The following is a 112,457-nucleotide window of genomic DNA, read 5'->3' as shown; positions in this document are numbered from 1 at the left end:
CCCGCAATTCCGACAATCTCACCAGCTTTCACTGATAAATTGAGTTGTTTCACGGCTTCAATTCCTCGCGCATCTTTGACAGTGAGATCTTGAATTTGCAAGACTTCTTCAGCAGGGGAGGCTGCTTTTTTGTCTGTTTTAAATGAGACTTCGCGGCCGACCATTAAACTGGCAAGCTCGTCTTTGTTTGTGTGTTCCACATCAAGTGTACGAATACCTTGCCCTTTTCGGATAATGGTCACGCGATGACAGGCATCCATAATTTCTTTTAGCTTGTGGGTAATTAATATAATGGATTTGCCTTCATTAATTAAGTTTTTCATAATTTGTATGAGTTCTTTTATTTCTTGAGGTGTTAAGACGGCTGTTGGTTCGTCGAAGATCAAGATGTCAGCGCCGCGGTATAGTGTTTTTAAGATTTCTGCTCGCTGCTGCATACCGACTGAGATGTCAGATACTTTAGCGGCAGGGTCTATTTTCAGTCCATAACGGTCAGAAAGTTCCTGCACTTGCTGAATGGCTTGTTCTTTGTCAATCTTTCCAAATTTCTTTGGCTCTTTTCCTAAAATGATGTTTTCAGCCACAGTAAATGTATCAACTAGCATAAAATGCTGATGGACCATTCCAATGCCTAAATCACTTGCATCATTTGGACTAGAGATTGTAACCGGTTTTCCGTGTACCTTGATTTCACCTTTTTCAGGCTGATACAGTCCGAAAAGCACGTTCATGAGCGTTGATTTTCCAGCGCCGTTTTCACCAAGCAGCGCATGAATTTCGCCCTTTTTTAGCTGCAGCGTAATGTTATCATTTGCTACAATGCCAGGGAATTCTTTGCGTATATTCAACATTTCAATGACATAATCCACAGGTTTAACCGCTCCTTTTTTAGGGTGCTGATGAAGATAAAAACTAGCAAAAGAAAAGCTGCAAAACAAGGCTGCAGCTTTTCTTTTACCACCTTTTACGAATAAAGAGGAGGTAAAGGAGAGGCAAGGGGATAAGGCGTGCTTATCCCGATGCACAAATTAAGCTTTAAAATCTTTTAGTTCATCACGTGTTGCAGGGATTTTCACTTCACCCTTGATGATTTTTTGTTTCCATTCTTCGACTTTCTTCAATACATCTTTATCAAGATTCTCTTGAGATGGAGAGATGTCAACGCCGCCTTCTTTCAGACCGTACGTGATGACTTCGCCACCAGGGAATTTACCTTCTTTTGCTTTTGTTGTTAAGTCTTGTACCGCTGTGTCTACTTTCTTAATCATAGAAGTAAGAGTGACACTTTGTTTTGTTCCAGGTACTTTACCTTCGTCATACTGGTCTTTATCAACACCAATGACCCACACTTTGCGGTCAGGATCAGCTTTTTTCAGGTTTTTCGCTTCTGTGAAGACACCAGTTCCAGTTCCGCCTGCTGCGTGGTAAATGACGTCAACGCCAGATTTGTACATACTTTCAGCTGTTGCTTTACCGATGTCTGCTTTATCGAATGCACCAGCATATTTCACTTCAACTTTTGCTTTTGGATTAGCTGCTTCAACGCCTGCACGGAAACCAACTTCGAATTTTCTGATTAATTCAGAATCAACGCCGCCAACAAAACCAATTTTGTTTGATTTTGTAGAAAGAGCCGCTGCCACACCTACAAGGAATGAACCTTCGTTTTCGTTAAATGTAATGCTTGCTACGTTGTCTTTTTTTACAACTGCATCAACGATGGCAAAGTGGTTTTTCTTACGTTGATCAGCAATTTCAGTAATAGAATCTTGCATTAAGAAACCAATTCCGTAAATCAAATCAAATTTTTCACGAGCAAGTGTGTTTAAGTTTGTTGTATAGTCAGCGTCTGATTTAGATTGTAAGTAATCAAAGCCGTTTTTACCTTTTGTTAAATTGTTGTCTTTCCCAAATGCTTGTAAACCTTCCCAAGCAGATTGGTTAAACGATTTGTCATCGACACCACCGACATCAGTTACCATTGCAACAGTGAATTGATCTTTATCTTTTTTGTTTTCACCGCTGTTTGAGCCAGAGTTGCCGCATGCTCCAAGGATGGTTCCTGCTGCTACGACTAAGGACAATGCAAGTCCAATTTTGCGCTTCTTCAAAACATAACCCCCTATAAAATTTAAAAGTTTCAGAAAAGTCTCGCGAAAAAAGACCGACTCTTGCCTTCTCCTATCCTTGTGAAAAGGGTATTTTATCCTGCATTCTTTTAAAATTGATGGAAACAGGAGAGAAGATGTAAGACATCAGACTTATATCTCGTTGAACTAATCAATCATAATTTATCATTTCCCATCGAATAAATAAATAGAAATTTGTTTTATTTTTAAAAAAATGTTAAAAGGCTAAATTCGATGTCTTTTTATGTGCTGAAATATGATATAATGCCGCTTTTATGATGTGCTCTACTACAGTGGAATCACTGATATCAAGGGGTTTGTGACATCGTATGCCATAAAAAAACATCTGGCCTTTGTGAAAGGTCAGATGTGCCAAATTAAAGATATTGCTGAATCAAATTCATGTTGCTTGTATTCAGTTTATATTGGAAAACAGGGCGGCCGATTGTCCCGTATGCCATCTCTACATCAACCACTTCGATATCCTCAAGAAATTTCAAATATTTTCTAATCGAAACTTGGGAGATTTCAGTATGATTGGCTAGGTCTTCGGTCGTGAAAGCCTGCTGACCGAATGATTGAATGCTTGTCCAGATGAGTTTGAGTGTGCTCTTCGTCAGGCCTTTTGGCAGCAGGACTTTTTCCGCCTCTGCTTTTTTATGAAAAAGCTTCGCGTCTAAATCATTTTGCGAGATGCTGTTCATCGTTTGGTATAGGGCATGTTTTCTTTTATATTCTGCCAGTGCTGATTGGAAGCGTTCGAACTCAAAAGGTTTGATTAAATAGTCGACAGCTCCGTTTCGCATCGTTTGCTGTACGACATCCACTTCATTTGCAGCTGAAATGACGATGACGTCAACGGAATGCTTTTGCTGACGAATTTCTGATAATAGGGCGAGCCCATTTTGTCCAGGCATATAAATATCAAGCAATACAAGGTGAATGATTTCTGATTTTAAGATGTCTAGTGCCTTCTGAAATGAGGTGGCAATCCCTTTTAATTCAAAACCTTCTATTTGGGTCAAGTAGCGTTTATTCAGCTCCCCGACCATTGGGTCATCTTCTACGATCAACACATTAATCATGTGAATCCTCCTTTTGTTTATATGGAATACGGAGACTAAAGGTCGTTCCTTCTCCTTTTTCGCTTGTGACGATCATATGTCCGTTCAGTTTTTTGATGCTTTGGTCAACAAAGTAAAGGCCAAATCCTCTGTCTTCTCCTTTTGTTGAAAAGCCTTGATCAAACATAATGTCCTGTTCTTCTTTTGTCAGACCGACCCCTGTGTCTGTAATTTCAATATGAAGCTGCTCTTGGACATATCTGAATGAGATGGAGATATTTTTGTTCTCTGTATGGGAAACGGCATCGAGTGCGTTATTTAACAGATTACCGATGACCGTAATAAGGTCATGTGTGACTGCTGGGTCCTCCGAGTTTGGTACCTGTGTACTGCAATTGGCTTCTAAAGCTGCGCCTTGTTCTCTGATGTAGCTTTGTTTTCCTAGTAAAAACCCCGCTAAGACTGAGTTTTTCACATGGTTGATGATTTCATTTGTTTCTGTCTGCTGATAAATCGCAATATCTTTAATATAGGTGCCAAGGTCATCATAGTTCTTTAGCTGAACCAATCCTAAAATAACATGGAGCTTGTTCATAAATTCGTGTGACTGGGCACGAAGTGCATTGGCATACATCTTCACCCCGCTCAGCTGCTCAGCCAGATGTTTGACTTCTGTTTTGTCACGGAAGGTTGCGATCGCTCCGACAATTTCTCCTTTTACCGTAATCGGCACCTCATTAAAGACCAGCTCTAGTCCGTTCATTCTGACATCGCGATCAAGCAGCGGTTTCCGTGTTTCGATTACTTGCTTTAAGCCGCTTGAAGGAAGAAGGGCCTGTACATCTTGTTCTCTAGGGTCAACCATAATGCCCATATTATGAAAAAGACGTTTAGCTTCTGCATTTGCCAGCTTGATTTTACCGTGCTGATCGACGGCAAGAATGCCTTCTTTTGTTGATTCTAGCATAGCGCTTCGTTCTTTTAATAAGGTGGCAATTTCATCTGGCTCTAGTCCAAACATAATCTTCTTTACTTTACGTGCCACAATGAGTGCACCGATAATGCCAGATAAAAGGCTTAGCGATGTGACAAAGTAGAGCGGGAGCAGGCTTTGATGAATAATTAAATCAATTTCCTTTAATGTAATCCCAACTGCCACAGCCCCGAGCTGCTTGCCATCTTGGTTATAAACAGGAACAAAGGCACGCATGGACTTGCCAAGTGTTCCAGATGCGGTACTAATATGTTCTTTACCCTGTAATGCCGGTTTTTCATCACCGCCAGCAAACCGCTTCCCAATCTTTTGCGGATTCGGATGTGTTTTGCGGATACCGTTCATATCCATGACGACAACGAATTCGGTTTTGGTAATACGCTGAACACTTGTTGTATATTTTCGCAGTGCTGTATATGATTGATCTTTTTCCAATGATTTTGCTGTGATCGGAGCCTCTGCGACCATTTTGGCAGTGGAGAGGGCGATATCACGTTCCTGCTTATGAATATTTTTTGCTGTTTCTGACCAGATCGTAAAGAATGTGATACAGAGGGAGATCAGGACAACAATACAGACAAAGATCGTCAGCCGTGTTTGCAGTCTTAAAGTTTTTTTCACGAGTATACCCCTAACGCGCAATTTTTTCGTAATAGTAATACTTTAACGGGAAAATGTAAGTTTGTGAAGGAATGTACGTGCAAAATCACAAATTTGATTTAGATTCCAGTTTACTTGGAAAGCATCTTGTCAATCCGTTTTAAGTGAGCCATAATAAAAATGAGCTTATGAGAAAGGATCTATTTATGAAAAATACATATTTGACTGGATATTTTCCGCTGATTTCGATTTTGCTATTCAGCTCTGCCTTTTCTATTTTTACAGTAGGTATCACGACTGACTTCTTGACCCAAGCAGGAATTTTAAAAGGAATGCTGGAATTTTTCTCTGAACAGGGCATTCGTCTTGCTTTATTTGCCGCATTTGCACTTGTTTATTTTATGATTTTATCTGCTTTAAAACTCATTGCAGATACGGTGTTAGAGTTGGCGCTGCTCTTTTTTGCAAAGGACCCTGAAGGGGAGAACTTAAAGAAAATTCGGATTGCATCGGTTGTCTATTTGTTTGCCAGCTTACTTGCATTTCTATTGACGCAGCAGCTTATTTTGCTTGTTGGGCTTTTTGTTTTAGCAAGTCTCGTCTATTTTATCTGGGTTGTGGTACGCATTTATCAATCACTTTCCATGCTGAATTTAATTGGGTTTATGATGTTTAATCTGCTGTTTTGGGCCACGTTTTTGATTGGCATTTTGTACTTATTTATTAAGCTTTATAACAGTGTGATGGCGAGTCTGCCAGCTTAATCAGACGAAAGAAAGCATCCTCCGATGATGGAGGATGCTTTTTTTATGGAAGAAACCGCTTCTGAATTTCTGGTGTAGGCATCATACAGGATGTTTTTTGACCAAACCATTTATAGCGATTCTTTGCAATGAGCTGATAAAACCAGTCACGGATTGGACGAGGGATCGCGAGGAGTAAATAGCTCCATCTGTATATCCCTTTTAAATGCCGTGCGGCTTTTAAGATGCCTGTTGACTTCATATAAAGGGTCCCATTTTCAATATAAATGAATGAATTGAACTCGTCTAAAGGCAAGCCGTTTTCTTTTAAAACACGCTGCCCTGTATCTGATTGTAAAGAAGCAAACATCATCCGCTCATTCGGGTCGCGCTTGATGATAAACTGAACAGCACCACTGCACACGTTGCAGACACCGTCAAATAAAATGAAGTGAGAGGGTTGTGTTGAATGCATTGCAATCAAACCTCCTGTTTATCTAGCGTATTGCATAGTTTGTTTCCAAATACGTAAGTGCGGGCTTGAACTATAAATAGATTCAACGGTTCCTCTATCTCTTCCTACCCATACACCCATTGTGTATTGATCTGTCAAGCCAACAAACCAAATGTCTTTGTAGTCATTGGATGTCCCTGTTTTTCCCCCAATGTAAGGAGAATTGAAATTCGCCTTTTTCCCTGTTCCACTTTTCACAACAGATGCAAGCAGCTTGCGCATTGTTTCATTTGTACGCTGAGAGTAGATTTGCTTCGGCGACTCTTTCCACTTGTAAAGGGTTTTGCCGTTTAAGTCTGTGACCTTTGTAATGGAGTGATTTCGCGTATAGGCACCTTGATTGCCAAACACGGTATAGGCATCGGTTATTTCTAGCGGCGAGAAGCCTTTTGTAAATCCTCCAAGTGCAGAAGGGAGACGGTAATCATCTGCGACAATATGTTCGAATGAAAACTTTTCTAAATAGCTGAAGCCTTTTTTGACACCGACTGTATCAAGCATACGAATCGCTGGTGTATTGTAAGAGTTCTTAAAGGCTGTTTCAAGTGTCACAGTTCCATATGTTTTATGACTATAGTTTTGCGGGCAATATCCGCTACTGCAAAACTTGCCGGCACTGATTTTGCTTGATGCCGTGGCACCGGTTTGATCAATATAAGGGCCATAATCTAACAGCGGCTTAATGGCGGAACCTGGTTGTCTTTGCGCTTGATAGGCGTAGTTGAAATCAAACTTTTTATAATTCTTCCCGCCAGCAAGTGCGACGATTTGGTGGGTTTGGTGGTTAATGACTGCTGAACCGCCTTCCACACCTTGATAAGGCAATTGTGCATTGAGCTGATAGACCGCTCTTTGTTGTAAGGAAGGGTCTAGTGCTGTATAAATCTTCACACCATCTTGAAGCAATGCACTGACCTTTTCTGATAATTCTTTTTGAATTGCCTTTTTTGCGCCAGCTGTTTTGGCTTTTTTCAATCGTTTTGTAAAGCCTTCCTGATCAGACACCAGATCGGTAAATTCTTCATTGGCGTATGTCACATAGTCAGGGTAAAGATTTTTCTTTTCACTTAAGGACAAGCTGATTTTTTCTTTCACTGCTTTTTTGTATTGCTTCTTAGTAATGACACCATCTTTTTCTAAAATACCAAGCAGCCGTTCCTGGCGTTTCTTTGTATGTTTGAATTGTTTCAATGGGTCATACAGCGTAGGGTTGTTAGGAATCGCAGAAATAAATGCCATCTGTGCAAGTGTCAAAGAACTAAGCGGCTTATCAAAATAGTAATTAGCCGCAGAACCGACACCGTAAACCCCGTTACTGAAATAAATCGTATTTAAATAGCTTTCGAGAATTTCCTCTTTTGTAAATTTTCGCTCGAGCTCATAGGAATAGAGCAGTTCTGTAAACTTTCGGCTGAATGAACGTTCATGACTTAAATATAAATTACGGGATAACTGTTGTGTGATGGTGCTAGCGCCTTGGCTAATGCCATGGTTTTTCACATTTGCGGCAAGGGCACGAATCACGCCCATAAAGTCAATGCCTTTATGGTCATAAAAGTTGCGGTCCTCTGATCGGAGGAACAGCTCCTTGACGGAATCAGGAATTTTATCGTACTTCACGAAAACACGGTTCTCATCGTTTGATACGATCTCAGAGATAAGAGAACCATCTCGATCATACATATAACTGTTTTGGGAAAAGTCTACCTTTTCCAGCTTGATTTTTTGATCAAGCACTTCGTTAACAGGTTTTACACTTGCGGCTTCTTCCTTTGATAGATAAAAAGTCAGAACAAATAATGGAATGAGGGCAACAAGTAATAACCATCCAATGATTGCACGAAACATGAGGTCACTCACTTTCTTCGGATTTCTAGCCATATCGTACCATTCTTTTGCGATTACGAGAAGGTTATTTTTAGAAAAGAATAGACGTGAAGTCTAGTAAACAAGGCATTTAGACAGAAGAAAAGAGTATCTGATGATGGATCAGACACTCCTCTCTTTTGTCTTTGATTGTGAGCGGACCGCCCATAAAAATAATGCCCCGAAAAGGAAAATGCCTGCGGTAACATAAAAGACAGCTGGAATTCCGTAATGACTCGCCACAATACCGCCTATGACGGGTCCGACGACATTTCCAAGAAAGCGGAAGCTGACATTGTAACCAAGCACTTCTCCTTGCATAGAGGCAGGCGCTTTGATGCGAATATAGGCCGTCGTACAAGGAATGATGCCGCCTAGTGCCATCCCGTATAAGAAACGGAAGATCACTAACATCCCGTAGGAATCCGCCATCGCTTGCGGGATGAATAAAATGGAGGAGAGGATGAGAAGGGCGAGCAGCACCTTATCGTGACCAATACGATCTCCAAGGTCTCCCCATTTCCGTGTAAACAGCAAATTGCCAAGCCCCGTTGCAGAAAACGCCAGTCCTGCATAAAAGGCAAGGTTGACGGGGCCGTGTAAATCATGAATGTACAAGGCTAACAGCGGCTGAATACTAAAGTTCCCGACTTGCGTAATAAATGTGAGAAGCATGGTGACGACAAGTAAAGGCTGTTTGAAAATATGGACAAGGACGTCCTTCCGTGAGTAAGAAACCCGTTTTGCTTCTTTTGAACGGATCGGCTGTTCTTTCACACCGAAGATAATGACAATCGCTGACACATATATGACAGCAGCTGTTAAGAAAAATGTATAAATGAATCCGACACTGTCTGCCATAAATCCACCCATTAATGGACCGAATAAGCCTCCGGCGACATTACTCATCTGCATCGTACCAAGGGTCTTACCGGCTGTTGCCTTTTCGGTCTGTGCAGAAATCAGTGCCATCGAAGTCGAAATAAAGCCTGTCACAAGTCCCATGAAAAGCCTTAACGCAAATAGTTGATAAACGGTTTGAACAAGCCCCATTAATAAAATGCTTGTTGCAATCCCAATGCCATTAATGAGCAAAATCTTTTTATAGCCATGCCGGTCACCAATCCGTCCCCAAATTGGAGAAATGAGAAAGGCTGTTAAAAACGTAACCCCAAAGACATAGCCGCTCCATCTTTGAACAAATTCATTCGAATAACTGCTATCAAGAGACTCTATGTAAAGTGATAAAAAAGGGACGATCATTGTAATGCTGGCAGATACAAAAAAGTTCACAAACCACATGATGTACAAGTTTTTCTTCCTGTTTGTGATAAAGACCACCTTCTTTATTTATTTCGTGTTCCTTAATAATTATAAAGGAAAATAAACGATCTTTCATCTGATGAATAGGTTGGGCATAGTGAATCTGCATTATTTTCACGAAAATGAAGTGATTTCAAAGTCCGTCTTAATATAATAGTAGCAGGATGGAAAACAGACGAGAAAGTGGGGTGAGACTGATGGAACAGAAGACGCTGCTTGTGGTCGATTTTGAATTTACGATGCCTGATGGGAAATATCATCCGCAAAATTTTTTTCCGGAAATCATTGAAGCCGGTGTCGTTAAAGCATCAAATGAAACGATCATAGACACATTCTCAAGCTATGTCAAACCGAAAAAGTTCCCGAAGCTGACAAAGCGCTGTAAATCGTTCCTTGGCATTACGCAGCAGGATGTAGAAAGCGGGATTTCTTTTGAGACGTTTATCGAGAAGCTCGTGTCACTCGATGGGGGAGAAGACTGTGAGATTATCACATGGGGAAATATGGACATGAAGGTACTGAAGCAAAACTGTATGCTCAATCATATTGGTTTTCCTTTTAAGGGGAATCAAAGGGATCTGGCTTTTGAATATAAAACCTTTTTTGGGGATAGAACACTCACAGGACTTCGGAAAGCAGCTAAGGAGTACGGCAGTGAAGGAGCTGGTAAGCATCATAAAGCACTTGATGATGCCATGACCACTTATCAGCTGTTCACCCTTTTTGAAAAAGATCGATCCTATGTGGAAAATCCGCAAACAACCAAAATTGGTGAACTCATTGACTTCTCTCACTTTTTTGATTCGGCAGATTAGCGGGCGTCTTCTGGAAAATAATCTTTTTCAAGAGAAGAGAGGCACGCTCTTGATTTTTCAGCCCACTTGGAATCATCCGCACTGAGCCCATTTTTTAATTTATCTACGGCGTCTTTCAGTGATACTTGATAATCAGGTATGTCGCCATCATAAGGCTTGACCATATGATGAGGGATGTTCGTCTGTTCCCTAAAGGCCAAAGCCCGTCTTTCCTGAAAAAAAGGTACGTCCGCTTCTTTTGGATGATGCAGGTCACCTTGAGTGGGGTGTGTTAAAACCGCTTTTACTTGAACGAGATAAGTAGATGGTTTAATGGCTGTCACTTCCCCAATGTAAACACCTGTTTTGTAAAAACCTTTCACGATTTGTCCAATCTGAATGTCTGTCATATGAAATTCCTCCATTTCCTTCGCATAAGAAGGTATTTCCTTTCTTTTAGCCAATATAGTGAAGTAAACGAGCAAAAGGGGGAAGAGCGGAACATGTCGTTCATCATATTCTTTCTACTGTATTTTCCTGAAGATAAAAGGGAGTATATCCCTGCGGCAATCACGACGGTGCTTTTCTTTGCTGCTGCATTTATTTGCTTTCGTCTGATCGTTCGTGCTTCTAAGAAGCAGGAGCAGATCGATGAAAAAAGGACAAAAAAAATGGATTGATCATTTTCTTCTTGTATCTTCAGGAAACTTCACGGTGACTGTTGTACCAGACTGCAATGAGCTTTTGAAACGAATCGTTCCATGATGATTTTCAATGATGGAAAATGTCACTGTCAACCCAAGCCCTGTTCCTTTATTTTTCAATGTGTAATAGGGTTCACCAAGCTTTTTCATTTGGCTTTCTGACATGCCTACACCGTTATCAACGAAATAAAGGCAGATTCGATGATTTTCTTTAGAAGCAAACAGTTCGATTTTACCTTCGTGTTCGGGTGCTGCTTCGATTGCATTTTTGATTAAATTAATCATGACTTGTTTGATTTTCGTTTCATCCCCTTGGATGTATAAGTCTGGTTCAATCGATTGATGAATCGTGACCGACTTAAAATTCGCATAGGATGTCATCAGCGACGCACACTCTTCAAGTAATTTAGATAAATTGAGAGACTCAATTTGATAATAATTTTGTTTCGCAATATCAAGATAGCTCGTAATAATATCCTGAGCACGGTCAAGTTCAGATAAAACGAGATTTTTATAATCTTTATTGGTTGACGGCTCTTTCGTATTGTCACTTGAAAAGAGCAGTTGGATAAATCCTCTCACCACCGTCAGTGGATTGCGGACTTCATGGGCGACACTTGCTGCCAGTTCACTCACAATCGTCAGTTTCTCTGATTGGACAAGCTGTGTTCTCATTTGCGCATTCTCTTTCACAAACTCAATGGAATAAATACTCAGCACAAGAAAGAATATGTAGTAAAGAGTTGAGAAAAATAATTCAAGTAGCTTTTGCTGCATAATGAATGCAGGGCTGTACTCAATTAAGCTGACCACAAGCAGTCCAATGTAAATAAACATCCCTTTTGATAACGCAATCATGACTCCGTATAACAGCTTTCTCTGCTTAGAATATTGGCGCCATTTCCGGTAAAGCAGGAAAGGAATGAAAAAGTAAATCGGTACAACAATCAATCCAACCCATAAAAAAGAGCCATACATCACGAATTTTACGGTTGAACTAACCAAGATAGCGACGATTCCGGCGGTATATCCCCCGTATAAAATAGCCAGTACAAGGGGAATCGATTGAAGCCCAGTCTGCAAATCTAAAATCGAACCAACTGGATACATAATACATAGTGCTGATGAAATGGATGCAAATATGGTGATGAGCAGTTTATTCGTTTTAGGGAAATGAGCAGGGGTCCGGCTTAGCCATAGTGCATGATATAAAAAGATTGGAAATAGAATAAAAGATACATGGAGCAGAAAATCCTTGAACATTTCCATTTAAATGCTCTCCTCGTAAATAATTGTAATTCCTCTCATTATATCATTTCATGTACAAAGTAGATATGATAATAGGAGGGTTTTTTTCTTTAAAAAGAACACCCGTTAGGATGTTCTTTTGATAGAAATGGTTTTATTCGGATGATTGAGTGAATGCTTGATGAAGGCGCTTCAGACCTTCTTTCACTGTTCTGGCAGGACATCCTAGATTCATTCGAATAAAGCCGTCTCCTTCGTGCCCATATACGTTTCCGAGCTCTAGTATGACCTTGCCCTTTTTCAGCAGATTACGTTTCAATTCTGCTTGAGTGAGCTCATAATCACGAATATCCAGCCACAATAGATAAGAAGCATCTGGTTTCATATAACGCATGCTCGGCAGATATTCATCAATATAATCCATTGCGATCTTCAAATTATTTTCGAGATAAAGAACAAGTGAATCAAGCCACTCATCTCCGTGGCGATAGGCCGCCTCCATGGCAGGAATCGCAAAGGCATTCAGTTTAGACAATCCATTTCTTTGCACTTCATTGGTGAAAAGAGTTCTTTTTTCTTCATCAGAAATGATAATGGCAGATGCCTGAAGACCAGCTAAATTAAATGTTTTACTCGGTGCAATACACGTTACCGTGATGTTAGCTATCTCATCAGAAAGGCTGGCAAAAGGCACATGCGGCTGCCCGTAAAGCATTAGATCGGAATGAATTTCATCTGACACGACGGTGACACCGTACTGTACACATAAATCTCCTACACGCTTTAATTCCTCTTTTGACCAAGCTCTCCCTGAAGGATTATGCGGATGACAAAGAAACATCAGCTTTGCTTCTGGCCTGCTTAATTTCTTCTCTAAATCATCAAAATCCATCATGTAACGGTTGTTTTCTATTTTTAAAGGGTTGGTTGAGACGATACGTCCGTTTCTTTCAATCATTTGATAGAAGGGCGTATACACCGGTGACTGAATGACCACTTCATCATTCGGAGCTGTAAAGGCTTGTACCGCAAAACTAAGTGCTGTCACGATACCTGGTGTGAAGGTGACGGCATCTGTTTTTATCGTCCAACCGTGTCTTCTTTTGACCCAGTCAGCTACTGCTTGCTGCGTATCCTGATCCTGAAATGCATAGCCGAATACGCCGTGATCTAATCGTTCTTTTAAAGCATCAAGCACGACTTGGGGCGCTTTAAAATCCATATCTGCTACCCACATTGGCAGCGCATCTGTTGTCAGGAATAAAGACTCTGCTTGATCCCATTTGACTGATTTTGAACCTTTACGTATGATCTGTTCGTCGAAATTCATGAAACCCACCTCTAGCCGTTTTTCAACCATTCTTGGTTGTGCTAAAATAAACATCACAAAATTTATTATAAGCGGTGATCCCCATGAAAGATAGTCAAGCTGTAGAAGAGATGATTCAAATCATTAAGGCATGGGACCCTTTTCAGTATGGAGAGGACTTTTACGAAACGGAGCCTGCTGACGTCATCAGTGCCTTATACGACGCAGAAGACCCGTTATCTTTCGCGAAAGACATTCAAGCCATTTACCATCACTCATTTGATCAGCTTCTTCCGATGGAAAGCTGCCAGCATATCGCAAATCAGCTTTTTATCATAAGAGAAAGTAGCTCCTGCTCGTTTTAAGACAGGCTGAAATGACCAATTTGATCAGACACAAAGACCGGATTTTCCTCAGGGATGAGGTGCCCGGTTTTTTTTAATGCGTGAAAGGTTGAATGCGGCAGATCTTTGTGAAGTCTTTCGCCAATTTGAATAGGAACGATCCGGTCTTCCTCCCCCCAAATCAGAAGGACAGGTGTCTCCATTTTCTTTAAGACATCTGACGCTAAATCACCTTCCCTATGCCGAATCAAACGAAAAATACCTCTAAAAATTTGGTCATCTGAAAAAGGCTTTAAATATCCGTCTACCATCTCTTGATCAATAATCGAATGATCATGCACAACAGCGGTTAAATTTTTCATAATACCTTGCTTGAACAACTTTCTTTTTAAATAGAGATAAAAATAAGGAATATATGTGCTGTAAACAAGCGACTTTTTGGACTTATTCATATACCCTGAGCTGCACAAAAGAACAGCTTTTTCAAATAAGTCGGGACGCTCAGATGCAGCATATAAAGCAATTTGTCCCCCCATGGAATGCCCCACGAGGATCGCATGCTGAATCTGCAAATAACCAGCTAGTTCAATAATGATTTTTGCCATGTTGCGATAGCTGTAAATGAACGTATTCGATTTTTCGGACTGCCCGAATGGAGGCAGATCAATCGCAATTAAATTGAAGTCTTGTTTCAGAAGCGGGATGAGCTTTCGATAGCTGAAGGTAGATGAGAAGAGGCCGTGAATCAAAATCAATGTCTTCTTACCTTCATTTGGATAGTGTTCGTAATAGATATCTAAACCGAATTTACTTTTCATATAGGATGGCTGTACAATGTCCACACTCATCAACTCCGATATTTGATACTCACTCTCTGTTAGGTGACTGTATTGTACCCTAAAAAGTGGATTTTAAGCTACGATTAGAATCTTTTCCCTGCTTAGCATAATGGGAAAAACGTGCTATAATGTTCAGAAGATTTTTTAAAACTAGCTTTTTACAATCAGAGGTGTGAAATCAATGAAACTAACCGAAAAAGAAACTGAAATATTAGAGATTTTAGATGAAAACAGCCGCGCCGATTTAAATACAATTGCAAAAATGGCAGGTGTGACATCAGAAGAAGCAGAAGCCATTATTCAAAAGCTCGAAGATCAAAAAGTCATTATTGATTATTCGACCATGATTGACTGGCGAAAAGTAGACGGACACGAAGGCGTTACAGCGATGATTGATGTGAAAGTGACTCCAAAAAGAGGCGTCGGTTTTGATGAAATTGCTGAACGTATTTACAGGTTCCAAGAAGTGGAGTCCGTGTATTTAATGTCAGGCGTGTATGATTTATCTGTTGTGATCAGAGGAAGATCCATGTCTGATATCGCCCGCTTCGTATCTGAAAAATTATCGACACTTGATTCTGTTGTTTCAACCACTACCCACTTTATTTTAAAAAGATATAAGCATGATGGGAAAGTCTTTGAAACAGGGGACGATGACAAAAGAATCGTGGTGTCTCCTTAAATGAAAAAGTCTTATTTATCTGAAACGGTACAAAGCATTCAGCCGTCAGGTATTCGGAAATTCTTTGATTTGGCAGCCACAATGGAAGGGGTTATCTCCCTCGGGGTCGGCGAACCGGATTTCGTGACAGCTTGGAATGTGAGAGAAGCCAGTATTATGTCTTTAGAGCAAGGACTGACCTCTTATACAGCAAATGCTGGGTTGCTCTCTTTGCGAAAAGAATTGAGCCATTATTTATATAAGCGGTTTCACATTGAGTACAGTCCTGAAGAAGAACTCATTATTACCGTTGGCGGCAGCCAGGCGCTTGATTTGGCCTTTCGCGCCATTTTAAACAGCGGGGACGAAGTAATCATCCCAGAGCCTTGTTTCGTCGCATATGGGGCTCTGACGACACTTGCGGGCGGTGTACCGGTTTATTTAAGTACATCGGCAGAAAAAGATTTTAAAGCCGATTCTGCTGATCTTCGTACGAAGCTGACGCCGAAAACAAAAGCCATCTTGCTATGCTCTCCATCAAACCCAACAGGGTCTGTTTACTCAAAAGAAGAGCTTGAAGATATTGCTCAGTTTGCAAAGGAGCATGATCTTTTAATCATCACAGATGAGATTTATGCAGAGTTGACGTACGATGAAGCTTTTACGAGCGTAGCGGCAATTCAAGATATGAAGGAAAGAACGATTTTGATTTCAGGTTTTTCCAAAGGGTTCGCTATGACGGGGTGGCGCTTAGGCTATGTGGCAGCACCGCCAGTCCTCCGTGATGCCATGCTGAAAATACATCAATATTCTATGATGTGTGCACCAGCTATGGCACAATATGCCGCAGAAGAAGCATTAAAAAATGGACTTGAAGATGTGGAGAAAATGAAGAAAAGCTACAGAAGACGCCGTAATTTGTTTGTCGGCTCTCTCAATGAACTTGGACTCTCTTGCCACCAGCCAAACGGAGCGTTTTACGCTTTCCCGTCCATTAAAAGCACAGGCATGACGTCAGAACAATTTGCCGAGGAGCTGCTGCTTAGCGAGAAAGTAGCAGTTGTCCCTGGAAATGTATTCGGCCCAAGTGGTGAAGGACATATTCGTTGTTCATATGCGTCATCACTCGATCACTTGCAGGAATCACTTTCAAGAATTCAGCGTTTTTTGCAGAATAGACAAGTGCAAGAAGAGGCACCTGCTATCTTAAAATAAAAAAAAGGCATCAATCCAACTGGACTCATGCCTCTCAAATTAGGGGGGAATACTAGAAAGCATTCTTGTTTTCAGGTATTCCCCCTTTTGAACGGATCTAAACCCAATTAAAAAATATTTTGCGTAAAAGACCGTTCTGTGATATAGTTTTTAATTGCGTATAAACGAATATTAAAACATTTATTTAGGAGTTGTTATCATGGCGACAAAGTTTGAAGTAGGCAGTGTTTACACTGGTAAAGTAACAGGATTACAAGCGTATGGTGCGTTTGTTGCATTAGATGAAGAAACTCAAGGACTTGTGCACATTTCTGAAGTAACTCATGGTTTTGTAAAAGACATCAACGAGCACCTTTCAATTGGTGACGAAGTACAAGTAAAAGTTCTTTCTGTTGATGAAAATGCTGGTAAAATCAGCCTTTCTATCCGTGCGACACAAGATGCACCAGAAAGAAAAGAAAGCAAACCAAAGAAACAAAGACCACAGCAAGTGAAAGAAGAAGCTGCTGCACCACAAGGTTTCAATACACTGAAAGATAAACTTGAAGAGTGGATTGAGCAATCTAACCGTAAAGACCTTATCAAGAAATAAAAAAAGCACCGCTTCAAACGGTGCCTTAGGCTGCCTCGAATAGGCGGCCTTTTTTATGTCTTTTTGTTAGCGAACCTCTGGATTCGGCTCGTCACGGCGGACAGCTTCTTCGCTTGGCTTGAATAATAGACCAAGGTTAACAAGACCTGCAATTCCAACAAGACCATAAATAATACGTGATAATGCAGCACCTTGACCGCCAAAGATCGCTGCTACTAAGTCAAATTGAAAAAAGCCGATTAGTCCCCAGTTAATAGCACCGATAATCGTGAGCACGAGGGCAATACGCTGAATAGCACTCATCGTGATTCCTCCTTTCGCTACAGTATCAATACATTTATATTTTGCAGATTTTTAGCCAAACTATGCGTAAGAAAATGGATGAAAGCAAATTACTTTACTTTTGGAATGAAAGAAGCGCATAATGTAGCGCGAGGAGGAGATCACATGGATCGATTTACTTATTGGAACCCAACGAAATTAATTTTTGGAAAGGGAGAAGTATCAGCCCTTTCAGATGAACTAAAACACTACGGAAAAAACGTATTGCTTGTATATGGTGGAGGCAGCATTAAACGAAATGGCCTTTATGACCAAGTTGTCAGCATCTTAAAAGAATCAGGAGCTGCAATCACTGAGCTTGCTGGGGTTGAGCCAAACCCGCGCTTAACAACGGTCAGAAAAGGGGTCGAGCTTTGCAAAGAGAACCAAATTGACTTTATATTGGCAGTCGGCGGCGGTAGTGTCATTGACGCAACAAAAGCGATCGCAGCTGGTGCGAAATACGATGGAGATGCTTGGGATATCGTCACTCGTAAGCATGTCCCAATGGAAGCCATCCCATTTGGTACAGTATTAACACTTGCCGCGACAGGTTCTGAAATGAACTCTGGCTCCGTCATCACAAACTGGGAAACAAATGAGAAATACGGATGGGGCAGTCCAGCTGTCTTCCCTAAATTCTCTATTCTTGACCCAGTCAATACATTTACTGTGCCAAAAAACCATACGATTTATGGCATGGTCGACATGATGTCTCACGTATTTGAACAATATTTCCATCACACGGAGAATACACCTTACCAAGATCGTATGTGTGAAGGACTTCTTCGTACGGTCATTGAAACAGCACCGAAGCTGATCAATGATTTGGAAAACTATGAGTTTCGTGAAACGATTTTATTCACAGGCACCATTGCACTGAATGGAATGCTTTCAATGGGCGCACGCGGAGACTGGGCATCTCACAATATTGAGCATGCGGTATCCGCGGTGTATGACATCCCTCATGCAGGCGGACTTGCGATCTTGTTCCCGAACTGGATGAAGCATGTCATTCAAGAAAACCCAGGTCGCTTCAAGCAATTAGCAGTGCGTGTATTCGATGTAGATCCTGCGGGCAAAACAGACGAAGAAGTTGGCTTAGAAGGAATCGAAAAACTTTCTGCTTTCTGGACAAGTCTAGGCGCACCAAACCGTTTAGCTGACTATGACATCAACGATGAGAAAATTGATCTGATTGCAGACCGTGCAATGGCACGTGGTGAATTTGGTCAATTTAAAAAGCTGAACAAAGAAGATGTTCTAGCTATTTTAAACGCTTCTTTATAATCGAACATGGAAAAGATAGCTGCTTTTAAGCAGTTATCTTTTTTGAGTTCTGCATGTACATATGTTACAGTAGTCTTTCATGTTTTTGGATATAAATGTTTTAAGGAGATGTAGAACAGATGGAAAACTTTATTTACTATAATCCAACGAAATTGATGTTTGGAAAAGGACAACTAGACGGACTAAAAAGCGAACTCGCTCGTTATGGAAAGCGAGTGCTTCTTGTATATGGTGGAGGCAGTATTAAGAAAAATGGTCTTTATGATAAGGTTATCAGCGCTTTAAATGAAGCAGAGGCTGACGTATTTGAACTGTCAGGAGTCGAACCGAACCCTCGTCTCACTACAGTGCAAAAAGGGATCGACATTTGCCAAAATGAGAACATTGATTTCTTATTAGCAGTTGGTGGGGGAAGTGTCATCGACTGTACAAAAGCCATTGCAGCTGGAGCTGAATATGACGGGAATGTTTGGGATATTATTTCAAAGAAAACGACCGCTCAAAAAGCACTGCCATTTGGCACAGTATTGACACTTGCAGCGACAGGCTCAGAAATGAATCCGGATTCTGTGATCACGAACTGGGAAACAAATGAAAAGTACGTGTGGGGCAGTTCAGTCACGCACCCTGCTTTTTCAATTTTAGATCCTGAGCACACATATTCTGTGCCAGAGAATCAAACGGTGTATGGCATGGTTGATATGATGAGCCATGTATTTGAACAATACTTCCATAACGTCAAAAACACGCCTCTACAAGATCGGATGTGTTTTGCTGTTCTTCAAACAGTCATCGAGACAGCACCAAAGCTACTTGAAGACTTACAAAACTATGAGCACCGTGAAACCATCCTTTATGCAGGAACAATTGCTTTAAATGGCACGCTGCAAATGGGCTATTTTGGCGACTGGGCATCACATACGATTGAGCATGCCGTATCAGCAGTCTATGACATTCCGCATGCAGGTGGACTTGCGATCCTCTTCCCAAACTGGATGCGTCATACACTTGATCATAATGTCGAACGTTTTAAAAACCTCATGTTGAACATGTTTGACATTGAGACAGAAGGAAAATCGGATCGTGACATCGCATTAGAAGGAATCGACAAGCTGTCAGCCTTCTGGACAAGCCTAGGTGCACCGAGCCGTTTAGCGGATTATGATATTGGTGAAGATCAACTGGACAAAATTGCTGACATCGCAGCAAAAGAAATGGAATATGGTGGTTTTGGTAACTTTATGAAACTTGGCCGTGATGACATTTTAGCGATTTTGAAAGCTTCTCTATAATTTGGATGGCCGCTTCTCTTCATGAGGAGCGGCTTTTTGCTGCATCAATGACGATCACTTGATTTCAATAGCTAGTTCCGCTAAAGTGAAAGGGACAGAACTAACGTAATGGAGGGCTTACAAGCGATGACACATATTCAATTTGACTACTCGAAAGCGTTACCTTTCTTTCAAGAACATGAGCTTACATATTTAAAAGATTTTGTGAAGGTGGCCCATCATAATATTCATGAACAAACGGGTACTGGCAGTGATTATTTAGGTTGGGTTGACTTACCGAAGCAATATGATCGCGAAGAATTTGCCCGCATTCAAAAAAGTGCAGAAAAGATTAAATCTGATTCTGATGTATTACTCGTTGTTGGAATTGGTGGTTCTTATCTTGGCGCACGTGCGGCCATTGAGTTTTTAAACCATTCTTTCTATAATAGTTTGCCAAAAGGCAAACGCAAAACACCGCAAATCATCTTTATTGGAAACAACATCAGTTCTTCTTATTTAACAGATGTAATGGATCTGCTAGAAGATGCCGATTTCTCCATTAACGTGATTTCAAAATCTGGTACAACAACAGAGCCAGCCATTGCGTTCCGTATCTTTAAAAAGCTCCTTATCGAAAAATATGGTGCTGAAGAAGCGAAAAAACGCATCTATGCGACAACTGACAAGGCACGCGGGGCACTCAAAACATTAGCAACTGAAGAAGGCTATGAATCATTTATCATCCCTGATGACGTCGGCGGACGCTATTCCGTCTTAACAGCAGTTGGTCTATTGCCAATCGCTGTAAGCGGTGCAGACATTGATCAAATGATGGAAGGTGCTGCGAAAGCAAGTGAAGACTTCGCTTCATCTGAGCTCTCAGAAAATGCGGCTTATCAATATGCGGTTGTCCGTAATGTTCTTTACAATAAAGGACGGACAATTGAAATGCTGATTAACTATGAGCCAGGCTTACAGTACTTTGCGGAGTGGTGGAAGCAGTTATTCGGCGAAAGTGAAGGGAAAGATGAAAAAGGAATCTATCCTTCATCTGCCAACTTCTCAACGGATCTTCATTCACTTGGTCAATATGTACAAGAAGGAAGAAGAGACTTGTTTGAAACCATCGTGAATGTAGACAAGCCACGACATGAACTTGTCATCGAAGCAGAAGAACAAGACCTTGATGGGTTAAACTATCTTGCAGGAAAAACGGTTGATTTCGTCAATAAAAAAGCATTTGAAGGCACAATGCTTGCTCATACGGATGGAAAAGTACCGAACCTGATTGTGACGATTCCTGAAATGGATGCTTATACATTCGGATATCTCGTGTACTTCTTCGAAAAAGCATGTGCGATGTCTGGGTATTTACTAGGCGTCAATCCATTCGACCAACCTGGAGTAGAAGCGTATAAAGTGAACATGTTTGCTTTATTAGGAAAACCGGGCTTCGAAGAGAAAAAGGCAGAACTTGAGAGCCGTCTCAAACAATCATAAGAATAAAAGGCACATCTTTGCATAAGGTGTGCCTCAGATTGTTGACAAAGGGCTAAAATGAACTGTATTTTAGCCCTTTGTCTTCTTTTTAGCGTGATAGAAAACCTTTGAAGTCTAGGAAGGACGAGTACTGGAGCGGAGCGAATTTGACATTCGTGAGCACCAGTGCGCAGGACTGACAACGAATGCGAGGGTTTGTCTACACGCTAAGGCACATCTTTGCATAAGGTGTGCCTTTTTTTATGTTCTCATGGTGTCAGTGCAAGCCTCCCTAAGCTCTATACATAGAATAATCAATGGAGGAGGTTGATGAAGCGATGAGAACAAATCATATTTATATCCATGACATTTCCGGGCAGGCCATCGTTAATTTTGGGAATGTTGGGCGGATTTGTCCAATGAGTGCTACGAAAGAAACATCAGGAGCGGGCAGTGCGAACGAGACAAATGCATCATCCAGCCAGGCCTTATTTGATGCCGCATTTACAAACAATGTGCAAATCACGAAAGGCAAATGTATGAATTCCTCTCTTTAACGAACCCTATACAAAAAGGAGGGTTCTGTATGATTCATGTACCATCTAGGCTAACTGGTGAAAGCTTTTCACTGTACCATTTAGAAGAAAACATGAAGCCGCTCGGATATGTCATTAATGGGAATTGGGATTATGATCATGGATATTTTGATTATAAAATTGACAACCGTGACGGCTATACCTTTCTCAGAGTTCCGTTTACAGCCGAGAAAGGACAGCTGGATCAGCCAGGCGTTGTGGTGAAAATGGGACATCCATTTCTCTTAAAGCATGTCTATCAAGATAAATTAGATGACCATGCGATGGTTGGAAATGTCGGGGCATCTTTTAACCAATTCCAAGAACCGAAAGAGAAAGACGGGGATGTGTCAAATGCTTATGCCGAAATTGGCTTTTCACTCGTCAAAGAACTAGAAGATGTACTGCTTTAAAAGCTGATCAGCTCATCCTCTGGATGAAGCTCATACGCAAAAGGAGGATTCATCATGGGTCCTTCTTTTTTTTGTACGCCTACAATGATGACATGGTGCTCTAGAAAGTGGTGAAGTGCCGTTAAGAATGTCTCTCCAGCTAATGAAGCTGGTACTGGAATGATGGTGATCTGTTTATGGAGGGTCATGTTTCTTTTTATTTTTAACGCCACGAGCTGTTCTTTTAAAAGAAAATGCTCCACCATAAAATGATTCACGGCATCAGAAGTATGGATGACTTGATTGGCTCCAGCCCGCTCAGCATTTTTCACATAGCGATCGGTTAAAATTTCAATTAAACAATACAACGAAGGATTTAATCCTTTTGCTGCAAGCAAGGTTAACACACTCTGCATATCAGCTGTCACTTCATTTTCATGCTGGTCGGCGGTAATCATCAATGTATCAGCACTCATAATATTTGCTCTGCGAAGTGTGGCATCCTCTGTACCATGGCCTTTAATAAAATGGACATTCTCTAAAAGAGGTCCTTCCTTTAAGGAATCATCAATAAGTACAATCGGCATGGCGGGATCAATGGTTTGAAACGATTGAAGCAGTTTGTTCGTTTTCTCATTCCAGCCGACAATAATAAGATGCCCTTTCCCCTTGAAAGCCACCTTCCCCTCTACATAATGGTGCTGTTTGCTAAATACAGCGGCAGCAAGCGTGGCGAAATATGCAGTGACAAAGCTGGCGCCGATCAAAATGAGCGCCATCCCTGCTACTTGCCCAGGCATGGTTTGCGGCACAAAATCACCGTATCCCACAGTAGAAACTGTAATGAGCGCCCACCAGATCCCATCAAAGATCGTATGATACTGCTTTGGTTCAAGTATGACGATTAATTGTCCAAAAAAGAGAAGCAAGAAACAGATGATGATCGCAATGCGAACATAAAGAGGCCATCTTAGCCAGGCAATGAAGATACGGTTTGATTTCATCGAACTCGTCCTTTCAGGGAGACTGCTAATGTCAGTATGCCCGATTAGGAAACAATTTTTCATCATCGTCATGTATTGAAATAGAACCCATATCTTAAAATAAGAGAGAAGAAGGAGGGAATGCGAATGTCGTTTGTTCAAAAGACCGTACTTCTTTTTATCGGCGCCCACTTTTTATCATCTGCGGTGATTTTACTCGTGTTTGATTTAAATGCGGTGAACCATTTCATGAATGATTTCTCGTGGCTTCGTTTTTTTCAAGACCTATATGGAACGGTGACATTTTATACAGCATGCATCGGAATGTTCTTCTTTTTCATTGGTGTAGTGATTCCACTTAAAAAGACCTAGTGCTTTTTGCTGTACACGTTACATAAAAGTCATTAAAATTGTAAATAAATATATAAAATAAAAGGAAGCTGATGAGCATGCTGTTTTTTTATTTTTTAACATTTGCCGCATTGGGATTGTCTTTTTGGGCACAATTTAAAGTAAAGAATAATTTTGAAAAGTATTCAAAGGTTGAAGCTGCCAGTATGAAAACAGGTGCTGAAACCGCTCGATATATTTTAGATCGCAACGGGTTATACGACGTACCCGTTGAACCGGTAAGAGGAACTTTGACTGATCATTACGACCCGACGCAGCGTGTGGTTCGTTTATCTGAACCAGTGTATTATGGCCATTCCATTTCGGCCATTTCAGTCGCATCACACGAGGTTGGACATGCCTTGCAGCATCAGGAATCCTATGGTGCGCTTGTCTTGAGACATAAGATCTTCCCTGTCGTGAACTTTGCATCTGGTGTTGCCCCGCTTCTTTTCCTAGGTGGATTATTGCTCGGCAGCCTTAACTTAATCGGGCTTGGGATCGTTCTGTTCTCAGCTGCTGTGTTCTTTCAGCTAGTGACATTGCCTGTTGAGTTTAACGCAAGTTCTCGTGCAAAGAATATCATTGTTTCAGAAGGAATCATTAGAAGCAGTGAAGAAAGAGGCGTGAACAAGGTGTTAAATGCTGCAGCTCTTACGTACGTAGCAGCGGCCCTTGTCTCCCTGTTTGAATTGCTCCGTTTTGTAATGATCTTCCTAAATGGCCGTAATGATTAATTGACGCCAGAGGAGGTGAGCCCTTACCCGTGTTAGGTAAGGGTTTTTTTGTATATTTTAAACGTATTTTTAGTCCTATTACTCATTGCTGCGACAGCATTTTTTGTTGTCACTGAATTTGCGATTGTGAAAATTAGAGGCTCAAAAATCAATCAGCTGATTGAAAGCGGTGATAAGAGAGCCATTCATGTTCAAAAACTGACAACCAACCTTGATGAATATTTATCTGCCTGTCAGCTTGGTATTACCATCACGGCATTAGGCTTAGGGTGGTTAGGGGAGCCGACAGTGGAACATTTCCTGCATCCGCTTTTTGAAAAGGCAGGGCTTCATTCCGCTTTGACAGACATCATATCGTTTATCATTGCCTTTGTGATCATTACGTTTTTGCATGTTGTCGTTGGGGAACTTGCTCCCAAAACGATTGCCATTCAAAAGGCAGAAGCCGTCAGTCTTGTGACGGCAAAACCTCTTATTTTTTTCTATAAAGTCATGTATCCGTTTATTAAAGCATTAAATGGGGCTGCACGAGGCATTGTGAAATTATTTGGTTTTCATTCTGTCAAAGAACATGAAGTGGCGATCAGTGAGGAAGAATTGCGTCTCATCCTGTCTGAAAGCTACGAAAAGGGCGAGATCAACCAATCTGAATACAAATATGTCAATAAAATATTTGAATTTGATAACCGAGTGGCGAGAGAGATCATGATCCCGCGCACAGAAATCTCTGCTATTGAAATTGAACAGAGCTTGGAAGACGTGACGCATTATATGCTGAACGAAAGGTATACACGTTATCCTGTCATTAAAGAAGATAAAGATCATGTCATTGGTGTGATCAATAGCAAAGACGTATTTAAAGCAAGTTTTCTCAATCAAGAGGTGTCCATTGAAGACTTAATGCGCCCTGTTATTCGTGTCATTGAAAGTACACCGGTTCAAGAACTGCTGATTTTGATGCAAAAGGAACGGATTCATATGTCGGTGCTTGTAGATGAATACGGCGGAACAGCAGGTCTCGTCACAGTTGAAGACATATTAGAAGAAATTGTGGGGGAGATTCGGGACGAATATGATCAAGATGAAACCCCTCATATTGTGAAAAAAGGTGACTTTCATTATGTGATGGATGGGAAAGCCTTGATCGATGAAGTAAATGATTTATTGGATTTAGCGATTGAAAATGATGATGTTGATACAATTGCAGGGTGGATGATGACGCATAAAATTGATTTTGACATTGGAGATATCATTGAAGCAGAAGGCTGTGAATTTAAAATTGTCGATGCAGAAGATCATCATATTCGAACCATAGAAGTAAAAAAGGTTCACTTTTCCTAAAAACCTCGGAGCTATTGACGAGGTTTTTTTGCTTGGTAAACTTTAGGTAAGAAGATTTGTTTCTGCCAACCGGCAGTGATTGGTTTCACATAAAAAGGGTATGGTTTTATAGACATGATCAAAAGGAGCAGAGAAATGAAAAAAATCAACGTACAAACAGACAAACACGATGACATGATAGACATTACCCATGAAGTTCAGCAATATGTCCGGGAAACTGGGATTCAAAACGGAACGGTTATGGTCTATTGTCCACATACGACGGCTGGAATCACCATTAATGAAAATGCCGACCCAGACGTCAAACGAGATATGCTGCGCCGGCTTGACGAAGTCTTTCCGTGGGAACATCCAAAAGATCGTCATATGGAAGGCAACACAGCAGCACACATGAAAGCTAGTTATGTGGGGGCATCTCAGCACGTTCTTGTCCATCATGGTGATCTTGTGCTTGGAACGTGGCAGGGAATCTATTTTTGTGAGTTTGACGGACCGAGACATCGTCACTTTTATATACAGGTGTCAACTAACGAGTAAGGAGCGGGGAGAAGATGGGAGAATTCACAGCGTTACTTCAAATTGAACATGGCATCATCCAAGCACCAATGGCAGGAGGAGCGGTGACGTCGCAGCTTGTCGCCGCTGTTTCACAATATGGCGGTCTCGGTAGCTTAGCAAGTGGTTATGTACAGCCAGAAAAGATGAGGCAGCAAATCAGACAGGTCAAACAGCTGACATCTCGTCCATTTCAAGTGAATGTGTTTGTCCCTGAACCCATTTCAGAAACGAAAACAGAAGATGTATCATTTTGGACAGACCGGCTGCCTGTCATACAAGAAGCACAGATGATCCCTAGAGAAGAAGAATTATGGAAGGACTATGAACAAAAAATCAAGATTCTTCAAGAAGAAGAAGTCCCAGCTGTGTCGTTTACATTTGCCTGTCCAAACGAACAAACAATTCATCACCTGAAACAAAAGGGGATCTTTCTCATCGGAACAGCTACAACAAAAGAAGAAGCACTACTTTTAGAAGAAAAAGGAATGGATGCCGTTGTCCTGCAGGGAAGTGAAGCAGGAGGGCACCGAGGCACCTTCTTACCTTCAAAGGGAGATGCTCTGCAGGGACTTTTCTGCCTGATCAGTGATGTCAGATCCGTCTGTCATATCCCATTGATCGCCGCTGGAGGGATCACAGACCGGACCACTATGAAAGCAGCACTAGCACTTGGAGCGGATGCGGTTCAAATAGGGACACGATTTTTAGCGAGTCAAGAAAGTGCTGCGGCAGATGTTTACAAAAAGGCGCTGTTACAGGCAGAAGGCAGTGAAACAGCGATGACACGGCTTTTCTCTGGAAAAAAAGCCAGAGGCATTGTCAATCAGTGGATGGAGGAAGAAAGACGAAATGAAGACCGGGTTCTCCCCTATCCCATACAGCATGTATGGACAACACCGATGCGAAAAGCGGCAGCTGCTGCAGGAAACCGAGAACAAATGGCTCTTTGGGCAGGTCAGGGGGTTGGCCGCATTCTCTCGATTTTAACCGTTGAAGAGATCATGCATGAACTCACGCAGAAATAATTTGATAATGGGTGGTGTGACAGGATGGAAATCTTAAAACATTCATATCGGAAAAAAGGACAAATTGAATTTCTATTTGATGATTTTCCGCACTCCCCTGCCGTCCTTACCCCCATTCGTCATTACTATTTCGTTCGTTATGTCAAATGGAATCAGCACGACCCTCCAGTCACAAGAAACGATCTAGAAGAAATGGAAATCCTAGCAAACACAATGCTTGGCACGCTCCATGATTACCGCAAACGCAAGGCATACAAAGGCCCCTTGTCATAACCTATAGACAAGAGGCCCTTTTTAGCTACCAAACATTTGCCTGAGATAAATAACATCCATCCTAGTAGTCTGCGGCAGTAAATAAGCGGACTGAACAGCCCCTGGCCGTCTTCTGGCATTTAATTTATCGATAATCTCTGCAGCTGTTAAGATCCCAAGCCCATGCCCATAATATTGATCTTCCCCTAAGTAAATCACATTTTCTCCGCGCCATTGAGACTGTTGATAGCTAAACTCTGGATTCTCGAAATATAGGCAATCCCCATAAATAAAATCATTTCCGCGCTCTGTATAAATGGATAATGTATCATAGTGCCAGTCATACAGCGTTAAACTTCTAAGTCTTCGATTGAACTTCTCGTCTCCTACCGTTTGCAGGACTCCCATATAAAACACAATGACAATCGCTGTGGCACATTCAAAGGCATATTTTGAGCCATTTTCAAAGATGTCTTTAATCCCCGTAGATGGCTCGACTTGATAGCGCAGTTCTAACGCTCCGGCCTCTGATACACGCCAATAGGCGTCATTCGCACGGGACCTTTGAAAGATAGCAAATGAGGCACCGCTCTTGTTCAAATCTCTTGCCGCATTCATGATATTCGATCGTAAAGTCACCTCAAATAACAAATCAGATGCCTGCCTATAACGGAACGTATCATTTGAGGCTTGTAATTGCATCAAAATGATCCGCTTTTGTCCTTCTAGCTGAAACGATGCCAGCTGCTCATTTGTCACTGGCTGTCCTGAAAGGATAATCATATGAAAAGCGCCCCCTTTTGTATTAGCGTATGCGGGATGCTTGGGCAAGGAATCAATTTGTGAAAATAAACAAAAAGGCATCCTTTTTATTTGAAAAACATGAAAATAATATGAAGCTGTCCGATATAAAACATAACGTTTAAAAGGAGGAAAAACATGAAAAGTATCATAAAATGGTTGAAAAAACCATCGATTTCTAAAAGGCTGATTATTTCATTCACACTTGTTCTCGTCTTGCCTATCATTACACTCAGTACGATTTCATATCAGATTGCCAAAGAAGAATTAGATCATGAAATCATGTACGGAGCCAACGCAAGAGTCAATGAGCTGAATGACATGATCGAGCAAAAGCTCTTGAATAAGGAGAACGCAGTCAAACTGTTTACCGAAACATCCAGTGCTGCAGACTTTAAAAAGAAAAACCAGGACGAACTGTATGAGCATTTTGAGATATACAGTAAAATCAATGAAGATGATGTAGTTGGATTTTATGCAGCAAGTAAAAATCGTGATTTTATTCAGTTCCCTAAAGTGGACATGCCAAAAGGCTATGATCCAACAACTCGTGATTGGTATAAAGCGGCGATGCAGGACGAAAAAGGCGAACCTGTGGTCACCAATCCATACATCTCTGCCACAACAAACGGCATGGTTGTCACAATCGCTCAGCGTCTGAAGGACGGGTCGGGAGCCATTGGGATTGATATTGATGTTCAAGATATCGTCGATAAAATCAAAGATATTAAAATTGGACGAGAAGGATATCCAATTATTGCAAATAAAAACAAACAGATTGTAGCTCACCCAGAAGAAAAATCAGGCTCTGCAGTTACAGAAAATATTTCATCAATCCTTTACAGCGGCAAAGAAGGAACATCAACTTATGAGAATAAAGGAGAGCAAAAACGCCTCGTTTTTGTGACAAATGATTTAACAGGTTGGAAAATTGCTGGAACGATGTTTGTATCAGAAACAGAAGAAGCAGCACAGCCAGTTTGGAATTCTGCCATTATTCTTTTAATTTCTTCTTTTATCCTTGGCGGTATCGCTATCTTCTTTATCGTTCGCTCCATCACAATTGGACTTAGAAGGCTTGTTGATTTCTCAGAAAAGGTGAGTGAAGGGGATCTAACGGAAACCCTCGAAACCAAATCGAAGGATGAAATAGGAGACCTCACAAGAAGCTTTAGTAAGATGAGTGAATCTTTGCGTGAAGTTATTCGAGCGGTCCAGCAATCTGTCGACAATGTGGCTTCAGCTTCAGAAGAGCTGACTGCTAGTGCCAGCCAAACAAGTCAGGCGACAGAGCATATCACCATGTCGATTGAACAATTCTCAAATGGGAATGAAGCACAAAATGAGAAAGTCGAATCTAGCACGAATCAGCTTGTCGCAATGAATGAAGGATTACAAGGTATGTCACAAACTTCATCAGAAGTGACTGCTGTCTCCATTCAATCGACAGAAGCGGCTGGACAAGGCGGACGTATCGTTGAAAGCACAGCGAATCAAATGAAACATATCGACACATCTGTACAAGAAGCAGAACAAGTCATGAAAGAATTAGAATACAAGTCTAAAGATATTACGAGCATTTTAAATGTCATTAATGGCATCGCAGATCAAACGAATTTACTTGCACTCAATGCAGCCATTGAAGCAGCAAGAGCAGGTGAATCAGGGCGCGGCTTCTCTGTCGTAGCAGAGGAAGTCAGAAAACTAGCGGTCCAATCCGCAGATTCAGCGAAAGAAATTGAAAAGCTGATCCAAGAAATTGTGTTGGAAATTTCCAAATCTCAAGAGATGTTCAAAGCTGTTAACCGAGAAGTAAATGCAGGACTTGGGATGACAGAAGAAGCAAAAGAAAGCTTCCAAAACATCTATGAGGCGGCAGAAGGTATGTCGAAAAAGCTCACTCAATTAAATGATACAGCGGTTGACCTATCAAGCGGATCAAAACTTGTGTCACAAGCTATGCAGGAAATGCGTCAAGTTTCAAGAGAAAGTGCGGCGAACATTCAAGATATTGCGGCATCTGCTGAAGAACAATTGGCATCTATGGAAGAAATTTCGTCCTCTTCTGTCACACTTGCCAATATGGCTGAGGAGCTAAAAGAGCTGACAAGTCAATTTAAAATTGATTAAAAAACGATGAAAAAATATCCAGAATTGTCTGGGTATTTTTTTTATTTTTAAACGTCATTTCCAGCCCTCTAAAAATAAACCTTTCATCCGATAATAACTTTAGAGAAGTAAAGGGGGAAAGAGAAAATGGGAAAAATGATCCAATGGTTCAAAAAACCATCCATTTCTAAAAAATTAGTTATTGCCTTTTTGGTAGTCCTCATACTGCCAACCGTCGCACTCACAATCAGTGCATTTTTTACATCAAAAACAGAGTTAGACAAACAGATTATGGGCAGTGCGATGAGTCAGGTCAATGCATTTGATACCTTAATCGATGAGAATATTGGGAACAAGGCAGAGGCTGTGACTCTGTTTACAGATGATCTCAAAGCGGTTAATCTTCAAGAAAAAAATAGAAAAGCTACCATTAAAGAATTGCAGCAATACGGAAAAATTAATGAAAAAGATGTCTCAGCCATTTATGCAGGTTCAGAAAAGGGCTTGTTCATGCAATACCCAGTTCAAAAAATGCCTGAAGGCTATGATCCGAGAGAGCGTCCGTGGTATCAAGAGGCCATGAGTGCTGATGGTAAACAAGTCATCACGAAGCCATACGTCGCAGCATCTACAGGTAAAATGGTCATCACCATTGCCCAAAAAACGAAAGATGGCTCAGGGGTAATTGGTCTTGATATGGAAATTGACAGCCTCATTCAAAAGCTAAAAGAAATTAAAATAGGTCAAAAAGGATATGCTTTCATCATGGAGAAGGATAAAACCGTGCTAGCAGATCCAACCCAAAAGCCAGGAAGCAAAGTCAATGAGAATTTGGCGAACATTATTTTTAAAAACAAACAAGGAAACGGCAGCTATACACTCAATGGAACAGATAAAAAGGTGGCGTATGTCACCAATGAACTAACCGGCTGGAAAATCGGCGGCACGATGCTCGTATCAGAAGTAGAGGATGCAGCTAAACCCGTTTTCAATACTGCCATTATTGTGTTCAGTGTGACACTGATCGTAGCAGGAACCCTCATCTTCTTTATTGTCCGCTCTATTTCAAGTAGATTATCCAATCTTGCCCGTTTCTCGAAAAAGGTCAGCGATGGTGATTTACGTGATAAACTTCAGATTCAATCAGATGATGAAATAGGACAAGTTGGTAAAGGCTTTAATACGATGATTGACTCATTAAGATCCCTCATTGGCGCCGTCCAAACCTCTGTTGAAAATGTCGCTTCTTCATCAGAAGAACTGACCGCAAGCGCAGGACAAACAAGTAAAGCAACAGAGCATATTACATTAGCCATTGAACAATTCTCTACTGGTAACGAAAGCCAGAATGATAAAGTGGAATCAAGCTCAGAAGAGTTAGAAGAAATGAACAGAGGCCTTCAGCACATGAATGAGTCGGCTGAATCGATTACCGCTTCATCCATCAAATCAACAGAGATTGCAGGAGAAGGCGGACAGCTAGTGGAAAAAACCGCTTCTCAAATGAACGTGATTGATCAATCAGTGAAAAAAGCAGAGAATGTCATCAGTGCGCTGGAAAGCAAATCAAAAGATATCACCCAGATTCTTGGTGTCATTAATGGCATCGCAGATCAAACGAATTTACTTGCGCTGAATGCAGCGATTGAGGCAGCAAGAGCTGGCGAATCTGGTCGAGGCTTCTCCGTTGTAGCAGAAGAAGTAAGAAAACTTGCTGTTCAATCTGCCAACTCAGCGAAAGAAATTGAAAACTTAATCAAAGAAATCGTTCAAGATATTGATGTATCACAAGAAGTATTCACAGCAGTAAATCAAGAAGTTCAATCAGGCTTAAGCTTTACTGAACAAACGAAAGTCAGCTTCCACAATATTTTCGACATGACCAAAGAAATCTCAGATCAGCTCCAAACAATGAATCGAACAGTTGTCCAGCTGTCAAAAGGATCTGCACATGTTTCTGAGGCTGTCCGTGAGATTGCAGACGTATCACGTGAAAGCTCCGCCAATATTCAAGACATTGCCGCTTCAGCTGAAGAACAGCTGGCATCAATGGAAGAGATCAGCTCATCCTCTGCCACCCTTTCTTCAATGGCAGAAGAATTACGTGATTTGATTAGCAAATTTAAAGTTGAATAAACAAAATGAAAAGAACCTCCAGCTAGGGGGTTCTTTTTTGAACTGAACATAACGAAAGAAATAGGTAAATATGCTTATTTTGGTGAGTTTTCGAGCATTACACCTTGAAAAATAATCCGTATTACCTAAAAATAGAGGGGGATGATCCCAAATCATAAACCAAAAGGAGTAGAGTCATGAAAAAAATCAACTTTTTTAAGCACTTTACGATGTCAAAGAAATTAATTACTGCATTCTTAGCGATTCTCCTAGTGCCCATTCTTGTGTTGGCCGCATTTTCCTATGAAGTGGCGTCTAAGTCTCTCAATGATGAGATTATGTCTAGCGCTGCAAATGGTGTGAATCAATTAAATGAATTGATCAATAAAGATGTACAGCCTAAAATTGATATTGTTTCATATTTATCTAAATCGGTGAAAAAAAAGGAACTGGCCTCTAAAAATAAGGATTTACTTAAGGTGAAATTAGAGCAACTATCGGAAACAGACGACGATGTCGTAGAAGTATTTGTTGCAGATCAGAATGGTAAACTAACTGAATATTCCGAGATTCATAAAGGCAGTGCCAAAAGCGCAAAAAATGAACCATGGTTTCAACAATCAATGGGAGATGACAAACTCATCATTTCAGATCCTTTTACAGACAAGTCATCAGATGACCTGCTCATCACAATATCAGAACAGTTAGCAGATGGTTCTGGTGTCATTGGTATAAATGTACGATTGAACACGATTGTGAAAGATACAAACAGCATCAAAATTGGTCAAGAAGGTTATGCGTTTGTCGCTACCTCAGACCAACGTTACATTGCTCATAAAACGGAAAAGGCCGGGACGAAACTGACAGGCGATTTCATCGAAAAGATGTATCACAATAAAAAAGGAAGTTTCGAATATGAATTTAACGGACAGCCGAAGCAAATGTTTTATGACACAAATGAAGCGACAGGCTGGAAGCTTGCGGGAACAATGTATGTCAACGAAGTGAAGGAAGCCGCACAGCCAGTGCTTGACTTAACCATGATCATCCTAGCTGCTGCGATTGTCATCGGTGGAATCGCGATTTATTTTATTATTAAATCGATTCGAAAACCACTCATAGAGCTCTCTGAATCTGCTGAGAAAATCAGTCAGGGGGATCTCACCCAGCATATCGAGGTGCGCACACACGATGAAATCGGCAAGCTTGCACAGAGCTTTAACGATATGTCGGCAAAGCTGAAACAAGTCATTCAAGCCGTCCAGAATTCAATTGAAAATGTGGCTGCCTCATCTGAAGAATTAACAGCTAGTGCAGGACAGACAGCCCAAGCAACTGAGCATATTACCTCATCTATTGAACAGTTTTCAAACAGCAATGAACATCAAAATGAGATGATCGAAAAAAGCTCTGTCCAGTTAAACGACATGGATCGAAGCTTATCACATATGGTCAACACGACTTCTCATATGATGGAATCATCTATCGAGTCTAGCAAAACCGCTCAGGCTGGTGGAGAGCTCGTTCAAAAAACAGCAGGTCAAATGCAAACGATTGAACAAGCAGTGAAAGAAGCGGAGCTTGTGATTGCAGGGCTAGAACAGAAATCTAAGGACATTACAAGCATTCTTGGAGTTATCAACGGCATTGCAGATCAGACGAACCTCCTTGCTTTAAATGCAGCGATAGAAGCCGCACGTGCAGGTGAGGCAGGAAGAGGCTTCTCTGTGGTCGCTGAAGAAGTTCGCAAGCTTGCAGAGCAATCAGGCAGCTCTTCAAAAGAAATTGAAAGTCTGACGAACGAAATCGTAGATGAAATTGAAAAGTCGCAGAAGATGTTTAGACAAGTAGCAGGTGAAGTTCAATCTGGATTAAACATTACAGATGAAACGAAAGTGAGTTTTGAGAAAATCACCCATAAGACATCAGAAATGACAGAACAAATGAAACAAATGAATGGATCAGCCCAAGAACTTTCTCATGGCTCAAACGATATTTCACAAGCAGTCAATCAAATCAAAGAGCTTTCACGTGAAAGTTCCGCAGGTTTCCAAGATATTGCGGCTTCAGCAGAAGAACAGCTGGCATCAATGGAAGAGATCAGCTCATCTTCCGCCACTTTATCCCAAATGGCAGAAGAACTGAGAGAGCTCATCAAACAATTTAAAATATAAGAGTCATAGTGGAACACCTGACGTTTTGGCGTCAGGTGTTTCAGCGTGTAGACAAACCCTCGCATTCGGTGTCAGTCCTGCGTGCTGGTGCTCACGAATTCAAATTCGCTCCGCGCCAGTACTCGTCCTTCCTAGGGCTGGAAAGGTTTTCTATCACGCTGAAAAGAAGAAAAGGGCTAAAATCAAATTCATTTTAGCCCTTTGTCAATAATTTGGAACACCTGACGTTTTGACGTCAGGTGTTTTTCCGTTTTTTGCACATAATTTGGGTATTTTGGACTTATCTAGACTTTAATAAATTAAAAAAGTAAAGAACCTAGTAGTACTTCCGATATATATACTATCTTACTAAAAGGAGTTTTCTTTTTTATGAATTTCATACAGTATTTCAAAAAACCATCTATATCAAAAAAGCTCGTTTTCTCTTTCTTATTTATTCTTTTATGCCCAATTATCGTATTGGCATTCTCTTCATATCATACGGCGAGCACCTCTTTAAATGATCAAATCATGCAAAGTGCAAAGGAAAATGTAGAACAGCTGGACAAAAACATTACGAAGGTTGTGAAAGTAAAAACAGACGCAGCCGATTTCTTTAGCAAATGGATTACGAAGAAAAAGCTGGGGCAAAAAGGAACGACTGATATTCAAGGGCGCTTTGAGCAATTCATGAGCATGAATGATGACACAGAAGGCATCTTTGTTGCTTCAAGTGATGGAAAAGTGTTCTCAAGATATCCAAATCAAAAAATGCCTGCTGATTATGTCGCAACTGAGCGGGATTGGTACAAAGATGGCTGGGCGAAAAACGGTGAGCTGTCTGTTTCCGCTCCATACCCAACCGCATCAACTGGTACACTTGTTGTGACGATTTCTAAAAAACTAGAGGACGGTTCTGGTGTTATTGCCATGAACCTGGACATTGCGAATCTAGTAAAAGAGTCTAATAGTATCAATATTGGTAAAGAAGGTCATGCTTTTATCGGAAGCCCAGATCGAACATACGTGGCACATCCAACGAAAAAAGCAGGAACAAAATTAACAGGTGATTGGGTAGACAAGCTTTATACACAAGACAAAGGTTCAATGAGTTATATGTTTGAAGGGAAAGAAAAGCAAATGGAGTTCACAACAAACAAAGCGACTGGTTGGAAAATTGCCGGTACAATGTTTGTCAGTGAAGTAGAAGAAGCGGCGCAGCCAGTCTTCAACATGGCGGCCATTATATTAGCTGGTGCGCTCATCATTGGCGGTATTCTCATCTTCTTTATCATCCGTTCTATTACAAAACCACTTTCCATGCTTGTCTCCTCTTCTAAGAAGATTAGCGAAGGAGATTTAACAGAGAAAATTGATGTCCGGTCAAAGGATGAGATTGGTCAGCTCGGTACAAGTTTTAATGAAATGAGTGAGTCACTCAGAGATGTGATCCAAGCTGTACAGACATCTGTTGAAAACGTGGCGTCATCGTCGGAAGAACTGACGGCAAGTGCAGGTCAAACGACAAAAGCAACCGAACATATTACATCATCCATTGAAACATTCTCGAACGGAAACGAAAATCAAAGTGAAATGGTGGAACAAAGTGCAGCCCACTTGAAACAAATGAACGAAGGGCTAAATGAAGTTGCACAAACATCTGATGTCATTACAGAATCATCGGTTCAATCAAAAAAAGTCGCAGAAACAGGCGGACAGCTTGTTGAACAGACAGTTGGCCAAATGAAAACGATTGATCATTCAGTGAAAGAAGCTGAAAGTGTGATCAACGGATTAGAGCATAAATCAAAAGATATCACCAACATTTTAGGTGTCATTAACGGTATAGCAGATCAAACGAATTTACTGGCTCTGAATGCAGCCATTGAAGCAGCACGTGCGGGCGAGTCAGGCAGAGGCTTCTCGGTTGTAGCAGAAGAAGTCCGTAAGCTGGCGGTTCAATCATCAGATTCTGCAAAAGAGATTGAAAAACTCGTCAAAGAAATTGTCTCTGAAATTGAAACGTCTCAAAATATGTTCAAATCTGTGAATGAAGAAGTAAAAAATGGTCTATCAATTACAGACCAAACAAAAGAAAGCTTCTCACAAATCAATCAGCAAACGGCAGAAATTGCGACAAGAATCAATGAAATGAATACGACAGTTCGTGAGCTTTCAAAAGGATCTGAGCAAATTTCTAAAGCAGTGAATGAAATTGCAGATGTATCGAGAGAGAGTTCAGCAAGTATTCAAGATATCGCGGCATCAGCAGAAGAACAGCTGGCATCAATGGAAGAGATTAGTTCTTCTTCGACGACGCTTTCCCAAATGGCGGAAGAATTGCGTGACTTAATTAAAAAATTCAAGATCAGTGAATAATAGAAAGTGGTTCTCCTCAAGGGGAACCGCTTTTCTTTTTAAGAGATGATCTCGTACAATAGAGGAAATCCGAAGAAAAGGAGAGATGTTATGCGTTTATCAAATAAGAAGGTCATTGCGTTAGTCAGTGATGATTTTGAAGATTTAGAGCTATGGTATCCCGTTTTGCGATTAAGAGAAGAGGGGGCAACTGTCCATCTCGTAGGCGAAAAAGCAGATCATGAATATATCGGGAAGTACGGAGTGCCAGCTGTATCAGATGCAGACTTCTATTCCATTCAAGCAGATGATTATGATGCGGTTCTCGTTCCTGGAGGATGGGCGCCGGATAAACTGCGCCGATATCCAGAAGTATTAGACATCGTTCGTACGTTTGATGCAAAGGGCAAACCGATCGGACAAATCTGTCATGCCGGATGGGTGCTCATTTCAGCTGGTATCCTGAAAGGTAAAAAAGTAACGAGTACACCTGGTATTAAAGATGATATGACGAATGCTGGAGCGGAATGGTTTGATGAAGCGGTTGTGACAGATGGCCATATTGTATCAAGCAGACGCCCGCCGGACCTTCCGCCATATGTGAAAGCATTTGCCGATGTATTAGTGGCAAACTAGTTTCACACGAACAAACAAAGGGCTGTAAAACGCCCTTTGTTCATTCAATGCCTCATTACATTTGTCTGTCGGCTGGATAGATAATGCCCATTTGTCTTCTCGCCTCGTCCATGACGGACATGGTTTGAACGGATAAGGCAAATGTATTGATTGGAGACTGTCCCTTTTTTTGCTTGATGCATTGAATGAAGTGATCGATTTCATAATACATAGCCGGTTGATCATCTTTGATAGAAATATCGGTTTGCTGTCCATTCCGATCATGGATGATGATACGAGAAGGGCGATGGAATTGATCAATCACCATCGTGGCATCCTCCCCTTGAATTTCAGCAGATACATGAGATGTTGAGATTTTTGAATGGAAAAGAAGTGCTTGATGTCCTTCATATTGTAAAAGTAATGAACCGCTCCCATCTACTCCAGAAGAAAGTGTATAGCCTCTCGCGGTGATTTGATGTGGCAGCCCGAATAAATAAATGATGGGAAAGACAAGATACACGCCGATGTCCATTAAGGAGCCATTGGATAATTCCGGCTTAAAAGCATTTGGAATCTCACCGTTTCGGTAGGCATCGTATCTTGAGGAATATTTACAGTAATGAGCGATCACTTGCCGAATGGGGCCTAGTTGATCAAGATGCTGTTTGATTTGAAGAAAATTCGGCAGAAATGTGGTCTTCATCGCTTCCATTAAGCACACCTGATATTTTTTCGCAGCAGCAATCATTTCTTCAGCCTCTTTCCGGTGAGAGGCCAATGGTTTTTCACATAATACATGTTTTTGATGCGCCATCATCAGCATCGCTTGCTCTTTGTGAAGGGCGTTTGGACTTGCGATATACACAGCATCAAACGCATCACTTGCCGCCATTTGTTGTAAATTAGTAAAGACGGTATCAATGCCATACTTGTCTGCAAATGCCTGTCCTTTTTCAGCAGACCGAGAATAGACGGCCGTACATGTAAAATCCGCCACTCCTTCACCAGCCTGTAAGAATCGATCTGTAATCCAATTCGTTCCGATGACAGCAAATCGAATCATCACATTCCCTCCTTCTGCTTTTCTCTGATTATACATGCTTTGAAAGCGTTTGTATGAAAGAATCTTCTTTTTTATTGAAAAGCGGATGAAACCTTTACCTTAGCTGATGCGTCTTACATAAAGAATATAAATGTACGAAAAGTGGATAGTTTCCTCCTTCATTCGGGTAATACTTGAGAAGGAGGGAGGAGGAAACGAACATGAAGCGCATCCTACATATAGGAAGTACATACGCATTCGCGCTTTTATTTATAGCAGCCGGTGTTTTTCATGTGATAGAGCCAAGCGGCTTTGCCCGCATGATGTCTGGATGGCCATTTCCCTATGGCATCATTTATGCCACCGCATGCTTGGAATGGCTGCTGGCCGTATTACTACTTCTTCCAAACGTAAGGATTGTGGCAGCAAAAATGATCGCTGTCTATCTGGTGCTCATTTTCCCTGCGAACCTATTTGCTGCGAGAGAAGGGATTCCATTTCCAGGGCAAGAGAGCACAGAACAAGCCTTGTTATGGATGAGATTAATCGGACAACCGATTTTGATTGGATGGGCCATGTCCATTGCGAAACGTGAAAAAAAGCTAAAACAATGATCACAAAATGATGATCAAGTAGTGTACAATTTACTAATAAAATAGCCCGTGTTTGGAGGAAAGATATGAATTCTATGCAAATGTGGAGCAGTCGATTTAGAAAATTTTTTCTTGATAACAAGTTTGTTCTCTTTTTACTCATCCTGCTATTAATAGGGTTGAATATCCTTGTTTTCATGAAAGCATCTTTTATTTTCACACCGCTCATTGTACTCATCAAAACCATTGCCTTACCGATTATTTTAACGGGGGTTGTGTATTATTTATTAAATCCAATTGTGAATTTATTAGAGAGATTTAAGGTCAAACGGATCTTTTCGATTTTGCTTTTATATATCGTCATTATTGGGATCATTACTGTGACCATTGTATCTATTATTCCTTTTTTACAAGCACAAACGATGAGTCTGTTTCATAATCTGCCAAAATACGTTGATACGGTAGAAGAACAGATTAGACAATTAACTGGAAGCAACTTTATTAGTCAAGTGCAGAAAACGATGAACTTTAACGTCTCTGAATTGGTAAGTAAAGCGTCAAGTCAAGCGACGAAGATTTTGGAAAGCACTTTTACCGGAGTCGGCACTTTCTTAGGGGCGCTTACTGAAATTATCATCTCGATCGTGACGGTTCCGTTCATTCTGTTTTATCTATTAAAAGACGGCAAAAAACTGCCTGACTATTTCTTGAAATTTATCCCGAATAAGTTTAGAGACCATACTCATATCGTGCTTCACGAAATGAACCATCGTCTAAGTTCTTATATACGCGGGCAGATCATTGTCAGCTTCTGTATCGGTATTCTTCTTTTAATTGGCTATATGATTATTGGACTTGACTATGCGCTGCTGCTGGCGATTATTGCGGCATGTACAAGTGTAGTGCCATACCTTGGTCCAACCATTGCGATTACACCAGCGATTGTGATTGCGCTTGTGACATCACCAGTGATGCTTTTAAAACTCATCATTGTCTGGACAGTGGTTCAACTTATTGAAGGGAAATTCATTTCTCCTCAGGTCATGGGGAAAAACCTTCATATCCATCCGATTACGATTATTTTTGTTCTATTAACAGCAGGTAAATTGTTCAGTGTCGTCGGCATCATTGTCGCGATTCCGACGTATGCCGTTCTGAAAGTGATCACGACCCACCTGTTTGATTGGTTCAAAATGCGATCCAATTTGTATAAAGAAGAAAAGGTTTGATGTCATAATCTTTTTTAGAAAAAAATATAGTATCATAAAGACGAGCTTTCGAAAAAGGAAGCTTGTCTTTATGTGGACATAGATGTTTGGCCAGTTCAAAAGATCAGAATTGAAAGGAAAGAAAATCATGAATCTATGGGATTTATTCGTGGCACTGGTTTTAGGAATTGTCGAAGGATTAACAGAGTATGCACCTGTCTCGTCTACAGGGCATATGATCATTGTTGATGATCTTTGGCTAAAATCAAAAGACATCATTACGCCAGAGGCTGCAAACACATTTAAAGTCGTGATTCAGTTAGGTTCTATTTTAGCTGTCATGATCGTGTTCAAAGATCGTATTTTGAACTTATTAGGCTTAAAGAAAAATATCACAGAAGAACAAAAACGCAGCGGACATAAGCTGACCATCGCTCAAATTGCTGTTGGACTCGTCCCAGCCGTCATTTTAGGATTCTTATTTGAAGATTATATTGATAAATATTTGTTTGACGTGAGAACAGTCGCCGTCGGTTTGATTTTAGGGGCTGTGTTGATGCTTGTCGCTGATTGGATCAATAAACGTAAAACAGAAACAAGCTCTGTGGATAATATGACGTACAGACAAGCGCTGTATATCGGGTTATTTCAATGTTTAGCACTATGGCCAGGCTTCTCGCGTTCAGGTTCTACAATAGCAGGTGGTGTTATTCTTGGTCTGAATCACCGAGCGGCGGCTGACTTTACGTTTATTATGGCCATGCCGATTATGGCGGGAGCAAGCCTCTTGACACTTGTTAAAAATGCCGAATATTTAACAACAGACATGCTTCCATTCTTTATTGTGGGCTTTGTGAGTGCGTTTATTGTGGCTCTCTTTGTTGTTCGATTCTTCCTAAAACTGATTAATAAAATCAAACTTGTGCCTTTTGCGATCTACCGAATCATCCTAGGTCTGATTTTATTTATCATGTTTATGTAATGATGGAAAACTACTCTTTTAAAAGAGTAGTTTTTTTGTTGTTTTGCCCTTTTAAACAGTAAAAACAGCCTCTTAATTGATAGAAAAAGAAGTTTTTTCTTAAATTAGTGTTTAAGTGACAAAGAAAAGGGTAGTACATAAACATACCAATTAAAGGAGGAGTTAGAAATAATGAGGAAAACAAGTAAATTTTTTGTTAGCTCTGTGATTGCTACGTCAATGGTTGCTGTCCCTTTATCTCTTACGACTTTTGGTCAAAAGGCTGAAGCTGCTACGACAACAGGTGTCGATGGAAGTGTCTCGATTGATCCAGTAGCCATTGCCGATAAAATTGAACAAGCAGTAAAATCATCTCAAAATCGTGATGGATTTGTAAAAAATGCGGCATACAGTGCATTCTATGAAGCAGGTCAAAATTACAACGTAGTTGTTCAAAACTTAAGCCAAGATCATGATTTTAGCGGACTGAACAATGTTGTCTATTATGATAGTGTTGAATATGACGGCATTACGTTTGGTATTTGGGTATTTGAAGATGGTACGTTTGTCAACAATGGTGACGGCGGCTATATTAACTGGACTTTTGTTGGCAGCTTTGACCGCGAAGAAGGAAGCGGTACTGTCGATTTCCATAAAAGATTCTAATCTCAACGTCAAAAGTCTGCCGATTCATCGGCAGACTTTTTTTAAAGCGCACATTCTTCTATTTCAAAACCTAAATCTTCAATGATGTGATGATCGGTTTGAACTTGCTGTCCTTTTGTCGTTAAATAATCGCCTACAAAAATAGAGTTCGCTGCATATAATGCGAGAGGCTGAAGCGTTCGTAAATTAAACTCTCTTCCCCCAGATACTCGAATTTCCTTAGCCGGGTTGATAAATCGCATCAGTGCCAAAACCTTCAACGCTTTGATTGGATGGGTGCGTTCTTGATGTTCAAGAGGCGTTCCTTCAATTGCATGGAGAAAGTTGACGGGAATCGAATCCGCATCAAGGGCTCTAAGCGCAAAAGCCATTTCGACAATTTGCTGATTGGTTTCGCCCATCCCAATAATAACCCCTGAACATGGTGACATCCCTGACTGTTTGACCTTCTCAAGGGTCGATACGCGGTCATCATACGTATGGGTCGTTGTAATTTGAGCATGATGATCTTGATGTGTATTGAGATTATGATTATACCGATGAACACCCGCTTCCTTCAGCCGCTTCGCTTTTTCTTCATTTAATAACCCAAGGCATGCACAAACTTTCAAAGGCATTGTCTCAGTAATTTCCTTCACTGCTGCGGTGACTTCATCTAATTCACGGTGCGAAGGTGCTCTCCCGCTTGCTACAATACAATAAGTCCCTGCTTTTCTTTTTAACGCCTCACGCGCACCGGCCACAATGGTTTTTTGGTCAAGCATTGTATACCTCTCAACAGGAGCTGTTGAAATCACCGATTGTGAACAATACCCGCAGTTTTCAGGACAATATCCGCTTTTGGCGTTAAAGATCATATTTAACTTCACCTTTTTTTGAAAAAAATGAAATCTCACCTGATAAGCTGCATGCATAATAGGCAGCAACTCTGCGTCGTCTGCTTCAAGAATTTTTAGACCTTCTTCCATCGTAATTGGTTCATCATTGATGGCTTTCTTCACGATCGTTTCCCAAGACAAAGACGTTATTTTTCCCATCATAAGCCCCTCTCAATATGTAAACTTATTTTTATTAAAAGTTAACATAATAGATAGAGATTGGCAAGCACTGGTAAGCATCCTAAGTAAAAACACAAAAAACACAAAAAGGCGATGAACATATAGTCATCGCCTTTTCATATGAAAAAAATCGCTTAACGAACAGTAATATAGTTAATAACAAGCTCCCCTAGTGAATTATAGTAAGACACTGTAACAGAACCGCGTTGTACAGCACGGATCCATGTGAAGTTTGGAGCAGTTTGGTCTAATTGAATGGCATACGTTGCGCCTGAGACAGAAATTTGACTTGCTGGAAGTGAAACAGCGATTGAAGAACCTACAGTAAGTGTGCGGTTCACCGTAATCACTTTATTCATAATAGGAGCTTTTGCTATAACTGGTTCTTTAGGCTGTGCAGCTGCATGAGCACCTTCTGTTTGGAAGAACGTAAGAGCACCTAAAGCAGCTAAAGACAATGTACAAGCTTTCATTAATTTTTTCATCGGTAACACTCCTTTTTTTGGTATATACATATATTAATAATAATAGAATTATATGTCAATCAAAATAAGTGGAAAAATGAGTATTTTTGGTGAAAATTGTCACATATTATGTAGGGGAAGACGATTTTATCCCAAAAAACATGATTTTTTATTCATATGTCATTCTTTTTTAGGGGGAAAAAGAGACATAAAAAAAGCTGGGTATCTACCCAGCTATGTGATGCTTTATGAAAAGAGATCTTTTATTTGTCGTCTGTCTGTTTTGGCTGACGGCCTTTTTGTTTTTCTTTCTCTCTAATGTAGTTAATAAAGTCGATGGTTTGTCTTCGTGCTTCTTCAGAAAAATCGGAGGCAGCTTTAAACGCAATTTGCAAATCAGGATCATCTGCAAGATCGTCATCAGAGGCGTTTTTGTCTTTACCTGTGAGAAGATAATCTGTTGAGACCCCGTATAACTCGGCGATTTTCACAATCATTTCACCATCTGGCTTTCTCAATCCATACTCCCAGTTAGCATAGGTCGACATCGCCTTTAATCCGAGTTTTTTGGCAACGGTAGACTTACTCCATCCATGTTTCTCTCTTAATTCAGTTAGAATCTTTCCAGTCAAATTATCCATCGGAAACACCTTTTTTCATATTATGTGTAAATTTTATCATGAATTACACGGAAAAGATAAATAAATACACAAAAAGAATAAAAATATGATTGACTTACTCGTTTTGTGTATATTATCATAATGAATATAACTTACACATAATGAGTAAGAGGTGGAAACATGAAACTTGAAAATTTACGAGAAGAACGAATATTACAAGGAAAAACACAAACGTATATGGCGAAAAAACTTGGATATAAGTACACGAGTGGCTATGCAAATATAGAAATGGGCCGAACAAAGCCCAGCTTAGAAATAGCCAAGCATATTGCAGATTTGCTAAATATCGGTGTTCAAGAGCTTTTTTTTGGTCAAAAGTTACACAAAAAGAGTAATAGTCTTGAGGAAGACCGTTCTTAAAAAGGGGAGACAAACAGAATGAGTATCGAACATCCGATGGTGACACAAATGAATGATTTCGGCTATCCAAAACGTTACTGGCCATATGAAATGTCCCGAAATGGTTATCGGTTAGAGGACGAGGACCGTGAGAAAGGATTTGATGATGATGAGACATCAGATGACATTTGATGCCCGAAAAGAAGCCCAGCATTGCCTAGTACAAGCTGGCGGCTGGATCACTTTTCATCAAAAAGAGCCGATGTTTGCTTTCCCCACGGCAGAAGAAAAACGCACATACATGACCCTCATGGCAGAAAAAGCCGTTGATGACAAGAAGAAGGAAAGGATGAATGCGACATGAATCGATTGAAGCAAATCATGACATTCCTGAAATGTTTGCTCAATGCGGGTCAAAACGAACAAGACATTCGGCAGTGGGCGAAGGATGACGGGAGATCGTAGCATGGTCCTTCATTTTATCATTGAAAAAGAACATTTATGTACAAAAGAGACATTGATAAACAGAATTCAAACAGCCGCTAAAGCGCAATGCACAAGCAAAATAAAAGGCGCATTATCACTCGACATTCGCTTATTTTACAATATGCCCATTGATCTAGCGAACAGCCAAGACACGCGTACATCTGCAGAAAAAGGCTTGATACGCCCGGTACACATCTGCATTCTTCAACCAAATTTGCAGTATATACAAGAAGCACTTCATGCCGTTACCGATGACGCCTCTTTACAGATTGTAGAATTAAGAGTTTCACAGTTTTATAGCATGCGTCCTCGAATGGAAATCATTTTAAATACGATGGGTGATGATATGAGATCCTCACCACCAAATAAGGAGACAAGCATATGAACGAGCCAAAACAACTCATGATTCAAGAAAACCAGACATTTGTCGGTGAAATGGAAAAAGGAAAGATTCAAGTCATTGTGTTAGATGGAAACGTAGGAACGGCTTATATGATGGATGTACCTGAGCATGGAAAAACGATTATTCAAACAGCAAAAGGACATTTTGCAAGAGTCGATCATGAGATTGGTTTTAAAATCAGCTAGTCTGATGAACAAGAACAACTGAATAAGTCCAAGACGGAAAGCCTGCGGACACTGATCAAGACCCTATAAAAAGGGGCTGATTGGTGTCCGTTTTTTATTTTCTTAAAAAAGGGAGAGAGCATAGATGCAAGATTTACTGATCGAATATAAAAGAAGTTTAAAAGATGCCAGAAAACGATATGAACAATTGAAAGACAAAGAAGAGAAACAGATGTCAGATCAGGACAAACATGATCAAAAAATGATCGCCAGTATGGTCAGCGATCTAGAATACGTGGTGGAATGGCTTCAAATCGGCAGAGAGCCAGGCGCACGCAGAGGATTAGATAGAAGGTCTGTGTACCAGCGCACCATTCTTGCTAATCAAGAGGTATTAGAGGCTTTATCACATGAATACACCCTCATTCAAGAGAAAGAAAGAGAGGTAAGTGAGCGTGACAAAAGGCGAATCGATGAAGCTTTGTCTGTTTTAACAGATCGAGAGAAAGACGTATTTTTTATGCACACAACGCAGGGGCTATCATTTAGCGAGATTGCGATTATGCTAGATGTAAAAAAAGGAACAGTCCAAAAACATATGGAAAGAGCTCGGACCAAAATGTCCAAAAAAGTACAAGAACGCCTATTCAAAGCTGCTGAATAGGCGTTTTTTCTTTCATCACATCAATCTTCAAAAGCTTGTCTTACAGTTGCCACCTATAGTTAGAAAGACCAAACGAATGTTTGCTAGCCCGGCACAAATGATTTCTCTTTAGGGAATCATTCGAACTAAAAGGAGGCGGCAGGTGAATGTAAATGAAAGATAAACGGATAGAGGCTAAGCAGGATTATATGAAAGGGATGACGTACCAGCAACTAGCCGATCATTACAACGTCTCCATCCATACCGTTAAATCATGGAAAAGACGATACGGCTGGCAAAGACAAAAAACACCGTCAAAGCAGGCGCACTTGATCTTTCATCAATTTCTTTCAGATGAAACGATTGAAATCATGGAAAAAATGGATGGGCGCACATCTCTTGATATCATCTGGGATCAAATTCAAATTCAATACGCAGCCATTATTCGAGCGCAGCGCATCATGTATGTAGCAGATCAAGATGACATGATCAAAGAACTGAAAAAGGCGACGTACTTGCCTTCTTCATTAGAGGAAGAAACAGGTGAAGGCATTCATCCAGAGCCAGAGATCACGGCAGAGGAATTTTCGTTTCAATTTTCATGGGATCGGCATGCCACTTTTTTAAATGCCCAATCTCGTGCAATGGGAGAGCTAAGACGGCTGATTAAACAGTTTGAAGAGCTCGCTCATGCGAAAGATGAACGAAGATTAAGGCTGAAGCAAATTGAGCTAACAATCGAAAAAACAAAAAAAGCAGTTCGTGAGGAAAAAGAAGAAGATCTTCATATCATGATCAAAAGAAAAGAGGACGATTCATGACGCCGTTGATTGAAAAAGAAGTCAATCCTCACTTTGAACACTTTTTGTTCGATTGGAATCAAAAGTTTCAGTTTTTAGTAGGCGGTTATGGCTCCTCCAAAAGCTATCACATTGCTTTAAAGCTGATTTTAAAATTGCTTGAGGAAAAACGAACAGCACTTGTCATTCGAGAAGTGTATGATACGCACCGGGAGTCGACCTACTCTCTTTTACAAGAAATCGTCAGCGATCTTGGCATCGATCATCTAGTAAAGTGCCGCAGTTCACCGCTTGCTCTCACTTTTCGCAATGGGAGCAGCATTTTATTTAAAGGACTGGACAAGCCTGAGAAATTGAAGTCGATCAACAACATCTCAATTATTTGGATTGAGGAGTGTTCCGAGGTTTCTTATGAAGGGTTTAAAGAACTGCTTGGAAGGCTGAGACATCCGGTTTTACCTCTTTATATGATGTTATCGACGAATCCCGTTGGTCAGGATAATTGGACGTACAGACATTTCTTTCGAGATGAGCAGCTGAAACGTTTTGTCCTTGATGACGAAACCTTATACAAACAGCGAACCATCGTGATAAAAGATACGTACTATCACCACTCAACAGCAGAAGACAATCTATTTCTTCCTAAAAGCTATGTCAAGCAGCTGGATGAGCTGAAAGAATACGATCCAGACCTTTATCGAATTGCAAGGAAAGGATACTTCGGTATCAATGGCACAAAAGTGTTTCCGCAATTTGAGGTCAGACAGCATGCTGACGTATTAGAAGCGATCGGGCAGATTGAAAGACCGCTGAAACGAGCGGGGATGGATTTTGGATTTGTCGAATCCTACAATGCGCTCATTCGGTTAGCTGTCGATCATGAAAAAAAGTACTTATATATTTATTGGGAATATTACGACCGCGGGAAAACGGATGATGAAACAGCTGTTGATTTGAAAGAATTTGTTGAATCAAAGGAACTGATTAAGGCAGATGCAGCAGAACCTAAAACGATTCACTATTTTCGGCAGCACGGATTTCAAATGGTCGCTGCGCATAAGTTTCAAGGGTCACGTTTGCAATATACAAAGAAAATCAAACGATTTAAGAAAATCATTTGTTCTGATGCTTGCCCTTATACCATCTATGAACTTCAATCACTAACCTATAAGGCAGATAAGAACGGCCGCTTAGAGGAAGATGAATTTCAAATCGATCCACACACATTATCCGCCATTTGGTATGCGCTAGATGATTATGAGGTGACCGATTTGAAACAGACTGCTTCAGAGCGTGTCCGTCCAAACCGAGAGAGGAGGTCCATACAATGAAACAATTAAAAGCAACGATTATGAAGGCCAACATGTCTGATCATACAAAACAAATGTATGAGGATGAATTTTCATACGAAAAAGATGACATTGTCCCGCCGCCCTACCATATCAATGAATTAAAAAGCATGGCAGAATACTCAACGATTCTTCAGCAATGTATAGATGCGTATCGAACAAACATTTTAGGCTTTGGCTTTGGGGTGGAATACGCCTTTGATTTCAATGCGGAAGATGTGAAACCGGTCAAAAAGAAGACAGCCGAGAAGGAATGGACAAGACTCGAAGAGTTTACAAAATACATGAACTATGATGAGTCTGCTGACGTGATTCTTGGTTATGTCCTAGAAGACCGGGAGAAAACAGGAAATGGCTTTTTAGAGGTGCTGCGGGATGGACAAGGAAAGCCGGCAGGAATCGAGTATTTGGATGCACTCCATATTCGCATTTGTAAGCTGAGTGAGCCAGTCGACGTCGAATTCCGCTACACAGAAAACGGCGAATTAAAGACGATGAATCGCAAGAAACGATTCCGAAAATATGTGCAGGTCATCAATGAGAAGAAAGTCTTTTTCAAGGAGTATGGTGATCCGCGCATATTAAATTATGAAACAGGCAAGTACGATGATGCTACACCAGAACCACTTCAAGCAACAGAAGTCATTCATTTTAAAATTGGCAGTGGGACGTATGGGATTCCCCGCTGGATTGGCAACATCGTCAATATGTATGGCGCACGAAAAGCAGAAGAGCTGAATTATCTTTATTTTAAGCAAGGACGGCATGTACCTGGTGCCATCATTGTTGAAAACGGCATGCTGTCAGAGACTTCTTATCAGCAGCTACAAGATTATATGGATGATATTGAAGGGTCTGATCATGCGCATAAGTTTTTATTGCTTGAAGTAGAAGGGCTTCCGACAGAAAAAGGATTAACAGGTGAAGAAGATGTATCAAATGTCAAAGTGAACTTTAAATCCTTGGCGGAAATCCTGCAAGAGGATGCGCTCTTTTTAGAATACGATGAAAAGACGAGAAACAAAATCCGCTCCGCTTTTCGTCTGCCGCCTATTTACACAGGAGAGTCACAAGATTATAACAAGGCTACAGCAGATACCGCGCGAAAAACAACGGAGGAGCAAGTGTTTCAGCCAGAGCGGCATCTTATTACAGGGAAACTCAATACTCTTTTTCTCCCAGATTTAGATATTTGGCATGTCCGCTTTCTATTAAATGGCCCTGACTTTAGAGATCCATTAGAGATAGCGAAGGTTCTGACACCATTTATTCAGGCTGGGGCAGTATCGCCAAATGATTTACGAGATCTTGCGGGGCGTATTCTTGGTAAGACGTTAGAGGAATGGCCGGAAGAATTCTACCATCGACCTTTAGAAAGCCGCATAAAAACAGCTGATGGGCTGTCTCCATCCGAGTCAAACCAGCTGTAGAAATAAAAGGACGTGAGCTTTTTTTGAAAGGGGGTGAACATATGCCAAGGGAATTAAAAAACGCAAAAATTACACATGTTTCCTATGTGGACAAGGCCGCCAACCAAAAGAAATTTTTCTTGATGAAAGCAAAGAAAAAGCAGCCTGACTTTCAAAAAGAAGTCAGTGTCCTGACGAAGGCAGAGGATGCCCATCGCCTCGTATATGGCGTCGTGTATGAACCCAATACACCTGATGCACATCAAGACTTTATGTCGGCCAAAGAAATTGAAAGAGCAGCACACGGTTTTATGAAAGATGCCCGTCACATTGATAAACAGCATGATTTTCAAGACGGTGTTGGCGAAGTCGTCGAATCATACATTGCCCCAGCGGATTTTGAAGTAGGCGGGGAGCTGATTCAAAAAGGATCTTGGGTACTTGTGACAAAGGCATCACAAGATATTTGGGACCAAATTCAGCAAGGCCATATTACAGGCTACTCAATGGCTGGAACAGCAGACATCATCGCAATAGAGGAACACGATCAGCTCCTATCTCAAGAAACAAACGAGAGAGGGCTTTTTTCTTTGCTGAAAAATTTCTTTTTGAAAGAGGAAGGTGCAAATATGCCACAACAATTTTGGAGCGTTTTAGATCATCTGCTGGAAACGTTGCAGTCAAGTGATGGTGATGAGTCTAGCGTAAGAGCGGCACTTGAACAATTGATTCCAATTGTGCAGGATGTGTTGAAAACAAATGATGTCCTCCAAACGATTGGCGAAAGACCAGCATCCGTTCAAAAGCAAGATGCCGAATTAACGACTGATCAAGTACGCGAACTAGAAAAAGCAAAAATGGCCATCGACAACGTTTTACAACAAGCGGAGAAACAAGGGACAGATCAAGCAGGTGAAGAAGAACCTGTACAAAAAGTGCTGGAGCAAGTGGTTGCGCCAATTCGTCATCAGCTCTCTTCCTTAGAGAAATCAGCAGGCAGAGAAAAAGCAGCGATTCAGGAAGTGCTTCAGCAACAGCTACTGCCTATTTCAGAGCGGATACACATGCTTGAAAAAGCGCGGGGCATTTCTAAACAAACAAATCACGATACACAAAATGATATGACAAAGCCCATATGGGATGGCTTACTATAAGCCTAAATAAGGAGGAAAAAGTGTGAGAAATCAAGAGTTGATTCGCAAGGCTGAAATGACACTTGCCAGCTTAAAAACAGGCGGTCTCATGAACGCAGCCCAATCCAACACATTCATTAGAATGATGCAAAATACACCAACCGTTTTAAATGATGCACGTATCATTCCAATGGAAAGTGATTCACAAAAAATCGAAAAAATCGGCTTCGGTCAGCGCATTTTACGCCCAGCAGAAGAAGGCAAAGCGCTTGATGCAAAAGACCGTGTTGTCCCAGCGACAAGCACTGTCCAGCTCAATGCAAAAGAAGTCATTGCTGAGATCCATATGACGTACGACAGCATTGAAAACAACATTGAAAAAGACGGGATTCAGCAGACCATTATGCAAATGCTGGCGGAACGAGCGGCAGTCGATATTGAAGAACTGATCGTCAACGGTGATACAACTTCACAAGATCCATTTTTAGCTCAAATGGATGGCGTACGAAAACAGGCAGTTTCTCATATTGTCGATGCAAATGGAGCGGAAATTAGCCGTCAAATGTTCAAACAAGCCTATAAAGCGATGCCGTCAAAATATTTACGTGTACCTCAGGATTTCCGTTTTTATACATCCCCAAGTTTAGAGGTCGAGTGGAAAGACCAAGTAGCAAACCGTCAGACAGGTCTCGGAGATGCGGCGATTCAAGGCGGACTTTCTTCTGCATTCGGTGTTCCGGTCAAAGGTCTTGCCAATATGCAGCCATATGATGAAGAAGGAACAGACGTATCAGATATTTTACTGACACATCCGAAAAATATTATCGTAGGGTTTTCTCGCAATATTCGTATTGAAGTAGAAAAAGATATTCGCAGCCGTAAGTTTATCATTGTTCTGACAGCGAAGCTCGACAGCAAATTTGAGGAAGAGGATGCTGTAGCCAAAGTCATGAAAGTGAAAGAGTAGGTGACAGCAGGCTATGATCATTTCTGCTGAGGAACTACAAGCCTATTCTGTATTTGATCGCGTGAAAAATCGTTCTGTAGAGAGACTAGCGGCAGATATTATTGAAGCAGAAGCAGCGGTATTTCAAATGGTCGGGCACGATTTTACACATGAAAAATATCAGCCCATTCCTGAAAAAGCAAGGATCGCCTTATTAAAAATGGCCCAGTATTTTGCCATGCTGAATGATGACGAATCCATGATGAAAGGCTTGACTTCAGAAAAAATGGGTGATTATTCATATGCAAAGGCAGCGGACAAAGTGAAAGGCAGACCTTATGTGTATGCCCTTCTTGTTGATTATATTGAACCTTCATTAACTGGTGGCAGCGCCAATTTAAAGGTGAGATCATTATGAGCTATGATTCTCTATTAACGGATCGCTGTGATCTTTTTCACTTGGAGAATGAGGAGGCAGTCCGCGGCAAATTTGGTATACCAGCAGGAGATCTGCAGACGGAGCTCACTTATCCTGATACACCAAGTATGAGAGATGTGGCTTGCTATGTTGTAGAAAAAAGCCAGTCACTCGTGCAAGAAGAACCGAATACAGTCATCTATCAGTCCTATCTCGTCCATTTCCCTTTAGCAAGCGACATTCGTTTGCATGACAAAATGGTGTGGAACGGCATCTCACTTAAGTTGCAGCAGCCAAAAAGAGTGAAAAATCATCACATGGAAGTGATGGCCGTCAGAAAGGAAAACTTATGAAAATTGATGGACTTGACCGGCTGCTATCCCAGCTCCAACAGGCAAATAGTGGCGGCTTAACGGCGCAATATCAAGAGTGGTTACAGGAAATGGGCTTACAGTTTTTAGACATCATTCAAGATGAAATCATCAAAGAAAAGGCTGTTGATACAGGCCGTCTCCTCAATTCCTTTCAAAAAGGTGACAAGGAGAATCACTTTCTCACTTCCCGAGGCGGGCTCACGCTAGAAGTAGGGACACAGCTTGATTATGCCTCTTACGTGAATGATGGACATGCCGTTTCTTCAAATGGAGAACGAAGATGGGTGCCTGGCAGATGGGCAGGCAGCCGCTTTGAATATGATCCGAACGCCAGTACTGGCATGATGCTTTCATCTCAATGGATTGAAGGAAATGGGTACTGGGATCATGCCGTCATGCTCTATGAACAAATGTTTGAACACTCGCTGGATCGAAAGCTTCAAAGCTGGATCGATCGACATTTTGGGAGGTGATGGAATGAATCAAGAAGTCGGGGCAATCATGCATTATATATACACACACTTTCCTGTGAAAATGTATGATCGTCTTCTGCCAGAGCGTTTCCAAGTGCCATCTGTTTATGTGCCGCCAGTGACTGTCATTAGTGGTCCAGATACAGTGTCTACTTTTATGAAATCTTATTCGCTGCAAGTGAAAGTGTTTCATATGGATACAGAAAAAGCGCATGATGCGGCGGAAACAATCGTCGATGCATTGCTTGCTGATCGTCAAATCATTCAGATGATCAGTGAAGATGGAGAGGTGCTTGATGATTATGTCCGCATAAAAAGAGTGGAAACAAGAATCATAGATCAAGGTGTAGCAGCGATTGTCCTGACGTGGGATAGCAGCTATTGGTACAACCGAGATAAACAGCCAAGCCTAGAAGATATCAATTTTTCAGATGGGGTGATCAAACGTGAGCAAGACTAAAAAAACACAGCTCGATCAAACAGCGGGCGAAGAAAAAGAATTTGGCTTTTCATTTGAAGCCTTAAAAGAGCACAGCAAGGATCTTTTTGGGGTAAAACCAGAAATCCTTGAAGGTGCTCTTTTTTATATCAAACATCAACCAATTACAAAAACAGAAGCAAAGAAGCACATCGATGCTTTTTTGTCCAAGGAGGTTTAAAGGATGAACGGAGGCACTTTTACACCAGGTACAGAGAAAAAGCGTCCTGGCATTTACTTTAATTTTAAAACAACAGCAGAGCAGCGAATTACTTTAGGCGAGCGAGGAACAGTTGCACTTCCTCTTGTCATGAGCTGGGGAGAACCAAAAACCTTTATTTCCGTTTCCGATATGGAAGACTTAAATAAAAAGGTCGGGCTCAACATTGATGATAAGTCACTTCTTCTTTTCCGTGAAGCGAAGAAAAAAGCGCAAACGGTCTTGCTTTACCGTCTAAACGAAGGAGAGCCAGCCAAAGCGGAAATCGCAGAAAACTTTGTGGTCACAGCCAATTATGGTGGTCAAAAAGGAAATGAGATTACCATTCAAGTGGCAGAAAATGTACTCGACAGCACAAAGCGTGACGTCATCACCTATCTTGGAACAGATATTGTCGATAAACAGGTGGTCAAAGATGTCAAAGATCTTGTGAAAAACAAATACGTTCAATTTTCTGGTGAAGGCGAAGCGGTCATTACTGCAGGAGCGGCTTTAAGCGGCGGGAAAAACGGTGTGGCAAGTGTCGCAGATTATACAGCTTTCCTAGAAGCAGCTGAAACGGAATACTTTGATGTCATTGCACTCCCAGTCGATAATAGTGAGCAATTAAAAGCAACATTCGCGTCATTTATTGAGCGTTTACGTGATAAGCAAGGACGTAAGGTGCAAGGCGTTGTGGCTAACTATGCAGCTGATCAAGAAGGAATCATCAATGTCACAAGCGGTGTTGTTTTAGAAGACGGAACAGAACTGACGCCTGCTCAAACAACAGCTTGGGTCGCAGGAGCAAGTGCAGGAGCGAATTTTAATCAGTCACTGACCTTTGTTGAATACGAAGGCGCAGTCGATACATTAGAGCGTCTTGATAATGATCAAGTAGAATACCGTTTATCACAAGGAGAGTTTCTTTTCACTTTCGATGCAAGAGACCGCACGGTGAGCGTTGAAAAAGATATTAACTCTTTGACAAGCTTCACGGTTGAAAAGAACCAGCAAATGGCGAAAAACAAAATCATCCGTGTGCTAGATGCAATCAACAATGATTTAACATTTGAACTGAAAAATTTGATTAAATTACGCAAAGCCAATGGCAATGACATTCCAGCATCAGACGACGGTGTGCAGCTTGTGAAAACACTGATTACACAGTATCTCACACAACTTCAAGATGGAAGCGGCATTACAGGCTTTAACTCAGAAACAGATATCGTCATTGGCCTCAATGAAGATCGTGATGGATTTATCATCGATTTAGCAGTACAGCCAGTAGACGCAGCAGAAAAATTCTATTTCAATGTGGAGGTGAAGTAAGATGGCTTTTAAAGCGCAAAATACAATCTCAGGTAAAGAAGGTCGTCTTTTCTTAGAAGGTGAGGAGCTTGCCTTTATCAAAACGTTTGAAGCAAACGTGGAGAAAAATAAATCAGAAGTGAACGTAATGGGCCGCCGAATGACTGGTCATAAAACAACAGGGGCAAACGGAACAGGAACGGCAACATTCTATAAAGTTACGTCACGTTTCGTTCAACTTATGCTCAACTATGTGAAAAAAGGGGAAGATCCTTATTTCACTCTTCAAGCGGTAATTGATGATAAATCATCAGGCCGAGGCACAGAGCGTGTGACATTATTCGATGTCAACTTTGATTCAGCTAAAATTGCTGGACTAGATGTTGATTCAGAGGCACTTGAAGAAGAAGTTCCATTTACATTTGAAGACTTTGATCTGCCTGAAAAGCTGAAGAATTCTTTCTAAGAAATGCGGAGGAAATTAGCTAATTAATTAGCTAAATAAAAACCAAATATGCTATAATGCAAATGTAATGAAAAATGAATGCATTTGTAATGCACATTGCATTCAATGACACACAAAATGATGTTTACATGCAAAGCGATTTGCATACAATAAAAAGAAGCCAGGATGCGCTAACATCCCGGCAATGTACAATGAGGCCCTTCAAGGGGCTGGCTTATCAATTAGATAGTTTTAAGGATAGACTTTCCCTTTCACCTACCAAAGCTCAAGGGGAGTCTATTTTTTGTTTATATACGTCAACAAAGCAAGGATAAACATCCCGAATAAAAGCATTAGGGAAATCGCTTGGAACGTTGACATGAGCATCACCCCCTTCCTATCGGGGATGAGCCAGACACCCTTGAGCAAGCCGTTCAATTGTACGAGTTATATTATACATGAAAAGATTGGAAAGCACATTCAAAAATGGATGTGCTTTTTTGTATTCAAAAAACAAACAAAAGGGAGTTTTTAAACATGAGCGAAAAACAAACATTTGATCTTTCATTTTTTATGCCAGGACAAACAGTAGAAGCGGAAGAGGTCAAAGTGCCAATTTCTAAGCGTTTTGTTGATAAAAAAGGGAATGTCATTCCTTTTGTCTTCAAAGCGATTACCACGGAACGTATTGATGAACTGGAAAAAGAAAACACCACGTTCAAAAATGTCAAAGGCAGAGGCCGTGTGAAAGACTTAGACAGCCAGCGCTTCTACGCACGGATTGCCATTGAATCGACGATTTATCCAGATTTCCGCTCAAAGGAATTAAGAGAAGCCTACAGCACACAAGATCCAGTTGAAGTTGCAAAACGTGTTTTATCTGTCGGTGGTGAATACGCAAACTGGTTAAACAAAGCCATTGAAATCAACGGATTTGAAGACGAAATTGAAGATTTAGAAGACGCAGCAAAAAACTAATAAAAGATGGGGATAAGGAAGCAGTGTTTTTATATTACGCCATGCATGAGCTTCACTATTCCCCATCAGAACTTCTCGATTTATACGAAGCACCAAGACAATTTAAGGCATTCTTATTCGGACTCATCAGCTACAAGCTCGATATGCTAGAAAAAGAAGCAAAGAAAGGAGGGAAATAAACTGGCGAAGCTCACTGCACGATTTGAATTAGAAGACAAAGTATCAAAGAAGCTGTTGCGCATTCAAAAACGATTTCAAACGTTTGAGAAGCAGCTCAAACCATTTAGAAAACCGATGAAAATAAGCCTGGAAATGGATGAAAAGAAGCTAAGGAAATTCAATTTATCGATGAGAAGGTTTTCTGTATTGTCCATGAAGCTAGATCAGGGGATCTATCGTGATCTCAGATCATTAGCAAACCAGCTGAACATGATACCGAAACAGATGGTCATATCGATTCAAGCAAAAGGACTAGATGTCATTAAATCCAGTATAGATCGATTGAAACAATCCGGAACAAGTCCAATCCTGTTGACGTTCAAACTGAATGATCAGTTGTCAGGAAAAATGTCATCAATCAAAAAATCAATCCTTCAGCTCATGAACAGAACGTACTATATGAGATTAAACATGGTTGACCAAGCCACCACTGCCATTCAACGAATCAAAAAGACACTCAAAAGCTTGACAATGGCTAAACACGAAATCAGAGTATCTGTTCAAGACAATGCAAAGAGTAAGTTGAAAAAACGAGATCAGGCAGAGTCAGTTGTGAAAGAACAAAACATAAAAAAAGAACCTGAGGCTGTTAGTCCGCCAGTTAAAACGGATGAACCTAAACAGGATTGGCTCCAGAGCCTTGCTAATAAAGGGTTAAATGAAATTCAAAAATATGCAGGTGATGTTGCAGACAAGGTGAAAGAAAAATTAAGTCCTAGAAAGTTTTGGGACGAAAAGGCACTTCCTTGGGTTGAAAATAAAATGGAAGAGTACAAGCAAGATGTGATCGGAAGAATAAAAGAGAAGATTAAATTTAATCCTGAAAAAAAACTAGATGAATTGGTGACCAATGTATTAGATCGTCTCTTTGGTGCAGGTGATCAATCGAATGGAAGTAGCACTCCAGCGCCAACAACAGCGCCAACAACAGCGCCAACAACGGCACCAACAACAGCGCCAACATCCACACCATCAAATTCAGCTCCCAATAAGAAATCTAAGCCGCGAGGTGGTAAAGGTTTGTTTCGCAATAGTTGTTGTCCCTGTTGTGCAAGAGGTTTAAGCAGGGGAGGATCTACTAAAACTAAAAATAGAAATGGTCAATCACCAAGACAACCTAGAAATCCAAATGCCACAACAAGAACCGAAATGAATAGAAGACCTCCAAGTAAATTAGGGGATGCGTTGAAAAATATCGGTAAAGGGAGCGGTAAATTATTAAAGAAAGTACCTATTCTAGGCAGTGTACTTAGTGCAACAAATCTAATTGGTATGAAAAAAGAGAATGCTGGTGAAAAGATCGGTGCGACTGGAGGAGGAATCGCCGGTGGAATGGCAGGTGCTGCAGCAGGTGCTGCTATTGGCAGTGTAGTTCCAGGGGTAGGTACAGCCATCGGCGGCCTAGTAGGCGGCATCGCTGGAAGTATGGGTGGAGAATCTATCGGTGAAACAATTGGAAAATGGTTTGATGGCGGTGGATTTGAGAAGATTGGCCAAAAAGCCATTGAAATCAAAGATCAAATTGTTGAAGTGTGGTCTACAGTTGCGGACTGGTTTATCGAAAATGTGTGGACACCATTAAGCAGCACGGTTGGCACAGTAGCAATCACAATCTGGTCAAGTCTAGTCAATGCATGGACATGGATACAAGAAACATTCAGTGCAGTTGCGGGCTGGTTTATCGAAAATGTGTGGACACCGTTAAGCGATACAGTTATTACGGTAGCAACCACGATCTGGTCAAATCTAGTCAATGCATGGACATGGATACAAGAAACATTCAGTGCAGTTGCGGGCTGGTTTATTGAAAACGTTTGGACACCGCTAAGCGACACAGTCGTTACGGTAGCAACCACGATCTGGTCAAGTCTAGTCAATGCCTGGACGTGGATACAAGAAACATTCAGTGCAGTCGCAGGCTGGTTTATTGAGAATGTGTGGACACCGCTAAGCAGCACAGTTGTCACAGTCGCTACGGGGATTTGGACAGCATTATCAAATGCGTGGAAAACCATTCAATCAATTTTTGGAGCAGTATCCTCTTGGTTTATGAACAATGTATGGAATCCGCTTGTAGAAACGGTTGGAACCATCAAAGATAGCATTGGGAAGAAGTTTGAAGAAGCGTATAAAGTGGTGACAGATATATGGGATGGATTATCCAAATGGTTTAAAGATAATATTCAGACACCGATCGTAAAAGTGGCAGGTGCCATAAGTGATGGTTTTTCTAAAGCATTTAACTGGGTTAAAAAGATTTTTGACAAAGCGGGCGATGGCATTAATTTTGTAGTAAAACATTTATTTGGAGATCCTGATAAAAAAGCCACAGGCGGCTATATCACCCAGCCTACCTTATCATGGATTGGTGAAGCGGGTAACGAATTTGTCATTCCAACTCAAAATAACCGGGGCCGTGGGAAGATGTTGCTTGCACAAGCTGCTTCTCATCTTGGAATGTCTGTTGTGCCAAGCAGCAGCGGAGCAGCAAGTCCAGTTTCTAGCTCTCCAGCTCCAATTACGCCAAATGCTCCAGCAGCTCCAACTGCTTCTGCCGGTTTAATTGGTGGAACGGTTTCAATGAATGGAAACATCCAATCTGCCAGCATAGGTGAGCAATTTAATCATGATTTTGAACAAGGGCTGAATCAAAAGGTGGTTTCACTTGATCAATGGAAGCAAAAAAACATTCAGCAGCCATTTAATCAAATGACATCAGATTCAGGAAAGTACGGACAACAAACGGTATCGGCATTTGCTACTGGCCAGCAAATGACACCAACAGGAACTGATAGCTTTTTGCAAAGTCGTGTAAAAGCACAATACCAACAAGTGATGACAGCATCACCAACTTGGGGTTCTGGAACTGTTAGTGGCTTTGCAACAGGTCAAAATGCCACATCAATTGGCACAAGCCAATACGTAGACCAACACGTCAAACAACCATTCCTGCAAGCCAAACAAGAATCACCAGGATGGGGTTCAGGAATGATCGATGCCTTCAATAGCGGCATGCGTTCAAAAGCAAGTGAAGTCACACAAGCTGCCAAAGAAATGGCGAAGAAAGTGGAACAGGCGTTTAGAGAAGAACTAGACATTCATTCTCCTTCGCGTGTCATGATGAGTCTAGGGAAATTCGCATCGATTGGTGTCGTCAAAGGGCTCGATTCAGTTGATGTGAAAAAGTTTGCTGAAAATCAAGCGGGTTCATTAATCGGAGCGTTCAGCGGTATGGGTGCTTCAGGTCTTAGTGTTCAGCAATGGCTCATGGCAGCTCTGATGGCGACTGGCACATCGATGAGCTGGCTTCCAGGTCTTATGACAATCGCTCAGCACGAATCAAATGGTAACCCGAAAGCCATCAACTTGTGGGATTCCAACGCCAAGAAGGGAACGCCTTCTAAAGGGTTAATGCAAACCATTGGGCCGACCTTTCATTCTAATAAAGGCAAGGGCATGAATGATATTTGGAACCCAATTCATAATGCCGTAGCAGCTATTAACTACATTAAGGGCAGATATGGAACAGTCTTCAATACACCTGGATTACGGAGTATGAGAAGAGGCGGTCCTTATAAAGGCTACGCCAATGGCGGATTGATTACTCAGGAGCAGGTAGCTAGAGTCGGTGAAGGAAACAAACGCGAGTGGATTATTCCAGAAGAAAGAGGCATTCGCGGGAGATATTTATTGACGCAGGCAGCAAAGGCACTTGGGATGCAAGTCTATGATCCATCAAATGCATCTGCTCCTTTACCAGAATCACAGATGCAGCAAGTCACCTCAGCACAGCCAGCTGGGAATGCAACAACGTCAGGCAATAAACAAATCACCATCCAGTTCAATGGTGATCAGCATTTCCATAATGGACAGGATCAGCAATCGCTTGTCGAAAAAATTAGACAAATGCTTGTAGACGAATTGGAAGTAGAGCTTCAGACAGGAACGAAAGGGGTCGTGATCGATGGGTAAATCAGTGTATCAATTGTGGATTTCCCAAGGCAAGGAGAAGTTGCGATTCCCTGTGCTTCCATCCGAACTTGAGATCACAAATAATGTACAAAATGAAACAGTGAAGGTCTCCTCCTTTGGGGAACTGACTTTTATTGATGTACCATCGGCTAAACAAGTATCATTCACCTCATTATTTCCTAAGAAATATTCGCCAATTGCTGAATATAAAAGCATTCCATCACCAGAGAATGCAATAGCGAAAATTGAACGAATGATGCGTTCAAAGAAGTCTGTGCGACTGATTGTGACAGGGACTAAAATCAATATGACGTGCAGCATTGAGAGCTTCACACACAAGGAAGGGTCTTATGACATAGGGGATCGTGAATTTACGATCGAGTTAAAGGAATATAAAACCGCATCGCCTAGGAAAATCAAACGAAAGAAAAAAGCAAAACAAACCAAAAAGAAAAGACCCTCAAAAACACCACCAAAATTGTACACTGTCAAAAAGGGAGATACTCTGTGGGCCATTTCAGGCCGTTTTTATGGCGATAGTACAAAATGGCGGCGTATTTGGAATGCCAATAAAGCAGCGATGATCAAACGAAGTAAACTCAATATTAAACAGCCGGGATATTGGATTTTTCCAGGGCAAAAATTGAAAATACCACAATAGGGGGGCTGACATTGATTGAGCTTTTTGCCATCAGAAGCGGCACGATGTATGAGCTTGTCACAGAGAGTGTGACACTTCAGGGGCAAAGGTATCAGGCCCCTCGCTCTATTCAGGCGAATATTATCACAAAGCAAGGCAGTCAAACATATTACCGTGTCTCAGAAGGAGACACGGTTCTTTTTAAATGGAAAGGAAAAGAGCTGTTCAGAGGCATCGTGTTTTCTAGGACGCCTGTTGAAGGAAAGCTGACCTTTACCGCATACGATATGCTCCAATATTTAGTGAAAAACCAAGATGTATATGTTTTTTCAAATCAACGGGCAGATCAAATTTTGAGGCGGATCGGGGCAGACTTTCAAATTCCTATGACATCCATCGCAAATACAGGACATATCATGAAGTCTCTCGTTTTTAAAAATGACACGAGTTTATATGACATCATTTTAAAAGCATTGAAGGAAACGAAGCGGCAAACCGGTAGAAATTATCAAATTTATTCTGCTAAAGGCAAGATGGGGCTGAGAGCTTGGCCCGATCCAGAGGACGTGTGGGTCATTGAATCAGGCGTCAACCTCATCGGTTATCAGTACAGCACCTCCATTGAAGAGACAGCAACACGTGTGAAGATGCGCACGTCTGTAGACGAACAGGGGAAGAATAAGAAAAAAGGTAGCAAATCAGATATTGTGGTGATCGAACAGGATAAAGCGGGTCAGAGTCAGTACGGCATTTTACAGCATGTGGAGACGGTCACAGGTCAAATCAACCAGCCGCAGCTTCAAAAAAGAGCGAAAGTACGCCTAGCTGAGAAAAAAGGCGTCAAACAAGAAGTGAAAAGCATACAAGCACTCGGAATCCCTGAACTGCAAAGCGGTCTGCCAATCTATTTGAAAATCCCTGAAATCAACATCAAAAAAACCTACTGGATCGATCAAGACAAGCATGAATTCAATGGAGTGAAGCACACCATGACAATTGACGTCGTTGAGAAAAATTCCATGCCAAAGGGTGATCAAGCATGAGATTAAGTGAAGCAATTAAACGACTCGCTGTCAATGCAGTAGATGCAGCTTCTCCAATTGATCTGGTGATTGGAGAGGTCACAATGGCTTCGCCTCTTCACATCCGATTAAATGAAAACAGTAAGCTGATCATTCCGGAAGAACTGCTTATTTGGCCTAAACGCTTAAATAAGGGTGAGGATGATGAGTTGAAAAGGGGAGACAGCATTATGGTACTTGCAATGGCAGGAGGGCAGTCCTTTTACATCATCGACAAATTGTAAGGGAGGTGATGAACGTGGCACTTTCACCAGAGGAAGAAATCGAGGAAACAGAGGAAGATGAAGAGGTAGAAACCTCGACGACGTATCGCATAGATTTTGAAAATGGCAGGCTGACAAATGAAGCCATTACAGGCATTGAATCGATCCGTCAATTTATTTATATGACATTGCGAACAGAGCGCTATGCACATCCCATTTACAGTCACGATATTGGCACTGAAATTCAGGAGCTATTGACTGATACTGAAGCAACTGATGAATACAAAGAAATGGAGATTCCAAGATTGCTTGAAGAAGCATTGGTCGTTGATGAGCGGATTGATCATATTGAAGAGATAGAGGTCACGAAGCAAAATGATGCCTTTCAAGTCAAACTAACCATTGTCACAGATGAAGGCACATTAGAAATAGAGGAGGTGATGGAGGGAGATGTTTGAGGAGCAAACGTATGAGGCGTTGATGGAAAGAATGCTGGACAGGCTGCCAGATGATATAGACAAAAGAGAAAATAGCGTCATTTGGAATGCCTTGGCACCTGCTGCTGCTGAACTCGCTCAGTCGTATATTTGGCTTGATCAAGTATTTGAGCTTGTCTTTGCTGATACAGCACAGGGGGAATTTTTAGATCGACGAGCAGCAGAAGTGGGGATTGAGCGAAAGCCAGCCACCACAGCGGTGTGGTCCGTAACCATTCAACCAGAGAACGTAAACATTCCAGCAGGATCAAGATTCTTTATTGAAGATGTTTATTTTCAATTTTCAAAGGACGGTACACTAGAATGCGAGACAACAGGTACAGCCGGCAATGGGCAACTAACAGGTCAGCCGCTGCTATCGCTTGATACCATTCCAGGTCTAGAGTCGATGATCATGAAGGAATTGGTGATACCAGGGCAAGAGGAAGAAGATGATGCGTCATTATACGATCGGTATTTAATACGCGCAAGGCGAGAGGCTGTCAGTGCCAACAGAGCACATTACAAAAAGTGGGCCGAGGAAGTGGTTGGTGTCGGCAGAGCGAAAGTGTTCCCGCTATGGAATGGAGAGGGAACGGTCAAAATTGTCATCACAGATGGCAATCTAGATGTAGCATCTGAGCTTCTTGTCGAAAGGGTCCAGGAGTATATCGACCCTGTCCCGGGAGAAGGAGAAGGACAAGCTCCTATTGGTTCAAAAGCAACTGTTGAAAGCGCCAAGTGGCTAGATATTGACATAGAAGTGTCCGTCGAACTTCAGATGGACTGGACGCTTGAAGGTGCGCAAAAAGAAATAGAAGAAAAGGTCAAAGCACTGTTAAAATCAATCGCATTTGAAAAAAGTACGATTCGAATGTCCGCCTTAAATGATATTTTATACCATTCAGAGAGTGTGTCCGATTATGCAAACGTCTTATTGAATGGGGAGTCAAAAAACTTAGTATTACAGGACATTGAGATACCACGTCTGAGGCAGGTGAAGGTTATTGAGCAAACTTGATGAAATGAAAAACTACTTGCCGCCATATTTCACAGAGATTTATGATGTGGATCATTTACTAAAAACAGAGGCACCAGAGTTTGAACAATTGGATGAATCCATTTTTGATCTAACGGATCAGTTTTTCCCTTTAACAGCGACGTGGGGATTGAATCGGTGGGAAAGAATGCTCAAGGTGCAGCGAGAGTCAGATGATTCGATTGAGCTGCGCAGGGCACGATTAATCAATATGATGTCGAACATTCCACCAATTACGTATCTGTCATTAGAGAAATCTGTGAATCGATTTCTTAAAAATCCAAGTGCGATCATTCGACTTACAACCAACCGTTATCATTTTGCATTGCGTGTCAACCTAGATGACCTGCAAAACACAAGATATATCGTCGAAATACTCGAAACGTTAAAGCCAGCACATTTGGCGTATACGTTCACCGCCATTCATCATACAGATGTTCATGAAAAAAATGATCATCACCAGCGGCTCACACTGCGAAGCAGAGTGGGCTTTTTCGATCATATTCCAATTTTACTCAATGGTGAATTCGTATTAAATGGAACGTTCTATCTTAGCGGGATACGAGGTGCTACGGAGGTCCCAGCTCGTTTTCGGCATTCATTAAAGATGAGAATGCCGCTTCAACAAGAGAAAGAAACAGCATATCGTCTGAATTATGTCATGACTGGAGCATCGTATGAAACGAAGCAAGCAGCTACGCTGACTTTGCGCGCAAAGAACCAGCTTTTACATCAAACAAAAAAGAGGATGACGTTCCGCTTACCAGTACATGTTCAAAATGAACAAGGCGGCAGTTTACTGATCAAGGAGCATTACTGGATTCTCGATGGATCCGTTCCACTTGATGGATCAAAAATGCTAGCAGCAACTTCTAAAAAAATAGACCTATAAGGAGGATCACAATGGCTGATCAATTAACCGTAACCACACTATATGCACGTCAACAAATGGCAAAGGCACGAGCAGAAGGAACAAAACTCACAAAAGTCGTCAAAATGGCGTTCGGAAGTGGAGGAACAAAGGATGGAAAACCAATCTCTCTTGACGGAACCGAACAAGCACTCAAAAAAGAACTGATTCAAAAAAATATTGACTCGTTTACCTTCATGGAACCGGCAAAAATCCGCTACACCTGCACCATCGCTGAAGGAGAACTCGCAGGCGAAGTCATCAATGAACTAGCCCTTGTCGACGAAGCCGGCAAATTCACCGCCATCCGCACCATGACAGACAAACAAAAAGACGGCGACATCGAATTTGTTTTTGAGATTGATGATATTTATTAATGGAGGGGAAAAGAAGTGGACATAAAATCACCTTTACCGTTTGAAACCTCTGACAAAGCCCATGCCAACTTATTTAACCGGATGGTCGATACACTTGTGGAGAATGACAATGCGCTCAGTCAACAAATAGCAGGGATCACGAATGAAAGTTTATTCAAATTAACAGGCGATCAAGCCATTCAAGATGCATCAGTCAGCGGCGAGGAATATCCAATAGGTATTACGTTTATGGATATTGGACAAGCGAATGATACCGGTTATCCTACGAGATTTGGCTTTGTGAAAAATGAAAAATATAGTAACTTTCGATTTATTCAATATTACTATGGAACTGGAAACGAAGCAGGCAGCTATTTTGATAGTACAGGTACGTGGTGTCGTCACTGGTGGACGGGGTCCGGCTGGACTGAATGGCACAAAATTTCAGGGTTTTGTCATGCCAATATAGGTACAACTGGAAAGCAGTTATTAACCAAAGGAGAGTATCAAAAAGTCCTTTTTAATCGAAAAATTAAAGACAGTCATAACAATTTTGATATCAAAAATAATCGGTTCATCTGTCCTGAAAACGGAATGTATTCAGTGAATGCAGGTGTTTATATTGAAAGCTTTCAACGATACGCGAACTTTGAATTATCGATCTATTTGAATGGAAAAAGATATAAAAATATTGCACATCAAAGGCAAAGTCCGGTAAGCCCATCTGATACGTTGAGCTTTAGTATGGGACTTTATGGTGCTGCCAATGTACCGGCTAATAAGGGGGACTATTTAGAAATGTACCTATATGTAGGGTATGACGGAGACGTTAGTCGTTATGTATCTGATAATTCAGGTTGGTACAACTATTTCGATATTTCGGAAATAGGTGGACGAAATTTCCCAAGAGTGTAGGAGGAGTCAGATGATTTTATATGAAGCCATTAAGTATAAATACCCCGATGCAGACCCGCAAAAAGATTTTGAACTAAGAAATGATGGCAACGGTTCGTATGTAAATGAGTGGCATCTAGATGTGCCAAAGCCAACGGCAGAAGAATTGAAGGAATGGTGGGAGGCATCTCAAATCAATCCTCGATATCAACCACCTCTGCCGCTTGAATTTCTAGCGCAGGAAGTAGCCAAAGAAAAGCTAATGAGAAAACAGCTTGAACATCAATGTGATCTTCTAACAAACGAACTAAAGGCGCTAAAAAGTGAGATCCTTTTATATAAAGGAGATAGTGAATCATGAATTATTGGGTCATGGCATTATATTTTAAATGGGTGACCCCTGAATTGGTCAAACAAGCAGTCGAACTAGGTGATTGTTCAATGGAAGATTTAAATGAAGGATATGAGCAAAGAATTCTTACTCTAGAGCAGCTGAAAGAAATAGCACCAAGCATCAAAGAAAGGGAGTGAAAATTGAATGGAAGTAAAAGAACCAAAGCCTTTTGAAGTAAATGATAAAGCACATGCTGATTTGTTTAATGACATGGTCAAAGTACTTCTTGAAAATGATCAAAGATTAATAGAGCAGTTCTTAAAACATACAAATGATGCGAAAGTACACGCATCTGAAATAGAAAAGAAAAAATGGAATGATTCACAGAGTTATAAAATCACAGCAGATAGTGGAAGACAGCTGATCAATGTGTCAACTGACGGAAGAATATTTGATGCGATAAAAGATAAAGGAACTTGTACATTTTATGCAGCTGCTGGTGTGGAGGATTCCCCGGCTTCATCGAATGTCTCAATCAGGGGACTGCAGACAGTAGGACAAGAAAACATCGGCTCTGGCTTTGCGGTGGATAGTTCTGGGATTGCTTATTTCTTCTATTATCAGACCGGCCATACATCGATTACTTGGACAAAACTGCCTACAGAAAGCGATAGAAACAGGTGGGATAACGGTCAATTAGTAAAAATCACTCAAGATAATGGAAAGCCCTTTTATCATGGATTTTCTAGTGAAACAGACTACAATACCCTTACTGAGACAGGGATGTATCTCATCTATAATACAGGAGTAAACGGTCCCTCTCCTTCCTTGAATCGAGTCTTTTTATTGGTCATGAGTTATGGCAATACATTAGTTCAAATAGCTTATGAATCTGTTTATGGGAAGAACACCTACTTTAGAGTTCTTAAACACAATGCAGAATCATGGACACCTTGGGAGAAGCAAATTACGCTTTCAGATTTATTGGAAGGTTCTTGGGAAAGACCTAAAGAGATTAAAAGTGATTGGCAGGAATATGATCCTATTAATCTGCCGGTAAAATATCGAAAGAATCTCTTAGGGGAAGTCGAGATCGTAGGTGCGATAAAAGGTGGAATATTAGGAAATACCCCAGTATTTAACTTGCCTGCACCATATCGGCCGCAACAAGCGATGCATTTTATAGGAGTTGCTTCAAGTATAGGAACACCAGGAGTACCTCAATTTCATCGTACATTAATAGATAAGAATGGAAATGTATGTGTGCAGTCGTCTTCAAATAATGCCAATCCTACTGAGTTTATTACATTTGGTTTTAAGTTCAGTACAAGATAATGTAATAAAACTGAAATGTGGAAGGAGAATCAGATGGAGATAAAGACGCCTCGTACTTTCAAAACCAGTGACAAAGCCCATGCGGAACTGTTTAATGACATGGTTAAAGTAATTCTTGAAAATGATACTAGACTACTGGATCAAATCAATCAACACAAAAATGACACGACATCTCATGCATCCGAAACAGAAAAGCAGAAATGGAATCAATCCCAGCTCTATAAAATGACGAATGATAACGGGGCCCAGTTGGTCAATATCCCTGCTGGCGGGAGTATTTATAATGGAATTAAATCTTTAGGTGCCTGTTCTTTTTATGCGCCAGGAGGTTCTGGAGTAGTCGATTCTCCCGCAATCGGGAATGCGGCTTTAAGAGGCTTTCAGTTAGTAGGTCAAAATAACATCGGTGTAGGAATTGCAATTGATACATCGGGCAACGCATTTTGTTTTTCCTATCATGTGAATGATGTCGGAATCAACTGGCTTCAATTACCTACTCAAAATGAAAGAAATAAATGGGATGCAGGACAATTATCTAAAATTACTGCTGATGACGGAAGGGCTTACGAAAGAATTAATGCAAATGATCCTAGTATTTTAGATAAGCTCATAAAATTACCAGGCGTCCATTCGTGGTATATCCATGAAGCACACCCTGATCTGCCAACAAGAAGTTCTATGAGAGCCTTATCTGTTTTTAGTGAAAATACCTATGGCTGGATTATAGGGGCAAATAATACAGGTGATATGTACATCAATCGATCAACGACTGATGTCACGGGCACTCAGCAAGAATGGAGCGGGTGGAAGAGGCTGAACGATCATCCATTATTAAATGCAAATGGAACTAGAATGCTTATTCCAACTGGCACAGATATACTCACCTTGCCCTCTGGTTTTTATTATGTCTCTGGAACGAATGCAGTGAATATGCCAACGACGACCGATGCCTCGTGGTTTAATGTAGATATTCTAGAAGCAGCCGGTAAACGTAAGACTCTTCATATCATTAGAAGTTATGACAATATGCATTGGTTTGGAACAGTGCATACTGATGGTGTTTTTACTGGCTGGAAACGTTTGTTAACCGACACAGAGAAAATAGAATGGAAGTCCCCAACCACTCTATTAAACGGATGGAAACAATATGGCACTCAAAAAGTGCAATTTTATAAGAATCCATTTGGAGAGGTGGAGTTAATTGGAGCTATGACAGGAGGTACTATAGGTTTTGAAGTACCTGCTTTCACATTGCCAAGTGGTTATCGTCCTATACAGGGGATGCATTTTATAGGGGTAGCATCAAGTATTGGTGCTGCTTCAACACCGCAAACACACAGGACACATATTAATACTGATGGTAATGTGTATATACAAAGCGTTTCCAATACGACAAATACAAATGAATTTATTACTTTCGGCTTTAAATTCATATCGGCACAGGAGGGATAAAATTGAAATGGATATATAAATACGATGATAAATTCAATTACATCCCGGGAGAAGAAATAGAAATTGAAGAAGGCGAAGACATCCTAAAAGGGCATACAGATGTAAGACCTCAAGATGGTTTGTATAAAGGTAAATACAATGAAGAGAAAAGGGCATGGTATGAGTCGGCAACTCTAGAATACATTGATCACTTTCAGGTAAAGCCGCTGCCAACATCAGATATGGATCTATTAAAACAGCAAAACGCCGATTTGCTTGAGCAGCTGGCCGAGTCAGAAAAGAGAGCAAAAGAACAATCAAAAACAACATCAGAACTTGTCATGCTGCTGACTGAAAAGGGGGTTATGTAATTGGATTGGTTCCGTAGTATTTCATTGTTCTATCAATGGAAGTGTTATGAAAATGAAGATGTAGCAAAATTTGTTCGTTTCGAGAAGATTACGCCGGAACAATACAAAGAAATAACAAACGAAGAATATGCAACTAACGCTGAATAGGCGTTTTTATTTTGCCTTCTTTTAGAATGTGCAAAGTGAGGGAGTAGGTGAGTGTAGTGGAAATGGATTTGACTCAATATTTAATGACACAAGGACCGTTTGCGGTGTTGTTCTGTTGGGTGCTGTTTTACGTATTAAACACAACAAAGGAAAGAGAAAACAAACTCAATGAACAAATCGAAGCGCAAAATGATGTGTTAGCAAAGTTTAGTGAGAAGTATGACGTCGTGATCGACAAGCTCGATAAAATTGAACGGAATTTAAAATAGGAGGAAAACATCATGAGAACATTCGACAAAGGCACTGTGATTCGCACAGTGCTTCTTTTTATTGCGCTTATCAACCAAACGCTTGTCATGTTTGGACAAACAGTGCTGCCGATTAGCGAGGAGCAAGTGCAAACCGTAGGAGAGGCACTATATGTGGCAGGTTCCACAATTTTCACTATGGTCACTGCCGTGATCGCTTGGTTTAAAAATAATTATGTGACCTATAAAGGTCAATTGCAAAAAGATGCCCTGAAACAAAGAGGGTTAACAAAATAATTTTTGAAGGAGAAACAATATGGTGAAGATCATTCAAGCACTCATCCCAAAACAAAATCGCAACAGACCAGGAAACAGGATGAAGCCGCTCTATATTACGGTGCATAATACATCGAACACTGGACGGGGGGCTGATGCGGCAAATCATGCAGTATTTGTTGCTCGGGCAAGTACCGGGGTTAGCTGGCACTACACGGTCGATGATCAGGTCATTTATCAGCATTTACCTTTAAACGAAAATGGCTGGCACGCAGGAGATGGCAGAGGAACTGGCAACATGAAATCAATTGGAATTGAGATTTGTGAAAATGCAGGCGCTAATTTTGAACAGGCTGTTAAAAACGCCCAATGGCTTATTCGGAAACTGATGGGGGATTTAGGAATTCCTTTATCAAACGTGGTGCCACATAAGCATTGGAGCGGGAAAGAGTGTCCGCGTAAGCTGTTAAATCGGTGGGATGGCTTCAAAGCTGGTATTGCATCAGCATCTACAAGTCAAATGACAACAGTTAAATCTGTGAAAGAAATATCTACTAAAAACATATCAACGACATCAACATCTAAAACCAACAAGGTCAAAAAAACATACAGTTTGCCTGCAGGTATTTTAAAAGTGACGAAGCCTCTTACAAAAGGGTCAGCTGTAAAAGTCGTACAACAAGCCTTAGCATCGATTTATTTTTATCCTGATAAGGGAGCGATCAACAATGGAATCGATGGGTACTACGGACCCAAGACTGCGAATGCAGTATCTCGATTTCAAATGATGCATGGGTTAACCCCAGATGGCATTTATGGTCCAAAGACTAAAGAAACATTAAGAAAGGTCATAGAAAGTTAACACATATGGAATGGATCAACCCTTATTTATTATAAAAAAGTAAAATAAAACCATTTTTGGTGTTATTTGTTGTATAATGGTGAAAATGAATGGAGGGGTTGTATGAAGCGGATAAGTGTAATGATGTCTCTTTGTTTCATTGTCATGTTCCATTTTAATATGGAAAAGGTTGCAGCTAAGACCATTTATCGAGAAGTAGAAGTTGATTTCATCATGACGGAACAGGAAAAAGATTTGTGGGTACCAGGAGGTCAAAATAATCCTGAACAATATCCATCTACTTATGGCTACCAATTTTCTATACTAAATGCAGAGGGGTGTACTCTAGAGGTGACACTCTACAGAACATCCTTATCAGGAACGGATTTTCCGTCATCAGTCAAAGAGTATACAGGTAACCAATATGATCTAAGTGCAACAGACCGAATTTTATCAAGTGGTCGCTACATTTATAGACCCCATGGTATTAAACTGACCAAAAAAGAAGGCTGTGGGGATGTTGAGATAAAAGGAGTCTTTGGTTATCAAATTCAAGAACCAGACAAATAATCTTTTATGAGTAAAATCAAATGAAAAAGCCTATCCATCATTGGATAGGCTTTTGATAATGGAGCATAGCGGGATCGAACCGCTGACCTCTACGCTGCCAGCGTAGCGCTCTCCCAGCTGAGCTAATGCCCCGAAGTATTACGACATAACTTATTATAATCAATCCTCCTGTAAAATTCAAGCTGTAAAACACAAACACCCCGGCTATTTTTCTTTCTGATCAATCGGAATATAGTCAAAGATTTCTCCCGAATGAACCGAGTGGGCTAATCGTCTAAGCCAATCATAATAGGCTTTTGAGCTTTCAAGCTGTTCAATGAGCTGTTTCGCTTCCTCTCTTTCATGTTCCGCCGCCTGCTCATCACGAGCTACATCTTGAAGGCGTTCTTGCGCTTCTTCAATCGCTGCTAGATTGACCTCAACCTCTCGTTCCCATTTTTGCGGGAAGAAGTTCATGAAAAACTTAAAAAAGTCTTTCTCAGCAACAAAGCTGTGTTTTCTTCGGCCACGGTGAAAGGTCTTTTTGACAATATTCATGTCTTGCAGTTTTTTCACACCCGTACTCATACTAGGCTTACTCATTTGCAGCTCTTCACGCATTTCATCCAGCGTCATTTCCTCATTTAAATACATCGTCCCATATAGAATACCCGCACTTCTAGTAATGCCATAGAGATCCATTGTTTCAGCGATGGAATCAATGACGAGATCTTTAGCAGCTAAAATGCGTTCTTCTGCTTGTGGCTGTTCCTGCTTTTTCATCTTGTCCCTGCTTTCTATTAAGTGAATTCAATACGTTCAAAAAAATCTTTATGGACTATATGTTAACGAAAGAATGCAAAATGTCAAAATAAAAGAAGCATATCCCCCTTTGACAGAAAAATTTGAACATGTTAAGTTAATTATGTTCAAAACGTTAAATTTTTATTTAACAAACTTACCAAAGAGAATCAGAGGAGGTTCCTTCTATGAGTCAAACACTATTTATCGATGGACAATGGGTTGGCGCTAAGAGTGGCGACACAAGAGATATCATCAATCCATTTAATCAAGAAGTGATCGCGACAGTCAGTGAAGGATCAAGAAATGACGCGCAGTTAGCCATTAAGGCAGCGAGAAAAACCTTCGATCAAGGTGATTGGGCAAACATGCCTGGACTTGAAAGAGGAAATATTGTGTTTAAAATTGCTGAATTGATTAGGCGAGACCTAGATGAATTAGCCAAATTAGAATCACTTGATACCGGCAAAACATTCGAAGAAAGCAAAGCGGATATGGACGATATTGCGAACGTGTTCCAATATTATGCGGGGCTTGCTGATAAGGATGGCGGGGAAATCATTGCATCGCCTATTCCAAACTCAAAAAGTGAATTAGTCCGAGAACCTGTCGGTGTATGCGGTCAAATCACTCCTTGGAACTATCCATTGCTTCAAGCGAGCTGGAAAATCGCTCCTGCACTTGCAGCTGGAAATACAATCGTACTAAAGCCAAGTGAAATTACACCATTAACCACGATCAAATTTTTCAAACTTATGGAAGAAGCGGGTGTTCCAGCAGGCGTTGCCAACTTAGTACTTGGACCTGGAGCAACTGTTGGAGATGAGCTGGCTGTCAATGACCAAGTCGATTTAATTTCATTCACAGGCGGTATTGAAACAGGTAAGAAAATCATGCAGGGAGCCAGCGGGAATGTGAAGAAAATCGCCCTTGAGCTCGGCGGGAAAAACCCGAATATCGTCTTTCAAGATGCTGATTTAGACGTAGCGGTTGACCAGGCAATGAATGCTGTGTTTTTCCATGCAGGGCAAGTGTGTTCAGCAGGTTCACGCTTGTTAGTGGAAGAATCTATTCATGATGAATTTTTAGAAGAACTGGTGAAGCGTACGAAAAAAATCAAGCTAGGCAACGGCTTTGATGAAGGAACCCAGAGCGGACCGCTCATCTCAGCTGAGCATCGAGAAAAAGTAGAAAAATACGTCAGCATCGGTTTAGACGAAGGCGCAACATTAGAAACAGGTGGGAAACGACCTGAAGCAGAGGAGCTTCAAAAAGGGTTCTTCTACTTGCCGACGATTTTTTCAGGCTGTACATCAGACATGCGAATTGTACAGGAAGAAGTGTTTGGACCAGTCCTCACTGTCGAATCCTTCCGATCAGAGGAAGAAGTCATCGAGCTGGCAAATGACACGATTTATGGTTTAGCAGGAGCGGTGTGGTCTTCTGATATCGGCAAAGCCGAACGAGTGGCTCGTCAATTAAGATTAGGCACGGTATGGATCAACGACTTCCATCCTTATTTTGCCCAAGCACCGTGGGGCGGGTATAAACAATCAGGTCTTGGACGTGAATTAGGACGTACGGGCCTTGAAGAATATACGGAACTAAAACATTTATATCGAAATACAAAACCAGAAGCGGTTCATTGGTTTAAATAAATATCACTTATCTGGAGGAGATTCTATATGACTTTAAATATGAAAATTGAAAGCATGCAAAAATTCCATACGTTTGAAATTCCGACTGTCATCAAGCATGGCATTGGGGCAGTGAAACATGTTGGGGAAGAAGTGAAAGCATACGGCGTTTCAAAGGTATTGCTTGTCACAGATCCTGGTATTTATCAAGCGGGTGTTGTAGATCCAGTGATTGCTTCATTAAAAGAAGCACAAGTTGATGTGGTTCTATTTAATAAAGTAGAACCAAACCCGCCAGTCCGTTTAGTGAATGAAGGATCTGCGTTATATGAAAAAGAAGGCTGTAATGGTTTAGTCGCAGTAGGCGGCGGAAGCTCAATGGATACAGCGAAGGCTATTGGTGTGGAAGCGACTCATGAAGGATCAGTTCTTGATTACGAAGCGGCTGAGGGGAAAAAACCGCTTGAAAATAGAATCCCTCCGTTAACCACCATTCCGACAACGGCTGGTACAGGTTCAGAGGTCACGCAGTGGGCAGTGATTACTGACGAAGAAAGGGAATTCAAATTCAACACAGGTGGGCCACTCATTGCAGCTCACCTAACAGTGATTGACCCTGAGCTTCATGTATCTATGCCGCCGCATGTGACGGCTATGACGGGTATCGATGCGCTTGCGCACGCGATCGAATGCTATACGATGAAGTTTGCTCAGCCAATTACAGATGCGGTAGCGCTCATGGCCATTGAATATGCTGCTCATTATATTCGCCGTGCCTTTGCCGATGGAGAGGATTTGGAAGCAAGATATGGCATGGCACAAGCTGCGATGCTTGCCGGACTTTCCTATGGCAGTGAATCAGCTGGCGCAGCCCATGCGATGAGCCAAACGCTTGGAGGCATTATTCCAGTCGCACATGGTCAATGTGTAGCGGCAATGATGGGACCTGTCATGGAATATAACTGGAAAGGGTACCCAGAGAAGTTCGCCCGGATTGCGCAAGCATTCGGTATTGATACAAGCAGAATGACAACAGAGGAAGCTGCAAAAGCAGCAGTGAATTGGATGTATGATTTAGTGGAAGACCTAGAAGTTCCTTCATTAGAAGAACAAGGTGTACCAAAAGATATGATCGACCGTTTATCTAAAGAAGCAATGAAAGATCCGCAAACAGTTGGAAACCCAAGAGACCTGAACGAAAAAGCATACAACTGGATTTACGCTCGTTGCTTTGATTTAACACCTAAAACAGTGTAACAATGAAAAAAGGCTCCCAAAAGGGAGTCTTTTTTACATCTTATAGCTGTTCTTTAATTTCTTTAATTTGATGAATATGGCGCTTTTCATGTGCGCCGATAAAATCAAGGTATTGCTTTAATGAAAGTTCTTCAAATACAGGATGTGCAATCACGCGTTTGAAATCTTCCTCTATAAACGTTGATAAAATTTGATTTAATTTCTCACGAGCTGTATCAAGCTCATCTTTTAAATGTGTAGGTGTCACATGCTTCCGATCTGGTTCAACAATACTAGGCGCGGTGGCTTTTTTTGAACGATCCTCTGCCATTTCCACCGGCTTTGGCTCATATTCTTTAATCGGTGCTTTTTTCCCCTCGGCAGCTAGATGTTTTGCTGCAACTAGGTCCATCTTCTTTAAATGATCTGCAACTTCTTGAATACTCCAAGTATCATCAGATAATTTTTGATTTAATTGTTCTTCGCTCAATCCTTGCAGCTCTTGCCACAATTCTTGTCTTGCATCATGTAATAAACTCATTTTCATCACCTCAAGATCAAATTTTAACATACTGGTACATGACAATCATTCTTGAGCTATCGTTGAATTCCTTTGAAGAATTGTGAGGAAATTTGAAACCTTTACAAAAGTGGTTCGTATTACCTGTTAGAAGGAATACACTTGGATGTGAGCATGGTCTAAATGAATGAAAGGCTGCTCATTTCATAAAGAAAGGGTGAGGAAGATGGATGTGTTTGGGCTGCCTCTTCAGACGCTGTACTTATACATATTGATGGTATCAGGAATCCTGACGCTTGTTTTCGTCTTTTTTGGCGATGTATTTGATGGATTGTTTGAAGCGATTCCTGTCCCGTTCCTTCAACCAACATTGATCCTCGCATTTCTTACCTTTTTCTCGGCTGGAGGATTTATCTCTGAAAAAACAGCAATTGTAGGAAGTGGACTTGGCGCAGTATTATCTACCATTCTCGCAGTGGTTCTCGTTACTTGTTTAAATGTATTTGTCTTAGTCCCGCTTTCCTCTGCTGAAGAATCTCTTTCATATACGGAGGCCGACCTAAAAGGAAGAACTGGGGAGATCATTGTATCTGTACCAAAAGATGGGTTTGGAGAAGTGCTGTTAATTAGTAACAGCGGGAAAATCTCAAAGCCTGCCGTCAGTTTCGACGAAGAGGAGATTCCATATGGAACCCGGGTGCTGGTCGTCGAAGTGAACAAAGGCGTGTTATCTGTTATACCAAATGAAGAAATCTAGGAGGGAATGCTATGCCAGGAACAACCATATTAATTATTATTGGAATTGTGCTTGTGATTCTCATTGCACTTATTGGTGTATTTGTTTCGAAATACCGGACAGCTGGTCCAGATGAAGCATTAATCGTCACAGGAAGTTACCTCGGAAGTAAAAATGTCCACGTGGATGAAGGTGGAAACAAGATTAAGATTGTAAGAGGTGGAGGTACCTTTGTACTCCCTGTTTTTCAACAAGCAGAGCCGCTCAGCTTACTATCTAGCAAGCTAGATGTTTCAACGCCTGAAGTCTATACTGAACAAGGTGTACCGGTCATGGCGGATGGAACGGCCATCATTAAAATTGGCGGATCAATTGAAGAAATCGCCACTGCGGCAGAGCAGTTTTTAGGGAAAACAAAAGAAGATCGTGAAAATGAAGCAAGAGAAGTACTAGAAGGACACCTTCGCTCCATTTTAGGGTCAATGACAGTTGAAGAGATTTATAAAAACAGAGAGAAATTTTCTCAAGAAGTACAGCGTGTCGCTTCTCAAGATCTAGCGAAAATGGGTCTTGTCATTGTATCGTTTACAATCAAAGATGTCCGTGATAAAAATGGCTATTTAGAATCACTAGGTAAACCTAGAATTGCTCAAGTGAAACGCGATGCAGATATTGCGACAGCAGAAGCAGATAAAGAAACACGTATCAAACGTGCAGAAGCAGATAAAGATGCGAAGAAATCTGAGCTTGAGCGTGCCACTGAAATCGCTGAAGCAGAAAAAATCAATGAGCTGAAAAGAGCAGAATTCAGACGTGAACAAGATACAGCAAAAGCAAGCGCTGACCAAGCGTACGATCTTGAAACAGCTCGTAATCGTCAGCACGTAACTGAACAAGAAATGCAAGTCAAAATCATTGAACGTCAGAAGCAAATTGAATTAGAAGAAAAAGAGATCCAGCGTCGTGAGCGTCAATACGATTCTGAGGTGAAAAAGAAAGCAGATGCGGACCGTTATGCTGTTGAGCAGTCGGCTGCGGCGGAAAAAGCGAAGCGTCTTGCAGAAGCAGATGCGAAGAAATACAGCATTGAAGCAATGGCAAAAGCAGAAGCAGAGAAAGTTCGGATTGACGGGCTTGCCAAAGCAGAAGCCGATCGTGCAAAAGGGGAAACAGAAGCAGAAGTCATTAGGTTGAAAGGACTTGCGGAAGCAGAAGCGAAAGAGAAAATTGCAGAAGCATTCGAACAGTATGGTCAAGCGGCGATTCTTGATATGATTGTGAAAATGCTACCTGAATATGCGAAACAAGTATCTGCTCCACTTTCTAACATTGATAAAATTACAGTTGTTGATACAGGTGGTAACGGGGAAGGCAGCGGCGCCAACAAAGTGACCGGCTATGCGACAAACCTTATGTCCAGTCTTCAAGAAAGTCTGAAAGCTTCCTCTGGAATTGATGTCAAAGAAATTATTGAGAATTTCTCTGGCAAAGGCAATGTGAAACAAAGCATCCAAGAACTGACGAATGAAATCAAACAGCCAAGAAAAAAAGAAATCGCTGATCGTCAAATAGAAGAATAAAAATCAAAAGACACCTTCTGATAGAGGGTGTCTATTTTACTTGGGGTACATGCCGGTGTCTTTTGATAGATGAAGAGAGATTCACAAGAATGCCTGCAGATATCATCATGAACACCAATGAAGATCCGCCGTAGCTAATAAAGGGAAGAGGAATGCCTGTAATGGGGAGAAGCCCAAAGACAGCTCCTAGATTAAAGGCTGCTTGAATCATGATTTGAAAAGTAAGCCCGATCGTTAATAGCTTTCCAAATGGATCTTGTAAACCTTGAACGATTCGAACGGCGCGATACATGATGAGTAGGTAGGCACCCATCACAAACAACAGCCCCATGATTCCCAGCTCTTCACTAATGATGGCCATAATAAAATCTGTATGGGCTTCAGGAAGAAATCCTAGTTTTTGTATGCTTCCGCCTAAACCATTCCCGGTCAGTCCTCCTGAATCCATGGCGAGATAGGAATGGATCAGCTGATAACCATCTCCATCTTCATACATGAAAGGATCACGAAAAGAAGTGATCCGTTTCAAACGATAAGGAGCGGTCACAGCAAAAAAAGTGATCCCTGCCGCAGCCGTCGAACCTAGTAGAATGAGGTGGCGTGTTTTAAGTCCAGCACATAATAAGACGATACCGCAGCTCAATAAAATAGAAACTGCTGTACCTAAATCTGGCTGTTTTAAAATCAATAAAAAAGCTAGACTTAAAAGAAGAAGTGGAGGCAATACTCCTTTTTTAAAGGATGTGATGTACGCTTGTTTCCTTGCATATACATAGGCGAAATAGATGATCATCACTAATTTCACAGCCTCAGAAGGCTGGATGATCAAAGAGCCCAATTGAATCCATCGTTGTGAATTGTTTTTGACAACACCGATTCCAGGAAGCAGGACAAGGAGAAGACATAACAATGACAGCATCACAAGCCACCGAATCCATTTACGGTAAGCTTGATATGGAACAAGGGCCGCAGCGATGAAAAAGAAGAATCCAATCAAAAGCCATTGCCACTGTTTCATGAAGAAGTAGCTGCCCTGTCCATATTTTATTTCGCCTAAAGGATAACTCGCACTGTACACCATCAGCAATCCAAAGAAACAAAGACAAACAATCGTCCCAGCAAGAATGTGGTCGATTTTTTTTAGGTGAGAAAGAATCAATGACATCACCTTCAATCCCAGTTACGTCCAAACATGTAGGATGAGGACCTCAGATTGACACTAAATACAAGGCCAATGGCAATCATATTGGTTAAAAGCGCACTGCCCCCATAGCTGATAAAAGGAAGGGCAAGACCAGTCACAGGCATTAGCCCTACTGTCATCCCAACGTTTTGGAAGACTTGAAAGACGATCAGCCCAACCACCCCAGCACATATATAAAGCCCATAAAGGGTATTCGCATTCATAGCCACATGAATCATTCGATAGACCATCATAAGATATAAACAGATCAATAGGGAGGCGCCGATAAAACCAAATTCCTCGCCAATGACTGCAAATATAAAATCTGTATGGGCTTCAGGGATATTTCCCCCTTGTACTTGATTTCCTTTTGTATACCCGCTTCCTGATAATTGCCCTGACCCAATGCCAAGCATTGCTTGTTTCAGTTGATACCCATATGTCGAATCAAATTCATCTGGGGAGAGCCACCCATAAATGCGATCAAGCTGATGAGGTTTAATCACTTTTGTAAAGTGCTCAAAATGTTCATTGTGCAAGTAGGTCAAAAATGCAAGAAGCGCGAGAAAAGAAGCGATTAATGCAGCGATCATCTTACTTGAAATGCCTGACACAAGCATCAGTGTAAAAGCAATAGACAAGATCACAAGTGCCGTCCCCAAATCTGGCTGAATTAAAATCAGGAAAAAAGGAACGGCGGTCCAGCATATGATGTTCATTGTAGGAATCATGCTTTCTTTAAACGAAAAGCGCTGATGTTTGTATCGATTTAAAATAGCCGCTAACAGAAGAATGACAAAAATTTTCATGAATTCTGATGGTTGCACTTTCATGGGTCCCAAGCTGATCCACCTTTGAGAGCCATTTTGATTCGTGCCAAAAAAATGAACGAGAATGATGAGGAAGAGACCACCTGCAAATAATCGAAAAGATAACCGCTCAAGCAGTTCATAATCAAAGTAAGCAACTGCCGCCATAAGGCCAAAGCCGACGATATACCAGAAAACTTGTCTTTTGACGAAATAAAACATATCTTGCGTTTCATACTGTCCCGATCCGCTATACACAGCCAGCAGGCTGATCACAAAGAAGCAAATGACAGTGAATAATAATGCGAAGTCAATGCTGTTCTGTTTTTTCATGTCTCCGTCACCTGCTATGACCTATTTGTCAGCTGGTTTAATACGACCTGCACCGCTGCAGCGTCATCAATATAGCCGATCGGAAAAATATAATCTGGTATTAAATCAACGGGCATAATGAAGTAAAGTAATGCGCCTCCCATCAACATCAATTCTCGAGAAGTCCCCCGTCCGCTCATGAACGAGCAGTACATGCTTTTCAATTGATCAAGAAATGGCCCAACACCGCTTATCGTCTCTATCTTTTTTTCAAAATATGCCGAGATCGTTTCTTTTCCCTCGTCTGATTGACTATAGGTCTCATATTCATTTAGCTTCTGTTTCAATTCATTCTCGCTGAACGTCCCGTCATAGACATCATGATCTTTCAGCGTTCGCTCAATCTCTTCTACGGCTTGAATGAACGTATTACCGAGAACTCTTTCGTTTTTAATTGAAAATCCAGCCGTGGCCAATAGATGATCTAAAGAAATGTGTAGAGCATCTGAAAGCCGCTGTAAATGGTTCAAAGTCGGTGTTCTTTTTCCGTTCATGATTCTAGACAGTGTGGCTTTATCAATTTCTGTTTGTGTACTGAGTTCTCTTAATGAAAGAGAACGTATTTGCAGTTGTTCTTTTAAAAACTGCCGAAGCTCAGTTGTTTTAAATTCCATCTCTTTCTTCACCCTTTTCATAAAGTTCAACTCTTCAATAGAAGAAGTCGTACCCAATATATAGGGGTGTTGACAAAATGTCAACGAATATCCATTAAGGATTGAATTTTATAAAATAGCAACTTATCATATGAAACATAGAGTAAGAAATGGCTAAAAGGGGTGTGCAGATGAAGGTTAGACATGCAGTACATAATGATATTCCTAAAATTGCCGAAATTCATGTGAAGAGCTGGCAAACGACTTATCATGGCATTATTTCACAAGAGTATTTAGATGCTTTAAATGTAGAGGAGCGGGAAGAGAGCTGGAGAAGCAGGTCGCTTGAAGGCACGTTTGTCGCAGAGGATGCTGACGGAGTATTTGGTTTTGCTTCCTTCGGAAAACAGCGTGATGAGAGATATTCAATATATGATGGCGAGCTTTATGCCATCTATTTGTTGCAGAGAAAACAGAAATCAGGAGCGGGTATGGCTTTGATTGCAAAAGGTGTGGATTATTTAATAGAGAAAGGCTATCAGAATATGCTGCTCTGGGTATTTGAGCAAAATTCAGCGAAGCAATTTTATCAAAAACTTCAACCTAGTTTTGCCGTCACCAGCCAGTTTGAGCTGGCTGGTGAGAACCATGAAGAAATAGGGTATGGATGGGAACTATCTGTCCTAAGTGATCATGTTCAACAGATTATATCGTCAGCTTCCAGTAATAATGAGAGAAAAAAGTAAAAAGGGTGGCGAGTAAAATATAAGATATAAAAGGAGAAGCCTCTACTTTTCCTTTCACACCTGCTATTTTTAATGCCTCATAGAAACTGGCCAAAAAGTAGGCGAGACTGAGGATGTAACAGCACAGCATAATGGAGTAAGGATTCATTGTCGTACCTCCAGCATGAAATCTTCTACTATTAATAGATTCAATAGAGCAGCAAATTATGCATAAAAAAATAACCCGCTGAAACAGCTGGGTTATTTTTGTCGAGGAAAAACCAAACGAGACGCACTAGGGATGAGTAAACAAAGAACAATACTACAAATGATAAATGAAGGAATCATATATGTGCTGTTATAAACTAATGAATACACCCATCCTGGTGTTCCTTTTGGTGCATAATGAGAAAAGAAAACTACACCTGAAATAAAGAACGTCAGCAGTCTGAAGAAACTGGCGACAAATACAGCTAGGATAATATAGAAGAATTGTTTCTTTCGCTTTTTATCCTGAATGGCTTTTTTAATTGATCCTGAGAATAGCCCGCTTAAACAAATCACAACAGATGCGACAAAGTAATCGAGAAACCCTTGTACAGGTGTAGCAATAATAGGATTGTTCATCAGCTGCAGTCCTGCGATTAACACACCGATGATAAATCCAGCAGACACGCCCCATCTAATGGACATGAGAATGACAGGAATCATGATCAGTGCAATTGACCCGCCGTTTGGCATTCTTAAAAAGAGACCTGATAAATAATCTAAAACAAGTGCAAGAGAAGTCATGATGGCGATCTCCATCAGTCGTACTAATTGATTTGATTGCTGCATAAAAAAATCCCCTTTTCACGAATTGTGCAAGGAGAGACCATGTCAGGATGAGTATGTGATTCATAGAAAAACATATCGGCTTGAATACAATGCATGTATGCAAGTGATTCCACATTCCTACTTCAGTATTAACTGACAGGTTCAAAGGGTCAGAACAACGAATTGTTCACTCTCAGCACAAAGCTCCCCCTGCGGTTATTTAATTTCAATCTATTATAAATATACTAAAGACCTACAGGATCAACAATAGTGAATTACGGAGTTAAGCCCTTTTTGTACGAATATATAGGAAGAGATCAGGAAAAATAAATTATTTAGAAAAAATACTTGTTTCTTCTTTTAAAAGGTGTTATATTTGTATTCGCCGCTGAAACAGCGCGGTTGAGAAATAACATTCAAGAAAAAAGTTGTTGACTTCATCTTGATAGAATGTTATATTAATAAAGTCGCTTCTGAGCGATAACGAAGATGATCTTTGAAAACTAAACAAGACAAAACGTACCTGTTAATTCGAGTTTTTATAAAAAAATCCTATGATACATCATAGGTAGTCAGTCAAACGCTGACGAAAAACAAAACTTCGGTTTTGTACTTTTTCGGAGAGTTTGATCCTGGCTCAGGACGAACGCTGGCGGCGTGCCTAATACATGCAAGTCGAGCGGACAGAAGGGAGCTTGCTCCCGGATGTTAGCGGCGGACGGGTGAGTAACACGTGGGTAACCTGCCTGTAAGACTGGGATAACTCCGGGAAACCGGAGCTAATACCGGATAGTTCCTTGAACCGCATGGTTCAAGGATGAAAGACGGTTTCGGCTGTCACTTACAGATGGACCCGCGGCGCATTAGCTAGTTGGTGAGGTAACGGCTCACCAAGGCGACGATGCGTAGCCGACCTGAGAGGGTGATCGGCCACACTGGGACTGAGACACGGCCCAGACTCCTACGGGAGGCAGCAGTAGGGAATCTTCCGCAATGGACGAAAGTCTGACGGAGCAACGCCGCGTGAGTGATGAAGGTTTTCGGATCGTAAAGCTCTGTTGTTAGGGAAGAACAAGTGCAAGAGTAACTGCTTGCACCTTGACGGTACCTAACCAGAAAGCCACGGCTAACTACGTGCCAGCAGCCGCGGTAATACGTAGGTGGCAAGCGTTGTCCGGAATTATTGGGCGTAAAGGGCTCGCAGGCGGTTTCTTAAGTCTGATGTGAAAGCCCCCGGCTCAACCGGGGAGGGTCATTGGAAACTGGGAAACTTGAGTGCAGAAGAGGAGAGTGGAATTCCACGTGTAGCGGTGAAATGCGTAGAGATGTGGAGGAACACCAGTGGCGAAGGCGACTCTCTGGTCTGTAACTGACGCTGAGGAGCGAAAGCGTGGGGAGCGAACAGGATTAGATACCCTGGTAGTCCACGCCGTAAACGATGAGTGCTAAGTGTTAGGGGGTTTCCGCCCCTTAGTGCTGCAGCTAACGCATTAAGCACTCCGCCTGGGGAGTACGGTCGCAAGACTGAAACTCAAAGGAATTGACGGGGGCCCGCACAAGCGGTGGAGCATGTGGTTTAATTCGAAGCAACGCGAAGAACCTTACCAGGTCTTGACATCCTCTGACAACCCTAGAGATAGGGCTTTCCCTTCGGGGACAGAGTGACAGGTGGTGCATGGTTGTCGTCAGCTCGTGTCGTGAGATGTTGGGTTAAGTCCCGCAACGAGCGCAACCCTTGATCTTAGTTGCCAGCATTCAGTTGGGCACTCTAAGGTGACTGCCGGTGACAAACCGGAGGAAGGTGGGGATGACGTCAAATCATCATGCCCCTTATGACCTGGGCTACACACGTGCTACAATGGACAGAACAAAGGGCTGCGAGACCGCAAGGTTTAGCCAATCCCACAAATCTGTTCTCAGTTCGGATCGCAGTCTGCAACTCGACTGCGTGAAGCTGGAATCGCTAGTAATCGCGGATCAGCATGCCGCGGTGAATACGTTCCCGGGCCTTGTACACACCGCCCGTCACACCACGAGAGTTTGCAACACCCGAAGTCGGTGAGGTAACCTTTATGGAGCCAGCCGCCGAAGGTGGGGCAGATGATTGGGGTGAAGTCGTAACAAGGTAGCCGTATCGGAAGGTGCGGCTGGATCACCTCCTTTCTAAGGATATATGGAGCAGCGTACGTTTTTCGTCTTGTTTAGTTTTGAAGGATCATTCCTTCAAACATGTCTCTAGCGAGACAGGATTGTTCTTTGAAAACTAGATAACAATAAGTAATACATTCACATTGAATGCAATGCAAAGTTCATCACACATAGTGATTCTTTCTAAAGTAAGAAATGGTTAAGTTAGAAAGGGCGCACGGTGGATGCCTTGGCACTAGGAGCCGATGAAGGACGGGACGAACACCGATATGCTTCGGGGAGCTGTAAGCAAGCTTTGATCCGGAGATTTCCGAATGGGGAAACCCACTGCTCGTAATGGAGTAGTATCCATACTTGAATACATAGAGTATGAGAAGGCATACCCGGGGAACTGAAACATCTAAGTACCCGGAGGAAGAGAAAGCAAATGCGATTCCCTGAGTAGCGGCGAGCGAAACGGGAACAGCCCAAACCAAGAGGCTTGCCTCTTGGGGTTGTAGGACACTCTATACGGAGTTACAAAGGAACGATATAAGCGAAGAGGTCTGGAAAGGCCCGCCAAAGAAGGTAACAGCCCTGTAACTGAAATGTTGTTCTCTCCAGAGTGGATCCTGAGTACGGCGGAACACGTGAAATTCCGTCGGAATCCGGGAGGACCATCTCCCAAGGCTAAATACTCCCTAGTGACCGATAGTGAACCAGTACCGTGAGGGAAAGGTGAAAAGCACCCCGGAAGGGGAGTGAAATAGATCCTGAAACCGTGTGCCTACAAGTAGTCAGAGCCCGTTAACGGGTGATGGCGTGCCTTTTGTAGAATGAACCGGCGAGTTACGATCCCGTGCAAGGTTAAGCAGAAGATGCGGAGCCGCAGCGAAAGCGAGTCTGAATAGGGCGCATGAGTACGTGGTCGTAGACCCGAAACCAGGTGATCTACCCATGTCCAGGGTGAAGTTCAGGTAACACTGAATGGAGGCCCGAACCCACGCACGTTGAAAAGTGCGGGGATGAGGTGTGGGTAGGGGTGAAATGCCAATCGAACCTGGAGATAGCTGGTTCTCTCCGAAATAGCTTTAGGGCTAGCCTCAAGGTAAGAGTCTCGGAGGTAGAGCACTGATTGGACTAGGGGCCCCTACCGGGTTACCGAATTCAGTCAAACTCCGAATGCCGATGACTTATCCTTGGGAGTCAGACTGCGAGTGATAAGATCCGTAGTCGAAAGGGAAACAGCCCAGACCGCCAGCTAAGGTCCCAAAGTATACGTTAAGTGGAAAAGGATGTGGAGTTGCTTAGACAACCAGGATGTTGGCTTAGAAGCAGCCACCATTTAAAGAGTGCGTAATAGCTCACTGGTCGAGTGACTCTGCGCCGAAAATGTACCGGGGCTAAACGTATCACCGAAGCTGCGGACTGTTCTTACGAACAGTGGTAGGAGAGCGTTCTAAGTGCAGTGAAGTCAGACCGGAAGGACTGGTGGAGCGCTTAGAAGTGAGAATGCCGGTATGAGTAGCGAAAGACGGGTGAGAATCCCGTCCACCGAATGCCTAAGGTTTCCTGAGGAAGGCTCGTCCGCTCAGGGTTAGTCGGGACCTAAGCCGAGGCCGAAAGGCGTAGGCGATGGACAACAGGTTGATATTCCTGTACCACCTCCTCACCATTTGAGCAATGGGGGGACGCAGGAGGATAGGGTAAGCGCGGTATTGGATATCCGCGTCCAAGCAGTTAGGCTGGGAAATAGGCAAATCCGTTTCCCGTGAAGGCTGAGCTGTGATGGCGAGCGAAATTTAGTAGCGAAGTTCCTGATTCCACACTGCCAAGAAAAGCCTCTAGCGAGGTGAGAGGTGCCCGTACCGCAAACCGACACAGGTAGGCGAGGAGAGAATCCTAAGGTGATCGAGAGAACTCTCGTTAAGGAACTCGGCAAAATGACCCCGTAACTTCGGGAGAAGGGGTGCTTCTTAGGGTGTTAAAGCCCCGAGAAGCCGCAGTGAATAGGCCCAGGCGACTGTTTAGCAAAAACACAGGTCTCTGCGAAGCCGTAAGGCGAAGTATAGGGGCTGACGCCTGCCCGGTGCTGGAAGGTTAAGAGGAGCGCTTAGCGTAAGCGAAGGTGCGAATTGAAGCCCCAGTAAACGGCGGCCGTAACTATAACGGTCCTAAGGTAGCGAAATTCCTTGTCGGGTAAGTTCCGACCCGCACGAAAGGCGCAACGATCTGGGCACTGTCTCAACGAGAGACTCGGTGAAATTATAGTACCTGTGAAGATGCAGGTTACCCGCGACAGGACGGAAAGACCCCGTGGAGCTTTACTGCAGCCTGATATTGAATGTTGGTACAGCTTGTACAGGATAGGTAGGAGCCTTGGAAACCGGAGCGCTAGCTTCGGTGGAGGCATCGGTGGGATACTACCCTGGCTGTATTGACCTTCTAACCCGCTGCCCTTATCGGGCAGGGAGACAGTGTCAGGTGGGCAGTTTGACTGGGGCGGTCGCCTCCTAAAATGTAACGGAGGCGCCCAAAGGTTCCCTCAGAATGGTTGGAAATCATTCGCAGAGTGTAAAGGCACAAGGGAGCTTGACTGCGAGACCTACAAGTCGAGCAGGGACGAAAGTCGGGCTTAGTGATCCGGTGGTTCCGCATGGAAGGGCCATCGCTCAACGGATAAAAGCTACCCCGGGGATAACAGGCTTATCTCCCCCAAGAGTCCACATCGACGGGGAGGTTTGGCACCTCGATGTCGGCTCATCGCATCCTGGGGCTGTAGTCGGTCCCAAGGGTTGGGCTGTTCGCCCATTAAAGCGGTACGCGAGCTGGGTTCAGAACGTCGTGAGACAGTTCGGTCCCTATCCGTCGCGGGCGCAGGAAATTTGAGAGGAGCTGTCCTTAGTACGAGAGGACCGGGATGGACGCACCGCTGGTGTACCAGTTGTTCTGCCAAGGGCATCGCTGGGTAGCTATGTGCGGACGGGATAAGTGCTGAAAGCATCTAAGCATGAAGCCCCCCTCAAGATGAGATTTCCCATTCCGCAAGGAAGTAAGATCCCTGAAAGATGATCAGGTTGATAGGTCTGAGGTGGAAGCGTGGTGACACGTGGAGCTGACAGATACTAATAGATCGAGGACTTAACCTATATTCTAATGTGAAAAATGAACATTGTTATCTAGTTTTGAGAGAACATTCTCTCCATCAGGTTTGGTGGCGATAGCGAAGAGGTCACACCCGTTCCCATACCGAACACGGAAGTTAAGCTCTTCAGCGCCGATGGTAGTTGGGGGTTTCCCCCTGTGAGAGTAGGACGCCGCCAAGCTTTTCAAAGGATCAGTTCCAGTCGGAACTGGTCTTTTTTGTGCTGTTTGAAAGAAGATCACCTTGATACATATGTGGTATAAATCAGGTTGTTTTAATTCACTATAAGCGTGGAGATGCTCTAAATCAACGTGAAAGTCTGTGAAGCATGTTCACTTTTAAGTATGGAGAAAAGTAATAGAGAGAAAGAATAGCCGGTGTATAGATGCCTGATACAAATTCATTCATTAAAATGGAGTTGTATAAGTCTATTTTATTGAAATCAAAACATTCATTGCGTTTAATAGTTGAAATAAAGAAATATCTATATCATTAAAGTATAAAAATTGAAAGGCTGCTGATATTTTTAAAGGATTTACTCGTTTTTAAAGAGAATATAGAGAAGAGAATACAGCTGTTAATCGTTGAATTGAAGCCGTTTTGACTGGTAACATCAACATCATCTGTTAAAAGAAATACGTCATGAAAAATGAAATAAAATTTTTTTAATATAGCCTTTACAAATGAGTAAAACCTGTATATAATAATCTTTGTCGGATCGAGAGATTCCTACATAGTGGAGGATTAGCTCAGCTGGGAGAGCATCTGCCTTACAAGCAGAGGGTCGGCGGTTCGAGCCCGTCATCCTCCACCATATTTATTCTCACATAATGTTAGGATAGATAAAGCCGGTGTAGCTCAACTGGTAGAGCAACTGACTTGTAATCAGTAGGTTGGGGGTTCAAGTCCTCTTGCCGGCACCACTTTCATATGGTAAGATAGACAAGTCGCTTTAAAAGCGAGCCATTAGCTCAGTTGGTAGAGCATCTGACTTTTAATCAGAGGGTCGAAGGTTCGAGTCCTTCATGGCTCACCATTTTCATGCGGGTGTGGCGGAATTGGCAGACGCGCTAGACTTAGGATCTAGTGTCTTTATGACGTGGGGGTTCAAGTCCCTTCACCCGCATTGCCAAACAACATAAAGAAATCCTGTAATGCGGAAGTAGTTCAGTGGTAGAACACCACCTTGCCAAGGTGGGGGTCGCGGGTTCGAATCCCGTCTTCCGCTTATACCATCCACGCCGGGGTGGTGGAATTGGCAGACACACAGGACTTAAAATCCTGCGGTAGGTGACTACCGTGCCGGTTCAAGTCCGGCCCTCGGCATTATAAAATAAGCGCCCGTAGCTCAATTGGATAGAGCGTTTGACTACGGATCAAAAGGTTAGGGGTTCGACTCCTCTCGGGCGCGCCATTAAGATCGGGAAGTAGCTCAGCTTGGTAGAGCACTTGGTTTGGGACCAAGGGGTCGCAGGTTCGAATCCTGTCTTCCCGACCATCTTTTATGGGGCCTTAGCTCAGCTGGGAGAGCGCCTGCCTTGCACGCAGGAGGTCAGCGGTTCGATCCCGCTAGGCTCCACTTTTTAAAAGATTATTTTATATCATGGCGGTGTAGCTCAGCTGGCTAGAGCGTACGGTTCATACCCGTGAGGTCGGGGGTTCGATCCCCTCCGCCGCTATAAAGGACCTTTAGCTCAGTTGGTTAGAGCAGACGGCTCATAACCGTCCGGTCGTAGGTTCGAGTCCTACAAGGTCCACCATCTATACGGAGGAATACCCAAGTCCGGCTGAAGGGATCGGTCTTGAAAACCGACAGGGGTGTCAAAGCCCGCGGGGGTTCGAATCCCTCTTCCTCCGCCATATTTTTAAAAAATGATATCATCGCGGGGTGGAGCAGTTCGGTAGCTCGTCGGGCTCATAACCCGAAGGTCGCAGGTTCAAATCCTGCCCCCGCAACCAAATTTTTTCTCTATTGGTCCGGTAGTTCAGTTGGTTAGAATGCCTGCCTGTCACGCAGGAGGTCGCGGGTTCGAGTCCCGTCCGGACCGCCATTTTAAATGAATACATGGCTCGGTAGCTCAGTTGGTAGAGCAACGGACTGAAAATCCGTGTGTCGGCGGTTCGATTCCGTCCCGAGCCACTTTTACAAATAAATATTAGTATGGCGGTTGTGGCGAAGTGGTTAACGCACCAGATTGTGGCTCTGGCACTCGTGGGTTCGATTCCCATCAATCGCCCCATACATATTTTTGCGGGTGTAGTTTAGTGGTAAAACCTCAGCCTTCCAAGCTGATGTCGTGGGTTCGATTCCCATCACCCGCTCCATTTGCATATCGTTCATGGGCCTGTAGCTCAGCTGGTTAGAGCGCACGCCTGATAAGCGTGAGGTCGGTGGTTCGAGTCCACTCAGGCCCACCATGACTTTCCGCAGTAGCTCAGTGGTAGAGCTATCGGCTGTTAACCGATCGGTCGTAGGTTCGAATCCTACCTGCGGAGCCAAATGGAGAAGTACTCAAGTGGCTGAAGAGGCGCCCCTGCTAAGGGTGTAGGTCGCGCAAGCGGCGCGAGGGTTCAAATCCCTCCTTCTCCGCCATTTTTCTGGCCCGTTGGTCAAGCGGTTAAGACACCGCCCTTTCACGGCGGTAACACGGGTTCGAATCCCGTACGGGTCATTTTTTAAAGAGGTCTAATAAAGACCTCTTTTTTATTTTCCGCAAAACGAAAGACCGCCATCATAGCGGTCTTTTCTTACATATTCATGGAATAGATCGTATAAGACAAGTATGTCGCAAAGAATCCCCATAAAACATAAGGAATCAATAAAATTGGGACAACATTGCTTAGTTTACGTGAGACGATGACAAGCGCGAGTGCTGTCAGTGCTACAAGCAGGCAGTCAATCGTAGCTGCAAATAAATCTTTTTGTGTAAATTGAAAAAAGCTAAAGGCTTGATTGAATACATAATTTAGAAGAAAAAGAATCCAAAATGGTAATGTGATTTTTTGAAAACCATACTTTGCATAAATGATGGCGGCAGATAACGAAATGAGGGCGAATAAGACAGCCCAGACCGCACCGATGACACCACCACTAGGTGTCCATTCAGGTTTATTTAGTGCGTCATACCATTCTCTGTCGATAGGGAACAGGAACCCTGCAATAGAAAATAATGCGTATGTAATAAAGAAGACGATAACCGCCCAAATGATACTTTTTTTAGCCATCCAGAAATCTCCTCCCAATCAATTCACTCTTCAACTTATTTCCCAATTATTACATGATATAAACATCAAGCCCCCAATATGTGGGGACTAATGATTTTTTTTAGTATAAGGTTCTTCTTCGTACGGCTTCAAGTCACCAAACACCGTCATGACACCTTCTTCATCTAATGCTTCTTCATAAGCTTCGTGTGCTTTATTTGGATAGACCTTGCTTGCTTTACCTTCAATATCAGCAGCTGCAAATCCTTCGTAGTCTTCCACATAATCTTCATCTTCTGATTGTGTATACACATCATCGTAAGTCAATGGAGGAAATTCCATATCGGATGGGGTATCAGAGTTTCCATAGCGTTCTACATCTTGGTAGGCATCTTCGCCATCATATGCAGCACTTTCTTCATTTTCAAATTGCCCTGAGGGCGGACTTAATAAGTCCTCTTCAATGGGACGGTTTTGTGAAACAGTCTGTTCTTTGGAATGCTCTGTGCATGTGACGGCGGTGGGAAGGGCTTCTAAGCGTTCTTTAGGAATAGGGGCTTTACACACTTTACACAAACCATAAGAGCCGTCTGCCATTGCTTGGAGTGCTTCATTGATATCGGACAGATGCTCATGTTCCAAACTGTTTAAGGCAATGTCTTTTCCGCGTTCGAATAGTTCTGTTCCTTGGTCGCCAGGGTGGTTATCATAGGCTGACAGTTCGCCCACTGAATCATAAGGAAATGATACTTTCTGTTCATCGTCATGGCTTTTGGCTTCAATTTCTTGTTTTTCATCGAGAAGTCGCTGCTTCAACTGATGTAATTCGTTTTTAGATAACAAAGCGATCACCCTTTCATATCAAACATATTGTTAGTATGAGCAAATTTTTATGTAAGACTTGTGCCAATTTGAAGCAATTCTTCAATAAAAAACGCCTGCGGCTGCAGGCGTTTCGTGTTATGCGAGATAATATTGTAAGATCAATGCGATCGTTAACAGGAAACCAAAAAACGTATTGGTTTGTGCTGTCGATTTCATGGCATTCATTAATTCAATTGGTTTTTCTTTTTGCTTAAATTCTTTAATGGCTGTATAAGCTTTTGGCACACTGAGTAAGACAAGAAGACTCCAAAGACCCACGATATCCATAAAGATATAAACAAAAATGAGTACATATGAGATCACAAACATGGAAAGTAGGATGTTGACGGCCGCTTTACGTCCAGCTAGGATAGCAAGTGTTTTTCGTCCATTCTCTTTATCACCGTCTAAATCACGGATATTGTTCGACAGTAAGATGGCACCAACTAAAATAGAGATAGGTAATGAAATGAGCACAGCTTTTGATGTCAATGTTCCTGTTTGGATATAGAAACTAATTAAAATGATGCCTAGTCCCATAAAAGCACCTGATACAAGTTCTCCAAATGGTGTATAAGCAATTGGTACAGGGCCACCGGTATAAAAATAGCCTGCTGCCATACAAATTAGTCCTATGAGTGCAATCCACCAGCTAGACATCATGCAAATATAGATCCCAAGTAATAAAGAAAGCGCGAATAAGGCATAAGCGAGGCCTAAAACTGTTTTTGGTTTTACACCGTTTCTCACGATCGCTCCGCCGATACCGACAGATTTCTCATTGTCCAATCCGCGAACATAATCAAAGTACTCATTAAACATGTTCGTTGCAATTTGGATAAACATCGATGCAAATAGCATAGCTAAAAATAGCCCAACATGTATTTGACCACTCGGAAGTGCTAGGACAGTTCCTAAAGTAACGGGAATAAATGCCGCTGTTAATGTATGCGGTCGTAGTAAATTCCACCAAATTCGCCAGTTTTTATCAGGCTTAATTGGTGAAAGCTGATCTGATATCGATTGATGCTGCATAAAATATACTCCTTTAAATAAAAAAATACGTACACGTCCAAATTCCAGTTTAGCAAAGTTCAAAAAGGTGTCAATATATTGATGCGATGAAACAAGAAAAAGATGTTTGCTAATCGTTCCCATCTAGAGAGAAAGCTTGATCTTCGAACAGGTCTTACCATTTTTTAAGGGATGTTCTCATTTCAATAAGCGGGAGCGAAAAAATCTTGAAAGCGTGATATAATAAGGATTCGAGGTTTTAAAAGCTGTTTTCTTTACTAAGTTCATCTGTTAAGGTTTATAATAGAAAAGCAGGTCATTCGACATACTCGAATGTTCATGTATTTTTTTACATGATGGTTTTATTTTTATATGTTATTTCATGGATTTTGGAGGAATGTATCATGGTGACAACAGTGCAAAGTACTTTCCGGCAGGAAGCGCTTGCGACATTAGAAGAAGCGAATAACGTCAACCATGCTGTTTTGATAAGCTACTCCAGAAGAGTTGACGATCTGGATCCTCTTGCCTTTTTCCAAAGCGGCGAAGCGGATTTTTTAGGCGAGCGTTTTTTTTGGTCTGATCCAGAAAGCCAAATGATATTTTCTGGACTTGGCAGAGCGGCCGTGATTAAATCATCAGAGCAAGGCAAAGAACGATTCAATATCGTCCATCAAGAATGGGAGCAGCTGAAACAGCATATGTTCCATTTTCATGATGAGAAGGAGTTAAAGCAAGCGGCAGTTGGTCCGCTTTTATTTGGAGGATTTTCATTTGATCCATATGAAGAGAAGGCGCGTCACTGGGAAGCATTTGGCGAGGCTCATTTTTTTGTGCCATCGATGATGCTGACTGTTTCCAAAGAAGGCACGTTTCTAACGATCAATGAATGGAACGAGGTGGACGGGAATGTTCATCAGCTCATTCAAGAGTTAGAACAGAAAGCTTCTAATTTTGATGCATTGCCTGTCAGAAATCATGGACAAGCTGAGCTTGTGCATATGGAAGAGTTAGATGTCCAGGAATGGATGAAAGCAATCCATGAAGCGACAGAACACATTCGTGTGAACGAATATGAAAAGGTTGTTTTAGCAAGAGAAGTCTTGCTTCACTATAAAAATCAAATAGAACTCGCTCCACTATTAGCAGAATTACTAAAACATCAAACAACGAGTTATGTATTTGCTATAGAGCAGGGAAGACAAGCATTTGTCGGGGCGACGCCTGAACGTTTAGTGAAAAAAAGCGGTGGTGAAGTCTTTTCATCGTGTTTGGCAGGTTCCATTGTTCGTGGTCAAGATGAAGTAGAAGATCAGGCACTAGGTGAGGAACTGCTTTGTGATGAGAAAAATTTGATTGAACATCAAATTGTCGTGAATATGATTGAGCAGGCATTTGAAGCAAACTGCCATCATGTGCATAAGCCAAATCAACCAAGTCTTTATAAAACGAAAAACATTCAGCATTTATTTACACCCATTGTGGGAGAAATTAAAAGCAGCTGTTCACTCTTTTCATTAATTGAACAGCTTCATCCAACACCAGCGCTTGGAGGATATCCTAAGGAAAAAGCGGTAGAGGTGATTCGTGAAATCGAACCGTTGAAACGCGGTTGGTATGCGGCGCCAGTGGGATGGATTGACTCTAAGGACAATGGGGAATTTGCTGTAGCCATTCGATCAGGTCTTATTGAGGAAGACCAAGTTCGTTTGTTTGCTGGATGTGGAATTGTAGAGGATTCCCTTGCAAAACAGGAGTATGAAGAAACGCAAGTGAAATTAAGACCAATGCTGTCTGCTCTTGGAGGTCGTCCTATTGAATAATCAAATCATGACAAGATATATTGGCAGATTAATGGATGAATTTGTGCAAAGTGGTGTGAAGGAGGCAGTTGTTTGTCCTGGCTCCCGTTCAACACCGCTTGCGATGCTCGCTCTTGCTCATCAAGAAATCAATGTCCATGTGTTAGTGGATGAACGGTCTGCTGCTTTTTATGCACTGGGTCTTGCGAAAGCGAGCCAAACACCAGTGCTACTCATTTGTACATCAGGTACGGCAGCAGCTAACTTTTACCCAGCTGTTGTCGAGGCACATTATTCTCGGGTACCACTGATTGTTTTAACTGCTGATCGGCCGCACGAATTGAGGGAGGTTGGGGCACCTCAAGCGATTGATCAGCAATTCTTATTCGGTAAGTTTGTTAAATGGTTCACAGACTTAGCTTTGCCAGAAGAAAGCCAAACGATGCTGCGGTATGTCCAGACTGCTGCTGCTAGGGCAAGTCATGTGTCAACGCAGGAGCCAAAGGGACCAGTTCAAGTGAATGTGCCGCTGAGAGAACCATTGCTACCTGACTTGTCTATCGATCCTTTTGATAGAGAAGAAGGAGCTGCGAACAAAGTTTTAGCAGCAGGTCAAGCTCGTCCTGATGATCGGGTTATGTCAGAATTAGTGTCTATCATGAACAAAGCGGCAAAAGGAATCATTGTTGCTGGTGAACTTCACTCGGCGGAAGAGCAGGCGTCAGTGTTACGTCTTGCAAAAGCTTTGCATCTGCCAATTTTAGCTGACCCGCTTTCTCTTTTGCGAAATGGACATGAAAGTGAAGAATACATTATAGATGCATACGATTCTTTGTTAAAAGATGAGGCATTGCAGCAGCATCTCTTGCCTGAAATGGTCATTCGTTTTGGACCGATGCCTGTGTCTAAGCCTTTATTTAAGTGGCTGGAAAAGCATGCGGAAGTGAAGCAGATTGTCGTCGATGCTGCGGGTGGTTATCGAGATCCTGGTTTAAGCGCATCATACATGATTGAAAGTCATGCAGCCTCTTTTGTAGAAGAAGTCTTGATGAGAGCGGAAAAGCGTCAGGATACATCTAATTTACGACGCTGGCAGAGTGTCAATTCTTCTTTTAGAATGCATGCAAATCAATACAATGATGAGGACCTGACATTTGAGGGAAATGTGTATCGTCAGCTGCAGCACCTTTTGCCAAAAGAGAGTGTGCTCTTTATCGGAAATAGTATGCCTATTCGAGATGTCGATACCTTTTTTGAAACGCAGTCAAAACCGTTTCGGATGATGGCGAATCGCGGAGCAAATGGTATTGATGGTGTTGTGTCCACAGCTCTTGGAACATATGCAGCCTTGAAACAACCCATCACTTTAGTCATCGGCGATTTGTCTTTTTACCATGATATGAACGGTCTTCTTGCAGCTAAGCTAATGGACATTCCGCTCACGGTTGTGTTGTTAAACAATGATGGAGGAGGAATCTTTTCTTTCCTTCCGCAGGCATCCGATGAACCGTATTATGAAAAGCTCTTTGGTACGCCGACTGGGTTGAATTTTGAGTATGCATCAAAGCTATATGGGGGAACCTATTCGAAGCCGACAACGAAAGAAGAGTTAAAAGATGTGTACTTGGCGCATATCCAAGAACCAGGGCTTCATTTAATTGAGATTGAAACTGACCGGCATTCTCGCGTGGGCAAACATCGCCAAATGATGGACGAGATATTGAGGGAAGTGAAAAAAGAATGCCTTCACTCATAATACGAATGCACGATGGTGTGGCGTATGAGGTGATAGACCATAACCCATCTGCTGAAAATGCCACGTTATGTTTACATGGCTTTACAGGGAGTGCAGCTTCTTGGGCTTTTTTGAATACTTATACAGAAAAACATACGAGATTGATTCAGGTCAGCTTGCTTGGACATGGCCGCACAGACTCACCAAAGAGTATAAGAAGATATGCAATGTCCCAGCAGCTGGCAGATCTTGTTGAGATTTTAGATCAATTAAAGCTTCACAAAGTGAATATTCTCGGATATTCTATGGGAGGGCGTATTGCTTTATCATTTGCCTCCCGTTATCCAGAACGTGTAAACAAGTTGATTCTTGAGAGTACATCTCCAGGGCTGAACTCTTTTAAAGAGCGGATGGCGAGGCTGAATCATGATCATCAGCTAGCTCAAAAGATCAGACATGAAGGATTAGCGCAGTTTGTGGATTTTTGGGAGAACATTCCGCTGTTTGCTTCGCAGAAATCCTTGCCAGCGGACAGGCTAACGCAACTGAGAGAGGGAAGGCTAAAAGCCGATCCTAACGGGCTGGCTCGCAGCTTAGAAGGTATAGGAACCGGTTCACAGCCGTCTATGTGGGAAGCATTAAAGCAGATAGAACAGCCTGTTTTACTCATTTGCGGAACACTTGATAAAAAGTTCTGTCACATCGCCAAACGTATGCAGCAGGAGCTTGAATACAGTCAATTCACAGTAGTAGAGCATGCCGGGCATACAGTTCATGTGGAACAACCACATTTTTTTGGTAAAATAGTAAGTGAGTTTATTTTATCGCAAGATTAGAGGAGGAAATATTGATGGCTATTGAATGGCAAACTGAGCGTCAGTATGACGAAATTTTATATGAAACATATAATGGGATTGCAAAAATCACCATTAACCGTCCGCATGTACATAATGCATTTACACCAAAGACTGTAAGTGAATTAATTGATGCATTCTCACGTGCTCGCGACAATTCAGATGTTGGTGTCATTGTCCTTGCAGGTGCTGGAGGAAAAGCATTCTGTTCAGGTGGAGACCAAAAAGTACGCGGTCATGGCGGCTATGTAGGAGACGATCAAATTCCACGTCTAAACGTCCTAGACTTACAGCGTTTAATTCGTGTCATTCCAAAACCAGTTATTGCGATGGTTGCGGGCTATGCGATTGGCGGCGGGCATGTGCTTCATGTCGTGTGTGACCTTACCATTGCAGCAGACAATGCGATTTTTGGACAAACAGGACCAAAAGTGGGCAGCTTTGATGCTGGTTATGGATCTGGCTATCTTGCACGTATTGTGGGTCATAAGAAAGCAAGAGAGATCTGGTACTTATGCCGTCAATACAATGCACAAGAAGCGCTTGATATGGGACTTGTCAACACAGTTGTACCATTAGAGCAGCTGGAAGAAGAAACAGTGAAGTGGTGTGAGGACATGCTAGAAAAAAGCCCGACTGCTTTACGATTCTTGAAAGCTGCATTTAATGCTGACACAGATGGATTAGCTGGTATTCAGCAATTTGCAGGAGATGCGACCCTTCTTTATTACACAACAGATGAAGCAAAAGAAGGACGCGATTCCTTTAAGGAAAAACGGAAGCCAGACTTCGGTCAGTTCCCTCGTTTCCCTTGATTCAATGATATGGATGAAAACAGCTTAGTGCATCAGACTGAGCTGTTTTCTTTTATGAAAAGGAGGTGTCATGATGAAGCAACCGAATTGGCTGTTGCACCGTGCGTATTTAACGCCAGACCGGGTCGCACTCATTTATCAAGACAATGAGTGGACATTTCGTGATTTAGCGAAAGATGTAGACCAACTTGCAAATCGACTGACACGTGCATCTTTTAAAAAAGGGGATACGGTTGCGATTTTAATGAACAATCATCCTCACATGGTCATGCTTGTTCACGCTTGTTTTTTATTAGGCTTCAAGATTGTGTTATTGAACAATAAGTTAACAAAAGCAGAGAGACGTTTTCAGCTGGAAGATGCGAAAGTCATGGCTTTATTAACAGAGCCTGCATATGAAAATGAGCATCATGGTGATTTACCTGTTTATACAATAGAGACTTTACCTGATGCAGATCATGATATGGAAAAGAAGGTCGTACATGATATTGATTTAAATGAGACGGCGACTATTATGTATACATCTGGAACGACAGGACGCCCTAAAGGGGTGGAGCAAACGTTTGGCAATCATTTTCATAGTGCTGTTTCCTCGGCATTGAACTTAGGGATCAGGGAGGACGACCGCTGGCTCATTGCCTTGCCTCTTTTTCATATAAGCGGTTTATCCGCTATATTTAAATCTGTCATATACGGTATGACTGTCGTGCTTCATCAAAAGTTTGATGTCGATGAAGTCAAGAATGCTATTGAACAGCATCGAGTGACGATGTTGTCAGTTGTTCAAACCATGCTGTCCCGTTTATTAAGTGGACTTGAAGAGTGTCCGTCATCTTTGCGTTGCCTGCTGTTAGGCGGAGGTCCTGCGCCTTATGCGATGCTTCAAGAGAGTAAGGAGAAAGGATTTCCTGTGTTTCAATCGTACGGTATGACAGAGACCTGCTCGCAAATTGTGACACTTGCGCCAGAATTTAGTGTGGAAAAGCTTGGATCAGCGGGAAAACCCCTTTTTGGGTGTGAATTAAAGATTCAAGATGAGGACCGTCCGTGTCGTCCTTTTGAGCATGGTGAAATCATGGTAAAAGGTGCAAATGTCATGAAAGGCTACCTTTATCGTCAAGAGGCAACAGCTGCTGCATTTGAGCAGGGCTGGCTGAAAACGGGTGATATTGGCTATGTAGATGAGGACGGATTCTTATTTGTGCTTGATCGCCGGTCAGACTTAATTATTTCTGGTGGAGAAAATATTTATCCAGCAGAAATTGAAGCAGTTCTTTTAACACATCCAAATGTAAAGGAAGCCGGAGTGACGGGTATGTATGATAAAAAATGGGGAGAGGTACCTACTGCCTTCCTTGTGACAGATGAGCAGATTCCGGAGAATGAGCTCTATGCTTTGTGTCAGTCGCAATTAGCCAAGTATAAATGGCCCGCCGCTTTTCACTTTGTGGATGAGCTGCCAAGGAATGCGTCGAATAAATTGCAGAGGCACAGACTCAAATCAAAGGGGTTTTTAGATGATTCAAATTGAACGTGTGATCTTATATCATGTCACGATGAAACTCAAGCAGCCGTTTACAACGAGCCTTGGGACCATTTCAGAGCGTGAGTTTATTATTGTCGAGGTCAAAGATCAAACAGGATTAACTGGATGGGGAGAGGTATCTGCCTTCTCTTCTCCGTGGTATACAGAAGAAACCATCGAGACCTGCTATCACATGCTCAGGGCTTTCTTTATCCCGAACGTGCTGACCCGATCTTTTACACATCCTTCGGACATACCAGACAGCTTGTACCATTTTAAAGGCAATAGAATGGCCAAAGCGGGAATTGAGGCAGCTGTGTGGGATATTTATGCGAAGCGAGAAAATAAGTCCTTGCGTGACGTCTTAGGCGGTACTAGAGATAGAATTCCATCTGGTGTCGTTGCGGGGTTAGGACCAATAGATGATATGATTCAGCAAATCGAGCAGTTTGTTGATCAAGGCTATCAGCGTGTGAAAGTGAAAATTAAGCCGGGACAAGATATTGGACTTCTACAAAAGATAAGAGAGTCTTTCCCTCACCTTCCGTTAATGGCGGATGCAAACTCTGCTTATGAATTAAAGGATATTAGCAAACTGAAGCAGCTCGACGATATTCGTTTATTAATGATTGAACAACCTTTAGCTGCAGATGACATTGTCGATCATCGGCATTTGCAAAAGCATTTAAAAACACCAATCTGTTTGGATGAAAGTATTTGTTCTTTAGATGATGCGAGAAAAGCTGTAGAACTTGGAAGCTGTCAGATTATTAATGTGAAGCCTTCGCGAGTTGGAGGGCTGACTGAAGCACTTAAGATTCATGCGTTCTGCAAGGAGCAGCAGATTCCGTTATGGTGCGGTGGAATGATTGAAACAGGCATTTCTCGCGCGCAAAACGTGGCACTTGCATCACTTCCGCAATTTACGATTCCTGGGGATATTTCAGCATCGTCGAAATATTGGGAGCAGGATATCATTTTTCCTGAAATCAAAGTTGAAAATGGGTTTATTGAGGTGCCTCGTTCTCCAGGTATGGGCGTAGAAGTTGATTATCAAGCGCTTCGTTCTTTCTCAGATAAAATTGATGTGTTTACAAAACATGATTTTGTGAAATGAAAACGAATGAATCGCCATTTGCACCATCCATAGAACCACTGTATAGTTAAGGAAAGTTTTTCCTTCCTGTCTGAACAAAAAGAAAGAGCGGTCATCCGCTCTTTCTTACTCTTCTACAAGCCCGCTGTCGTAAGCAAGCTGGCCAACATACTGATGCATGTCATTGGGCATGTCGGAAACATGTCCGTATTCATAATCCCAAAGATTTAAAAAGGAGTGAGCTGCTTGATAAAATGCAGCCTCGTCCGCGTCCTGAATTTCTTCAAGAAACGTTTGAGCAAGCCGATCGTTTTTCAAAGCGAAGCGCCTCCTTTAATGAGACTTAAAGGTCTTGAGGTTTAAACGTTTTACAGTCAGTTTCTTCACTTTTCTCAGCCGTATTTCCTGTATGGCTGACGACATAAATTGCATCTGCACCACAACGATTTCCAGTATTCCAGTAGGAACAGTTGTTTACTTCACAAAGGATTTTTTGACTCATACAGATGACCTCCTTTTGAGTATGTCTTTCATCTATAATGTAACCGAAGCACGGGTCGTTCATTCATGTTAATCTTCCTGACGAATATAACGCTTATCTTTCATAAACAATTTCCAGAAGAAGTAGAACCCAGGGAATAGGATGATAAACCCTACAATATACGTAATAAATAATGCCCTAAATGTGACGGGATCTGTAAATCCAGACATAATGGTAATATCAGGATAAGCCATATAGGGCAAATGCGCATGTCCATACACATAGCTTGCTAAGAAATATTGAATTGTAATGGCGATAACCGCTAAACGTGGTCTCCCTTTCCGATGTTTAAAGCGACTGTTTGGTAAAAATAGAGCCAAACCTGCAAGCAAAAACATGAGTAGAGAAACAAGCAGGATCGGGATGTTCTGCATCATTTTAGTGAACAGCCAATTGGCCTCACTTCTCAGTGTGAGCATGATAAAGAAAGCCATCATGAGAGAAAGCGGACCTGTAATCAGTGCTCCTCTTCTATAAATGTTATAAGCCTCATCTTCGTTTGCAACATTAGAAAAATCAGCTAAAAGCAAAGATGAGAGGAAAAGGGTACTGAAAATCGCAAAACCTACGAAAGAATAGACATTTGCGCTTGTAAAGACCAATCCTAAATCTAATGAGTAGACATTATTCTCCTGAAAGATGAATCCACCATGTGTAATGGGGAGAACCATGATGAGAATGGACGGAATAATAAAGCCGCTAATTCCTGAAATATATGTAACGGCTTTTCTATATTTTTTAGGCAGTGAATGAGAGAAGACGAGAAATCCGCTTCGCAGTGCAAGAAGCAACAAAATAATGCTGCCGGGTATTAATAGAACAGTGCCTAGCACAAATGTTGCACCTGGAAACAGGCTAAACAAGGCAACGACGATGGCCACAATGAAGACGTTTGTTACTTCCCAAGTTGGAGAAAGATACTTATTTGCGATATTTGCGGCCTTTGTCTGCTCTTTATTCATGTAAATCATTGACCAAAATCCTGCACCGAAATCCATTGATGCCATCACTGCATAGATAAACACGAATCCCCATAAGATGGTGATTGCAATGAGTGCATCAGTTGTTACATCCATTTGCATCAAGATCGCTCCCTTTTTAAGATTCTGTTAACCGTAAGTCTTCTTCAATTGAATGTTTTCTAAAGTAGTACGTCAGTACAATCACAGTTGCGATGCCTAAAATGAGATAGACAATGGCAAAAAGGATGAAAAGTGTACCGATAGATCCTGATGATGTGACGACTTCAGAGGTTTTGAGCATTCGATAAATCACCCATGGCTGACGGCCAGTACAGGCAAAGATCCAGCCAAATTCAATCGCCAAGAGACTAAGAGGCCCGCCAAATAAATAAAGGACAAGCAGCCATTTTGGATAATGTTCGCGTTTTAAAATTTTGCGGTAAAACAGTGCTAACACAGCAAAGAAAATGAGCAATGAGCCGATAATGACCATTCCGTTAAATAATGTGTGAATAAATAAAGGCGGCCACTCGTCTCTAGGAAAATCATTTAACCCTTTAACCACAGTATCAAAGCTATTTCCTGCAAGAAAACTAAGCGCCCAAGGGATTTCGATTGCTCCTTTGATTTCTTGCGTATTGGCATCAGTAAAACCGCCAATGGCCAGAGGCGCATGTGATTGCGTTTCAAATAAACCTTCAGCACCCGCTAATTTTTCAGGCTGATATTCATACAGAAGCTGAGCTGATTCGTGACCGTTTAAGGCTGTGAGAAAAGAGAAAAGTCCACCAACAATCAGTCCAAGAAAAAGGGCTTTTCGATGAAAGGTATAGAGCTTTTCGTTTTTTCTTGTTTTCAACATTTTAAATGCAGCGACAGAAGCAATGACAAAAGCGCCTGTTGTAAAAGCAGACAGTACTACATGTGTAGCAGTGACAACAAAACTTGGATTAAAAAAGGCCTTCCAAGGTTCGATATTCGTTATTTCTCCATTGACCATTTGAAAGCCAGCGGGTGTTCCTTCAAAAGCATGTACGTTTGTAATGAGAATCGCTGAAGCTGCTGCACCAATGACAACGAAAATAACGGTAATGATGCGCATGGCTGGTGATAAACGATCTGCTGCGTACACATAAATAGACATAAATAATGCTTCAATAAAGAAAGCATAAATTTCTATTTGAAATGGCAGTGACATGACTTTTCCGATGACCTCCATAAAACCAGGCCATAGAAGGGCAAGCTGCGTACCAGCAATGGTACCGGTTGGAATGGCAACACCTAACAGAACAGCCTGCGCTTTTGTCCATCGTTTGGCCATGATGGCATAATGCGGGTCCTTCGTTTTTTGAAAGATGAGTTCAGCTAACAAAATCATTAGCGGGATGCCTACGCCAAGCGAGGCATAAATAATATGGAAGCCCATTGTTGTGCCGAACAGACTTCTAGCTAAAACGAGATCAGTCAATTTTTTCTCCGCCTTTCTTATCGCATCTCTTTTGATGGTGTTTATTATTCTCCACCATTTTTAGATTATTCTTCCTGACTAAGAAAGCCTGTTTTTTGACAAGTTGTAAAAGAGGGAGTAGAATATAATTATAAAACGTAATCGTTACGTTTTAATGATGAAGGGAGTTTTGACATTGAAAAGAGATATTCATCCAACCTCACATGAAGTTGTATTTATGGACGTTAACAGCGGTTACCGCTTCTTAAGTAGATCAACAAAGACATCACATGAGACCGTAGAGTGGGAAGATGGGAAGACTTATCCTGTCATTAAAGTAGAGACAAGCTCTGATACGCATCCATTTTATACAGGACGCCAGAAATTCGGAGAAAAAGGCGGCAGAGCGGAGCAGTTTAAGAAAAAATACCAAATGTAGACAAAGAAACACACCTGATCATGGTGTGTTTTTTTGTGCAGTAAAAAACCCCGGCTGATCGCACGGGGTTCATGAATTCATTCAACATTTAAAGCTGTTTTTAATGTGTTTAAATTTTGTTTCATTAAGCTGACATAGCTTTCGCCATTTTTAGCATCATCTTCTGTAATGGATTCTAGATTTTTCAGTGTAAGGCTCTTTGCCCCAATTTCACTGCGAATCGTATCTGATACTTTACTGCTGACGTTATTTTCAAAAATGACATACTTGATGTGATGCTTTTCTGCCTGTTGTACGATATTTTCAAGCTGTTTTTGGGAAGGCTCTTCAGAAGCAGAGAGTCCTAGTACACTGATTTGCTCAATGCCATAGCGTTTTTCCCAGTAGCCGTATGCTGCGTGAGAAACGAGAATTTCTTTATGTTTTGCTTTAGATAACGTTGTTTTGAATTCCTGATCTAACGATTGTAATTCTTTTTTTAGTGATTCATAGTTTTTTGTGTATTCGTCTTTATGATCTGGATCTAGTGAAACGAGTGTGTCTTTAATGTTTTTTGCCATTTGCTGTGCATAAACAGGGTCTAGCCATGCATGGGGATCTTTATCTCCGTGGTCGTGTCCATCATGGTCATGATCTTCACCTTCATGATCGTGATCATGGTCCTCACCTTCTTCATGAGCATGTTCTTCTTGTGTTGATAATAGCTTGATGCCTTCGGCTGCTTTCACTGTTTTCACGCCTTGGTCTTTTAACGTAGAAGCCGTTTTATCAGCAAATGCTTCAGCACCTGTTCCGCTGTAAATAAAGGCATCTCCTTCAGCCATTTCAACCATCGTTTTTGAACTTGGTTCAAAGCTGTGTGCATCTGCATTGGCAGGGTACACACTTTGAGCGTTCACGTGAGAGCCGCCAATTTTTTCAGTGAAATTTTGAATCGGGAAGATCGTCGTGTAAATGGTTAATTTCCCGTCTGCTTTTCCTTTTGAAGCATTTGTCCCCGCACTGCTTGAGCAAGCGGCAAGACCGACCGCTAATAAAGCAGCTGTTAAAATAAAAAAGATTTTTTTCATCTAAGAATGTCTCCTCTCAACCTATTAGATAGAAATGATTACGATTTAATGTCCTGAGTTATTGTATCGTAATAATTACGATTTGAAAAGAGGAAAATAAAAAATTTTCATCAGAAGATGTTTCCTCTAAAAAAATAGACGTCAAAACGTGACGAAATTTAAAACATTGTGCTATATTTATTTTTAAAAAAAGAAAAAGGAATGGACAAACTTATGAAACTTTTAGACGAAATCATCGAATATAACCAACAATTTATTGAAGAGAAGCGATATGAAGAGTTTACAACAACGAAGTTTCCACAGAAAAAAGCTGTCATTCTATCATGTATGGATACAAGACTTGTTGAACTGCTTCCGCGCGCCATGAACATGAAAAATGGCGATATTAAAATTGTCAAAAGTGCTGGCGCTCTTGTTTCTCACCCATTTGGTAGTATTATGCGAAGCATTTTAGTGGCTGTTTATGAATTGAATGCTGACGAGGTGTACGTCATTGGGCATCACGATTGTGGTATGAGTAAAATAGACAGCGAAACACTCTTAAATAAAGCCATTGAGCGTGGTATTCCAGAAAAACGAATTGAAGTACTGGAATACTCAGGAATCGATTTTAAACAGTGGCTCAAAAGCTTTAGCTCAGTTGAAGAAAGTGTGAAAGACAGTGTATCTGTCGTTAAAAATCATCCGCTTCTTCCATCTAATGTGCCTGTACATGGTCTTGTCATTGATCCTGGAACAGGTAAGCTTGACTTAGTTGTCAATGGTTATGAAGAAAAGTAAGTTATTTTTCCTTTTTAGGCGGGACCGGATCCATGCCTCCAGGATGCAGCGGGTGACATTTTAAAATTCGCTTAATCGTGAGCCATCCGCCTTTTAAAGCGCCATGCGTTTTGATCGCCTCTAGTCCGTAGTTTGAGCAAGTGGGGTAAAACCTGCAGCTCGGCGGTGTTAGAGGGGAAATGCATTTTTGATAAAAGCGAATGATGCCGATAAAAATTTGTTTCATAAAGGTTCCTCCTTGTCTGTCTTTTCACAGTATAAGAAAAAAGGACAAGGAAGGGAAGTTTTATAAACTAAACTGGTCGGAGCAATATGTTATAATATAGGAAATTGCAATTATAGGAGTGGTGATTAATGCCTTCAGTTGAAAGCTTTGAACTTGACCATAATGCTGTAAAAGCACCTTACGTTCGTCATTGCGGCGTTCATAAAGTGGGATCAGATGGGGAAGTGAACAAATTTGATATCCGTTTTTGTCAGCCGAACAAGCAGGCAATGAAACCTGATACGATTCATACATTAGAGCATTTACTTGCGTTTAATATTAGAACACACTCAGAGAAATACGATCATTTTGATATCATTGATATTTCTCCAATGGGTTGCCAGACTGGCTACTATTTAGTTGTCAGCGGTGCACCGACACCAAGAGAGATCGTTGAACTGCTTGATGCAACATTCAAAGATGCAGTGGAAGTAACAGAAATTCCTGCTGCAAATGAAGAGCAGTGCGGTCAAGCGAAGCTTCATGATCTTGAAGGAGCAAAACGTTTAATGCGTTTCTGGCTGTCTCAGGATCAAGAAGAGCTATTAAAAGTATTTGGATAATCAGTAAGATGATGAACCGGACATATTGAATGTCCGGTTTTTTATATGAAATGAAACGAGAGCTGTTAAAATAGGGGATATTTGTTAAAATGGACATGTCAGTAAAAAAAGGGGGATACACGAATGCGGAAAATGGTAGGAATCATTTTGATGCTCGTATTACTTAGTGCATGTGGAAACTCGGCAGCGAGCAATGACAAGGGAGAAGTGCCTGAGCTATTAGAAGTCAAACTAACAGGGCCGGAGCAAGTGGAGAAAAATGAAAACGTTATCGTAAAAGCAGCTGTCACATATGGTGATACGCCTGTTGATGATGCAGATGATGTTGAATTTGAAGTGTGGAAAGATGGCGACAAGGATAACAGCAAGATGATCCAGCCAAAGAAAAAGGAGAAAGGTGTATATGAATTGCATACAGCTTTCAAACAAGATGGCCTTTATATCATACAAGTCCATGTGACAGCTAAACAGCAGCATAATATGCCGAAGACAAACATCCATGTAGGTGATGTGAAAAAAGAGAGTTCATCTACTGAAGAAGAAGATACCTCACATCATTGAAAGCGGTTTTATTTTGGGTTAGGACGTTGGTTTGGTTCAGCATCCTGTGGTGAATCGACTTTATGCTTGTAATCATAAGCCTTTGATGTCGTCCACAGTGATAAAAAGACAACGATTGAGATAATGATAAAGCTGATAATCCCAAGTAACAGCATCTAACTCCCTCCTTATTTCCATATTAACATATATTTCATGCGGTCAAAATAGAAGAAAATGATGGCAGGTTTCAGTATAATAAAAAAAGGGTAATCCCATACTAAACGCAACTACATAAGGAGGAATCAACATGTCTGAAAAATTATTAAACGTCGTCAATAAACAAGTAGCAGATTGGACTGTGCTTTACGTAAAATTACATAACTATCACTGGTATGTAAAGGGAAAAGATTTCTTTACACTCCATGAAAAATTCGAGGAATTATATACAGAAACAGCCACTTATATCGATGATTTGGCTGAGCGTATGCTCGCATTAAATGGACAACCTGTTGCGACAATGAAAGAGTGCTTAGAAATTTCTAGCATTCAAGAAGCGGAAGGCAATGAATCAGCCGAGCAAATGGTGAAAAATCTGTATGATGATTTCTCTAATATTGCAGAAGAACTTAAGCGAGGCATGGAGCTGGCTGCAGAAGTTGGCGATGAAACAACAGGTGATATGCTGCTTGCGATTCATCAATCCATTGAAAAACACAACTGGATGCTAAAAGCATACTTAGGATAAGCGAATGTGAAAGGAATGTCGATCATCAAACAGATCGGCATTCTTTTTTTGTGGATTTGTGACAGACAGCCCATTGAATTGATGGGGCTTTCAGCCGAAGAGAAAAGGGAAGGGAGGGGAGAAGATGTCCTCAATTGCAGGAATGATGAGCCAGCAAGTGGCGAGTATTCAAAAAACACTTAATATCAGTTTATTGAATTCACAGCTTGCCACGAACACAGCCCAAGCTATGGTGATGCTCGATCAAGTGCAGCAGCAGCCTCAAGCTGTTCAGCCCAAAGATTCAGACGCTACGTTTATTGATGTCAGAGTTTAACCAAGAAAGCCGCCGTCACAGGCGGCTCTTTTTATGCACTTCACGAATTTTTTGAACAGCTGACCATGCCTTTATTTTTTGTCGTCCAAGCTATTCATCAAATGCGGCATATACTATTGAGGTAAGAAGTTCCACTATGAAAGGATGTTGATGCCAAGTGAGCAAGGATTTAGGCATCTTTTCGTTGTTTACAGTCAGTTTGTCGGCAATGGGCTTTCTGTTTGGTGGAGCAGGATATTTACTCATGATATTAGTGACTCTCATGGCTATAGAATTAATTTGTTCAAGCCTAAGAGAATCTGTGACTGGACAACTTACGATGAAGCGTTTTTTGACCCGGCTTGTTCGAAAGGTTGTGACGATCTCTTTAATATCCATGGCACATTTCTTCGATGTCATGCTGAAGACTGGGGGGACAATTAAGGATTTAGCGCTCATCTTTTATATTATTTATGAATCGTACCAGATTGTCTCAACAGCCAGAGCTCTCGGAATTCCTATTCCACAGTTGTTTATTGATGTGTTAGACATGATTAAAAATAAATTGCGCAAAAAGCCGTAATTTCTTCATATCTGGTCATACTAAAGGAAAAAGGATGAATCAGATGGCGACACACACATACTATGTATCCGTTCAAGACGGATCAATCTCACAGCACAGAGACGCGGCTGCTTGGCAATTTCAGATAGAAGCAGATGATGACCAAATCTTGCAGTTAAGAGAGTATTTTGATGAACAGTATATGACAGATTGGAAAGGTTTCTTTCGGGCGCATGTTCCATTTCTTGAATATCATTATGATAGTCCAAACGACGAAATGGATAGGAAAAGAAAAGAAATTTACTCGATGATTCATGATCTCGGTAACGAAGAGACAAAGAACTTTATTGAGACCAATGGACTGATGAATTGAAAAAGCATGTAGACAAACCCTCGCATTCTTTGTCAGTCCTGCGTGCTAGTGCTCACGAATGTGAAATTCGCTCCACGCTAGTACTCGTTTTTCCTAGACTGCAAAGGTTTTCTATCACGCTGAAAAGAAGACAAAAGGCTAAAAGAAAGTTCATTTTAGCCTTTTGTCAACGATCTGAAAGCATGTAGAGACATTCTACATGCTTTTATTTTCGAGGCTGTAAGATTCCGCCGATCAGATCACTGATTCCGCCTCTATTTTCCTGCTGTGAGTTGGTGATTTCGTGTGAGGTACTCTGACTCTGGGGTTTGTACCGGTTATCATCTATCCCGACCCGCATTCCAGATGTTCGTTCAGATGGCTGGATAATCACAATTTGGTCCTGTTCATGAAATTCAAACAAGTAGGATTCGCCTGATGTTTGTCCAATGAACGTTTTCCAGTTCACATCTAATTTGACTTTCGGTGCTTTGCCCGTCCAAGCGACAATGGCGTCAGGATCTACACGGCAAGGTGCTTTTAAAATCAGCGGGTTTCCATTTGTTTTGATGGCAACCTGCGCCCCGTGACCTTGATACGAGAGCTTTGAAGTAAACAGCCCTTTCTGTGATAAAATCCCAACGCCTACTGGTGTCACGCCATAGTGACATTCTTCAGTAAAGGCAAGTAAATCTTCACTTTCCACGCTAACATGTTGCCAAGGACCGTTCGGCTCAAGATTGATGACGGTCACATGCTCGCTAGAATCAGCCAAGTAGCAAGTGCCTTGTCCACTCACTTCCATCATCTCAAGGTTTTCACCTGTTAATTTTCTGCTAATATGATTAAATACTTGGCTGACCATATTTCCTTTATTCGTCCCAAGTAATCGTTTACGGTATTGAAATGTACCTTGATCGGCAATCATAGCGCCTTTTTTGGCAAAAAAGATCCCGTTGCCTTCTGCTTGTAAAGTCAGTTCTTCGATCGTGTTGAAATGAAATCCCATTTGTGCCAGCTCCTTTCCTTTGTCAAGATGTGAATCCGTAGATGCGGCATAGGTCGTTTAAATCAAGGGTCGTACCTTGTCCTGTTGCGGTAATTTTCCATTCGTTCTCAACTCTCGTTAGTTCAGCACAAATGATGGATGTACAAAATGAATAATCTTCTGTTAACTGAAAGGTACAAATCTCCTGTTGTGTGATTTGATCGGAAAGGCGCAAGTAGGCATTGTTCACCTGTCCAAAATGATGTGCCCGCTCGTGTGCATCATGTATCGTGGCTGTTACGACGATTTTCTGAATATCGGGTGAGACTCTGCTCAGCTGCATAATGATGATCTCATTATCCCGATAGCCTCCGCCGACCTGATGATCACCTAGATGGCGAACAGCTCCATCTAAGCTTTGCTGCTGATGATAATAGATGAGGTGTTTTGGAGACAGAAGCTTGTCCTCTTCATTTAAGAGAAACACTTGCGTATCTAAATCAATTGGCTGACCAGATAAGTCCCAGCCAAGTCCGATTTGAATTTGATCTACATCTGGATTGTCTTTTGTTAAATCTAACTTTTGTCCTTTCATGAGGTGTTTCTTCACTGCCTCAAGAGAAGCGTCTTCTTTCTCATGTTGCCTCATTGGCCATGCTTTGTTATTTTCTTGTTTTGATCCATTTGTGATGCTCATGGTGGTTTCCTCCTCGTCTGTGTAGGACAAACACTTATTGATTTACGTTGTCATGGGCAAAAGGTTTCATGATTAAAATGGGATGAGGATGGAGATGATAAAAAGGTTTTAGCAAGAATACTTATTTTACATACAGACGAGATAGAAGCACTCGTTTGTTTCACTTTTCATAAAAATTCTTCAGAGAAATGTGATCTGTGGTATGATGTTTTACAAGAAGCAAGGACAGGATATGAGGGATTTCACATGCATGTATTTAAAGACTATTATCATAATACGGTCAAGCTCTCTTTTGAAGAGCAGCCTTTTTCAAGTCATCCTAAGCATGTTTGGGCTATTTGCCGCTATCAAGGAAAATGGCTACTTACTGAACATGAGGATCGAGGCTACGAGTTTCCAGGAGGGAAAGTAGAGCCAAATGAAGAAGCAGATCAAGCCGCTATACGAGAGATTCACGAAGAGACGGGTGCTGTTGTTCGTGAATTAACGTATATTGGTCAATATCAGGTGCTTGGCAGAGAGAAAGTCATTGTCAAAAATATTTATTTCGCTGATATTGAAAGGCTCGTCAAGCAGGACACGTATTTTGAAACGAAAGGACCCGTTCTTTTCGCAGACTTACCAAGATCCATCGCAAAAAATAAAAATTTCAGTTTTATTATGAAAGATGATGTCTTGAGACAAAGTCTTGCTTATTTAGAAAAGAACGGTTTGATTCGTTAAAAAAAGCGCAGGGAAATGACCCTGCGCTTTTTATTTTTGCAGAAAACGGCGCTCCAGCCATTCAACAAGCTGATACATGATGGTGGCGAAGACGGCGATAATGAAAAGACTTAAGAACACGAGTGTAAAGTTGAAGACTTGAAAGCCATAGATGATCATATAGCCGAGTCCTTTTGAGGAAACAAGGAATTCTCCCACAATGACCCCAACCCAAGAAAGACCAACATTGACCTTAATGGCAGAGAT

The 112,457-nt window shown here is 41.7% G+C and carries 124 protein-coding genes, 22 tRNA genes, 3 rRNA genes, 2 pseudogenes and 1 riboswitch (2 of these 152 running past the window's edge); of the genes and pseudogenes, 112 read left to right on the top strand and 39 right to left on the bottom strand.

What is annotated here, in order from left to right:
• The 4 genes from NST01_RS14650 to malK form a co-directional block, all read right to left on the bottom strand.
• On the bottom strand, positions 1-869 hold the 5' portion of the coding sequence (locus tag NST01_RS14650) for an ABC transporter ATP-binding protein (protein ID WP_008345830.1). Its footprint begins 667 nt before the window's first position; only the first 869 of its 1,536 coding nucleotides appear in the window; it begins with the start codon at positions 867-869; its stop codon lies off the left edge, out of view.
• Positions 870-1,028: 159 nt separating this feature from the next.
• Positions 1,029-2,111 (bottom strand): BMP family lipoprotein, encoded by a 1,083-nt coding sequence (locus tag NST01_RS14645; protein WP_035701194.1) that lies wholly within the window; start codon positions 2,109-2,111, stop codon positions 1,029-1,031.
• Between the two features lie 395 nt (positions 2,112-2,506).
• Positions 2,507-3,214 carry a response regulator gene (locus tag NST01_RS14640; RefSeq protein ID WP_017358952.1) on the bottom strand — a complete coding sequence of 236 codons (708 nt, stop codon included), beginning with the start codon at positions 3,212-3,214 and terminating at the stop codon, positions 2,507-2,509.
• A complete protein-coding gene (gene malK, locus NST01_RS14635) occupies positions 3,207-4,808 on the bottom strand; it encodes a malate sensor histidine kinase MalK (RefSeq protein ID WP_341042043.1) in 1,602 nt (533 codons plus the stop codon). Before malK ends, NST01_RS14640 begins: the two co-directional genes overlap by 8 nt.
• A gap of 185 nt (positions 4,809-4,993) precedes the next feature.
• Here malK and NST01_RS14630 point away from each other — a divergent pair, with 185 nt between their 5' ends.
• Positions 4,994-5,551, top strand: coding sequence for a YufK family protein (locus tag NST01_RS14630; RefSeq protein ID WP_017367952.1), 558 nt, complete (start codon positions 4,994-4,996; stop codon positions 5,549-5,551).
• Between the two features lie 43 nt (positions 5,552-5,594).
• On the opposite strand, the gene NST01_RS14625 is transcribed toward NST01_RS14630, so the two are convergent.
• The 3 genes from NST01_RS14625 to NST01_RS14615 form a co-directional block, all read right to left on the bottom strand.
• Complete coding sequence (locus NST01_RS14625; protein ID WP_035389247.1) at positions 5,595-6,005, bottom strand: thiol-disulfide oxidoreductase DCC family protein; 411 nt, start codon at positions 6,003-6,005, stop codon at positions 5,595-5,597.
• 18 nt (positions 6,006-6,023) lie between these two features.
• Positions 6,024-7,925 carry a transglycosylase domain-containing protein gene (locus NST01_RS14620; protein ID WP_241511424.1) on the bottom strand — a complete coding sequence of 634 codons (1,902 nt, stop codon included), beginning with the start codon at positions 7,923-7,925 and terminating at the stop codon, positions 6,024-6,026.
• A gap of 108 nt (positions 7,926-8,033) precedes the next feature.
• The gene (locus NST01_RS14615) at positions 8,034-9,212 is read right to left on the bottom strand and encodes an MFS transporter (RefSeq protein WP_220482436.1); all 1,179 of its coding nucleotides are present in this window, start codon (positions 9,210-9,212) and stop codon (positions 8,034-8,036) included.
• A 218-nt stretch (positions 9,213-9,430) separates the two neighbouring features.
• Between NST01_RS14615 and kapD the strand changes: the two genes are divergently transcribed.
• Complete coding sequence (gene kapD, locus NST01_RS14610; RefSeq protein ID WP_025207898.1) at positions 9,431-10,048, top strand: 3'-5' exonuclease KapD; 618 nt, start codon at positions 9,431-9,433, stop codon at positions 10,046-10,048.
• On the opposite strand, the gene NST01_RS14605 is transcribed toward kapD, so the two are convergent.
• Positions 10,045-10,437, bottom strand: coding sequence for a kinase-associated lipoprotein B (locus tag NST01_RS14605; RefSeq protein ID WP_025207897.1), 393 nt, complete (start codon positions 10,435-10,437; stop codon positions 10,045-10,047). The two genes, kapD and NST01_RS14605, sit on opposite strands and share 4 nt — an antisense overlap.
• Positions 10,438-10,530: 93 nt before the next feature.
• Between NST01_RS14605 and NST01_RS14600 the strand changes: the two genes are divergently transcribed.
• Complete coding sequence (locus tag NST01_RS14600) at positions 10,531-10,707, top strand: hypothetical protein (RefSeq protein WP_008345810.1); 177 nt, start codon at positions 10,531-10,533, stop codon at positions 10,705-10,707.
• On the opposite strand, the gene NST01_RS14595 is transcribed toward NST01_RS14600, so the two are convergent.
• Positions 10,708-12,000 carry a sensor histidine kinase gene (locus NST01_RS14595; RefSeq protein WP_024719721.1) on the bottom strand — a complete coding sequence of 431 codons (1,293 nt, stop codon included), beginning with the start codon at positions 11,998-12,000 and terminating at the stop codon, positions 10,708-10,710. It lies immediately after the preceding gene.
• A gap of 133 nt (positions 12,001-12,133) precedes the next feature.
• Positions 12,134-13,309: a MalY/PatB family protein gene (locus NST01_RS14590; RefSeq protein WP_057079140.1), complete on the bottom strand. Its 1,176-nt coding sequence runs from the start codon at positions 13,307-13,309 to the stop codon at positions 12,134-12,136.
• A gap of 83 nt (positions 13,310-13,392) precedes the next feature.
• Here NST01_RS14590 and NST01_RS14585 point away from each other — a divergent pair, with 83 nt between their 5' ends.
• Positions 13,393-13,653, top strand: coding sequence for a DUF1871 family protein (locus NST01_RS14585; protein WP_025207895.1), 261 nt, complete (start codon positions 13,393-13,395; stop codon positions 13,651-13,653).
• On the opposite strand, the gene NST01_RS14580 is transcribed toward NST01_RS14585, so the two are convergent.
• Positions 13,650-14,474, bottom strand: coding sequence for an alpha/beta fold hydrolase (locus NST01_RS14580; RefSeq protein ID WP_017358960.1), 825 nt, complete (start codon positions 14,472-14,474; stop codon positions 13,650-13,652). The genes NST01_RS14585 and NST01_RS14580 overlap by 4 nt on opposite strands.
• Before the next feature lie 178 nt (positions 14,475-14,652).
• Between NST01_RS14580 and NST01_RS14575 the strand changes: the two genes are divergently transcribed.
• The 3 genes from NST01_RS14575 (at position 14,653) to yugI (ending at position 16,939) form a co-directional block, all read left to right on the top strand.
• Positions 14,653-15,153 carry an Lrp/AsnC family transcriptional regulator gene (locus NST01_RS14575; protein WP_007500517.1) on the top strand — a complete coding sequence of 167 codons (501 nt, stop codon included), beginning with the start codon at positions 14,653-14,655 and terminating at the stop codon, positions 15,151-15,153.
• Entirely contained in the window at positions 15,154-16,347 is a 1,194-nt protein-coding gene (locus tag NST01_RS14570; RefSeq protein ID WP_007500518.1) for an aminotransferase, read from the top strand.
• A gap of 199 nt (positions 16,348-16,546) precedes the next feature.
• Entirely contained in the window at positions 16,547-16,939 is a 393-nt protein-coding gene (gene yugI, locus NST01_RS14565; protein ID WP_007500519.1) for a S1 domain-containing post-transcriptional regulator GSP13, read from the top strand.
• Between the two features lie 66 nt (positions 16,940-17,005).
• Here yugI and NST01_RS14560 read toward each other — a convergent pair whose 3' ends face one another.
• On the bottom strand, positions 17,006-17,242 hold the full coding sequence (locus NST01_RS14560; protein WP_008345792.1) for a DUF378 domain-containing protein: 237 nt from the start codon (positions 17,240-17,242) through the stop codon (positions 17,006-17,008).
• Between the two features lie 144 nt (positions 17,243-17,386).
• Here NST01_RS14560 and NST01_RS14555 point away from each other — a divergent pair, with 144 nt between their 5' ends.
• The 5 genes from NST01_RS14555 to NST01_RS14535 all read left to right on the top strand — a co-directional run bounded on the left by NST01_RS14555 (position 17,387) and on the right by NST01_RS14535 (position 22,291).
• Positions 17,387-18,550 (top strand): iron-containing alcohol dehydrogenase, encoded by a 1,164-nt coding sequence (locus NST01_RS14555; protein ID WP_025207893.1) that lies wholly within the window; start codon positions 17,387-17,389, stop codon positions 18,548-18,550.
• Between the two features lie 119 nt (positions 18,551-18,669).
• Positions 18,670-19,842 carry an iron-containing alcohol dehydrogenase gene (locus tag NST01_RS14550; RefSeq protein WP_008345787.1) on the top strand — a complete coding sequence of 391 codons (1,173 nt, stop codon included), beginning with the start codon at positions 18,670-18,672 and terminating at the stop codon, positions 19,840-19,842.
• 126 nt (positions 19,843-19,968) lie between these two features.
• Positions 19,969-21,324 carry a glucose-6-phosphate isomerase gene (locus tag NST01_RS14545; protein WP_041091820.1) on the top strand — a complete coding sequence of 452 codons (1,356 nt, stop codon included), beginning with the start codon at positions 19,969-19,971 and terminating at the stop codon, positions 21,322-21,324.
• Positions 21,325-21,641: 317 nt separating this feature from the next.
• Positions 21,642-21,860, top strand: a complete 219-nt coding sequence (locus NST01_RS14540) for a spore germination protein (RefSeq protein WP_008345782.1) — start codon at positions 21,642-21,644, stop codon at positions 21,858-21,860.
• A gap of 29 nt (positions 21,861-21,889) precedes the next feature.
• Complete coding sequence (locus NST01_RS14535; RefSeq protein WP_052320645.1) at positions 21,890-22,291, top strand: YugN-like family protein; 402 nt, start codon at positions 21,890-21,892, stop codon at positions 22,289-22,291.
• On the opposite strand, the gene NST01_RS14530 is transcribed toward NST01_RS14535, so the two are convergent.
• Complete coding sequence (locus tag NST01_RS14530) at positions 22,288-23,274, bottom strand: potassium channel family protein (protein WP_212357002.1); 987 nt, start codon at positions 23,272-23,274, stop codon at positions 22,288-22,290. The two genes, NST01_RS14535 and NST01_RS14530, sit on opposite strands and share 4 nt — an antisense overlap.
• A gap of 126 nt (positions 23,275-23,400) precedes the next feature.
• On the opposite strand from NST01_RS14530, the gene NST01_RS14525 reads away from it, so the two are divergent.
• The 6 genes from NST01_RS14525 to NST01_RS14500 all read left to right on the top strand — a co-directional run bounded on the left by NST01_RS14525 (position 23,401) and on the right by NST01_RS14500 (position 27,577).
• Positions 23,401-23,625: a hypothetical protein gene (locus tag NST01_RS14525; protein WP_008345775.1), complete on the top strand. Its 225-nt coding sequence runs from the start codon at positions 23,401-23,403 to the stop codon at positions 23,623-23,625.
• A gap of 80 nt (positions 23,626-23,705) precedes the next feature.
• Complete coding sequence (locus tag NST01_RS14520) at positions 23,706-24,380, top strand: zinc metallopeptidase (protein ID WP_024719711.1); 675 nt, start codon at positions 23,706-23,708, stop codon at positions 24,378-24,380.
• A gap of 48 nt (positions 24,381-24,428) precedes the next feature.
• On the top strand, positions 24,429-25,721 hold the full coding sequence (locus NST01_RS14515) for a hemolysin family protein (protein ID WP_007500537.1): 1,293 nt from the start codon (positions 24,429-24,431) through the stop codon (positions 25,719-25,721).
• 135 nt (positions 25,722-25,856) lie between these two features.
• Positions 25,857-26,258: a secondary thiamine-phosphate synthase enzyme YjbQ gene (locus tag NST01_RS14510; protein ID WP_008345770.1), complete on the top strand. Its 402-nt coding sequence runs from the start codon at positions 25,857-25,859 to the stop codon at positions 26,256-26,258.
• Between the two features lie 14 nt (positions 26,259-26,272).
• Positions 26,273-27,304 carry an NAD(P)H-dependent flavin oxidoreductase gene (locus tag NST01_RS14505; RefSeq protein WP_017358965.1) on the top strand — a complete coding sequence of 344 codons (1,032 nt, stop codon included), beginning with the start codon at positions 26,273-26,275 and terminating at the stop codon, positions 27,302-27,304.
• Between the two features lie 24 nt (positions 27,305-27,328).
• Positions 27,329-27,577, top strand: a complete 249-nt coding sequence (locus NST01_RS14500) for a hypothetical protein (RefSeq protein ID WP_017358966.1) — start codon at positions 27,329-27,331, stop codon at positions 27,575-27,577.
• 21 nt (positions 27,578-27,598) lie between these two features.
• On the opposite strand, the gene NST01_RS14495 is transcribed toward NST01_RS14500, so the two are convergent.
• Positions 27,599-28,339 carry a protein-glutamine gamma-glutamyltransferase gene (locus tag NST01_RS14495; protein ID WP_008345763.1) on the bottom strand — a complete coding sequence of 247 codons (741 nt, stop codon included), beginning with the start codon at positions 28,337-28,339 and terminating at the stop codon, positions 27,599-27,601.
• Positions 28,340-28,495: 156 nt separating this feature from the next.
• Between NST01_RS14495 and NST01_RS19395 the strand changes: the two are divergent.
• The 7 genes and pseudogenes from NST01_RS19395 to NST01_RS14470 form a co-directional block, all read left to right on the top strand.
• Positions 28,496-29,545: pseudogene (locus NST01_RS19395) on the top strand (cache domain-containing protein); the annotation flags it as partial.
• Positions 29,537-30,487 carry a methyl-accepting chemotaxis protein gene (locus NST01_RS19390; RefSeq protein WP_370529240.1) on the top strand — a complete coding sequence of 317 codons (951 nt, stop codon included), beginning with the start codon at positions 29,537-29,539 and terminating at the stop codon, positions 30,485-30,487. The pseudogene NST01_RS19395 and the gene NST01_RS19390, both read left to right, overlap by 9 nt.
• Before the next feature lie 126 nt (positions 30,488-30,613).
• Positions 30,614-31,657 (top strand): annotated as a pseudogene (locus NST01_RS19385) (HAMP domain-containing protein); the annotation flags it as partial.
• Entirely contained in the window at positions 31,652-32,602 is a 951-nt protein-coding gene (locus NST01_RS19380; protein ID WP_370529239.1) for a methyl-accepting chemotaxis protein, read from the top strand. The pseudogene NST01_RS19385 and the gene NST01_RS19380, both read left to right, overlap by 6 nt.
• A gap of 176 nt (positions 32,603-32,778) precedes the next feature.
• Positions 32,779-34,755, top strand: a complete 1,977-nt coding sequence (locus tag NST01_RS14480; protein WP_007500548.1) for a methyl-accepting chemotaxis protein — start codon at positions 32,779-32,781, stop codon at positions 34,753-34,755.
• A gap of 369 nt (positions 34,756-35,124) precedes the next feature.
• On the top strand, positions 35,125-37,113 hold the full coding sequence (gene tlpB / locus NST01_RS14475) for a methyl-accepting chemotaxis protein TlpB (RefSeq protein WP_017367940.1): 1,989 nt from the start codon (positions 35,125-35,127) through the stop codon (positions 37,111-37,113).
• Between the two features lie 90 nt (positions 37,114-37,203).
• Positions 37,204-37,728: a type 1 glutamine amidotransferase domain-containing protein gene (locus tag NST01_RS14470; protein WP_019743560.1), complete on the top strand. Its 525-nt coding sequence runs from the start codon at positions 37,204-37,206 to the stop codon at positions 37,726-37,728.
• A 55-nt stretch (positions 37,729-37,783) separates the two neighbouring features.
• Here the strand turns inward: NST01_RS14470 and NST01_RS14465 are convergent, their stop codons facing one another.
• Positions 37,784-38,773 (bottom strand): Gfo/Idh/MocA family protein, encoded by a 990-nt coding sequence (locus NST01_RS14465; RefSeq protein WP_019743561.1) that lies wholly within the window; start codon positions 38,771-38,773, stop codon positions 37,784-37,786.
• Positions 38,774-38,973: 200 nt separating this feature from the next.
• On the opposite strand from NST01_RS14465, the gene NST01_RS14460 reads away from it, so the two are divergent.
• From NST01_RS14460 to NST01_RS14445, 4 genes are all read left to right on the top strand, one after another.
• Positions 38,974-39,366 (top strand): DoxX family protein, encoded by a 393-nt coding sequence (locus tag NST01_RS14460; RefSeq protein ID WP_008344160.1) that lies wholly within the window; start codon positions 38,974-38,976, stop codon positions 39,364-39,366.
• Between the two features lie 65 nt (positions 39,367-39,431).
• Entirely contained in the window at positions 39,432-40,574 is a 1,143-nt protein-coding gene (locus NST01_RS14455) for an AI-2E family transporter (RefSeq protein ID WP_007500555.1), read from the top strand.
• A gap of 127 nt (positions 40,575-40,701) precedes the next feature.
• A complete protein-coding gene (locus NST01_RS14450; RefSeq protein ID WP_035390159.1) occupies positions 40,702-41,535 on the top strand; it encodes an undecaprenyl-diphosphate phosphatase in 834 nt (277 codons plus the stop codon).
• A 171-nt stretch (positions 41,536-41,706) separates the two neighbouring features.
• A complete protein-coding gene (locus NST01_RS14445; protein ID WP_008344156.1) occupies positions 41,707-42,180 on the top strand; it encodes a hypothetical protein in 474 nt (157 codons plus the stop codon).
• A 41-nt stretch (positions 42,181-42,221) separates the two neighbouring features.
• On the opposite strand, the gene bioB is transcribed toward NST01_RS14445, so the two are convergent.
• The 3 genes from bioB to NST01_RS14430 form a co-directional block, all read right to left on the bottom strand.
• Entirely contained in the window at positions 42,222-43,217 is a 996-nt protein-coding gene (gene bioB, locus NST01_RS14440) for a biotin synthase BioB (protein ID WP_249476572.1), read from the bottom strand.
• A gap of 155 nt (positions 43,218-43,372) precedes the next feature.
• Positions 43,373-43,723, bottom strand: a complete 351-nt coding sequence (locus NST01_RS14435) for a hypothetical protein (RefSeq protein ID WP_003213146.1) — start codon at positions 43,721-43,723, stop codon at positions 43,373-43,375.
• Between the two features lie 242 nt (positions 43,724-43,965).
• The gene (locus tag NST01_RS14430) at positions 43,966-44,343 is read right to left on the bottom strand and encodes a helix-turn-helix domain-containing protein (RefSeq protein ID WP_007500560.1); all 378 of its coding nucleotides are present in this window, start codon (positions 44,341-44,343) and stop codon (positions 43,966-43,968) included.
• 159 nt (positions 44,344-44,502) lie between these two features.
• Here NST01_RS14430 and NST01_RS14425 point away from each other — a divergent pair, with 159 nt between their 5' ends.
• From NST01_RS14425 to NST01_RS14340, 18 genes are all read left to right on the top strand, one after another.
• Entirely contained in the window at positions 44,503-44,742 is a 240-nt protein-coding gene (locus NST01_RS14425) for a helix-turn-helix transcriptional regulator (protein WP_017358976.1), read from the top strand.
• Positions 44,743-44,760: 18 nt separating this feature from the next.
• Complete coding sequence (locus tag NST01_RS14420) at positions 44,761-44,913, top strand: hypothetical protein (protein WP_017358977.1); 153 nt, start codon at positions 44,761-44,763, stop codon at positions 44,911-44,913.
• Positions 44,891-45,085, top strand: coding sequence for a hypothetical protein (locus tag NST01_RS14415; protein WP_225310417.1), 195 nt, complete (start codon positions 44,891-44,893; stop codon positions 45,083-45,085). Before NST01_RS14420 ends, NST01_RS14415 begins: the two co-directional genes overlap by 23 nt.
• 102 nt (positions 45,086-45,187) lie before the next feature.
• Entirely contained in the window at positions 45,188-45,592 is a 405-nt protein-coding gene (locus NST01_RS14410) for a holliday junction resolvase (protein ID WP_249476573.1), read from the top strand.
• 17 nt (positions 45,593-45,609) lie between these two features.
• Positions 45,610-45,795: an XtrA/YqaO family protein gene (locus NST01_RS14405; protein WP_370648332.1), complete on the top strand. Its 186-nt coding sequence runs from the start codon at positions 45,610-45,612 to the stop codon at positions 45,793-45,795.
• A 124-nt stretch (positions 45,796-45,919) separates the two neighbouring features.
• Positions 45,920-46,438: a sigma-70 family RNA polymerase sigma factor gene (locus NST01_RS14400; protein ID WP_017358981.1), complete on the top strand. Its 519-nt coding sequence runs from the start codon at positions 45,920-45,922 to the stop codon at positions 46,436-46,438.
• A gap of 152 nt (positions 46,439-46,590) precedes the next feature.
• Complete coding sequence (gene terS, locus NST01_RS14395) at positions 46,591-47,238, top strand: phage terminase small subunit (protein WP_341042037.1); 648 nt, start codon at positions 46,591-46,593, stop codon at positions 47,236-47,238.
• Between the two features lie 8 nt (positions 47,239-47,246).
• Complete coding sequence (locus NST01_RS14390; protein WP_100218326.1) at positions 47,247-48,548, top strand: PBSX family phage terminase large subunit; 1,302 nt, start codon at positions 47,247-47,249, stop codon at positions 48,546-48,548.
• The gene (locus NST01_RS14385; protein WP_017358984.1) at positions 48,545-49,996 is read left to right on the top strand and encodes a phage portal protein; all 1,452 of its coding nucleotides are present in this window, start codon (positions 48,545-48,547) and stop codon (positions 49,994-49,996) included. The genes NST01_RS14390 and NST01_RS14385 overlap by 4 nt, the downstream gene beginning before the upstream one ends.
• 41 nt (positions 49,997-50,037) lie before the next feature.
• Positions 50,038-51,129, top strand: coding sequence for an XkdF-like putative serine protease domain-containing protein (locus NST01_RS14380; protein WP_017358985.1), 1,092 nt, complete (start codon positions 50,038-50,040; stop codon positions 51,127-51,129).
• Between the two features lie 22 nt (positions 51,130-51,151).
• Positions 51,152-52,075 (top strand): phage major capsid protein, encoded by a 924-nt coding sequence (locus NST01_RS14375; protein ID WP_008344119.1) that lies wholly within the window; start codon positions 51,152-51,154, stop codon positions 52,073-52,075.
• Positions 52,076-52,088: 13 nt separating this feature from the next.
• Positions 52,089-52,472: a protein YqbG gene (gene yqbG / locus NST01_RS14370; protein WP_007500574.1), complete on the top strand. Its 384-nt coding sequence runs from the start codon at positions 52,089-52,091 to the stop codon at positions 52,470-52,472.
• Complete coding sequence (locus NST01_RS14365; protein ID WP_008344115.1) at positions 52,469-52,825, top strand: YqbH/XkdH family protein; 357 nt, start codon at positions 52,469-52,471, stop codon at positions 52,823-52,825. The genes yqbG and NST01_RS14365 overlap by 4 nt, the downstream gene beginning before the upstream one ends.
• Positions 52,822-53,319, top strand: a complete 498-nt coding sequence (locus NST01_RS14360; protein ID WP_046526563.1) for an HK97 gp10 family phage protein — start codon at positions 52,822-52,824, stop codon at positions 53,317-53,319. The genes NST01_RS14365 and NST01_RS14360 overlap by 4 nt, the downstream gene beginning before the upstream one ends.
• A 4-nt stretch (positions 53,320-53,323) precedes the next feature.
• Entirely contained in the window at positions 53,324-53,779 is a 456-nt protein-coding gene (locus NST01_RS14355) for a phage tail terminator family protein (RefSeq protein WP_046526564.1), read from the top strand.
• On the top strand, positions 53,766-53,978 hold the full coding sequence (locus NST01_RS14350; RefSeq protein WP_008344108.1) for a hypothetical protein: 213 nt from the start codon (positions 53,766-53,768) through the stop codon (positions 53,976-53,978). The genes NST01_RS14355 and NST01_RS14350 overlap by 14 nt, the downstream gene beginning before the upstream one ends.
• A gap of 3 nt (positions 53,979-53,981) precedes the next feature.
• Entirely contained in the window at positions 53,982-55,328 is a 1,347-nt protein-coding gene (locus NST01_RS14345) for a phage tail sheath family protein (protein WP_017367936.1), read from the top strand.
• A 1-nt stretch (position 55,329) separates the two neighbouring features.
• Positions 55,330-55,773 carry a phage tail tube protein gene (locus NST01_RS14340; protein ID WP_003213309.1) on the top strand — a complete coding sequence of 148 codons (444 nt, stop codon included), beginning with the start codon at positions 55,330-55,332 and terminating at the stop codon, positions 55,771-55,773.
• A 276-nt stretch (positions 55,774-56,049) separates the two neighbouring features.
• Here NST01_RS14340 and NST01_RS14335 read toward each other — a convergent pair whose 3' ends face one another.
• Entirely contained in the window at positions 56,050-56,106 is a 57-nt protein-coding gene (locus NST01_RS14335; protein ID WP_229200408.1) for a putative holin-like toxin, read from the bottom strand.
• Between the two features lie 183 nt (positions 56,107-56,289).
• Between NST01_RS14335 and NST01_RS14330 the strand changes: the two genes are divergently transcribed.
• The 21 genes from NST01_RS14330 (at position 56,290) to NST01_RS14230 (ending at position 72,074) form a co-directional block, all read left to right on the top strand.
• Complete coding sequence (locus NST01_RS14330; protein WP_008344099.1) at positions 56,290-56,730, top strand: phage tail assembly chaperone; 441 nt, start codon at positions 56,290-56,292, stop codon at positions 56,728-56,730.
• 41 nt (positions 56,731-56,771) lie between these two features.
• On the top strand, positions 56,772-56,909 hold the full coding sequence (locus NST01_RS14325; protein WP_008344097.1) for a hypothetical protein: 138 nt from the start codon (positions 56,772-56,774) through the stop codon (positions 56,907-56,909).
• 1 nt (position 56,910) lies between these two features.
• Positions 56,911-60,921 (top strand): transglycosylase SLT domain-containing protein, encoded by a 4,011-nt coding sequence (locus NST01_RS14320; RefSeq protein ID WP_445662202.1) that lies wholly within the window; start codon positions 56,911-56,913, stop codon positions 60,919-60,921.
• The gene (locus tag NST01_RS14315) at positions 60,914-61,582 is read left to right on the top strand and encodes a LysM peptidoglycan-binding domain-containing protein (RefSeq protein WP_008344093.1); all 669 of its coding nucleotides are present in this window, start codon (positions 60,914-60,916) and stop codon (positions 61,580-61,582) included. Before NST01_RS14320 ends, NST01_RS14315 begins: the two co-directional genes overlap by 8 nt.
• Positions 61,583-61,593: 11 nt before the next feature.
• The gene (locus NST01_RS14310; RefSeq protein ID WP_135226206.1) at positions 61,594-62,604 is read left to right on the top strand and encodes an XkdQ/YqbQ family protein; all 1,011 of its coding nucleotides are present in this window, start codon (positions 61,594-61,596) and stop codon (positions 62,602-62,604) included.
• A complete protein-coding gene (locus NST01_RS14305) occupies positions 62,601-62,867 on the top strand; it encodes a DUF2577 family protein (protein WP_017358996.1) in 267 nt (88 codons plus the stop codon). Before NST01_RS14310 ends, NST01_RS14305 begins: the two co-directional genes overlap by 4 nt.
• A gap of 14 nt (positions 62,868-62,881) precedes the next feature.
• A complete protein-coding gene (locus NST01_RS14300) occupies positions 62,882-63,304 on the top strand; it encodes a DUF2634 domain-containing protein (RefSeq protein ID WP_008344087.1) in 423 nt (140 codons plus the stop codon).
• Entirely contained in the window at positions 63,297-64,343 is a 1,047-nt protein-coding gene (locus NST01_RS14295) for a baseplate J/gp47 family protein (RefSeq protein WP_341042035.1), read from the top strand. The genes NST01_RS14300 and NST01_RS14295 overlap by 8 nt, the downstream gene beginning before the upstream one ends.
• A complete protein-coding gene (locus NST01_RS14290; protein ID WP_098680571.1) occupies positions 64,330-65,253 on the top strand; it encodes a YmfQ family protein in 924 nt (307 codons plus the stop codon). Before NST01_RS14295 ends, NST01_RS14290 begins: the two co-directional genes overlap by 14 nt.
• A gap of 11 nt (positions 65,254-65,264) precedes the next feature.
• Positions 65,265-65,648, top strand: a complete 384-nt coding sequence (locus NST01_RS14285) for a phage tail-collar fiber domain-containing protein (protein ID WP_008344081.1) — start codon at positions 65,265-65,267, stop codon at positions 65,646-65,648.
• A 15-nt stretch (positions 65,649-65,663) separates the two neighbouring features.
• The gene (locus NST01_RS14280; RefSeq protein ID WP_326115164.1) at positions 65,664-66,542 is read left to right on the top strand and encodes a hypothetical protein; all 879 of its coding nucleotides are present in this window, start codon (positions 65,664-65,666) and stop codon (positions 66,540-66,542) included.
• A gap of 10 nt (positions 66,543-66,552) precedes the next feature.
• Positions 66,553-66,882 carry an XkdW family protein gene (locus NST01_RS14275; RefSeq protein WP_144716378.1) on the top strand — a complete coding sequence of 110 codons (330 nt, stop codon included), beginning with the start codon at positions 66,553-66,555 and terminating at the stop codon, positions 66,880-66,882.
• A complete protein-coding gene (locus NST01_RS14270) occupies positions 66,879-67,052 on the top strand; it encodes an XkdX family protein (RefSeq protein WP_144716377.1) in 174 nt (57 codons plus the stop codon). Before NST01_RS14275 ends, NST01_RS14270 begins: the two co-directional genes overlap by 4 nt.
• Positions 67,053-67,059: 7 nt before the next feature.
• Entirely contained in the window at positions 67,060-68,190 is a 1,131-nt protein-coding gene (locus NST01_RS14265) for a pyocin knob domain-containing protein (RefSeq protein WP_144716376.1), read from the top strand.
• 33 nt (positions 68,191-68,223) lie between these two features.
• Entirely contained in the window at positions 68,224-69,642 is a 1,419-nt protein-coding gene (locus NST01_RS14260) for a hypothetical protein (RefSeq protein ID WP_326115167.1), read from the top strand.
• 2 nt (positions 69,643-69,644) lie between these two features.
• Positions 69,645-69,992: a hypothetical protein gene (locus tag NST01_RS14255; protein WP_008344067.1), complete on the top strand. Its 348-nt coding sequence runs from the start codon at positions 69,645-69,647 to the stop codon at positions 69,990-69,992.
• On the top strand, positions 69,993-70,139 hold the full coding sequence (locus tag NST01_RS14250) for an XkdX family protein (RefSeq protein WP_008344064.1): 147 nt from the start codon (positions 69,993-69,995) through the stop codon (positions 70,137-70,139).
• Between the two features lie 56 nt (positions 70,140-70,195).
• Complete coding sequence (locus NST01_RS14245) at positions 70,196-70,408, top strand: BhlA/UviB family holin-like peptide (RefSeq protein ID WP_008344062.1); 213 nt, start codon at positions 70,196-70,198, stop codon at positions 70,406-70,408.
• Between the two features lie 12 nt (positions 70,409-70,420).
• Entirely contained in the window at positions 70,421-70,684 is a 264-nt protein-coding gene (locus tag NST01_RS14240) for a phage holin (RefSeq protein ID WP_008344061.1), read from the top strand.
• Between the two features lie 19 nt (positions 70,685-70,703).
• Entirely contained in the window at positions 70,704-71,525 is an 822-nt protein-coding gene (locus NST01_RS14235; RefSeq protein WP_341042032.1) for a peptidoglycan recognition protein family protein, read from the top strand.
• 102 nt (positions 71,526-71,627) lie between these two features.
• Positions 71,628-72,074, top strand: a complete 447-nt coding sequence (locus NST01_RS14230) for a hypothetical protein (protein WP_025207857.1) — start codon at positions 71,628-71,630, stop codon at positions 72,072-72,074.
• Positions 72,075-72,133: 59 nt separating this feature from the next.
• Here NST01_RS14230 and NST01_RS14225 read toward each other — a convergent pair.
• Both NST01_RS14225 and cudC read right to left on the bottom strand, forming a co-directional pair.
• Positions 72,134-72,206, bottom strand: a tRNA-Ala gene (locus NST01_RS14225).
• Between the two features lie 72 nt (positions 72,207-72,278).
• Positions 72,279-72,836, bottom strand: coding sequence for a choline uptake/conversion transcriptional regulator CudC (cudC, locus tag NST01_RS14220; RefSeq protein WP_024719673.1), 558 nt, complete (start codon positions 72,834-72,836; stop codon positions 72,279-72,281).
• Positions 72,837-73,042: 206 nt separating this feature from the next.
• Here cudC and betB point away from each other — a divergent pair, with 206 nt between their 5' ends.
• Both betB and NST01_RS14210 read left to right on the top strand, forming a co-directional pair.
• A complete protein-coding gene (gene betB / locus NST01_RS14215; RefSeq protein ID WP_341042030.1) occupies positions 73,043-74,512 on the top strand; it encodes a betaine-aldehyde dehydrogenase in 1,470 nt (489 codons plus the stop codon).
• Positions 74,513-74,539: 27 nt separating this feature from the next.
• The gene (locus tag NST01_RS14210) at positions 74,540-75,748 is read left to right on the top strand and encodes an iron-containing alcohol dehydrogenase (protein ID WP_008344050.1); all 1,209 of its coding nucleotides are present in this window, start codon (positions 74,540-74,542) and stop codon (positions 75,746-75,748) included.
• A gap of 40 nt (positions 75,749-75,788) precedes the next feature.
• Here the strand turns inward: NST01_RS14210 and NST01_RS14205 are convergent, their stop codons facing one another.
• Positions 75,789-76,268 (bottom strand): DinB family protein, encoded by a 480-nt coding sequence (locus NST01_RS14205; protein ID WP_341042029.1) that lies wholly within the window; start codon positions 76,266-76,268, stop codon positions 75,789-75,791.
• Positions 76,269-76,473: 205 nt separating this feature from the next.
• Between NST01_RS14205 and NST01_RS14200 the strand changes: the two genes are divergently transcribed.
• Both NST01_RS14200 and NST01_RS14195 read left to right on the top strand, forming a co-directional pair.
• On the top strand, positions 76,474-77,004 hold the full coding sequence (locus tag NST01_RS14200; protein ID WP_056702380.1) for a hypothetical protein: 531 nt from the start codon (positions 76,474-76,476) through the stop codon (positions 77,002-77,004).
• A gap of 11 nt (positions 77,005-77,015) precedes the next feature.
• A complete protein-coding gene (locus tag NST01_RS14195; RefSeq protein WP_008344044.1) occupies positions 77,016-78,563 on the top strand; it encodes a flotillin family protein in 1,548 nt (515 codons plus the stop codon).
• Between the two features lie 31 nt (positions 78,564-78,594).
• Here the strand turns inward: NST01_RS14195 and ftsW are convergent, their stop codons facing one another.
• Genes ftsW through NST01_RS14180 form a run of 3 tightly spaced genes read right to left on the bottom strand, consistent with a single transcriptional unit; the run spans position 78,595 to position 81,562 of the window.
• Positions 78,595-79,728, bottom strand: coding sequence for a putative lipid II flippase FtsW (gene ftsW / locus NST01_RS14190; RefSeq protein WP_370539268.1), 1,134 nt, complete (start codon positions 79,726-79,728; stop codon positions 78,595-78,597).
• A 5-nt stretch (positions 79,729-79,733) separates the two neighbouring features.
• Complete coding sequence (gene rodA / locus NST01_RS14185; protein ID WP_060832583.1) at positions 79,734-80,888, bottom strand: rod shape-determining protein RodA; 1,155 nt, start codon at positions 80,886-80,888, stop codon at positions 79,734-79,736.
• A gap of 14 nt (positions 80,889-80,902) precedes the next feature.
• Positions 80,903-81,562 (bottom strand): DUF1232 domain-containing protein, encoded by a 660-nt coding sequence (locus NST01_RS14180; RefSeq protein WP_060832582.1) that lies wholly within the window; start codon positions 81,560-81,562, stop codon positions 80,903-80,905.
• A gap of 149 nt (positions 81,563-81,711) precedes the next feature.
• Between NST01_RS14180 and NST01_RS14175 the strand changes: the two genes are divergently transcribed.
• Positions 81,712-82,266: a GNAT family N-acetyltransferase gene (locus tag NST01_RS14175; RefSeq protein WP_024719667.1), complete on the top strand. Its 555-nt coding sequence runs from the start codon at positions 81,712-81,714 to the stop codon at positions 82,264-82,266.
• A gap of 240 nt (positions 82,267-82,506) precedes the next feature.
• On the opposite strand, the gene thiT is transcribed toward NST01_RS14175, so the two are convergent.
• Complete coding sequence (gene thiT, locus NST01_RS14170; RefSeq protein WP_007500615.1) at positions 82,507-83,082, bottom strand: energy-coupled thiamine transporter ThiT; 576 nt, start codon at positions 83,080-83,082, stop codon at positions 82,507-82,509.
• A gap of 97 nt (positions 83,083-83,179) precedes the next feature.
• Positions 83,180-83,282: riboswitch (TPP riboswitch) on the bottom strand.
• Positions 83,283-83,675: 393 nt separating this feature from the next.
• On the opposite strand from thiT, the gene NST01_RS14165 reads away from it, so the two are divergent.
• The 24 genes from NST01_RS14165 (at position 83,676) to NST01_RS14050 (ending at position 91,005) form a co-directional block, all read left to right on the top strand.
• Positions 83,676-85,224: ribosomal RNA gene (locus tag NST01_RS14165) — 16S ribosomal RNA — on the top strand.
• A 182-nt stretch (positions 85,225-85,406) separates the two neighbouring features.
• Positions 85,407-88,337: ribosomal RNA gene (locus NST01_RS14160) — 23S ribosomal RNA — on the top strand.
• Between the two features lie 61 nt (positions 88,338-88,398).
• Positions 88,399-88,514: ribosomal RNA gene (gene rrf / locus NST01_RS14155) — 5S ribosomal RNA — on the top strand.
• The 16S, 23S and 5S rRNA genes sit together here, the layout of an rRNA operon.
• A gap of 557 nt (positions 88,515-89,071) precedes the next feature.
• A tRNA-Val gene (locus NST01_RS14150) sits at positions 89,072-89,147 on the top strand.
• Between the two features lie 33 nt (positions 89,148-89,180).
• Positions 89,181-89,256: transfer RNA gene (locus NST01_RS14145), tRNA-Thr, on the top strand.
• Positions 89,257-89,293: 37 nt separating this feature from the next.
• A tRNA-Lys gene (locus NST01_RS14140) sits at positions 89,294-89,369 on the top strand.
• A gap of 7 nt (positions 89,370-89,376) precedes the next feature.
• Positions 89,377-89,459 (top strand) — tRNA-Leu (locus NST01_RS14135).
• A 30-nt stretch (positions 89,460-89,489) separates the two neighbouring features.
• Positions 89,490-89,561: transfer RNA gene (locus tag NST01_RS14130), tRNA-Gly, on the top strand.
• 12 nt (positions 89,562-89,573) lie between these two features.
• Positions 89,574-89,659, top strand: a tRNA-Leu gene (locus NST01_RS14125).
• 11 nt (positions 89,660-89,670) lie between these two features.
• Positions 89,671-89,747: transfer RNA gene (locus tag NST01_RS14120), tRNA-Arg, on the top strand.
• 7 nt (positions 89,748-89,754) lie between these two features.
• A tRNA-Pro gene (locus NST01_RS14115) sits at positions 89,755-89,831 on the top strand.
• A gap of 8 nt (positions 89,832-89,839) precedes the next feature.
• Positions 89,840-89,912, top strand: a tRNA-Ala gene (locus NST01_RS14110).
• Positions 89,913-89,938: 26 nt separating this feature from the next.
• Positions 89,939-90,012, top strand: a tRNA-Met gene (locus NST01_RS14105).
• Positions 90,013-90,016: 4 nt separating this feature from the next.
• Positions 90,017-90,093, top strand: a tRNA-Ile gene (locus NST01_RS14100).
• A 7-nt stretch (positions 90,094-90,100) separates the two neighbouring features.
• A tRNA-Ser gene (locus NST01_RS14095) sits at positions 90,101-90,193 on the top strand.
• A 22-nt stretch (positions 90,194-90,215) separates the two neighbouring features.
• A tRNA-Met gene (locus NST01_RS14090) sits at positions 90,216-90,292 on the top strand.
• Between the two features lie 15 nt (positions 90,293-90,307).
• Positions 90,308-90,384, top strand: a tRNA-Asp gene (locus tag NST01_RS14085).
• 16 nt (positions 90,385-90,400) lie between these two features.
• A tRNA-Phe gene (locus NST01_RS14080) sits at positions 90,401-90,473 on the top strand.
• Positions 90,474-90,497: 24 nt separating this feature from the next.
• A tRNA-His gene (locus NST01_RS14075) sits at positions 90,498-90,573 on the top strand.
• An 11-nt stretch (positions 90,574-90,584) separates the two neighbouring features.
• Positions 90,585-90,658 (top strand) — tRNA-Gly (locus NST01_RS14070).
• A gap of 16 nt (positions 90,659-90,674) precedes the next feature.
• Positions 90,675-90,751: transfer RNA gene (locus NST01_RS14065), tRNA-Ile, on the top strand.
• A gap of 6 nt (positions 90,752-90,757) precedes the next feature.
• A tRNA-Asn gene (locus NST01_RS14060) sits at positions 90,758-90,832 on the top strand.
• A 3-nt stretch (positions 90,833-90,835) separates the two neighbouring features.
• A tRNA-Ser gene (locus NST01_RS14055) sits at positions 90,836-90,926 on the top strand.
• A 7-nt stretch (positions 90,927-90,933) separates the two neighbouring features.
• A tRNA-Glu gene (locus NST01_RS14050) sits at positions 90,934-91,005 on the top strand.
• Positions 91,006-91,081: 76 nt separating this feature from the next.
• On the opposite strand, the gene NST01_RS14045 is transcribed toward NST01_RS14050, so the two are convergent.
• From NST01_RS14045 to NST01_RS14035, 3 genes are all read right to left on the bottom strand, one after another.
• Entirely contained in the window at positions 91,082-91,558 is a 477-nt protein-coding gene (locus tag NST01_RS14045) for a TspO/MBR family protein (protein ID WP_008342900.1), read from the bottom strand.
• Positions 91,559-91,645: 87 nt separating this feature from the next.
• Positions 91,646-92,380 (bottom strand): TraR/DksA C4-type zinc finger protein, encoded by a 735-nt coding sequence (locus tag NST01_RS14040; RefSeq protein ID WP_017367914.1) that lies wholly within the window; start codon positions 92,378-92,380, stop codon positions 91,646-91,648.
• Positions 92,381-92,497: 117 nt separating this feature from the next.
• Entirely contained in the window at positions 92,498-93,436 is a 939-nt protein-coding gene (locus tag NST01_RS14035; RefSeq protein WP_017358382.1) for a 1,4-dihydroxy-2-naphthoate polyprenyltransferase, read from the bottom strand.
• 383 nt (positions 93,437-93,819) lie between these two features.
• On the opposite strand from NST01_RS14035, the gene NST01_RS14030 reads away from it, so the two are divergent.
• From NST01_RS14030 to menC, 6 genes are all read left to right on the top strand, one after another.
• Positions 93,820-95,238 carry an isochorismate synthase gene (locus tag NST01_RS14030; RefSeq protein WP_008342907.1) on the top strand — a complete coding sequence of 473 codons (1,419 nt, stop codon included), beginning with the start codon at positions 93,820-93,822 and terminating at the stop codon, positions 95,236-95,238.
• Positions 95,231-96,973, top strand: coding sequence for a 2-succinyl-5-enolpyruvyl-6-hydroxy-3-cyclohexene-1-carboxylic-acid synthase (menD, locus tag NST01_RS14025; protein ID WP_008342909.1), 1,743 nt, complete (start codon positions 95,231-95,233; stop codon positions 96,971-96,973). The genes NST01_RS14030 and menD overlap by 8 nt, the downstream gene beginning before the upstream one ends.
• The gene (gene menH / locus NST01_RS14020) at positions 96,958-97,788 is read left to right on the top strand and encodes a 2-succinyl-6-hydroxy-2,4-cyclohexadiene-1-carboxylate synthase (protein ID WP_019743670.1); all 831 of its coding nucleotides are present in this window, start codon (positions 96,958-96,960) and stop codon (positions 97,786-97,788) included. Before menD ends, menH begins: the two co-directional genes overlap by 16 nt.
• 14 nt (positions 97,789-97,802) lie before the next feature.
• Positions 97,803-98,621, top strand: coding sequence for a 1,4-dihydroxy-2-naphthoyl-CoA synthase (gene menB, locus NST01_RS14015; RefSeq protein WP_008342913.1), 819 nt, complete (start codon positions 97,803-97,805; stop codon positions 98,619-98,621).
• A gap of 70 nt (positions 98,622-98,691) precedes the next feature.
• Positions 98,692-100,152 (top strand): o-succinylbenzoate--CoA ligase, encoded by a 1,461-nt coding sequence (locus NST01_RS14010; RefSeq protein WP_249669767.1) that lies wholly within the window; start codon positions 98,692-98,694, stop codon positions 100,150-100,152.
• Complete coding sequence (gene menC / locus NST01_RS14005; protein WP_008342917.1) at positions 100,139-101,263, top strand: o-succinylbenzoate synthase; 1,125 nt, start codon at positions 100,139-100,141, stop codon at positions 101,261-101,263. Before NST01_RS14010 ends, menC begins: the two co-directional genes overlap by 14 nt.
• Positions 101,264-101,368: 105 nt before the next feature.
• On the opposite strand, the gene NST01_RS14000 is transcribed toward menC, so the two are convergent.
• The 4 genes from NST01_RS14000 to NST01_RS13985 form a co-directional block, all read right to left on the bottom strand.
• On the bottom strand, positions 101,369-101,560 hold the full coding sequence (locus NST01_RS14000; protein ID WP_249669757.1) for a hypothetical protein: 192 nt from the start codon (positions 101,558-101,560) through the stop codon (positions 101,369-101,371).
• Positions 101,561-101,585: 25 nt separating this feature from the next.
• Complete coding sequence (locus NST01_RS13995) at positions 101,586-101,744, bottom strand: DUF1540 domain-containing protein (protein WP_008342921.1); 159 nt, start codon at positions 101,742-101,744, stop codon at positions 101,586-101,588.
• Between the two features lie 68 nt (positions 101,745-101,812).
• Positions 101,813-102,859 carry a cytochrome d ubiquinol oxidase subunit II gene (locus tag NST01_RS13990; protein ID WP_169476099.1) on the bottom strand — a complete coding sequence of 349 codons (1,047 nt, stop codon included), beginning with the start codon at positions 102,857-102,859 and terminating at the stop codon, positions 101,813-101,815.
• A gap of 22 nt (positions 102,860-102,881) precedes the next feature.
• Positions 102,882-104,213: a cytochrome ubiquinol oxidase subunit I gene (locus NST01_RS13985; protein WP_035391038.1), complete on the bottom strand. Its 1,332-nt coding sequence runs from the start codon at positions 104,211-104,213 to the stop codon at positions 102,882-102,884.
• Between the two features lie 175 nt (positions 104,214-104,388).
• Here NST01_RS13985 and NST01_RS13980 point away from each other — a divergent pair, with 175 nt between their 5' ends.
• Complete coding sequence (locus NST01_RS13980; RefSeq protein WP_017358374.1) at positions 104,389-104,631, top strand: type B 50S ribosomal protein L31; 243 nt, start codon at positions 104,389-104,391, stop codon at positions 104,629-104,631.
• Between the two features lie 77 nt (positions 104,632-104,708).
• Here the strand turns inward: NST01_RS13980 and NST01_RS13975 are convergent, their stop codons facing one another.
• A complete protein-coding gene (locus tag NST01_RS13975) occupies positions 104,709-105,701 on the bottom strand; it encodes a metal ABC transporter solute-binding protein, Zn/Mn family (RefSeq protein WP_008342929.1) in 993 nt (330 codons plus the stop codon).
• A gap of 213 nt (positions 105,702-105,914) precedes the next feature.
• Between NST01_RS13975 and NST01_RS13970 the strand changes: the two genes are divergently transcribed.
• Positions 105,915-106,481, top strand: coding sequence for a beta-class carbonic anhydrase (locus NST01_RS13970; RefSeq protein WP_017367908.1), 567 nt, complete (start codon positions 105,915-105,917; stop codon positions 106,479-106,481).
• Position 106,482: 1 nt separating this feature from the next.
• On the opposite strand, the gene yidD is transcribed toward NST01_RS13970, so the two are convergent.
• Positions 106,483-106,707: a membrane protein insertion efficiency factor YidD gene (yidD, locus tag NST01_RS13965; RefSeq protein WP_008342933.1), complete on the bottom strand. Its 225-nt coding sequence runs from the start codon at positions 106,705-106,707 to the stop codon at positions 106,483-106,485.
• Between the two features lie 128 nt (positions 106,708-106,835).
• On the opposite strand from yidD, the gene NST01_RS13960 reads away from it, so the two are divergent.
• A complete protein-coding gene (locus NST01_RS13960) occupies positions 106,836-107,309 on the top strand; it encodes an S-ribosylhomocysteine lyase (RefSeq protein WP_008342935.1) in 474 nt (157 codons plus the stop codon).
• Between the two features lie 123 nt (positions 107,310-107,432).
• Positions 107,433-107,870 carry a FixH family protein gene (locus tag NST01_RS13955; protein ID WP_017367907.1) on the top strand — a complete coding sequence of 146 codons (438 nt, stop codon included), beginning with the start codon at positions 107,433-107,435 and terminating at the stop codon, positions 107,868-107,870.
• An 8-nt stretch (positions 107,871-107,878) separates the two neighbouring features.
• Here the strand turns inward: NST01_RS13955 and ytzI are convergent, their stop codons facing one another.
• Positions 107,879-108,025: a YtzI protein gene (gene ytzI, locus NST01_RS13950; RefSeq protein ID WP_017358370.1), complete on the bottom strand. Its 147-nt coding sequence runs from the start codon at positions 108,023-108,025 to the stop codon at positions 107,879-107,881.
• A 131-nt stretch (positions 108,026-108,156) separates the two neighbouring features.
• Here ytzI and NST01_RS13945 point away from each other — a divergent pair, with 131 nt between their 5' ends.
• The 4 genes from NST01_RS13945 to NST01_RS13930 all read left to right on the top strand — a co-directional run bounded on the left by NST01_RS13945 (position 108,157) and on the right by NST01_RS13930 (position 109,824).
• Complete coding sequence (locus NST01_RS13945; protein ID WP_007501934.1) at positions 108,157-108,594, top strand: Dps family protein; 438 nt, start codon at positions 108,157-108,159, stop codon at positions 108,592-108,594.
• A 124-nt stretch (positions 108,595-108,718) separates the two neighbouring features.
• Complete coding sequence (locus NST01_RS13940; protein ID WP_008342942.1) at positions 108,719-108,910, top strand: hypothetical protein; 192 nt, start codon at positions 108,719-108,721, stop codon at positions 108,908-108,910.
• A gap of 157 nt (positions 108,911-109,067) precedes the next feature.
• Positions 109,068-109,472, top strand: a complete 405-nt coding sequence (locus NST01_RS13935; protein ID WP_008342944.1) for a phage holin family protein — start codon at positions 109,068-109,070, stop codon at positions 109,470-109,472.
• A 43-nt stretch (positions 109,473-109,515) separates the two neighbouring features.
• The gene (locus NST01_RS13930) at positions 109,516-109,824 is read left to right on the top strand and encodes a hypothetical protein (protein WP_017358369.1); all 309 of its coding nucleotides are present in this window, start codon (positions 109,516-109,518) and stop codon (positions 109,822-109,824) included.
• A 205-nt stretch (positions 109,825-110,029) separates the two neighbouring features.
• Here the strand turns inward: NST01_RS13930 and NST01_RS13925 are convergent, their stop codons facing one another.
• Both NST01_RS13925 and NST01_RS13920 read right to left on the bottom strand, forming a co-directional pair.
• Complete coding sequence (locus NST01_RS13925; RefSeq protein ID WP_008342947.1) at positions 110,030-110,812, bottom strand: AIM24 family protein; 783 nt, start codon at positions 110,810-110,812, stop codon at positions 110,030-110,032.
• Between the two features lie 22 nt (positions 110,813-110,834).
• Positions 110,835-111,488, bottom strand: coding sequence for a TerD family protein (locus NST01_RS13920; protein ID WP_249669754.1), 654 nt, complete (start codon positions 111,486-111,488; stop codon positions 110,835-110,837).
• 246 nt (positions 111,489-111,734) lie between these two features.
• Between NST01_RS13920 and ytkD the strand changes: the two genes are divergently transcribed.
• Positions 111,735-112,211: an RNA deprotection pyrophosphohydrolase gene (gene ytkD, locus NST01_RS13915; protein WP_008342951.1), complete on the top strand. Its 477-nt coding sequence runs from the start codon at positions 111,735-111,737 to the stop codon at positions 112,209-112,211.
• 30 nt (positions 112,212-112,241) lie between these two features.
• On the opposite strand, the gene NST01_RS13910 is transcribed toward ytkD, so the two are convergent.
• On the bottom strand, positions 112,242-112,457 hold the 3' end of the coding sequence (locus NST01_RS13910; RefSeq protein ID WP_370529235.1) for an ABC transporter permease. Its footprint extends 531 nt past the window's final position; only the last 216 of its 747 coding nucleotides appear in the window; the start codon falls outside the window, past its right edge; it ends in the stop codon at positions 112,242-112,244.

Origin of the sequence: Bacillus sp. FSL R7-0166 (genome assembly GCF_038008935.1) — a bacterium.
Classification (GTDB): domain Bacteria; phylum Bacillota; class Bacilli; order Bacillales; family Bacillaceae; genus Bacillus; species Bacillus altitudinis.
The sequence above is the reverse complement of the archived record's forward strand: the minus strand, read 5'-3'. Positions and strand labels throughout refer to the sequence as shown.

Bases quoted from the DNA above. Each gene is read 5' to 3' on its own strand.
- NST01_RS14470 (WP_019743560.1), top strand. From the start codon at position 37,204: ATGCGTTTATCAAATAAGAAGGTCATTGCGTTAGTCAGTGATGATTTT.
- NST01_RS14540 (WP_008345782.1), top strand. From the start codon at position 21,642: ATGAGAACAAATCATATTTATATCCATGACATTTCCGGGCAGGCCATC.
- NST01_RS14325 (WP_008344097.1), top strand. From the start codon at position 56,772: ATGCATGAGCTTCACTATTCCCCATCAGAACTTCTCGATTTATACGAA.
- NST01_RS14585 (WP_025207895.1), top strand. From the start codon at position 13,393: ATGAAAGATAGTCAAGCTGTAGAAGAGATGATTCAAATCATTAAGGCA.
- ytkD (WP_008342951.1), top strand. From the start codon at position 111,735: ATGCATGTATTTAAAGACTATTATCATAATACGGTCAAGCTCTCTTTT.
- NST01_RS13990 (WP_169476099.1), bottom strand. From the start codon at position 102,859: ATGGATGTAACAACTGATGCACTCATTGCAATCACCATCTTATGGGGA.
- NST01_RS14330 (WP_008344099.1), top strand. From the start codon at position 56,290: ATGAGCGAAAAACAAACATTTGATCTTTCATTTTTTATGCCAGGACAA.
- yidD (WP_008342933.1), bottom strand. From the start codon at position 106,707: ATGAAACAAATTTTTATCGGCATCATTCGCTTTTATCAAAAATGCATT.
- yugI (WP_007500519.1), top strand. From the start codon at position 16,547: ATGGCGACAAAGTTTGAAGTAGGCAGTGTTTACACTGGTAAAGTAACA.
- kapD (WP_025207898.1), top strand. From the start codon at position 9,431: ATGGAACAGAAGACGCTGCTTGTGGTCGATTTTGAATTTACGATGCCT.
- NST01_RS14445 (WP_008344156.1), top strand. From the start codon at position 41,707: ATGAGGAAAACAAGTAAATTTTTTGTTAGCTCTGTGATTGCTACGTCA.
- NST01_RS13945 (WP_007501934.1), top strand. From the start codon at position 108,157: ATGTCTGAAAAATTATTAAACGTCGTCAATAAACAAGTAGCAGATTGG.
- NST01_RS14035 (WP_017358382.1), bottom strand. From the start codon at position 93,436: ATGCAGCATCAATCGATATCAGATCAGCTTTCACCAATTAAGCCTGAT.
- NST01_RS13955 (WP_017367907.1), top strand. From the start codon at position 107,433: ATGCGGAAAATGGTAGGAATCATTTTGATGCTCGTATTACTTAGTGCA.
- NST01_RS14545 (WP_041091820.1), top strand. From the start codon at position 19,969: ATGACACATATTCAATTTGACTACTCGAAAGCGTTACCTTTCTTTCAA.
- menB (WP_008342913.1), top strand. From the start codon at position 97,803: ATGGCTATTGAATGGCAAACTGAGCGTCAGTATGACGAAATTTTATAT.
- betB (WP_341042030.1), top strand. From the start codon at position 73,043: ATGAGTCAAACACTATTTATCGATGGACAATGGGTTGGCGCTAAGAGT.
- NST01_RS14270 (WP_144716377.1), top strand. From the start codon at position 66,879: ATGAATTATTGGGTCATGGCATTATATTTTAAATGGGTGACCCCTGAA.
- NST01_RS14530 (WP_212357002.1), bottom strand. From the start codon at position 23,274: ATGAAATCAAACCGTATCTTCATTGCCTGGCTAAGATGGCCTCTTTAT.
- NST01_RS14550 (WP_008345787.1), top strand. From the start codon at position 18,670: ATGGAAAACTTTATTTACTATAATCCAACGAAATTGATGTTTGGAAAA.
- tlpB (WP_017367940.1), top strand. From the start codon at position 35,125: ATGAATTTCATACAGTATTTCAAAAAACCATCTATATCAAAAAAGCTC.
- rodA (WP_060832583.1), bottom strand. From the start codon at position 80,888: ATGAAAAAACAGAACAGCATTGACTTCGCATTATTATTCACTGTCATT.
- NST01_RS14240 (WP_008344061.1), top strand. From the start codon at position 70,421: ATGAGAACATTCGACAAAGGCACTGTGATTCGCACAGTGCTTCTTTTT.
- NST01_RS14410 (WP_249476573.1), top strand. From the start codon at position 45,188: ATGGTCCTTCATTTTATCATTGAAAAAGAACATTTATGTACAAAAGAG.
- NST01_RS14180 (WP_060832582.1), bottom strand. From the start codon at position 81,562: ATGAAAAGGGTGAAGAAAGAGATGGAATTTAAAACAACTGAGCTTCGG.
- NST01_RS19390 (WP_370529240.1), top strand. From the start codon at position 29,537: ATGAGTGAATCTTTGCGTGAAGTTATTCGAGCGGTCCAGCAATCTGTC.
- NST01_RS14340 (WP_003213309.1), top strand. From the start codon at position 55,330: ATGGCTTTTAAAGCGCAAAATACAATCTCAGGTAAAGAAGGTCGTCTT.
- NST01_RS14200 (WP_056702380.1), top strand. From the start codon at position 76,474: ATGGATGTGTTTGGGCTGCCTCTTCAGACGCTGTACTTATACATATTG.
- NST01_RS14525 (WP_008345775.1), top strand. From the start codon at position 23,401: ATGTCGTTTGTTCAAAAGACCGTACTTCTTTTTATCGGCGCCCACTTT.
- NST01_RS14630 (WP_017367952.1), top strand. From the start codon at position 4,994: ATGAAAAATACATATTTGACTGGATATTTTCCGCTGATTTCGATTTTG.
- NST01_RS14405 (WP_370648332.1), top strand. From the start codon at position 45,610: ATGATTCAAGAAAACCAGACATTTGTCGGTGAAATGGAAAAAGGAAAG.
- NST01_RS14010 (WP_249669767.1), top strand. From the start codon at position 98,692: ATGATGAAGCAACCGAATTGGCTGTTGCACCGTGCGTATTTAACGCCA.
- NST01_RS14295 (WP_341042035.1), top strand. From the start codon at position 63,297: ATGTTTGAGGAGCAAACGTATGAGGCGTTGATGGAAAGAATGCTGGAC.
- NST01_RS14495 (WP_008345763.1), bottom strand. From the start codon at position 28,339: ATGATTATCCTTTCAGGACAGCCAGTGACAAATGAGCAGCTGGCATCG.
- ytzI (WP_017358370.1), bottom strand. From the start codon at position 108,025: ATGCTGTTACTTGGGATTATCAGCTTTATCATTATCTCAATCGTTGTC.
- NST01_RS14480 (WP_007500548.1), top strand. From the start codon at position 32,779: ATGAAAAAAATCAACTTTTTTAAGCACTTTACGATGTCAAAGAAATTA.
- NST01_RS14435 (WP_003213146.1), bottom strand. From the start codon at position 43,723: ATGAAAAAATTAATGAAAGCTTGTACATTGTCTTTAGCTGCTTTAGGT.
- NST01_RS14640 (WP_017358952.1), bottom strand. From the start codon at position 3,214: ATGATTAATGTGTTGATCGTAGAAGATGACCCAATGGTCGGGGAGCTG.
- NST01_RS14465 (WP_019743561.1), bottom strand. From the start codon at position 38,773: ATGATTCGATTTGCTGTCATCGGAACGAATTGGATTACAGATCGATTC.
- NST01_RS14505 (WP_017358965.1), top strand. From the start codon at position 26,273: ATGGGAGAATTCACAGCGTTACTTCAAATTGAACATGGCATCATCCAA.
- cudC (WP_024719673.1), bottom strand. From the start codon at position 72,836: ATGAAAAAGCAGGAACAGCCACAAGCAGAAGAACGCATTTTAGCTGCT.
- NST01_RS14625 (WP_035389247.1), bottom strand. From the start codon at position 6,005: ATGCATTCAACACAACCCTCTCACTTCATTTTATTTGACGGTGTCTGC.
- NST01_RS14605 (WP_025207897.1), bottom strand. From the start codon at position 10,437: ATGACAGACATTCAGATTGGACAAATCGTGAAAGGTTTTTACAAAACA.
- NST01_RS14415 (WP_225310417.1), top strand. From the start codon at position 44,891: ATGAGACATCAGATGACATTTGATGCCCGAAAAGAAGCCCAGCATTGC.
- NST01_RS14315 (WP_008344093.1), top strand. From the start codon at position 60,914: ATGGGTAAATCAGTGTATCAATTGTGGATTTCCCAAGGCAAGGAGAAG.
- NST01_RS14450 (WP_035390159.1), top strand. From the start codon at position 40,702: ATGAATCTATGGGATTTATTCGTGGCACTGGTTTTAGGAATTGTCGAA.
- yqbG (WP_007500574.1), top strand. From the start codon at position 52,089: ATGATCATTTCTGCTGAGGAACTACAAGCCTATTCTGTATTTGATCGC.
- NST01_RS14030 (WP_008342907.1), top strand. From the start codon at position 93,820: ATGGTGACAACAGTGCAAAGTACTTTCCGGCAGGAAGCGCTTGCGACA.
- NST01_RS13995 (WP_008342921.1), bottom strand. From the start codon at position 101,744: ATGAGTCAAAAAATCCTTTGTGAAGTAAACAACTGTTCCTACTGGAAT.
- NST01_RS14355 (WP_046526564.1), top strand. From the start codon at position 53,324: ATGAATCAAGAAGTCGGGGCAATCATGCATTATATATACACACACTTT.
- NST01_RS14570 (WP_007500518.1), top strand. From the start codon at position 15,154: ATGAAAAAGTCTTATTTATCTGAAACGGTACAAAGCATTCAGCCGTCA.
- NST01_RS13960 (WP_008342935.1), top strand. From the start codon at position 106,836: ATGCCTTCAGTTGAAAGCTTTGAACTTGACCATAATGCTGTAAAAGCA.
- terS (WP_341042037.1), top strand. From the start codon at position 46,591: ATGAAAGATAAACGGATAGAGGCTAAGCAGGATTATATGAAAGGGATG.
- NST01_RS13940 (WP_008342942.1), top strand. From the start codon at position 108,719: ATGTCCTCAATTGCAGGAATGATGAGCCAGCAAGTGGCGAGTATTCAA.
- NST01_RS14620 (WP_241511424.1), bottom strand. From the start codon at position 7,925: ATGGCTAGAAATCCGAAGAAAGTGAGTGACCTCATGTTTCGTGCAATC.
- NST01_RS19380 (WP_370529239.1), top strand. From the start codon at position 31,652: ATGATTGACTCATTAAGATCCCTCATTGGCGCCGTCCAAACCTCTGTT.
- NST01_RS14615 (WP_220482436.1), bottom strand. From the start codon at position 9,212: ATGTGGTTTGTGAACTTTTTTGTATCTGCCAGCATTACAATGATCGTC.
- NST01_RS14385 (WP_017358984.1), top strand. From the start codon at position 48,545: ATGAAACAATTAAAAGCAACGATTATGAAGGCCAACATGTCTGATCAT.
- NST01_RS13925 (WP_008342947.1), bottom strand. From the start codon at position 110,812: ATGGGATTTCATTTCAACACGATCGAAGAACTGACTTTACAAGCAGAA.
- NST01_RS14430 (WP_007500560.1), bottom strand. From the start codon at position 44,343: ATGGATAATTTGACTGGAAAGATTCTAACTGAATTAAGAGAGAAACAT.
- NST01_RS14590 (WP_057079140.1), bottom strand. From the start codon at position 13,309: ATGAATTTCGACGAACAGATCATACGTAAAGGTTCAAAATCAGTCAAA.
- thiT (WP_007500615.1), bottom strand. From the start codon at position 83,082: ATGCAGCAATCAAATCAATTAGTACGACTGATGGAGATCGCCATCATG.
- NST01_RS14560 (WP_008345792.1), bottom strand. From the start codon at position 17,242: ATGAGTGCTATTCAGCGTATTGCCCTCGTGCTCACGATTATCGGTGCT.
- menH (WP_019743670.1), top strand. From the start codon at position 96,958: ATGCCTTCACTCATAATACGAATGCACGATGGTGTGGCGTATGAGGTG.
- NST01_RS14285 (WP_008344081.1), top strand. From the start codon at position 65,265: ATGGCTGATCAATTAACCGTAACCACACTATATGCACGTCAACAAATG.
- NST01_RS14510 (WP_008345770.1), top strand. From the start codon at position 25,857: ATGAAAAAAATCAACGTACAAACAGACAAACACGATGACATGATAGAC.
- NST01_RS14210 (WP_008344050.1), top strand. From the start codon at position 74,540: ATGACTTTAAATATGAAAATTGAAAGCATGCAAAAATTCCATACGTTT.
- NST01_RS14260 (WP_326115167.1), top strand. From the start codon at position 68,224: ATGGAGATAAAGACGCCTCGTACTTTCAAAACCAGTGACAAAGCCCAT.
- NST01_RS14230 (WP_025207857.1), top strand. From the start codon at position 71,628: ATGAAGCGGATAAGTGTAATGATGTCTCTTTGTTTCATTGTCATGTTC.
- NST01_RS14500 (WP_017358966.1), top strand. From the start codon at position 27,329: ATGGAAATCTTAAAACATTCATATCGGAAAAAAGGACAAATTGAATTT.
- NST01_RS14275 (WP_144716378.1), top strand. From the start codon at position 66,553: ATGATTTTATATGAAGCCATTAAGTATAAATACCCCGATGCAGACCCG.
- NST01_RS13920 (WP_249669754.1), bottom strand. From the start codon at position 111,488: ATGAGCATCACAAATGGATCAAAACAAGAAAATAACAAAGCATGGCCA.
- NST01_RS14420 (WP_017358977.1), top strand. From the start codon at position 44,761: ATGAGTATCGAACATCCGATGGTGACACAAATGAATGATTTCGGCTAT.
- NST01_RS14600 (WP_008345810.1), top strand. From the start codon at position 10,531: ATGTCGTTCATCATATTCTTTCTACTGTATTTTCCTGAAGATAAAAGG.
- NST01_RS14235 (WP_341042032.1), top strand. From the start codon at position 70,704: ATGGTGAAGATCATTCAAGCACTCATCCCAAAACAAAATCGCAACAGA.
- NST01_RS14460 (WP_008344160.1), top strand. From the start codon at position 38,974: ATGAAGCGCATCCTACATATAGGAAGTACATACGCATTCGCGCTTTTA.
- NST01_RS13970 (WP_017367908.1), top strand. From the start codon at position 105,915: ATGAAACTTTTAGACGAAATCATCGAATATAACCAACAATTTATTGAA.
- NST01_RS14555 (WP_025207893.1), top strand. From the start codon at position 17,387: ATGGATCGATTTACTTATTGGAACCCAACGAAATTAATTTTTGGAAAG.
- NST01_RS13975 (WP_008342929.1), bottom strand. From the start codon at position 105,701: ATGAAAAAAATCTTTTTTATTTTAACAGCTGCTTTATTAGCGGTCGGT.
- NST01_RS14305 (WP_017358996.1), top strand. From the start codon at position 62,601: ATGAGATTAAGTGAAGCAATTAAACGACTCGCTGTCAATGCAGTAGAT.
- NST01_RS14360 (WP_046526563.1), top strand. From the start codon at position 52,822: ATGAAAATTGATGGACTTGACCGGCTGCTATCCCAGCTCCAACAGGCA.
- NST01_RS14400 (WP_017358981.1), top strand. From the start codon at position 45,920: ATGCAAGATTTACTGATCGAATATAAAAGAAGTTTAAAAGATGCCAGA.
- NST01_RS14265 (WP_144716376.1), top strand. From the start codon at position 67,060: ATGGAAGTAAAAGAACCAAAGCCTTTTGAAGTAAATGATAAAGCACAT.
- NST01_RS14595 (WP_024719721.1), bottom strand. From the start codon at position 12,000: ATGGAAATGTTCAAGGATTTTCTGCTCCATGTATCTTTTATTCTATTT.
- NST01_RS14345 (WP_017367936.1), top strand. From the start codon at position 53,982: ATGAACGGAGGCACTTTTACACCAGGTACAGAGAAAAAGCGTCCTGGC.
- NST01_RS14380 (WP_017358985.1), top strand. From the start codon at position 50,038: ATGCCAAGGGAATTAAAAAACGCAAAAATTACACATGTTTCCTATGTG.
- NST01_RS14575 (WP_007500517.1), top strand. From the start codon at position 14,653: ATGAAACTAACCGAAAAAGAAACTGAAATATTAGAGATTTTAGATGAA.
- NST01_RS14205 (WP_341042029.1), bottom strand. From the start codon at position 76,268: ATGAGTTTATTACATGATGCAAGACAAGAATTGTGGCAAGAGCTGCAA.
- NST01_RS14195 (WP_008344044.1), top strand. From the start codon at position 77,016: ATGCCAGGAACAACCATATTAATTATTATTGGAATTGTGCTTGTGATT.
- menC (WP_008342917.1), top strand. From the start codon at position 100,139: ATGATTCAAATTGAACGTGTGATCTTATATCATGTCACGATGAAACTC.
- bioB (WP_249476572.1), bottom strand. From the start codon at position 43,217: ATGGGAAAAATAACGTCTTTGTCTTGGGAAACGATCGTGAAGAAAGCC.
- NST01_RS14175 (WP_024719667.1), top strand. From the start codon at position 81,712: ATGAAGGTTAGACATGCAGTACATAATGATATTCCTAAAATTGCCGAA.
- NST01_RS14045 (WP_008342900.1), bottom strand. From the start codon at position 91,558: ATGGCTAAAAAAAGTATCATTTGGGCGGTTATCGTCTTCTTTATTACA.
- NST01_RS14365 (WP_008344115.1), top strand. From the start codon at position 52,469: ATGAGCTATGATTCTCTATTAACGGATCGCTGTGATCTTTTTCACTTG.
- ftsW (WP_370539268.1), bottom strand. From the start codon at position 79,728: ATGTCATTGATTCTTTCTCACCTAAAAAAAATCGACCACATTCTTGCT.
- NST01_RS13930 (WP_017358369.1), top strand. From the start codon at position 109,516: ATGGCGACACACACATACTATGTATCCGTTCAAGACGGATCAATCTCA.
- NST01_RS14425 (WP_017358976.1), top strand. From the start codon at position 44,503: ATGAAACTTGAAAATTTACGAGAAGAACGAATATTACAAGGAAAAACA.
- NST01_RS14535 (WP_052320645.1), top strand. From the start codon at position 21,890: ATGATTCATGTACCATCTAGGCTAACTGGTGAAAGCTTTTCACTGTAC.
- NST01_RS14455 (WP_007500555.1), top strand. From the start codon at position 39,432: ATGAATTCTATGCAAATGTGGAGCAGTCGATTTAGAAAATTTTTTCTT.